This is a genomic window from Pseudomonas sp. GV047, assembly GCF_003058245.1.
Taxonomy (GTDB): domain Bacteria; phylum Pseudomonadota; class Gammaproteobacteria; order Pseudomonadales; family Pseudomonadaceae; genus Aquipseudomonas; species Aquipseudomonas marginalis.
Genome location: NZ_QCWA01000009.1, coordinates 1 through 115,343 on the forward strand (window position 1 = coordinate 1; position 115,343 = coordinate 115,343).

The 115,343-nt window shown below is 61.2% G+C and carries 85 protein-coding genes and 1 pseudogene (1 of these 86 running past the window's edge); 52 read left to right on the forward strand and 34 right to left on the reverse strand.

What is annotated here, in order from left to right:
• The coding region (locus tag C8K58_RS21990; RefSeq protein WP_178087838.1) for a ribonucleotide-diphosphate reductase subunit beta at positions 1-360 on the forward strand (360 nt) is incomplete at its 5' end.
• Positions 361-405: 45 nt separating this feature from the next.
• On the opposite strand, the gene C8K58_RS21995 is transcribed toward C8K58_RS21990, so the two are convergent.
• Positions 406-705, reverse strand: a complete 300-nt coding sequence (locus tag C8K58_RS21995; RefSeq protein WP_098479661.1) for a putative quinol monooxygenase — start codon at positions 703-705, stop codon at positions 406-408.
• A gap of 194 nt (positions 706-899) precedes the next feature.
• Between C8K58_RS21995 and C8K58_RS22000 the strand changes: the two genes are divergently transcribed.
• A complete protein-coding gene (locus C8K58_RS22000) occupies positions 900-1,388 on the forward strand; it encodes a DUF1289 domain-containing protein (protein WP_027606365.1) in 489 nt (162 codons plus the stop codon).
• Between the two features lie 24 nt (positions 1,389-1,412).
• Here C8K58_RS22000 and mdeB read toward each other — a convergent pair whose 3' ends face one another.
• Positions 1,413-4,091, reverse strand: a complete 2,679-nt coding sequence (mdeB, locus tag C8K58_RS22005; RefSeq protein WP_108574315.1) for an alpha-ketoglutarate dehydrogenase — start codon at positions 4,089-4,091, stop codon at positions 1,413-1,415.
• A 191-nt stretch (positions 4,092-4,282) separates the two neighbouring features.
• On the opposite strand from mdeB, the gene C8K58_RS22010 reads away from it, so the two are divergent.
• The 3 genes from C8K58_RS22010 (at position 4,283) to C8K58_RS22020 (ending at position 6,971) form a co-directional block, all read left to right on the forward strand.
• Positions 4,283-5,209 (forward strand): class I SAM-dependent methyltransferase, encoded by a 927-nt coding sequence (locus C8K58_RS22010; RefSeq protein ID WP_108574316.1) that lies wholly within the window; start codon positions 4,283-4,285, stop codon positions 5,207-5,209.
• Between the two features lie 148 nt (positions 5,210-5,357).
• On the forward strand, positions 5,358-6,074 hold the full coding sequence (pcsA, locus tag C8K58_RS22015; protein ID WP_027606368.1) for a phosphatidylcholine synthase: 717 nt from the start codon (positions 5,358-5,360) through the stop codon (positions 6,072-6,074).
• A gap of 117 nt (positions 6,075-6,191) precedes the next feature.
• Complete coding sequence (locus tag C8K58_RS22020) at positions 6,192-6,971, forward strand: TSUP family transporter (protein WP_108574317.1); 780 nt, start codon at positions 6,192-6,194, stop codon at positions 6,969-6,971.
• On the opposite strand, the gene nudC is transcribed toward C8K58_RS22020, so the two are convergent.
• Complete coding sequence (gene nudC / locus C8K58_RS22025) at positions 6,939-7,772, reverse strand: NAD(+) diphosphatase (protein WP_108574318.1); 834 nt, start codon at positions 7,770-7,772, stop codon at positions 6,939-6,941. The genes C8K58_RS22020 and nudC overlap by 33 nt on opposite strands.
• Before the next feature lie 5 nt (positions 7,773-7,777).
• Positions 7,778-8,590 (reverse strand): crotonase/enoyl-CoA hydratase family protein, encoded by an 813-nt coding sequence (locus tag C8K58_RS22030; protein ID WP_108574319.1) that lies wholly within the window; start codon positions 8,588-8,590, stop codon positions 7,778-7,780.
• A 185-nt stretch (positions 8,591-8,775) separates the two neighbouring features.
• Here C8K58_RS22030 and C8K58_RS22035 point away from each other — a divergent pair, with 185 nt between their 5' ends.
• The 3 genes from C8K58_RS22035 (at position 8,776) to C8K58_RS22045 (ending at position 11,099) form a co-directional block, all read left to right on the forward strand.
• On the forward strand, positions 8,776-9,330 hold the full coding sequence (locus C8K58_RS22035) for a UPF0149 family protein (RefSeq protein ID WP_092357875.1): 555 nt from the start codon (positions 8,776-8,778) through the stop codon (positions 9,328-9,330).
• 90 nt (positions 9,331-9,420) lie between these two features.
• Entirely contained in the window at positions 9,421-10,677 is a 1,257-nt protein-coding gene (locus C8K58_RS22040; protein ID WP_027606373.1) for a 3-phosphoshikimate 1-carboxyvinyltransferase, read from the forward strand.
• A gap of 32 nt (positions 10,678-10,709) precedes the next feature.
• On the forward strand, positions 10,710-11,099 hold the full coding sequence (locus C8K58_RS22045) for a hypothetical protein (RefSeq protein ID WP_027606374.1): 390 nt from the start codon (positions 10,710-10,712) through the stop codon (positions 11,097-11,099).
• A 1-nt stretch (position 11,100) separates the two neighbouring features.
• Here the strand turns inward: C8K58_RS22045 and C8K58_RS22050 are convergent, their stop codons facing one another.
• Complete coding sequence (locus C8K58_RS22050; RefSeq protein WP_027606375.1) at positions 11,101-11,700, reverse strand: NAD(P)H-dependent oxidoreductase; 600 nt, start codon at positions 11,698-11,700, stop codon at positions 11,101-11,103.
• 72 nt (positions 11,701-11,772) lie between these two features.
• On the opposite strand from C8K58_RS22050, the gene C8K58_RS22055 reads away from it, so the two are divergent.
• A complete protein-coding gene (locus C8K58_RS22055) occupies positions 11,773-12,366 on the forward strand; it encodes a TetR/AcrR family transcriptional regulator (protein ID WP_027606376.1) in 594 nt (197 codons plus the stop codon).
• A 241-nt stretch (positions 12,367-12,607) separates the two neighbouring features.
• Here C8K58_RS22055 and C8K58_RS22060 read toward each other — a convergent pair whose 3' ends face one another.
• On the reverse strand, positions 12,608-13,273 hold the full coding sequence (locus C8K58_RS22060; RefSeq protein ID WP_027606377.1) for a GNAT family N-acetyltransferase: 666 nt from the start codon (positions 13,271-13,273) through the stop codon (positions 12,608-12,610).
• 56 nt (positions 13,274-13,329) lie between these two features.
• The gene (locus C8K58_RS22065; RefSeq protein WP_027606378.1) at positions 13,330-14,214 is read right to left on the reverse strand and encodes a LysR family transcriptional regulator; all 885 of its coding nucleotides are present in this window, start codon (positions 14,212-14,214) and stop codon (positions 13,330-13,332) included.
• Between the two features lie 113 nt (positions 14,215-14,327).
• Between C8K58_RS22065 and C8K58_RS22070 the strand changes: the two genes are divergently transcribed.
• From C8K58_RS22070 to C8K58_RS22080, 3 genes are all read left to right on the forward strand, one after another.
• Positions 14,328-15,536, forward strand: coding sequence for an MFS transporter (locus C8K58_RS22070; RefSeq protein ID WP_027606379.1), 1,209 nt, complete (start codon positions 14,328-14,330; stop codon positions 15,534-15,536).
• Positions 15,537-15,617: 81 nt separating this feature from the next.
• Entirely contained in the window at positions 15,618-16,469 is an 852-nt protein-coding gene (locus C8K58_RS22075; RefSeq protein WP_027606380.1) for a CAP domain-containing protein, read from the forward strand.
• A 171-nt stretch (positions 16,470-16,640) separates the two neighbouring features.
• The gene (locus C8K58_RS22080) at positions 16,641-18,827 is read left to right on the forward strand and encodes a GAF domain-containing protein (RefSeq protein ID WP_027606381.1); all 2,187 of its coding nucleotides are present in this window, start codon (positions 16,641-16,643) and stop codon (positions 18,825-18,827) included.
• An 8-nt stretch (positions 18,828-18,835) separates the two neighbouring features.
• Here C8K58_RS22080 and C8K58_RS22085 read toward each other — a convergent pair whose 3' ends face one another.
• The 4 genes from C8K58_RS22085 to C8K58_RS22100 all read right to left on the reverse strand — a co-directional run bounded on the left by C8K58_RS22085 (position 18,836) and on the right by C8K58_RS22100 (position 27,720).
• Positions 18,836-20,002 (reverse strand): diguanylate cyclase, encoded by a 1,167-nt coding sequence (locus C8K58_RS22085; RefSeq protein ID WP_027606382.1) that lies wholly within the window; start codon positions 20,000-20,002, stop codon positions 18,836-18,838.
• A gap of 51 nt (positions 20,003-20,053) precedes the next feature.
• A complete protein-coding gene (gene glgB, locus C8K58_RS22090; RefSeq protein ID WP_027606383.1) occupies positions 20,054-22,291 on the reverse strand; it encodes a 1,4-alpha-glucan branching protein GlgB in 2,238 nt (745 codons plus the stop codon).
• Positions 22,288-25,635, reverse strand: coding sequence for a maltose alpha-D-glucosyltransferase (treS, locus tag C8K58_RS22095; RefSeq protein ID WP_027606384.1), 3,348 nt, complete (start codon positions 25,633-25,635; stop codon positions 22,288-22,290). The genes glgB and treS overlap by 4 nt, the downstream gene beginning before the upstream one ends.
• 96 nt (positions 25,636-25,731) lie before the next feature.
• Positions 25,732-27,720: an alpha-1,4-glucan--maltose-1-phosphate maltosyltransferase gene (locus C8K58_RS22100; protein WP_027606385.1), complete on the reverse strand. Its 1,989-nt coding sequence runs from the start codon at positions 27,718-27,720 to the stop codon at positions 25,732-25,734.
• A gap of 204 nt (positions 27,721-27,924) precedes the next feature.
• Here C8K58_RS22100 and C8K58_RS32535 point away from each other — a divergent pair, with 204 nt between their 5' ends.
• Together C8K58_RS32535 and C8K58_RS32340 are read left to right on the forward strand one after the other, a co-directional pair.
• Positions 27,925-28,083 carry a hypothetical protein gene (locus tag C8K58_RS32535; protein WP_166655319.1) on the forward strand — a complete coding sequence of 53 codons (159 nt, stop codon included), beginning with the start codon at positions 27,925-27,927 and terminating at the stop codon, positions 28,081-28,083.
• A gap of 209 nt (positions 28,084-28,292) precedes the next feature.
• On the forward strand, positions 28,293-28,985 hold the full coding sequence (locus C8K58_RS32340) for a hypothetical protein (protein ID WP_133822140.1): 693 nt from the start codon (positions 28,293-28,295) through the stop codon (positions 28,983-28,985).
• Here the strand turns inward: C8K58_RS32340 and C8K58_RS22110 are convergent, their stop codons facing one another.
• On the reverse strand, positions 28,986-29,483 hold the full coding sequence (locus C8K58_RS22110) for an MgtC/SapB family protein (protein ID WP_027606387.1): 498 nt from the start codon (positions 29,481-29,483) through the stop codon (positions 28,986-28,988).
• Positions 29,484-29,601: 118 nt separating this feature from the next.
• Between C8K58_RS22110 and C8K58_RS22115 the strand changes: the two genes are divergently transcribed.
• From C8K58_RS22115 to mapR, 3 genes are all read left to right on the forward strand, one after another.
• Positions 29,602-29,841: a DUF3203 family protein gene (locus tag C8K58_RS22115; protein ID WP_027606388.1), complete on the forward strand. Its 240-nt coding sequence runs from the start codon at positions 29,602-29,604 to the stop codon at positions 29,839-29,841.
• 184 nt (positions 29,842-30,025) lie between these two features.
• Positions 30,026-31,435, forward strand: a complete 1,410-nt coding sequence (ccoG, locus tag C8K58_RS22120) for a cytochrome c oxidase accessory protein CcoG (RefSeq protein ID WP_108574320.1) — start codon at positions 30,026-30,028, stop codon at positions 31,433-31,435.
• Positions 31,436-31,511: 76 nt separating this feature from the next.
• A complete protein-coding gene (gene mapR, locus C8K58_RS22125; RefSeq protein WP_027606390.1) occupies positions 31,512-32,921 on the forward strand; it encodes a GntR family transcriptional regulator MpaR in 1,410 nt (469 codons plus the stop codon).
• Between the two features lie 70 nt (positions 32,922-32,991).
• Here the strand turns inward: mapR and C8K58_RS22130 are convergent, their stop codons facing one another.
• The 7 genes from C8K58_RS22130 to tpx form a co-directional block, all read right to left on the reverse strand.
• Positions 32,992-33,738 (reverse strand): SDR family oxidoreductase, encoded by a 747-nt coding sequence (locus tag C8K58_RS22130; RefSeq protein WP_027606391.1) that lies wholly within the window; start codon positions 33,736-33,738, stop codon positions 32,992-32,994.
• A 54-nt stretch (positions 33,739-33,792) separates the two neighbouring features.
• Positions 33,793-35,889, reverse strand: coding sequence for a bifunctional diguanylate cyclase/phosphodiesterase (locus tag C8K58_RS22135; RefSeq protein ID WP_108574321.1), 2,097 nt, complete (start codon positions 35,887-35,889; stop codon positions 33,793-33,795).
• 181 nt (positions 35,890-36,070) lie between these two features.
• The gene (locus C8K58_RS22140; protein WP_098479672.1) at positions 36,071-37,540 is read right to left on the reverse strand and encodes an efflux transporter outer membrane subunit; all 1,470 of its coding nucleotides are present in this window, start codon (positions 37,538-37,540) and stop codon (positions 36,071-36,073) included.
• Positions 37,537-40,644: an efflux RND transporter permease subunit gene (locus C8K58_RS22145; protein ID WP_108574322.1), complete on the reverse strand. Its 3,108-nt coding sequence runs from the start codon at positions 40,642-40,644 to the stop codon at positions 37,537-37,539. The genes C8K58_RS22140 and C8K58_RS22145 overlap by 4 nt, the downstream gene beginning before the upstream one ends.
• The gene (locus C8K58_RS22150) at positions 40,641-43,742 is read right to left on the reverse strand and encodes an MdtB/MuxB family multidrug efflux RND transporter permease subunit (protein WP_065927846.1); all 3,102 of its coding nucleotides are present in this window, start codon (positions 43,740-43,742) and stop codon (positions 40,641-40,643) included. Before C8K58_RS22150 ends, C8K58_RS22145 begins: the two co-directional genes overlap by 4 nt.
• A complete protein-coding gene (locus C8K58_RS22155; RefSeq protein WP_027606396.1) occupies positions 43,739-45,037 on the reverse strand; it encodes an MdtA/MuxA family multidrug efflux RND transporter periplasmic adaptor subunit in 1,299 nt (432 codons plus the stop codon). The genes C8K58_RS22150 and C8K58_RS22155 overlap by 4 nt, the downstream gene beginning before the upstream one ends.
• 232 nt (positions 45,038-45,269) lie before the next feature.
• Positions 45,270-45,770: a thiol peroxidase gene (tpx, locus tag C8K58_RS22160; protein ID WP_027606397.1), complete on the reverse strand. Its 501-nt coding sequence runs from the start codon at positions 45,768-45,770 to the stop codon at positions 45,270-45,272.
• Positions 45,771-45,929: 159 nt separating this feature from the next.
• On the opposite strand from tpx, the gene C8K58_RS22165 reads away from it, so the two are divergent.
• The 13 genes from C8K58_RS22165 to C8K58_RS22225 all read left to right on the forward strand — a co-directional run bounded on the left by C8K58_RS22165 (position 45,930) and on the right by C8K58_RS22225 (position 70,902).
• The gene (locus tag C8K58_RS22165; protein WP_098479674.1) at positions 45,930-47,219 is read left to right on the forward strand and encodes a glycosyltransferase; all 1,290 of its coding nucleotides are present in this window, start codon (positions 45,930-45,932) and stop codon (positions 47,217-47,219) included.
• Between the two features lie 72 nt (positions 47,220-47,291).
• On the forward strand, positions 47,292-48,197 hold the full coding sequence (locus C8K58_RS22170; RefSeq protein ID WP_027606399.1) for an AraC family transcriptional regulator: 906 nt from the start codon (positions 47,292-47,294) through the stop codon (positions 48,195-48,197).
• A gap of 153 nt (positions 48,198-48,350) precedes the next feature.
• A complete protein-coding gene (locus C8K58_RS22175) occupies positions 48,351-54,908 on the forward strand; it encodes a hypothetical protein (RefSeq protein WP_133822141.1) in 6,558 nt (2,185 codons plus the stop codon).
• 207 nt (positions 54,909-55,115) lie between these two features.
• Positions 55,116-60,869 carry a hypothetical protein gene (locus tag C8K58_RS22180; RefSeq protein ID WP_108574324.1) on the forward strand — a complete coding sequence of 1,918 codons (5,754 nt, stop codon included), beginning with the start codon at positions 55,116-55,118 and terminating at the stop codon, positions 60,867-60,869.
• 575 nt (positions 60,870-61,444) lie between these two features.
• The gene (locus C8K58_RS22185; RefSeq protein ID WP_027606400.1) at positions 61,445-61,924 is read left to right on the forward strand and encodes a hypothetical protein; all 480 of its coding nucleotides are present in this window, start codon (positions 61,445-61,447) and stop codon (positions 61,922-61,924) included.
• 287 nt (positions 61,925-62,211) lie between these two features.
• Positions 62,212-63,522 (forward strand): sugar ABC transporter substrate-binding protein, encoded by a 1,311-nt coding sequence (locus C8K58_RS22190; protein ID WP_108574325.1) that lies wholly within the window; start codon positions 62,212-62,214, stop codon positions 63,520-63,522.
• 155 nt (positions 63,523-63,677) lie between these two features.
• On the forward strand, positions 63,678-64,568 hold the full coding sequence (locus C8K58_RS22195; protein ID WP_051429369.1) for a carbohydrate ABC transporter permease: 891 nt from the start codon (positions 63,678-63,680) through the stop codon (positions 64,566-64,568).
• 10 nt (positions 64,569-64,578) lie between these two features.
• Positions 64,579-65,409 (forward strand): carbohydrate ABC transporter permease, encoded by an 831-nt coding sequence (locus C8K58_RS22200; RefSeq protein ID WP_027606403.1) that lies wholly within the window; start codon positions 64,579-64,581, stop codon positions 65,407-65,409.
• A 23-nt stretch (positions 65,410-65,432) separates the two neighbouring features.
• Positions 65,433-66,536, forward strand: coding sequence for an ABC transporter ATP-binding protein (locus C8K58_RS22205; RefSeq protein WP_108574326.1), 1,104 nt, complete (start codon positions 65,433-65,435; stop codon positions 66,534-66,536).
• A gap of 18 nt (positions 66,537-66,554) precedes the next feature.
• A complete protein-coding gene (locus C8K58_RS22210; RefSeq protein WP_108574327.1) occupies positions 66,555-68,036 on the forward strand; it encodes a mannitol dehydrogenase family protein in 1,482 nt (493 codons plus the stop codon).
• Positions 68,037-68,115: 79 nt separating this feature from the next.
• A complete protein-coding gene (gene xylB, locus C8K58_RS22215; RefSeq protein ID WP_108574328.1) occupies positions 68,116-69,597 on the forward strand; it encodes a xylulokinase in 1,482 nt (493 codons plus the stop codon).
• A gap of 12 nt (positions 69,598-69,609) precedes the next feature.
• Entirely contained in the window at positions 69,610-70,548 is a 939-nt protein-coding gene (locus C8K58_RS22220) for a carbohydrate kinase (RefSeq protein ID WP_108574329.1), read from the forward strand.
• A gap of 84 nt (positions 70,549-70,632) precedes the next feature.
• The gene (locus C8K58_RS22225; RefSeq protein ID WP_108574330.1) at positions 70,633-70,902 is read left to right on the forward strand and encodes a DUF2790 domain-containing protein; all 270 of its coding nucleotides are present in this window, start codon (positions 70,633-70,635) and stop codon (positions 70,900-70,902) included.
• Between the two features lie 61 nt (positions 70,903-70,963).
• On the opposite strand, the gene C8K58_RS22230 is transcribed toward C8K58_RS22225, so the two are convergent.
• A complete protein-coding gene (locus C8K58_RS22230; protein WP_027606409.1) occupies positions 70,964-71,233 on the reverse strand; it encodes a DUF1652 domain-containing protein in 270 nt (89 codons plus the stop codon).
• 233 nt (positions 71,234-71,466) lie between these two features.
• Complete coding sequence (gene ilvA, locus C8K58_RS22235; RefSeq protein ID WP_108574331.1) at positions 71,467-72,489, reverse strand: threonine ammonia-lyase, biosynthetic; 1,023 nt, start codon at positions 72,487-72,489, stop codon at positions 71,467-71,469.
• 248 nt (positions 72,490-72,737) lie between these two features.
• On the opposite strand from ilvA, the gene C8K58_RS22240 reads away from it, so the two are divergent.
• Both C8K58_RS22240 and map read left to right on the forward strand, forming a co-directional pair.
• Positions 72,738-72,938 (forward strand): ParD-like family protein, encoded by a 201-nt coding sequence (locus C8K58_RS22240; RefSeq protein WP_027606410.1) that lies wholly within the window; start codon positions 72,738-72,740, stop codon positions 72,936-72,938.
• Positions 72,938-73,693 carry a type I methionyl aminopeptidase gene (gene map / locus C8K58_RS22245; protein WP_092357841.1) on the forward strand — a complete coding sequence of 252 codons (756 nt, stop codon included), beginning with the start codon at positions 72,938-72,940 and terminating at the stop codon, positions 73,691-73,693. Before C8K58_RS22240 ends, map begins: the two co-directional genes overlap by 1 nt.
• A gap of 32 nt (positions 73,694-73,725) precedes the next feature.
• Here map and C8K58_RS22250 read toward each other — a convergent pair whose 3' ends face one another.
• Positions 73,726-75,312 carry a RimK family protein gene (locus C8K58_RS22250; RefSeq protein ID WP_098479682.1) on the reverse strand — a complete coding sequence of 529 codons (1,587 nt, stop codon included), beginning with the start codon at positions 75,310-75,312 and terminating at the stop codon, positions 73,726-73,728.
• Positions 75,313-75,406: 94 nt separating this feature from the next.
• Between C8K58_RS22250 and C8K58_RS22255 the strand changes: the two are divergent.
• Positions 75,407-75,856, forward strand: a pseudogene (locus C8K58_RS22255) (GNAT family N-acetyltransferase); the annotation flags it as partial.
• Here C8K58_RS22255 and sfnG read toward each other — a convergent pair.
• Complete coding sequence (gene sfnG / locus C8K58_RS22260) at positions 75,852-76,937, reverse strand: dimethylsulfone monooxygenase SfnG (RefSeq protein WP_092357837.1); 1,086 nt, start codon at positions 76,935-76,937, stop codon at positions 75,852-75,854. The pseudogene C8K58_RS22255 and the gene sfnG overlap by 5 nt on opposite strands.
• 268 nt (positions 76,938-77,205) lie before the next feature.
• Between sfnG and C8K58_RS22265 the strand changes: the two genes are divergently transcribed.
• Entirely contained in the window at positions 77,206-78,444 is a 1,239-nt protein-coding gene (locus C8K58_RS22265; RefSeq protein ID WP_092357835.1) for an acyl-CoA dehydrogenase family protein, read from the forward strand.
• A gap of 292 nt (positions 78,445-78,736) precedes the next feature.
• Here C8K58_RS22265 and C8K58_RS22270 read toward each other — a convergent pair whose 3' ends face one another.
• From C8K58_RS22270 to C8K58_RS22285, 4 genes are all read right to left on the reverse strand, one after another.
• Complete coding sequence (locus C8K58_RS22270) at positions 78,737-79,522, reverse strand: sulfite exporter TauE/SafE family protein (RefSeq protein ID WP_027606416.1); 786 nt, start codon at positions 79,520-79,522, stop codon at positions 78,737-78,739.
• 91 nt (positions 79,523-79,613) lie between these two features.
• Positions 79,614-80,384 carry a class I SAM-dependent methyltransferase gene (locus C8K58_RS22275; protein WP_098479684.1) on the reverse strand — a complete coding sequence of 257 codons (771 nt, stop codon included), beginning with the start codon at positions 80,382-80,384 and terminating at the stop codon, positions 79,614-79,616.
• Between the two features lie 58 nt (positions 80,385-80,442).
• Positions 80,443-81,747 carry an ATP-binding protein gene (locus tag C8K58_RS22280; protein WP_027606418.1) on the reverse strand — a complete coding sequence of 435 codons (1,305 nt, stop codon included), beginning with the start codon at positions 81,745-81,747 and terminating at the stop codon, positions 80,443-80,445.
• A gap of 3 nt (positions 81,748-81,750) precedes the next feature.
• Entirely contained in the window at positions 81,751-82,452 is a 702-nt protein-coding gene (locus tag C8K58_RS22285) for a response regulator transcription factor (RefSeq protein WP_027606419.1), read from the reverse strand.
• 171 nt (positions 82,453-82,623) lie between these two features.
• Here C8K58_RS22285 and C8K58_RS22290 point away from each other — a divergent pair, with 171 nt between their 5' ends.
• The 7 genes from C8K58_RS22290 (at position 82,624) to C8K58_RS22320 (ending at position 90,674) form a co-directional block, all read left to right on the forward strand.
• The gene (locus tag C8K58_RS22290; RefSeq protein WP_027606420.1) at positions 82,624-83,781 is read left to right on the forward strand and encodes an efflux RND transporter periplasmic adaptor subunit; all 1,158 of its coding nucleotides are present in this window, start codon (positions 82,624-82,626) and stop codon (positions 83,779-83,781) included.
• A gap of 12 nt (positions 83,782-83,793) precedes the next feature.
• Positions 83,794-86,883: an efflux RND transporter permease subunit gene (locus tag C8K58_RS22295; RefSeq protein ID WP_027606421.1), complete on the forward strand. Its 3,090-nt coding sequence runs from the start codon at positions 83,794-83,796 to the stop codon at positions 86,881-86,883.
• Positions 86,884-86,981: 98 nt separating this feature from the next.
• Complete coding sequence (locus C8K58_RS22300) at positions 86,982-87,623, forward strand: DUF1345 domain-containing protein (RefSeq protein WP_092488619.1); 642 nt, start codon at positions 86,982-86,984, stop codon at positions 87,621-87,623.
• Between the two features lie 72 nt (positions 87,624-87,695).
• Positions 87,696-88,565 carry an AraC family transcriptional regulator gene (locus C8K58_RS22305; protein ID WP_027606423.1) on the forward strand — a complete coding sequence of 290 codons (870 nt, stop codon included), beginning with the start codon at positions 87,696-87,698 and terminating at the stop codon, positions 88,563-88,565.
• A gap of 22 nt (positions 88,566-88,587) precedes the next feature.
• Positions 88,588-89,193 (forward strand): LysE family translocator, encoded by a 606-nt coding sequence (locus C8K58_RS22310; RefSeq protein WP_027606424.1) that lies wholly within the window; start codon positions 88,588-88,590, stop codon positions 89,191-89,193.
• Between the two features lie 129 nt (positions 89,194-89,322).
• Positions 89,323-90,123, forward strand: coding sequence for a hypothetical protein (locus tag C8K58_RS22315; protein WP_133822142.1), 801 nt, complete (start codon positions 89,323-89,325; stop codon positions 90,121-90,123).
• 110 nt (positions 90,124-90,233) lie between these two features.
• Positions 90,234-90,674 carry a hypothetical protein gene (locus C8K58_RS22320; RefSeq protein ID WP_027606426.1) on the forward strand — a complete coding sequence of 147 codons (441 nt, stop codon included), beginning with the start codon at positions 90,234-90,236 and terminating at the stop codon, positions 90,672-90,674.
• 63 nt (positions 90,675-90,737) lie between these two features.
• Here the strand turns inward: C8K58_RS22320 and C8K58_RS22325 are convergent, their stop codons facing one another.
• The 3 genes from C8K58_RS22325 to C8K58_RS22335 form a co-directional block, all read right to left on the reverse strand.
• Entirely contained in the window at positions 90,738-92,993 is a 2,256-nt protein-coding gene (locus tag C8K58_RS22325) for an autotransporter outer membrane beta-barrel domain-containing protein (RefSeq protein ID WP_166655320.1), read from the reverse strand.
• 249 nt (positions 92,994-93,242) lie between these two features.
• The gene (locus tag C8K58_RS22330; protein WP_098479687.1) at positions 93,243-95,234 is read right to left on the reverse strand and encodes a hypothetical protein; all 1,992 of its coding nucleotides are present in this window, start codon (positions 95,232-95,234) and stop codon (positions 93,243-93,245) included.
• A gap of 150 nt (positions 95,235-95,384) precedes the next feature.
• Positions 95,385-97,349 carry a hypothetical protein gene (locus tag C8K58_RS22335; protein WP_098479688.1) on the reverse strand — a complete coding sequence of 655 codons (1,965 nt, stop codon included), beginning with the start codon at positions 97,347-97,349 and terminating at the stop codon, positions 95,385-95,387.
• Positions 97,350-97,587: 238 nt separating this feature from the next.
• On the opposite strand from C8K58_RS22335, the gene C8K58_RS22340 reads away from it, so the two are divergent.
• Genes C8K58_RS22340 through C8K58_RS22360 form a run of 5 tightly spaced genes read left to right on the forward strand, consistent with a single transcriptional unit; the run spans position 97,588 to position 102,702 of the window.
• Entirely contained in the window at positions 97,588-98,607 is a 1,020-nt protein-coding gene (locus C8K58_RS22340; protein WP_043293610.1) for a LacI family DNA-binding transcriptional regulator, read from the forward strand.
• A 60-nt stretch (positions 98,608-98,667) separates the two neighbouring features.
• Positions 98,668-99,450 carry a sugar phosphate isomerase/epimerase gene (locus C8K58_RS22345; RefSeq protein WP_027606430.1) on the forward strand — a complete coding sequence of 261 codons (783 nt, stop codon included), beginning with the start codon at positions 98,668-98,670 and terminating at the stop codon, positions 99,448-99,450.
• Positions 99,443-100,384 (forward strand): sugar kinase, encoded by a 942-nt coding sequence (locus C8K58_RS22350; RefSeq protein WP_027606431.1) that lies wholly within the window; start codon positions 99,443-99,445, stop codon positions 100,382-100,384. Before C8K58_RS22345 ends, C8K58_RS22350 begins: the two co-directional genes overlap by 8 nt.
• 45 nt (positions 100,385-100,429) lie before the next feature.
• Entirely contained in the window at positions 100,430-101,728 is a 1,299-nt protein-coding gene (locus C8K58_RS22355; protein WP_027606432.1) for an MFS transporter, read from the forward strand.
• Positions 101,725-102,702 (forward strand): NAD(P)-dependent oxidoreductase, encoded by a 978-nt coding sequence (locus tag C8K58_RS22360; protein WP_027606433.1) that lies wholly within the window; start codon positions 101,725-101,727, stop codon positions 102,700-102,702. Before C8K58_RS22355 ends, C8K58_RS22360 begins: the two co-directional genes overlap by 4 nt.
• 75 nt (positions 102,703-102,777) lie before the next feature.
• On the opposite strand, the gene C8K58_RS22365 is transcribed toward C8K58_RS22360, so the two are convergent.
• Positions 102,778-104,403, reverse strand: coding sequence for a methyl-accepting chemotaxis protein (locus tag C8K58_RS22365; RefSeq protein ID WP_027606434.1), 1,626 nt, complete (start codon positions 104,401-104,403; stop codon positions 102,778-102,780).
• A 233-nt stretch (positions 104,404-104,636) separates the two neighbouring features.
• On the opposite strand from C8K58_RS22365, the gene C8K58_RS22370 reads away from it, so the two are divergent.
• The 3 genes from C8K58_RS22370 to C8K58_RS22380 are packed head-to-tail and all read left to right on the forward strand — an operon-like array spanning position 104,637 to position 107,098.
• A complete protein-coding gene (locus tag C8K58_RS22370; RefSeq protein ID WP_027606435.1) occupies positions 104,637-106,064 on the forward strand; it encodes a nucleobase:cation symporter-2 family protein in 1,428 nt (475 codons plus the stop codon).
• 13 nt (positions 106,065-106,077) lie between these two features.
• Positions 106,078-106,539, forward strand: a complete 462-nt coding sequence (locus C8K58_RS22375) for an LEA type 2 family protein (RefSeq protein WP_065927877.1) — start codon at positions 106,078-106,080, stop codon at positions 106,537-106,539.
• A gap of 7 nt (positions 106,540-106,546) precedes the next feature.
• Complete coding sequence (locus C8K58_RS22380; RefSeq protein ID WP_027606437.1) at positions 106,547-107,098, forward strand: GNAT family N-acetyltransferase; 552 nt, start codon at positions 106,547-106,549, stop codon at positions 107,096-107,098.
• 27 nt (positions 107,099-107,125) lie between these two features.
• Here the strand turns inward: C8K58_RS22380 and C8K58_RS22385 are convergent, their stop codons facing one another.
• Positions 107,126-108,052 carry a carbon-nitrogen hydrolase family protein gene (locus C8K58_RS22385; RefSeq protein WP_027606438.1) on the reverse strand — a complete coding sequence of 309 codons (927 nt, stop codon included), beginning with the start codon at positions 108,050-108,052 and terminating at the stop codon, positions 107,126-107,128.
• 91 nt (positions 108,053-108,143) lie between these two features.
• Here C8K58_RS22385 and C8K58_RS22390 point away from each other — a divergent pair, with 91 nt between their 5' ends.
• A complete protein-coding gene (locus C8K58_RS22390; protein ID WP_098479695.1) occupies positions 108,144-109,064 on the forward strand; it encodes a LysR family transcriptional regulator in 921 nt (306 codons plus the stop codon).
• Here the strand turns inward: C8K58_RS22390 and C8K58_RS22395 are convergent.
• Positions 109,036-109,290, reverse strand: coding sequence for a hypothetical protein (locus tag C8K58_RS22395; protein ID WP_003190904.1), 255 nt, complete (start codon positions 109,288-109,290; stop codon positions 109,036-109,038). The genes C8K58_RS22390 and C8K58_RS22395 overlap by 29 nt on opposite strands.
• Positions 109,291-109,455: 165 nt before the next feature.
• On the opposite strand from C8K58_RS22395, the gene C8K58_RS22400 reads away from it, so the two are divergent.
• Positions 109,456-109,776, forward strand: coding sequence for a YqjD family protein (locus C8K58_RS22400; protein WP_032887039.1), 321 nt, complete (start codon positions 109,456-109,458; stop codon positions 109,774-109,776).
• A gap of 40 nt (positions 109,777-109,816) precedes the next feature.
• Here the strand turns inward: C8K58_RS22400 and C8K58_RS22405 are convergent, their stop codons facing one another.
• Positions 109,817-110,851: an Ldh family oxidoreductase gene (locus C8K58_RS22405; RefSeq protein WP_108574333.1), complete on the reverse strand. Its 1,035-nt coding sequence runs from the start codon at positions 110,849-110,851 to the stop codon at positions 109,817-109,819.
• A gap of 180 nt (positions 110,852-111,031) precedes the next feature.
• Here C8K58_RS22405 and C8K58_RS22410 point away from each other — a divergent pair, with 180 nt between their 5' ends.
• Positions 111,032-115,343 carry the 5' portion of a dermonecrotic toxin domain-containing protein gene (locus tag C8K58_RS22410; protein WP_108574334.1) on the forward strand. The gene runs 794 nt beyond the window's last position, so 4,312 of the gene's 5,106 nt are visible here — the first part of the coding sequence; the start codon lies at positions 111,032-111,034; its stop codon lies off the right edge, out of view.

The following is a 115,343-nucleotide window of genomic DNA, read 5'->3' on the forward strand; positions in this document are numbered from 1 at the left end:
CACCTGAACTTCGGTATCGATGTGATCAACCAGATCAAGATCGAAAACCCGCACTTGTGGGATGCCGAGATGAAGGAAGAAGCGACCCAGATGATCCTGCAGGGGACTCAGCTGGAGATTGAATATGCGCGGGATACCATGCCGCGTGGCGTGCTGGGGATGAATGCGGCGATGATGGAGGATTACCTCAAGTTCATCGCTAACCGCCGCCTGTCGCAGATCGGCTTGAAGGAAGAGTATCCGGGGACGACCAACCCGTTCCCATGGATGAGCGAGATCATGGACTTGAAGAAAGAGAAGAATTTCTTTGAGACTCGGGTTATTGAGTATCAGACCGGCGGCGCATTAAGCTGGGATTAACCCCGCAGCCCCATGGACCGTAGCATCACGGTCCATGGGCGGGGTTCAGTCCGAGACCTGCTCCAGAAAGATCAACTGCAAAGGCTCATCGAGCCAGTCATCCGCCGCTGCGGCGAAGCGCTGGAAGTATGGCGTCGCAAAATGCGCATCGAGTGCCGCCTGGTCCTTGAACGCCTCACGCATGTAGAACGTACCGGGTTCGTCCCGCTGCTCGAACAACACATAGTCAAGGTTGCCTGGTTCGGTGCGCGTCGGCTCGATCAGGTTCAACAAGCCTGCTTTAAGGGCCTGTTGCTTGCCGGGTTTGGCCTTGAGTACGGCGAGGGAAACCAGGGGTTTGTGCATGGCAGTGACTCTTTCACGGGGTGGGCTGGTACATCCGGCAAGGGCAGCAACCATCAGGGCGCTTAGCCAATAACCTGAAGCGTTGATCGGGTTTTTCATGCTGGGTGCTCTCAGTGGACTGGGGGCATCGTTGTCCACCTGGCAATAAAGAAACACCGACAAAACCCGCTTACACTTTCTTCAAAGGCTTGAAAATGCCTCACACCATCAAGACCCCCTGCGTCGGCCTGTGCTCCACCGTTTACGGCGACCTGGTCTGCCGGGGCTGCAAGCGTTATCACCATGAAGTGATCCAGTGGAATGGCTACAACGCCGAGGAAAAGCAGGCGGTATGGCTGCGCCTTGAGCAATTGCTGGTGCAGGTGATGGCCAGCAAGCTGGAAGTGTTCGACCCCCAGCGCCTGCGCCAACAACTGGAAGACCGCAAGATTCGCTTTATGCCGCACCAGTCGCCGTATTGCTGGGCGTACCAGCTGATTGCCCGGGGCGCGCGGGTGATTTCCAGGCTGGACGCCTATGGCTTGGCGTTGTTGCCGGAGTTTCGCGAACGCAGCCTGGCGGATTTGCGCGATGCCATTGACCGGGAGTTTTTCCTGCTGTCCGAGGCGCATTACGAGCGGTATATCGCCCCGGGGTTTATACGCGAAGTGTTCGGTCAGCCTCTCATCGCCAGCAGCATGTGACCGTCGTAGCAGCTGCCGAGGGAATCAGCAGGTCCAGGAAGCTGCGCGATCCACCTGCAAGCCATACCGCTCAATCGCCTGCTGGCACACGTGCCGCTCAAGACTGCCCTGCTCCACCAACGCGGTAAGCGCCGCCAGCACGATGTGATGCCGATCCACCTCAAAGAAATCCCGCAGCGCCGCCCGTGTATCACTGCGACCAAACCCGTCGGTGCCGAGCACGGTGTAGCTCGAGTCCAGATAGGACGCAATCATCTGCGGTACTGCGCGTACGTAGTCGGACACGGCAACCACTGGCGCACCTGCCGGCAAGCAGTCATTCAGGTGACTGACGCGCTTGCCGGCCTGCGGATGCAAGCGGTTCCAGCGTTCCACTTCCCGCGCCTCCCGTGCCAGTTCGCTGAAACTGGTCACGCTGTACACCTCGCTCGCCACGTGCCAATCCTCAGCCAGTAACCGCGCGGCGGCCTGGGCTTCACGCAGCAAGGTGCCCGAACCGAGCAGGCGTACCCAGGCGTCAGCGGCGCCTTCCAGGCGATACAGGCCCTTGATGACCGCCGCCTCCACGCCTGCGGGCAGGCTTGGCTGCGGGTAGTTTTCGTTCATCAGGGTCACGTAGTAGAACTCGTCCACATCCTGTTCCAGCATCTGGCGCATGCCGTGGTCGAGGATCACCGCAAATTCCCCGGCAAACGCCGGATCGTAGGCGCGGCAGTTGGGCACGGTGGCGGCGGTGAGATGGCTGCTGCCGTCCTGGTGCTGCAAGCCCTCACCGCCGAGTGTGGTCCGCCCGGCCGTGGCACCGAGCAGGAAGCCACGGGCGCGCTGGTCGGCGGCGGCCCAGATCAGGTCGCCGACGCGCTGGAAGCCGAACATCGAGTAATAGATGTAGAACGGCAGCATGCGCAGGCCATGCACCGAATAGCTGGTGGCCGCCGCGACCCAGGAACTGATGGCACTGGCCTCGCTGATGCCTTCTTCAAGAATCTGCCCGTCGGTGGCTTCGCGGTAGCTGAGGATCGAACCGATGTCTTCCGGCTCATAGCGCTGGCCGACGCTGGAATAGATGCCGATCTGCTTGAACAGGTTGGCCATGCCGAAGGTGCGCGCCTCATCCGCCACGATGGGCACGATGCGCGGCCCGAGCGCCTTGTCCTTGAGCAGGTTGGTCAGCATGCGCACGAAGGCCATGGTGGTGGACATTTCCTTGCCGTCGGCCGCCGTGGCGAAACCGGCGTAACCGCTCACGGGCGGGACGTTCACCGGTGCTGCGGCCTTGCTACGGCTGGGCACGTAGCCGCCCAGGGCCGTGCGCCGCTGATGCAGGTAGCGCAATTCGAGGCTGTCATCCGCAGGCTTGAAGAAGCTCAGCGACTCGGCCTGTTCATCGCTCAGCGGCAACTGGAAGCGGTTGCGGAACGCGAGCAGCGCCTCGCGATCGAGCTTCTTCTGCTGGTGAGTGGTCATCTTGCCCTGCCCGGCCTCGCCCATGCCGAAACCCTTTTTGGTCTGGGCCAGGATCACCGTGGGCTTGCCCTTGACCCGGCGCGCTGCGTGATAGGCGGCATGGATCTTGACCATGTCGTGGCCGCCACGCTTGAGCCGGTCGATCTGCTCATCGCTCATGCCCTCGACCAGGCTGGCCAGCGCCGCGCTCTGGCCGAAGAAGTGTTCGCGGTTGTAGGCCCCGTCCTTGGCGGCGAAGGTCTGGAATTGGCCGTCCACGGTGCTCGACAACGTGTTGACCAGGGAGCCGTCGGCGTCCTTGGCGAGCAAGGGGTCCCAGTCCGAACCCCAGACCAACTTGATCACGTTCCAGCCCGCCCCCGCGAACAATGCCTCCAGCTCGTCGATGATCCGCCCGTTGCCACGCACCGGGCCGTCGAGGCGTTGCAGGTTGCAGTTGACCACCCAGGTCAGGTTGTCGAGGCCTTCGCGCGCGGCCAGGGTCAGGGCCGACATGCTTTCCGGCTCGTCCATCTCGCCGTCGCCGAAGACACCCCACACGTGACGCTCGGCGGTGTCCTGCAGGCCGCGATGCTGCAGATAGCGCATGAAGCGCGCCTGGAAAATCGAACTGATGGGGCCAATGCCCATGGAACCGGTGGGGAACTGCCAGAAGTCCGGCATCAACCACGGATGCGGGTAGCTGCACAGCCCACGCGCCCCGGCCTTGGCGCCACCGAGTTCCTGGCGATAGTGGGCCAGGTCGTCCGCGCTCAAGCGCCCTTCAAGGAAGGCGCGCGCATAAATGCCGGGGGCCGAATGCGGCTGGTAGAACACCAGGTCGCCGCCAAAGTCGTGATTGCGGGCGCGGAAAAAGTGATTGAAACCCACCTCGAACAAATCCGCCGCACTGGCGTAACTGGCAATGTGGCCACCGAGCTCGCCATAGGCCTGGTTGGCCCGCACCACCATGGCCAGGGCGTTCCAGCGTACCAGCGAGGCCAGGCGCTCTTCGGTGGCCAGGTCGCCGGGAAACGCCGGTTGCTGCTCGACGCTGATGCTATTGATGTAGGGCGTGCCGTGGCGGGGTTTCCAGTCGATGTGCGCAGCGCTGGCATCGCGGGCCAGCAGGTCGAGGATCTGCCGAGCGCGCTCAGGGCCGGCATTGGCTACCAGCGACGCCAGCGCGTCACGCCATTCGTCGAGCTCTGGTTGATCCAGGGCTGTGTGATTCACTGCACTCGCGAAACCGTTCATGGGCACCTCCGGGCTTTTTTTCCAGTTTATGTCGGTGCCTGGGGATTTTTTGCCTGTTATCAGGCGCAGCTTGCAGAATTTTGAGCATGAATCACTGCCCATGGGCTTTTTCCCAGCACGTTGTGCTCAAACAACCCGAAACCTCACCAGTGTGTTTAAAATGCCGCCCGCTCAATGACCGACGCTCAACGATGAACCCAGACGCACTCGCTACCCTGCACGCCCACCTGCTCACCGCCCTGGCCAACCCGCCGGCTGAAACCCGGCGCCTGTTCCATGGCCGTGGCCGCTGCTGGCCGGGCCTGGAGCAATTGACCGTGGACTGGCTGCAAGGCGTGGTGCTGGTCGCGCTGTTCAAAGAGCCCGAAGCGCCCCACCTGGAGGGGTTGAAACAGCTGTTGATCGACTTCGACTGGGGCCAATCCGGCGCCCACAGCGTGGCGCTGCAACACCGCTACCTGCCGCAAAGCACCACGGAATGGCTGGTGGGCGCAGCCATCGACGAGCTGACCATCACCGAAGGCGGCCTGCGTTACCTCATCGACCTGGGCAAAAAGCAGAACAGCGGGCTGTTCCTCGACATGCGCTACGGCCGCAACTGGGTGCGCGAACAGGCCAAGGGCCAGCGGGTGCTCAACCTGTTTGCCTACACCTGCGGCTTCTCGGTCGCGGCCATCGAGGGCGGCGCCAGCCACGTGGTGAACCTGGACATGGCCCGTGGCGCCCTGAGCCGCGGCCGCGATAACCACCGCCTGAACGGTCATGACCTGAGCAAGGTCACCTTCCTCGGCCACGACCTGTTCAAATCCTGGGCCAAGGTCACCCACAGCGGCCCCTACGACCTGGTGATCATCGACCCGCCGTCCTTCCAGAAAGGCAGCTTCCTGCTGACCAAGGACTACCAGCGTGTACTGCGTCGCCTGCCGGATTTACTCACGGCCCAGGGCACTGTCCTGGCGTGCATGAACGACCCGGCCTTCGGCGAAGACTTCCTGATCGACGGCGTCACCCGCGAAGCACCGGGCCTGCGCTTTATTGAACGGCTGGAAAACCCGCCGGAATTTCCGGATATCGACACGCAAAGTGGCCTCAAGGCACTGGTGTTTCGCCAAGGCTGATGCCGAAACGTCCTACGCTTGCTACGCTATGTGATGCGCCGGGCGGTGAACCTTATGACCCCCTTCCCGGTCGATACCTGCATTCCCCGGCCAGACTCGACAGCGTCACGTTGTCGGCTGCCCCGTTTCACCTTTTGGAGAACCGCCCGTGATATCGACCCTGCATGTAGCCAGAATCAAAGCCTGGGGCGCCCACGGCTTTACCGCCACCGGTGTGGTATTGGCCTTCCTGGCCACCCTGGCGCTGCTGGAAAACTCCCCCAAGGCCTGCCTGCTCTGGCTGGGCCTGGCCCTGGTGGTAGACGGCGTGGATGGTTCCCTGGCGCGACGGGTGAATGTCAGCACGGTATTGCCCAGCTTTGACGGCTCGGTACTGGACCTGGTGATCGATTACCTCACCTATGTGTTTATTCCGGCCCTGTTTATCTACCGCTATATCGACCTGCCGGACTTTACCCACCTGTTCACGGTGTCGGTGATCCTGGTTTCATCGCTGTTCTGCTTCTGCAACGTGAACATGAAGAGCAAGGACAACTACTTCGTCGGCTTCCCCGCCGCCTGGAACGTGGTGGCCTTGTGCGTATACATCATCCAGCCGGACGCCTGGGTCACCTTGCTGACCGTGATCGGCCTGGCCCTGCTGACCGTGACGCCGATGAAGTTCCTGCACCCGTTCCGGGTCAAGCGCTTCATGCCGATCAATATCGCAGTGACCACCATCTGGTTGCTCTGCAGCTTCTTGATGGTGGTGGATTATCCCAACACCAACCCGTGGACGTTTGGGTTGTGGTCGGTGATGTCCGCGTATTTCCTCGGAATCTGCGTGTGGCGCACGGCGCTGGAGTGGATGGGAACCCACAAATAGCCAGATGAACACCGTTCAACTGTGGGAGAGGGCTTGCTCCCACAGTTGGTTCTGCGCACATCAGGCGGGTAAGATGGCGACCCTTCGCACAGCGCCCTGCCAACCATAAGCCCTCCCATGCCTTTCGAACTCAGCGTAGACCTCACCACCCTCGCCATTCTCGCCGTCGTGGCCTTTATCGCCGGCTTTATCGACGCCATCGCCGGCGGCGGCGGCCTGCTTACCACCCCGGCGCTGCTCACCGCCGGGATGCCGCCCCACCTGGTACTGGGCACCAACAAGCTCAGCTCCACCTTCGGTTCGGCCACGGCCAGTTTCACCTTCTACCGTCGCAAGCTGTTCCACCCGCGCCAGTGGGTGCATGCGATCGTCGGCACCTTGATCGGTGCGCTGGCCGGTGCGGTGGTTGCCCACTACCTGCCCGCCGAAACCCTCAACAAAATGCTGCCGGTGATCGTATTCGCTTGCGGTGTGTATTTGCTGTTTGGTGGCACGCCCAAGGCACCGCTGGACGCCGACGCGCCGATCAAGAAGAAATGGCAAGGCGCCCAGGGTTTCGGCCTGGGCTTCTACGACGGCGTGGCGGGCCCCGGCACCGGTGCGTTCTGGACCGTGAGCACCCTGCTGTTGCACCCCATCGACCTGGTGAAGGCCAGCGGCGTGGCGCGCAGCATGAACTTCGTCAGCAACGCGGCGGCGCTGTCGGTGTTTATCTTCAACGGCTCGGTGGATTGGATTGTCGGCCTGGCGATGGGCGTGTCGGTGATGGGTGGCGCATTCTTTGGCGCCCGCAGCGCGATCAGCGGCGGCGCCAAATTCATTCGCCCGGTGTTTATCACCGTGGTTCTCGGCCTGACCGTGCGCCTAGCCTGGCAGCACTGGTTCAGCGTGGCCTAGGCGACGGGCCACATAAAGGTCGATCAGGTAACGCGCAATCGAGCGTGAAGCCGGCAGCGGCGGCAGGTCATGGATGCTGAACCACTGCGCGTCCTCGATCTCGTCGGCCTGGGGCACGATGTCGCCACCGGCGTACTCGGCATGGAAGCCCAGCATCATCGAATGGGGGAACGGCCAGCACTGGCTGCCCATGTACTGGATGTTCCTGACCTCCACCTGCACTTCTTCGCGCACCTCGCGGATCAGGCAGTCCTCGGCCGACTCACCCGGCTCGGCAAAGCCCGCCAAGGTGCTGTAGACCCCGGTGACAAAACGCGGCGAGCGCGCCAGCAGGATCTCGTCGCCACGGGTCACCAGCACGATCATGCTCGGCGAAATCCGTGGGTAGCTGCGCAGGTCGCAGGCCTGGCAATACATCGCCCGTTCCCGTGGCACCTGGACCATGGCCTGGCCGCAACTGCCGCAGAACCGATGCTCCCGCGCCCAGGTGCCGATCTGCGCGGCGTAGCCCAGCACTTTGTAGAGGGTGTGATCACCTTGCAGCATGAAGCCGCGCAGGCCCTGCCAGCTGCAACCCGGCACTTCGCCCGCCGAATCGAGTTCCAGCAGGTACACCGGCTCACCGTCGAGGTGGCCGATGCCGTGTTCGGCAAACACCGATAGCTCCTGGCGCTTGAGCCATTCCCGAGGGAACAGCGGGCCGTTGGCATCATGCAAAAAGCCCTCGCGGCTGCGGGCGACGGCCCAGCCGCCGGGGGCGTCGTTGTCCAGCAGCGTTGTGGTAATCCAGCCTGGGGTCATGTCAGTCAATCCACGAATTCGGGTTTCTGCTTGCTCATATGGGCCGCGATGGCCACGCGCAAGTCGTTGGATTGCAACATAGCCGAGTTCCAGGTGGCAACGTATTCCAGACCGTCATTGACCGTATGGTCACGCATGTAGCTGATCATGGCCTTGGTGCCGGTGACCGCAATCGGCGACTTGGCGGCGATTTCATGGGCGATCTCGAACACCCCGGCCAGCAGGCTGTCCCGGTCGGCATACACGCGATTGACCAAACCGATGCTGCGCGCTTCCTCGGCGCCGAACGTGCGACCGGTGTAGGCCAGCTCACGCAGCATGCCGTCGCCGATGATGCGTGGCAGGCGTTGCAGGGTGCCGACGTCGGCGGCCATGCCGATGTCGATTTCCTTGATCGAGAATTGCGCGTCTTCAGCCGCGTAGCGCATGTCGCAGGCGCTGATCAGGTCGATGGCGCCACCGATGCAGTAACCCTGGATCGCCGCCAGTACCGGCTTGCGGCAGTTATCGACGGCGTTGAACGAGGCTTGCAGCTCGAGGATCTTGCGCCGCAGCAGGCGCGCATTGCGGCCCACATCCTTGCCGAAGTCGTTGGCCACCGAGGCCAGCATCATCAGGTCGATGCCCGAGGAAAAATGCTTGCCGGCACCGCTGAGCACCACGGCGCGTACGGCGTCGGTGTCTTCGATCCATTGGAAGATGTCGATGATCTCGGTCCAGAACGCGGCGTTCATCGCGTTGATCTTTTCCGGGCGGTTGATCTGCACATGGGCTACGTTGCCGCTGAGTTCGACGACGAAAGCTTGGTATTCGGACATGGCAGTGATCCCTGGCTGGCGAGTGATAAGGCCTGAACTATAACAAGGGTACGTGACGGCGCATCGGCCAAAAGCGGGACTGGCAACGGCGATGGAAAAGACGCTGGATAAAAGCCCCGGCACACGCCATCCTTCGCGCTTTGAGCCGCCCCATCAGCGGCGTTCGACGTTTAAAGGATATGCCCATGCACACCCAACCCCTCGCCCCCGCCGATTTCGAATTCATCGAAGAAACCCTGTTGAAATACGGCGACGACCATTCGGTGCTGAACCTGGCCGAACTCGACGGCTACTTCACCGCGCTGGTGTCCAGCCCGGCACAGGTGGACATCGCCGAGTGGTTCCCGGCGATCTGGGGCGGGCAGAACCCGGAGTGGGAAAGCGCCGAAGAGGCCCAGCAGTTCCTTGACCTGTGCGTGCGTCATATCAACACCCTGGCCGCACAACTGGCGACTGACGCCAAGGCCTTTAAGGCACGCTTCGATGAAACCGAACACCAGGACCAAGTCGTGACCCTCGCCGAAGAATGGTGCTTTGGTTATATCCGTGGCGCCGCTATCGGCAATTGGCCTGAGTTGCCCGCGGAGCAGGCAGCGAACCTGGAGAAAATCTCCTGGTGCGCCGAGCAGGACAACTTCGAGTTGCCCGCCGACCTGGATGTGAAGCTGCATCAGCAACGGGTCAGCGCTATCGAACCGGCCGCACGGGCACTGCACGATTACTGGTTGAGCAAGCGCTAGACCTCGACAAGCACCGCACCTTTGGCCGATTATTCGGGTCCGCCCGTCGGCCACTCCGTACCACCTTGCCTTGATCAGGAGCCTTGCACCTTGAGTTCGCAGAAAACCGTGACCGTTACACCGCCCAACTTCCCCCTGAATGGCAAGGTCGCGCCCCCCGGCTCCAAATCCATTACCAACCGTGCCTTGCTGCTGGCGGCCCTGGCCAAAGGCACCAGCCGCCTGAGCGGCGCCCTGAAGAGCGATGACACCCGGCATATGTCGGTGGCCCTGCGCCAGATGGGCGTGACCATCGACGAGCCGGACGACACCACCTTCGTGGTCACCGGCACCGGCAAGCTGCAATTGCCGGCGCAGCCGTTGTTCCTCGGCAATGCCGGCACCGCCATGCGCTTCCTGACGGCCGCCGTGGCTACCGTGCAAGGCACCGTGGTACTGGACGGCGACGAGTATATGCAGAAACGTCCGATCGGCCCGCTGCTGGCCACCCTCGGCCGGAACGGTATCCAGGTCGACAGCCCGACCGGTTGCCCACCGGTGACGGTGCACGGCGTGGGCACGGTCCAGGCCAGGCGCTTCGAGATCGACGGCGGCTTGTCCAGCCAGTATGTCTCCGCCCTGTTGATGCTCGCCGCCTGCGGCGAAGCGCCGATTGAAGTGGCACTGACCGGCAAGGACATCGGTGCCCGTGGCTACGTGGACCTGACCCTGGACTGCATGCGGGCCTTCGGCGCCCAGGTCGAGGTGGTCGACGACACCACCTGGCGCGTGGCCCCCACCGGCTACACCGCCCATGATTACCTGATCGAACCCGACGCGTCCGCCGCCACCTACTTGTGGGCTGCCGAAGTGTTGACCGGTGGCCGCATCGACATCGGCGTGGCCGCCCACGCCTTCACCCAACCGGACGCCAAGGCCCAGGCGGTGATCGCGCAGTTCCCGAATATGCAGGCCACCGTGGTGGGTTCGCAGATGCAGGACGCGATCCCGACCCTGGCGGTACTGGCCGCCTTCAACAACACCCCGGTGCGCTTCACGGAGCTGGCCAACCTGCGGGTCAAGGAATGCGATCGCGTACAGGCCCTGCATGACGGCCTCAATGCGATCCGTGCGGGCCTCGCCAGCATTGAAGGCGATGACCTGCTGGTCGCGGCCGACCCGGCGTTGGCCGGCACGTCGTGCAACGCCCTGATCGACACCCATGCCGACCACCGCATCGCCATGTGCTTTGCCCTGGCGGGGTTGAAAATCGCGGGGATCCGCATCCAGGACCCGGACTGCGTGGCCAAGACCTATCCTGGGTACTGGAAGGCCCTGGGCAGCCTTGGGGTCGCGTTGAGCGACTGACTCAACGGCGTCGGAATGGGGAGGTAAGGATCATGACCATTCGCCAACCCTGCCCACCCGGCGCCTGTGTCTGCGACCGTGAACAGCTGCTGGAGGCCCCCGGCGCCGACCTGCGTATCCTCAGCCTGACCCGCCAGGAAGAAAAACGCCTGGTCGAGCGCCTGGAAAACCTGCAAAGCCTGCAAGACCTGGAGCGCATGCAACAGCGGATGCACGAGTTATTGGGCATCCGCGTGCATATCGCGCTGGGGCACACCGAGGTCAAGAGCATGCGCGGCATCCAGATCGTCATCGACGAGCTGCCAGGCATGTGCCGCAAGACCCGGCAAGCGATCCCGGCGGCGATTCGCCGGGGCCTGGAGAAAAACCCGGAAATTGCCTACCGCCTGTTGGACGCCCACGACCTGTTTCGCGAAGGTTGAATCAACCGGCGACCGTCTCGGCCTCGAACAGCCTCTGCCCGATCGCTTTCGCCGTCTTCAGATGCGCCGGGGCCGCGCCGCCTTCCGAATCCAGCAACAGCTCGGACGTCACCACCTTCGCCCCGCAGTAATCGAAGATGCCGTAGTCGATTTGGGTGCGCATCGCCTTGGCGTAGCCATGACGGTCAAACGCGCTGTCATCCGCGCCGCCGAGGGCCAGCAAGTGCACCTGCAAATGCCGCAGTTTTTTCACCACCGGGGTATCCGGGCCGTAGTCGATCGCCCAGCCGTTGACGAACACACGGTCGACCCAGCCCTTGAGCAGGCCCGGCAGCGACCACCAGTAGATCGGGAACGCCAGCACCAAGGCATCGGCGCGCTCGATGCGCGCCTGTTCCGCCAGCACGTCGGCCGGGGGCGTGGCCTGGGTGCGGTGTACCCGGTGATCGGCGGCGGTGTAGCGCGGGTCGAAGCCTTCGGCGGCGAGGTCGGCGATTTCGAAGGTGTGGCCCTCAGCAGTCAGCCCGGCAGCCACCTGCGCGGCCACGGCGTGGGTGAGGGATTGTGGGTCGTGATGGGCAACGACGATGAGTGCGTGCATGACTTTGACTCCGTTTGGGTTTAAGCTACTTTTGGTAAGTTAACGCCAACAAGTTACTTTTGGTATATAAGCATGTCAAGCCCTGAATCCCCTGCCCCACGTCGTCGCCTGTCCCGTGAAGATCGCCTGCGTCAGTTATTGGAGGTGGCCTGGCAGCTGGTGCGCGAGGAAGGCACCGAAGCCCTGACCCTGGGCCGCCTGGCGGAACTGGCCGGCGTCACCAAACCGGTGGTCTACGACCATTTCGTCACCCGTGCCGGGCTGCTCGCCGCGCTGTATGAAGACTTCGACGCGCGTCAGACCCAGGTGTTTGCCGAAGCCCTCGACGCCAGCCGCGCGACCTTGGAAGAACGCGCCGGGGTGATCGCCTCGTGCTATGTCGATTGCGTGTTATTGCAGGGCCGGGAAATTCCGGGGGTGATTGCCGCACTGAGCAGCTCGCCGGAGCTGGAAGCGCTCAAGCGTAAGTACGAGGCGATTTTTCTCGACAAATGCCGTGCCGCATTGGAACCCTTTGGCCACGTATCACAGGCAGGATTAAGGGCGATGCTGGGCGCTGCGGAAGCGTTGTCCTACGCTGCGGCCAGTGGCGAGATCAGCCGTGAAGAGGCGCAAGATGAGTTGCTGGCGACCATCCTGGCAATGGTCAACCGCCCACGGCGTTGAAGACTGAAGAAGCTTCTGTGGTAAACGAACTTTGCTGTGGTGAGCAGACTTGTTGTGGTGAACAGGCTTGTTGTGGTGAGCGGGCTTGCCCCGCGCTGGGCTGCGAAGCGGCCCCAGAAACAGCCCCGGATCTGCCTGGCACACTGCAGCGCTCTTATCGGGGCCGCTTCGCAGCCCAGCGCGGGGCAAGCCCGCTCACCACAGAAGCCCGCTCACTACAAAAAAAGCCAACCAGGCCAGGCTAACGCCCTGCCACAAACAGCTGGACCTTGCGGGCCAGTTGATCGAGGTGCCGATCACGCTGTTTCTCGGCGTCCACCATCGCCCGCTTGCCATGTTTTTGCAGCAGGTAGGTATGGATCTGGCGTACCTCCAGCGAACTGTAGATCGCCGCCACATCCAACACGCCCATCAAGCCATCGGTGCCGTAGTCCCGGGTATTCATCAACACCTGGGTGCCCCGCGCACCCCGCACTTCAAACCCCATGGCCTCGAAGGCCGCTACCTTCTCCACGGCACAGGCCAACTCCGCATGGGGATAGCGCGCCAGCACGTCCGCCATCATCCCGCGCGCCACCCCCTGACGCCGGAAACCGGCCTGTACCGCCATAAAGGCAATGCCACAGGCTTCAGGATCGTCTTTCACCGGCAGGTACAGGCAAAAGCCAATCACCTGCTCCTCGAGCATCGCCACGATCAACTCAACGGCAATCCCCTTCGACCCGCCCACTGCCTCCAGGTACAGGTGCACCTCAAAGCCGATGGCGTATTGGTAGATGTTGTAGAGCAGGTTGCTCGGCGGCAGTGCGACGCTGCTGATGTCGGTGAGGTTGTCCACCACCATCTGCAGGATCTGGGCATTGATGGGCTCGGGGCACGGTGTGGTATAGCGGGTAAGGCTGAACATGCAGATTCCTGGGGTTTCGCGTCAAGGCAGCGGCGATTGTACCTGTTGCAGGCCGTTCAGTGCCCGCACACCTCACGCACGCACCCGCGCAACCAGCGGTGGGCCAGGTCGGCATCCAGCCGCGGATGCCAGAGCATCGCCACGGTGAACGGTGCCAGCGTCAACGGCAACGCAAAGCTGTAAAGGCCTTCGCGCTGATGGGCAGTGTAGCGTTCGGGCACGCTGGCAATCAGGTCGGTGTCGCGGGCCAGGGCGATGGCCGTGGCGAACCCGGCGACGATGGTGCCGATCTGCCGCGTCAAGCCCAGGGCTTCAAGCCCATCGTCGATCTGGCCGCGCTCCTGCCCGCGCCGCGAGACATAGACGTGCCGCCCCAGGGCAAACCGCTCGGCACTGATGTCGCCCTGGCTCAGGGGATGGCCGCTGCGCACCACGCCAATCAAACGGTCGCGAAACAGCGCCTGGGTCAGCACTTCGGGGCTGGCGTCGGGGTCGACCACACCGGTCTCCAGGTCGACGCTGCCTTCGCGCAGCAACCTGCTGTCCTTGTCGGTCTTGCTGACGAAACGCAGGCGTACACCAGGCGCCTCCCGTGCGATGCGCGCCAGCAACGCGGGACCGAAGTTTTCGACGAACTCTTCACTGGTGCGCAAGGTGAACGTGCGCTCCACCTGGGCCAGGTCCAGGGCGTGTGCCGGGCGCAGCACTGCGTGGGCGTCCTGCACCAGGCGGCTGACCTGCTCACGCAATGCCTGCGCCCGCGGCGTCGGCACCAGCCCGCGCCCGGCGCGGACCAACAGCGGATCGCCGGTGGTCTCACGCAAGCGCGCCAGCGCCCGGCTCATGGCCGAGGGGCTCAACTGCAAGCGCTTGGCCGCTCGGGCGACACTGCCTTCGGCCAGCAAGACATCCAGGGTGATCAGCAGATTAAAGTCGGGCATGGGCGCTCCTTAGCAGGCGTTTGACGCAGGTATTAACTGCAAACCCTGCGTCTTCCGCCATGTTAGGCGAGGTCGTAGATTTTTGACAGTTGCGTCCACCCAAGGAATCTTCCATGCATACGTCTTCACGGGGCGGCCTTGCCAGCCTGTCGCTGTCCATGTTGCTCGCCGCCCTCGGCACCAGCATCGCCAATGTCGGCCTGCCCAGCCTGGTACAGGCATTCGATGCGTCATTTCATGCCGTGCAGTGGGTGGTGCTCGCCTACCTGATGGCGATCACGGCGGTGATTGTCATGGCCGGCCGAATGGGCGATCGCCTGGGCCGTCGCCGGCTGTTGCTCGCCGGGCTGCTGCTGTTTGCGCTGGGCAGTGGGCTGTGTGCAGGCGCGCCCTCGCTGGGCTGGCTGATTGCCGCACGCCTCCTGCAGGGCTTGGGCGCGGCGAGCATGATGGCCATGGCGCTGGGGATGGTCGGCGACACGGTGCCCAAGGAACGCACCGGCCGGGTGATGGGCCTGCTGGGCACAATGTCAGCCGTCGGTACCGCCATGGGCCCCGCCGCTGGCGGGTTATTGCTCAGTGTGTGGGGCTGGCGCGCGCTGTTTCTGGTGGGCATGCCCTTGGGGTTACTCACGGCCAGCCTCGCGTGGCGCTACTTGCCGGTTGATCGACGCCAAGCAGGCTCACCTTCCAGCGTCTGGTCACCGTTGAAGGAAGCATCATTGCGCACGAGTCTCGCGATGAGTGCGTTAGTAGCGGCGGTGATCATGGCAACCTTTGTGGTCGGCCCTTTCTACCTGTCCAAGGGGCTGGGGCTGGACCCGCAATGGATGGGCCTGGCCATGGCCGTCGGGCCCTGTGTCGCGGCGCTCAGCGGTGTACCGGCGGGGCGCCTCACCGACCGCCACGGCTGGCGCCTTATGACTTTCGCCGGGTTGGGCATCCTGGTTTGCGGCGCATTACTATTGTCGTTGGCCTCGGGATTGATCGCCTACCTTGGGGGGCTGGTGATTCTGACGACGGGCTATAGCCTGTTCCAGGCCGCCAACAATACTGCGGTGATGTGCGATGTAGACGGTGCGCGCCGAGGTACGGTCGCAGGCTTGCTCAACCTGTCACGCAATATCGGGCTGATCTTCGGTACCTCGGCCCTGGGGGCGGTGTTCGCCTGGGCGACCCCGGATGTCACCCGCGCCACCGCGCAATCCGTGACCAGTGGCCTGCATGCGACTTTCACCGTCGCCGTGGGCTTGATCCTGCTGGCCACCGCGATGACAGCGGGCCGCATCCGCGCCGTGAATGCCCCACAGAATGCCCGTTGAGGCAAAAAAACAAAAAAGGCGTTGCGCCAGACGGGGTTACATCGCGCATCATGGGCACTTTCAAGCTCAAGGGTAACGTCCATGCGCGTTCTGTCATTGATGATGGGTCTTACGACGCTGGCCGCCAGTACGGTGTTCTGCGCCAGCGCGATGGCGAATGAAGAAAGTCAGTTGGTGCAACAGATCAACGAGTACCGCAGCCAGGTGCAGCGCTGCGGCGACCAGGGTTCCCAGGAACTGCCACCGTTGGCCAACGATACACGGCTGGTGCTGCCGGCCAATAACGTCGGCGACCTGCAGCAGGCCCTGGCCCGGGCCGCGTACCCGATGGTCAATGTGCAGGCCATCAGCCTGTCCGGGCCCAAGGACGCCCAGGCAGCCATGAAAGCCGTGCGCGAGAGTTTCTGCCGGGTGGTGCTGGACCCGCAATTCGTCGACATCGGCGTGAGCAACAGCGGCCAGGACTGGCGCATCGTGCTGGCCCGCCCGTTGCTGTCCAGCGGCCTGGGCGATTGGCAAACCGAAGGCCGCAAGCTGCTCGACCTGATCAATGCCGCCCGTACACAACCGCGCCAGTGCGGCACCCAGGCGTTTACCGCGACCACGCCATTGTCGTGGAACGAGGCGTTGGCCGGGGCCGCCAACAGCCACACGCGCAACATGGCCAACGGCAATTTCTTCGACCACCTGGACCACGACGGCCGCACGCCTGGCGACCGCGCGGAACTGGCCGGGTATATCGCGAAAAACATCGGCGAAAACATCGCCGCCGGCCTGGACACCCCGCGCAAGGTGGTCGACGGCTGGCTCGCCAGCCCGGGTCATTGCGCCAACCTGATGAACCCGCAGTTTCGCGAATTGGGCGCAGCCTATGCCATGGACCCGAAGAGTGACGCGGGCATCTACTGGACCGCTTTATTCGGCACGCAATAAGGGTTGGGCAATCGCCCACCCCCCGGCCCTTCGCTCTTTCAAACGAATACAGCATCAAAATGCCATCTAGCGGATAATCGTGCTGAACTGGCAGCGACCAGACAGGTCTGTAGCTTTACGCCACATCCTTGCGGGCGCGTTGAAGATTCCGGAATACAAGGTGTTCTCCCAATGATGAATTGGCTGCAAAGCAGCAGCGACATGGCTGAGCAAGTCCGTCAGCATGATTGGGCCAGTACGCCCCTAGGACCGCTGGAACAGTGGCCGGACGTGTTAAAGACCACCGTGGCGCTGTGCTTCGCCTCCAGCTTTCCCCAGGCGATTGTCTGGGGTCCGCAGCTGATCACGCTCTACAACGATGCGTTTATCCCGATCCTGGGTAGCAAGCCCTACGCGTTGGGGCGCCCGTTCAACGAAGTGTGGGCCGAGGTGTGGGATGACGTCAGCCACATCGCCAACGCCGCCTTCGAGGGCCACGCCACCTATATCGAAAACTTCCCCCTGGTGATTGAACGCGGCCCGAGGCGGGAGCAGGCGTACTTCACCTTCTGCTACAGCCCGATCCGCGATCCCCAAGGCAAGGTGGTCGGCATGCTCGACACCGTCACCGAGACCACCGCCACGGTGTTCCTGGCACGCCGCCTGGCGGTGCTGGACGCCATCGGCAACGCGGTGGTCAACGCCGTCGATGCCGAAGCCATCATGACCAGCACCACCCGGTTGCTGGCCGAGCACCTGCAGGTGAGCAATTGCGCCTACGCCGACATGGACGCCGATGAAGACGGCTTTACCATTCGAGACAATTGGACCGCGCCCGGCTCGCCCAGCATCATTGGCCGCTACAGCCTGGCGGCGTTCGGCGAGATGGCCGTCAAATGCCTGCGCGCCGGCGACCCCCTGGTGATCCACGACAATCTGCGCGAGTTGCCGCCCGCAGAGTCCGCCACCTTCCAGGCCCTGGGGGTGACGGCGACGATCTGCATGCCGCTGATCAAGAACGGTCGCCTGACCGCCCTGATGGCCGTCCATGACAAAAGCCCACGCCCCTGGTCACCCTACGACCTGGCCCTGTTGCGGGAAGTCACCGAGCGCTCCTGGGCGCATATCGAGCGCGTGCGTGCCGATGCCGATGTGCGCAAGGGCCTGGCGGCCTATGCCGAACTGAACACCACTCTCGAACAGCGCGTCGAAGAACGCACCCTGGCGCTGGCCAAGGCCGAAGCCGCGCTGCGCCAGTCGCAGAAACTCGAAGCCATCGGCCAACTCACCGGCGGCGTGGCCCATGACTTCAACAACCTGCTGACGATCATCCGCTCATCGGTGGACTTCCTGCGTCAGCCAGACCTGTCGGAGCAGCGTCGCCAGCGCTATATGGGCGCAGTGGCGGATACCGTAGAGCGGGCCAGCAAGTTGACCAGCCAATTGCTCGCCTTTGCCCGCCGCCAACCGCTGAACCCGGAAGTCTTCGACGTGGCCCAGCGCGTTCAGAACATCGGCGAGATGCTGGAGAGCGTCACAGGCGCGCGCATTCATGTACGTGTCGAGATGCCTTCGCAGCCGTGTTTTGCGCGGATCGATGCCAGCCAGTTTGAAACCGCACTGATCAACATCGCCCTCAATGCACGGGACGCAATGGAGGGCCAGGGCACCCTGACCCTGAAAGTCCTCGGGGCACAGCCGTTGCCCCATATTCGCGGCGACGCCGGGTCGGGTAAGGCGTATGTCGCCATTTCGCTCGCCGATACCGGCCCCGGCATTCCCGAAGACACCGTCGAACGCATTTTCGAGCCGTTCTTCACCACCAAGGCGGTGGGTAAAGGCACCGGCCTGGGCCTGTCGCAGGTCTTCGGCTTCGCCAAGCAGTCGGGGGGCAATATCGATGTGACCAGCACGCCCGGCCAAGGCAGCGTATTCACCTTGTATCTGCCCCAGGTCGAAGCCGAAGCAGCACTGCCACTCCCCTGCGAGGAAGCGCCGGCTTCGTCCCACGACACATCACAGTGCCGGGTGCTGATTGTGGAGGACAATCTGGAGATCGGGCGGTTTGCCAGCCAGATTCTTCAAGACCTGGGCTACCAGGCCACCTGGGTGACCGATGCCGAACAGGCCCTGACCCTTGCCGGGCACGATGGGAGGGCCTTCGATGTGATCTTCTCCGACGTGGTCATGCCCGGTATCACCGGGGTCGCCATGGCCAAGCTGTTGCGCCAGCGTCGAGCGGACCTGCCGGTGATACTGACCTCGGGCTACAGCGAAGAGCTGGCAGACAATGGCTATGACGGCTTCGAGTTCCTGCCCAAGCCTTACTCTGCCGAGCAGGTTTCGCGGGTATTGATCAAGGCCATGCACAAGGACTGAGCCGCGCCCTACTCCGCCACGGCCACCTGGTTGCGGCCCAATGCCTTGGCCCGGTACAGCGCTTTGTCGGCGCTGTTCATCAGGCCGTGCAGGTCCTCGTCCACGGCATGGGTGAACGCCACCCCAAGGCTGGCTGACAGCCCCTTGACCGGCTCGGCGGCCAAACCGGCGATAGCCTTGATCAGGTCCTCGGCAATAGTGCGCGCGGTGTCCAACGACGTATTGGGCAACAACACGGCAAACTCTTCGCCGCCCAAGCGACCATACACATCGGCCTTGCGGAACGACGCACTGATCACCCCGCCAATCTGGCGCAAGACCTGATCGCCGGCCTGGTGCCCATAGGTGTCGTTGATTTGCTTGAAGTGGTCCATGTCCATCATCAGCACGCACAGCGGCTGCTGGTTATGACGGCATTGCGCATACAGCAATTGCGCATGTTCGAAAAACGCCCGGCGGTTCATCAGGCCGGTCAGCTCATCGGTCTGTGCGGCACGGGTCGAGATGTTATGGGCCCGTTCCATTTGCCGGGTCAGGCGAAAGGCTTTCTCCAGTGCATCGGACAATTTGCGCGTGGCACTGGCCACAAACGTGGAAAACACCAGGACCGCGATGCCGATGCCCACTTGCATCGATGTGGGCTGGAACAACAGCCACAGGGTGCACGGCAGCAACACCAGGCCGATGGACACCAGGGTCATATAGCGATAGGCCGAATAACACGACACCGCACTGACCGACATCCCCACGGTGAACAGCATCACCAGCGCCTGGGACAACCGATCATCGGGGGGCATCAGCGCGAGTGCCCCAGCCCCCCAAATGCCCGCGGACAGTACCAGCGTGACCCAGTAGCGGCGCTCCCAGCGGTCCGGGGTGCGTTCGCTGTTGGGGCAGCGGAACCAGTCCAGGAACATCTTGACCCGCAGCAGCGACGACGCGCCCAACACCACCAGCCACACCAGCATCAACGTGTGATCGAAGCGCTCCCAGCACAGCCAGCAGAGCATGGCGGCTGCCATGTAGCTGCCGAAAATGGCTGCAAATGACTGGCGAAACAACTGGTGCAAACGGTCGGTTCGCACCTGTGCCTCTATAAAGCAATCCTGGTCCCGCCCATGCCCAAGGCCATTCATGAAATTCGCCTGATTCGACTGCCATGACAAAGGCGCCATTGTGGCACCCTGCCACCAGCGTGGACAACTGAATCCAGCAGGGTAGAGCCTTTAACTCCCGTCAGGCCGCAAAATCAGCACCCCCAACGGCGGCAGGTTCAACGACAGTGACACCGGTTGCCCATGGCGTGGCTCATCCTCGGTGAACACGCCACCGCCATTGCCGTAATTGGAACCCGCGTAGGTATCGGCGTCACTGTTGATCACCTCGCTCCAACGCCCACCAAACGGTACGCCCACCTTGTAGGCCTCACGGGGCACCGGGGTGAAATTGGCCACCACCAGCACCGGCTTGCCGTCCTTGCTCCAGCGCAGCCAGGCGTAGACGCTGTTGATCGCGTCGTCGCCGATCAGCCACTGGAAACCCTGAGGCGCATCATCCTGCTCGTGCAGGGCCGGCTCTTCGCGATACAGGCGATTCAAGTCACCCACCAGCTTTTGCACGCCTTTGTGCTCGGCGTACTGCAGCAAGTACCAGTCCAGTTGCTGGTCGTGGTTCCACTCGCGCCACTGGCCGAATTCGCAGCCCATGAACAGCAGCTTCTTGCCCGGATGCATCCACATGAACGCCAGGTAGGCGCGCAGGTTGGCAAACTTCTGCCAACGGTCGCCGGGCATCTTGTCGATCAGAGAGTGCTTGCCGTGCACCACTTCATCGTGGGAAATCGGCAGGATGAAGAGCTCGGACCACGCATACACCAGGCCGAAGCTCAACTCGTTATGGTGATGGGCGCGATAGACCGGATCCTGCTGGATGTAATGCAAAGAATCGTGCATCCAGCCCATGTTCCACTTGTAGTTGAAGCCCAGGCCGCCCTGTTGGGTGGGCTGGCTGACGCCGGGCCAGGCGGTGGACTCTTCGGCGATCACCAGGGCGCCGGGCGCTTCCAGTGCAACCACGTCGTTCAAATGGCGCAGGAAGTCGATGGCTTCCAGGTTCTCGCGCCCGCCATGGCGGTTGGGCACCCATTCGCCGGCCTTGCGCGAATAGTCGCGGTACAGCATCGACGCCACCGCATCCACCCGCAGCCCGTCAATGTGGAAGTGTTTGAGCCAATGCAGCGCCGAGGCCAGCATGAAGCCGTGGACCTCAGTGCGGCCCAGGTTGTAGATCAGCGTGTCCCAGTCCTGGTGGAAGCCTTCCAGCGGGTTGGCGTATTCATACAACGCAGTGCCGTCGAATTGCGCCAGGCCATGGGTGTCGGTAGGGAAATGCGCCGGCACCCAGTCGAGGATCACGCCGATATCGGCCTGATGGAGCGCGTTGATAAAATAGGCGAAGTCCTCCGGCGAGCCAAAACGCGCCGTCGGTGCGAACTGTGAAAGCGCCTGGTAACCCCACGAACCGCCGAACGGGTGTTCCATGATCGGCATCAATTCAACGTGGGTGAAGCCCAGTTGCTGCACATACGGCACCAACCGCTCGGCCAGCTCGCGCCAGGTGTATTGGCGCGCCACTTCGCCGGCCTCGTCCAGCTCGCACTGCCAGGAGCCCACGTGCAGCTCGTAGATCGACAGCGGCGCCGTGGCCTTCTGGCGCTCGACCCGCGCTTGCATCCACTCGTGGTCCTGCCAGTCCACCTGCAACGGCGCGGCGACTTTCGAGGCGGTATCGGGTGGCAACTGGGTCGCCAGCGCCATCGGGTCGGCCTTGAGCGGCAGAATCCCGTGGGCACCGAGGATTTCGTACTTGTAGGCGGCGCCAGGTTGCAGGCGTGGAATGAAGATCTCCCACACGCCCGACGGATGCCGCAGGCGCATCGGGTGGCGGCGGCCGTCCCAGATATTGAAGTCTCCTACCACCGAAACCCGCCGCGCATTCGGTGCCCACACGGCAAAACGCACGCCGTCTACGCCATCGACGTTGGTCACCTGGGCCCCCAGGCAACTGCTGAGGTCACGGTGGTTGCCTTCGGCGAACAGGTACAGGTCCATCTCCCCCAGCAACAGTTGCTGGAAGCTGTAAGGGTCTTCGGTGATCTGCTCGCCACCGGCCCACTGGATTTTCAGCAAGTACGCCTGGCGGGTGTTGAACTGCCCGACGAACAGGCCCGGCACCTGGGTCGCATCCAGGCTGCCGATCTGTTCACCGCCATCGCGGCTCAGCACCTGGACACTCAAGGCTTCCGGCAGGAACGCGCGGATAAATTGGCCGCCCTGCTCGTCATCGTGTGGCCCGAGAATGGAAAACGGGTCGTGGTGCTCGGCGCGCACCAGCGCTTCGACGTCCTTGGACGCCGGCATGGCTGTCAACTTCGGTTGCAGCGGTTCTTTACTCGTAAAGCTCATGACGTCTCCCCACCGCGTGCAGTGTTCGATTTAGATGTAATCCCGCTCAACAACCCGTGCAAGCCCTGCAGGGGCACCGGCAACCAGGTCGGGCGGTTTTCCGCTTCGTACGCTACCTCATACGCGGCCTTCTCCAGGCTGAACAACGTCAGCGCGGCGTCCTGGCCCTTGGCATCCTGCCAGTCATGCGCCAGTGTAGACGCAGCGGCCTGATAAGCCTGGATAAATGCCTGGCGGGCCTCTTTCAGGTAGCGATCGGTCACGCGCCTGCGCGCCTGGTCCGCTGCGGGCGAGTGATCCACCCCTTGTACGTTCAAGGCCATGGCCGCCGCGTAGTCAAAGGAGCGCAACACGCCGCTCACATCTTTATACGGGCTGTGCTTGCCGCGCCGTTCATGCAGCGGCCGCGCCGGTTCGCCTTCAAAGTCGATCAGGTAGGCATCGCCCTTCACCACCAGCACCTGGCCCAGGTGCAAGTCACCGTGGACGCGAATGCGCAGCCCGCCCAAGGTGGCTTTCGCCAGCGCCTGGACATGCGCGCCGATGGCTTTTTTCTGCGCCAGCAATTCACTGACCAGCGCCTGATCGGCAGGGTTCAATTGGCTTTGATGCAGCTTGAGCAATTGCAATGCACGGTCGATCTGCGCACCAACGTCCTTGGCCCAGGCTTGGGTATCCTTGGCGCTGGTCGGTTCGGGCTTGAAGTCCTTATTGGTCGTTTTGGCCCCCAGCACCCCGTGCATTTCACCCAGGCGCTGGCCGAGCAGCCCGGCGAAGTCCGCCAGCTCGCCCAGTGCGTTGTAATGCTGTTCCTGTTCGGAGATGGCCTCGGCCAGTTCATCGCGAATGGCACGTTCCAGGTTGTTCTGGGTCCAGCTCCATGCGTCACCCTGGTTGCTCAAGTAGCCCTGAGCGATCATCAGCAGGTTGTCCTGGCCGGCGCCATCATGGCGAATCACCGAGCCCATCAGCGGCGAGATATTCGGATAACCCGCCTGCGTCAGGTAGGCGCTCATTTCCAGCTCGGGGTGCACCCCGGCGCTGACTTTGCGGATCAGCTTGAGCACCAGGCTCTCGCCCACCACCACCGAGCTGTTGGACTGCTCGGCAGACAAGTAACGCACCGGCGACTCGTCCGTCAGTTGCAGCGTGTCCAAGTGTGGCGTGGCTTCAAAACGCAGGTCGCCGTCGCTGCCGTTCAACACGGTACCGGCCTGCAGACCTTGGATCACCGCGCGGATAAAGTGCTCCAGGCTGAAGGCGTCCGTCACCAGGCCGACCTGACGCACTCGCCGGACGCGGGCCAGGGCCAACTGTTGCGGCAAGGCGCTGGTGAACTGGTCTTCGCCAAGAAAACCGAACGGCAGCTGATACCGACTGACCTGGCCACCGGCGGTCACTTCCAGCTCGCTGAGCAAGACCGGGTGCTGCGGGTCGCCAAAGCGCACACCGTAGGCGATGCGTACGCTGTCGATGGCGGTGTCCTTGCCGGCAAACCAACGGCGCTTGGGCAGCCAGGCGGGCAGCGAGGTCTGTTCGAGGGTGGTGCGGCACGGTTCGTCGAGCAGCTCTTCCATGCGTTTTTTCAGCACCAGGGTGGTGAAGTCCGGCATGCTTTGCGCCGGCTCCACGTGCCAGCTGGGCATCTGGTTTTCCGCCGCCAGCACGAACCAATAGAAGCCATACGGCGCCAGGGTCAGCAGGAAATTCAGTTGGCCGATGGGCGGGAACGCATTGCCGCCGAGCATCTCCACCGGAACCATGCCGGCAAAAGCCGACAGGTCCAGCTCGGCCGCCTGGGCGCTGCGCGAGACGTTGGCCACACACAGGATGATCTCGGTGCGCCCGTCTTCGCCGGTGAATTCGCGGGTATACGCCAGGATGCGGCGATTGCTTGGGGAGAGCATCTTCAGGCTGCCACGCCCAAACGCCTTGGACTGCTTGCGCACCGCCAGCATGCGGCGGGTCCAGTTCAACAGTGAGTGCGGGTCCTGGGCCTGGGTTTCGACGTTGACCGACAGGTAGCCATATTGCGGATCCATGATCGGTGGCAGCACCAGGCTGGCCGGGTCGGCGCGGGAGAAACCGCCGTTGCGGTCGATGGACCATTGCATCGGCGTGCGCACGCCATCGCGGTCGCCGAGGTAGATATTGTCGCCCATGCCGATTTCGTCGCCGTAATACAGGGTCGGGGTGCCGGGCATCGACAGCAGCAGGCTGTTGAGCAACTCCACACGGCGGCGGTCGCGCTCCATCAGGGGCGCCAGGCGCCGGCGAATGCCCAGGTTGATGCGTGCGCGACGGTCAGCGGCGTAGTAGTTCCACAGGTAGTCGCGCTCTTTATCGGTGACCATTTCCAGGGTCAGCTCATCGTGGTTGCGCAGGAAGATCGCCCATTGGCAATTGGCGGGGATCTCCGGGGTCTGGCGCAGGATATCGGTGATCGGGAAGCGATCCTCCTGGGCCAGCGCCATGTACATGCGCGGCATCAGCGGGAAGTGGAACGCCATGTGGCATTCATCGCCGTCATCGCCCTTGCGGTCGCCGAAATACAGCTGCGTGTCTTCCGGCCACTGGTTGGCCTCGGCGAGCAGCATGCGGTCGGGGTAATGGGCGTCGATCTCGGCGCGGATCTGCTTGAGGACGTCGTGGGTTTCCGGCAGGTTTTCGTTGTTGGTGCCATCGCGCTCGATCAGGTAGGGGATGGCGTCCAGGCGCAGGCCGTCGATGCCCATGTCCAGCCAGTAGCGCATCACCGACAGCACGGCTTTCATCACCTGCGGGTTGTCGAAATTGAGGTCCGGCTGGTGGGAATAGAAGCGGTGCCAGAAGTACTGGCCGGCGACCGGGTCCCAGGTCCAGTTGGACTTTTCGGTGTCGAGGAAAATGATGCGGGTGCCGTCGTATTTCTGATCGTCATCGGACCACACGTAGAAGTCCCGCGCCGCCGAGCCCGGCTTGGCCTTGCGTGCCCTCTGGAACCACGGGTGCTGATCGGAGGTGTGGTTGATCACCAGCTCAGTGATGACCCGCAACCCGCGCTTGTGGGCTTCGGCGATAAAGCGCCGGGCATCGGCCATGGTTCCGTAGTCGCTGTGCACGCCCCGGTATTCGGCAATGTCATAGCCGTCATCGCGGCGTGGCGAGGGGTAGAACGGCAGCAGCCAGATGGTGTTGACACCCAGGTCGGCGATGTAGTCGAGCTTGGCGATCAGGCCGGGAAAGTCACCGATGCCGTCGTTGTTGGAGTCGAAATAGGATTTGACGTGAACCTGGTAGATCACCGCGTCCTTGTACCAGAGCGGGTCTTTGATGAAGGTGGCAGCCTTGGGTTTCTTCGCCATTGGAAACTCCTGAAATACTCGAAAAATCGTGCAGACTGAACCTGGTCAATGTGGTAGGGGGCTTGCCCCCCTCCCACATGTTGCTCCTCACCAGGCTCAAGAGGTGCTGATGCGCCAGATCCCGAACGGCATCTGCGGCTCCAGCCGCGTCCACTGGGTCTTGCCATACCAGGTCCAGCGATGGCCGTTCATCAGGTCTTCACCCTGGGTGTGCGCATCGTCCGGCAGGCCCAATTCCCACAACGGCAACTCGAAGTGGGCCTCCTGGGCATTGAACGGATCGAGGTTGACCGCTACGAGAATGAAGTTGCTGCCATCCTCGCTGCGCTTGCCGAAGTACAGGATATTGTCGTTCCAGGCGTTGTAGAGCTTCAGCCCCAGGTGGGTCTGCAAGGCCGGGTTTTGGCGGCGGATGCGGTTGAGCTGGGCGATCTCGGCGATGATATTGCCGGGTGCGGTGAAGTCCCGAGGACGAATCTCGTATTTCTCCGAGTCCAGGTATTCCTCTTTGCCCGGCACCGGAGCCGCTTCACACAGCTCAAACCCCGAATACATGCCCCACAGGCCCGACCCCATGGTGGCCAGCGCGGCGCGGATCAAGAAACCTGGGCGCCCGGATTCATGCAGGAAGCCTGGGTTGATATCCGGCGTGTTGACGAAGAAGTTCGGCCGGTAGCATTCGCGCCACGGCGACTCGTTCAATTGCGCCAGGTATTCGGCCAGTTCGGCCTTGGTATTGCGCCAAGTGAAGTAGGTATAGCTCTGGGAGTAACCGACCTTGCCCAGACGCGCCATCATCGCCGGGGTGGTGAAGGCTTCGGCGAGGAAGATCACCTCGGGATACTTTGCCCGTACATCGGCGATCAGCCACTGCCAAAAGGGCAGCGGCTTGGTGTGGGGATTGTCGACGCGAAAGGTCTTCACGCCCTCTTCCACCCAGCCCACCACGATGTCACGCAGCTCGGTCCACAGGCCCGGGATCGCATCCGCGGCATAGAAGTCGACGTTGACGATGTCCTGGTACTTCTTCGGCGGGTTCTCGGCATATTTGATCGTGCCGTCCGGGCGCCAGTTGAACCAGCCCGGGTGCTCTTTGAGCCACGGGTGGTCCTGGGAGCACTGGATGGCGAAATCCAGGGCGATCTCCAGGCCATGCTCGGCGGCGGCCTTGACCAGGCGCCGGAAGTCATCACGGCTGCCCAACTGCGGGTGGATGGCCTCGTGGCCGCCCTCCTCGCTGCCGATGGCATAGGGGCTGCCCGGATCGTCGGGGCCTGCGGTCAGGGAATTGTTCTTGCCTTTGCGGTGGCTGCGCCCGATCGGGTGGATCGGCGGGAAGTACAGCACGTCGAACCCCATGTCATGGATCATCGACAAGCGCGAGTGCACGTCGTTGAAGGTACCGTGGCGGGCCGGATCGTCGGTGATCGAACGGGGAAACAGCTCGTACCAACTGGCAAACTGCGCCGCCTCGCGCTCCACATCAATCGGGTAGACGGTGCTGATGCTCAAGTAGGCGCGGTGGTCGGCCTGGGTCATCAGGTGTGCACTGTCTTCGTGCAAAAACAGCGCGACCTGCTCGGTTTCCAGCAAACCGGAGAGTTCGTGGTGCAACAGCATCAGGCGGTCGCGTAGTTCGTTGTCGCTGCGCTCCGCGGCCTGCAGCACCAGGCTGCGGCCTTCCTGCAACTCCAGGCTGACCGGCACGCCGGCTTCATGTTTTTTGCGCAGTTCATAGCAGAAGCTGGCGAAGGTATCGATCCAGGCCTCGATGCAGTATTCGTGAGGGCCCTGGACGGTGACGGTAAACGCCCCTTCCCAGCCATTGTTGCCCACGTCGTTCATGACCACGCTGTGCCAGCTTTCGTCATGCAGCGGGCGCCAACGGATCAATACGGCCAGCTTGTCGTGGCCATCGGCGAATACCTTGCTGGTGACGTTGACCCGCTGGCCCACCACGGCCTTCACGGCAAATTCGCCGCCGTCGATCACGGGTGAAGTGCTTTCAATCGCGATCCTGGGCAGCAACAGCGCCTGGGACAGCGGCAATATGGAGTCTTCTGGAGCCAGTGTTTCAGCAGTCATCGAGCATCTTCCCCTTACGCCCTGTGGACGCTCTTTGCTTGATCCGAATTCCGATACGGCAGCGCTCTCCCTGAGCAGGGCCGCTATAGGTCCGAGCCTGGGCCAAGGTTAAAAGTTCAGCTGGATGTTCCGCCATTGGGCGGGGAATCAATTGGCCCCGGTGGATGTCCACCGCTAGAGCAAAGCACAAAGGAGGCCACACCGATGAATATCCCGATCCCGGCTGAAACCCCGGACCCGAATATCGACAACCCGACCCTGCCGCCCACAGAACCGCAACCCATTCCCGAGAAGGAACCGCCGGAAAATGAACCGCCCCCCGTGGAAGAACCGCCGACGACCATGCCACCGGTAATTGTCTGAAAGACTCGATGAGGCTTGAGGTTCGCTCGACAAAAAAAGCTGTCCCCCCGCGAGCGGACCACAAACAAAACAGAAGCTTCCTGCACAATCTGGAAACTACGGCTGAAAGAACGTTACTCCATTGGTTTTTATACTCACCTCGCGTAAACGCTTCGTCCGATATCCAGGGACGTAGCGTTACGACAATTCATCTGATCGCGAGGATACTTATGTCAATCATCTCCCCCCAGCACACTTCGCCTCTTTCTCAACTTCCTCAACCAGACCGCGCCCCACAAGCGTCGTCTTACCCGGCAAGTGCATCCACCCCCCTGGCACCCTCACTGGACGCAACACAGGCGCACAGCAGCCTGAACGACGTTAACGCCTTACTGACCCCCACCAACCTCAATCGGATCATGCGCAACCCCCACTCTAAGGAATCCCGTGAAATTATTGATCTGACCCGTTCGACATTGAGCCCAGCCAATCTCCGCTCAATGTTGCAGGGCGCTAACGCTCAAGCTAACGCACAAGTCCTTGAAACCATCGGGCATAAACTCGGAAAAGACCAACTTGCCCCAAGCCTGAGCTCGGCCAAGAACGCGGTAACAAAGCACCAGATAAATCTATTGGAACTGCAGGCCCTGAATAATTTGACAAGATTAATTGACGCCGATGGAAGCGATGGTGTGCTGAACACCCTCCTCGCAAACGACATCGCCCTGGACAACCTCCAGCAAAAGTTTTCCAACATTGACTCAACAGCCAAGTCCTTCTCTGATCTCGGCGGCTTGTTGACGAAGAATAACCTCGACGCCCTACGTTCGCCCTCAGGCATTGGTCACGCCTCCCGGGGACCTGACACCGCCAATCCCAACGCGGGTAATTCGTCCACTCAAGTAGCGAAGATTTCCTTTTAATCAGGGCTCCTTTTCCAATGATTTGACAATCCTGGGCATCACGCTGAACACCGCCAATGCCAACAGCGTACTCAACACCGCCGTCGACTCGCGGCCCATTCCCGCCGCCACCCCAATGGCGGCGGTCATCCATAACCCGGCAGCGGTGGTCAGGCCTTTGACGTGCTGGCCCTCTTCGTCTTCCTTGCCCTTGAGGATCGTCCCTGCGCCGAGGAAACCAATCCCCGCGATCACCCCCTGGACCACACGACTCATGGCATCCGCCTGATTGCCGGACATCTGCGGTACCAGCACAAACAATGCGGCGCCCATTGCCACCAGCATATGGGTGCGCACACCGGCAGCCTTGCCCTTGTGCTCGCGCTCAAACCCGAGGATGCCGCCCAACAGCGCTGCGATCAGCAGGCGAACAGTGATTTGAGTGAGCTGTTTCGCGTCGCCAAGGTCGGCGAATTCGGCCTGCAGGGTTTGCCACACTTCGTGCCACCAGGCGTCCATGGATGCTGTCCTTTATTTATGGATAAAGGATGGACAGCGGCGACCGCCAGTCAGTTGCCTTGAACCCACACACCTTGCTGCCCCCTAACCTTCATACCCCATGAAAAAGGAGACCGGCATGCCCCTGCGTATCGAAAACCAACTGTGCTACTTCATGCTCGATGACAATGGCCAGGAACAGAGCGTGCCGGCGACCCGCGTCCATATCGTTACCGACACCGACAAATCCATGTCGTACGTGGAACTGGCGGCCGAGCGGATCTATATCACCGAGGCCGAGGCCGACGCCCTGACGGTGGCAGGTGCCCATGATGGGCGCCAGCATGTAAAGGCTGAAGAACCTGGTTCGCTGATTTAATTGATCTGTATCAGCACGCGCCAGATCTGCCTGCACCTCATGCGCCATGGGGTGCAGCACATTGACGCAGGCCCCTGGCCAAAGCCCATCTGATCCGCTTTTTATCGCCATACCTGAGTCTGTTACGCAAACAGACCGGCGCGCATAGTTCATCGGCCTGATGGAGGCTGATGAGCGAACGACCATGAGCGAACGAATCCCAACCGTGGAAACCTTTGAGCCGATCCACCCAAAGAAGGTGAAGGCCAAATCCAGCGACAACCTGATCCATACCCGCAGTTTCACCGGCCTGTTCCGCACCTTGCGCGTGGTTGGCGCGGGCTTTCTGTTCCTGGCGTTCTTCGGCACGGTGTGGCTGAACTGGGGTGGGCGGCAAGCCGTGCTGTGGGACTTGGCCGAAAGCAAATTCCATATTTTCGGCGCCACCTTCTGGCCCCAGGATTTCATCCTGTTATCGGCTTTGCTGATCATCTGTGCCTTCGGCCTGTTTGCGATTACGGTGTTCGCCGGCCGCGTGTGGTGTGGCTACACCTGTCCGCAAAGCTCGTTTACCTGGCTGTTCATGTGGTGCGAAAAGGTCACCGAGGGCGAGCGCAACCAGCGTATCAAGCTGCAAGCGGCGCCCTGGAGCCTGAACAAACTAGCGCGACGCTCGGCCAAACACACGTTGTGGCTGGGCATCAGCGTGCTCACCGGGCTGACCTTTGTCGGCTACTTCACGCCGATCCGCCCCCTGGCCGCCGAACTGCTGACCTGGCAAATGGGCGGCGTGAGTCTGTTCTGGGTGCTGTTTTTTACCACCGCCACCTACATCAACGCCGGCTGGCTGCGTGAAGCGGTGTGCATGCACATGTGTCCGTATGCGCGGTTCCAGAGCGTGATGTTCGATAAAGACACCCTGACCATTTCCTACGATAGCGCCCGTGGCGAGCATCGCGGCCCGCGTAAACGCGAGGTCACGCCGGCCGCTGTCGGCCTGGGCGACTGTATTGACTGCCAGCTGTGCGTGCAGGTCTGCCCCACCGGCATCGACATCCGCGACGGCCTGCAAATGGAATGCATCGGCTGTGCGGCGTGCATCGACGCCTGCGATTCGATCATGGACAAGATGGGCTATGCGCGGGGCTTGGTGAGCTACACCTCCGAGCATCAACTGCAAGGCGGCAAGACCCACCTGCTCAGGCCGCGCCTGATCGGCTACAGTGCGGTGCTGCTGGTGATGATTGCGGCGTTGGTGGTGGCACTGCTGGAGCGGCCGATGGTATCGCTGGACGTGACCAAGGACCGTGGCATGTTCCGCGAGAACGCCCAGGGCCAGATCGAAAACATCTACAGCCTCAAGGTCATCAACAAGACACAGCAGCGCCAGGAATATCGGGTGGAGCTGCTGGATGCGCAGGGTTTCCAACTGCAAGGCAAGACCGAGATCAGCCTGGCACCGGGGGAAATCGTCGATGTGCCGGTGTCGGTGGCGTTGCTGGCCGACAAGCCGGCGAGCAGCTCGCAGACAGTGCGCTTCAAGGTTTCGGATGTGGACGAGCCGTGGATCTACAGCGCCGCCGACAGTCGCTTTGTGGCACCACTGAACCGCTGAGACCTCGCTGTCGAAAATGATGCAGATCAAATGTGAGAGGGGCTGCACTCATATTACCTATTTGTTTAAGGCCAACATGAAACGCTACGAAAAATTCGCCGACGACATCGCAGAACTGATCCGCTCCGGCGTCCTCGGCCCCGGCCAGCGTGTGCCGTCGGTGCGCTATGCCAGCCAGACCTATGGCGTCAGCCCGTCCACGGTGTTCCAGGCCTACTACCTGTTGGAGCGTCGCGGGCTGATCCGGGCACGGCCGCGCTCCGGCTATTTCGTCAACACCCATGCACCCAGCCCGTTCTCCGAACCGGTGGTGAGCGAGCAGGTGCATGAGTCCACCGAAGTCGATGTCAGCGAACTGGTGTTCTCGGTACTCGATTCGATCAAAGACCCCAACACCGTGCCCTTCGGCTCGGCCTTCCCCAGCCCCATGCTGTTCCCGCTGCCGCGCCTGGCCCGCTCCCTGGCCAGCGCCAGCCGCGAGATGGACCCGCGCCTGGTGGTCACCGACATGTCGCCGGGCAACCCGCAACTGCGTCGGCAGATTGCCCTGCGCTATATGGTCGGCGGCCTGATGCTGCCCATGGAGGAGCTGCTGATCACCAACGGCGCCCTGGAAGCGTTGAACCTGTGCCTGCAGGCGGTCACCGAACCGGGCGACCTGGTGGCGATCGAGGCCCCGGCGTTCTACGCCTGCCTGCAAGTGCTGGAACGCCTGAAGCTCAAGGCGGTGGAAATCCCCGTGCACCCGCGCGACGGCATCGACCTGGGTGCCCTGGCGCAAACCCTGGAGCGCTACCCGATCAAGGCCTGCTGGACCATGACCAGCTTCCAGAACCCCATGGGCGCGACATTGCCGGAAGCAAAGAAGCAGGCGCTGGTCGAGTTATTGCGCAGCCATCAGGTGCCGTTGATCGAGGACGACGTGTACGCCGAGTTGTACTACGGGCAGCAGGCACCCAAGCCGGCCAAGGCCTTCGACACCGAAGGCCTGGTGATGCACTGCGGCTCCTTCGCCAAGAGCCTGGCGCCGGGCTATCGCGTCGGCTGGGTGGCGGCCGGGCGCTACGCCCAGAAGGTCGAGCGCTTGAAGCTGATGACCTCGCTGTGCCCCTCGATGCCGGCGCAAGCGGCGATTGCCGACTACCTGCAACACGGCGGCTATGACCGGCATTTACGCAAACTGCGTTATGCCCTGGAAGAACAGCAAAGCGCCATGCTGGCGGCGATCGCCCGCTACTTCCCGGCGCAGACACGGGTGAGCCAGCCGGCCGGCGGGTATTTCCTGTGGTTGGAATTGCCGGAGCAGACCGATTCGTTGAAGTTGTTCCAGATGGCCCTGGCGCAAGGCATCAGCATTGCGCCGGGGCCGATCTTTTCGGCGACCCAGCGCTTTCGCAACTGTATTCGCCTGAACTACGGCAGCCCGTGGACCGAGGCCTCGGAGAAGGCGATGGAGACGTTGGGGCGGATTGTGCGGTCGTTTTGAGTGATGGCGTTGCGCTTTCTGACGCCATCGGGGGCAAGCCCCCGATGGCGCCGGTGCAGGCACTGCATCACTAGCGACCGCCACCCAAATCCAGAAAAGTCCCCGTGGCATACGAAGCCTTGTCCGACAGCAGCCAGATAATCGCTTCCGCCACTTCATCCGGCCGCCCGCCACGGGCCATGGGAATACCGGATTCGAGCTTGCTGACCCGGTCCGGGTCGCCGCTCAGGGCATGGAAGTCGGTGAAGATGTAGCCGGGGCGCACCGCATTGACGCGGATGCCCTCGCCCGCCACTTCTTTGGACAGGCCCAGGGTGAAGGTGTCGAGTGCGCCCTTGGATGCGGCGTAGTCGACGTATTCACCCGGCGAACCCAGGCGTGCGGCCACCGACGACACGTTGACGATACTGCCTCCCTGCCCGCCATGCTTGGGCGACATCCGCAGCACCGCGTGCTTGGCACACAGGATCGGACCGAGCACATTGGTCTTGAGAATGTTCAGGATGCGGAACTCGGACATCTCATCCACCCGCGACTTGTGACCCACGGTGCCGGCATTGTTCACCAACGCGGTGACCCGGCCCAGTTCGGCGTCCACACGATGAAACAGCGCAATCACTTCATCTTCGATACTGACATCCGCGCGCACCGCAATCGCCTGGGCACCGAGGCCGCGAACCTGCTCGAGCACGCTGTGGGCGGCTTTTTCATCGGAGTGATAGTTGATGCAGAGGCGATAGCCCTCGCGGGCAGCCAGCAATGCCGTCTCGGCGCCGATACCACGGCTGCCCCCGGTGATGATGAGGACTTTGTCCATGCGTGCGGTCTCCTGATCCAACCTGGTGTTTAGGGTTGGATCCGATACTAACCGTCACGCACGGCTTTTGTCAGGCGCCGCTGCGTCTTCACCGCGCTGGATATGGTCCATGAAACCGTCCGCCGGCAACGGGTGGCCGAGCAGGTAGCCTTGCAGGGAGTTGCACCCCAACCGTGTGAGAAAACTCTGCTGCACATCGGTTTCCACACCTTCGGCGACGATTCGCAGCCCCAGCGCCTGGCCCAAGGCAACAATGGCAGACACGATGGCGGCGTCGTCGCTGTCATGCTCCAGGTCACGCACAAAACCACGGTCGATCTTCAACTCGTTGGCCGGCAGGCGCTTGAGGTACATCAGGCTGGAGTAGCCCGTGCCGAAATCGTCGATGGACAGGTCCACGCCCATGTCCGACAGCTGCTGCAACACCGTCATGCTCGCATCGGCATCGCTCATCGCGGTGGTTTCGGTGATTTCCAGGGTCAGGCTGTTGGCCGGCAACCGGTGCCGCGCCAGGGCGCCGGCCACGCTGTTGACCAGCCCGGCGTGGCAAAACTGCAACGCCGACAAGTTCACCGCAATGCGCCAGTGCTCATAACCCTGGGCGTACCACAGGCTCATTTGGCGACAGGCTTCATTGAGCACCCATTCGCCGATGGGGATGATCAGGCCGGTTTTTTCCGCCAGTTCGATAAAGGTCGCCGGCAACAACAAGCCTTGTTGCGGATGCTCCCAGCGCACCAGCGCTTCGGCGCCCACCGGGATCCCACTGATCGCATCAAACTTGGGCTGGTAATACAGCCGGAACTGCTCGTGCTCAAGGGCATTGCGCAGGTCTTGCAGCAGCTGCAATTGCTTGCGCGCATTGGTGTTCATCGACACATCAAAGAAGCTGTAGCCGTTCTTGCCCATGCCCTTGGCATGGTACATGGCGGCGTCGGCGTTCATCAGCAGTTCCTGGGGGGTGTTGCCATTGCCCGGGAACATGGCGATGCCGACGCTGGCGGAAATCTTCAGCTCATGCTCGGCCACCTGGAACGCGCGGTTGATCAGCACCACCTGGCGTTCGGCAAGGCCGAGGGCATCGTCGGGCTGGGTCAACTGCACCAGCAATACAAACTCATCGCCGCCGATGCGCGCCAGGGTGTCGTGACTGCGCAGGTCTTCGCGCAGGCGCAGGCCGACTTCGCGCAACAACTGGTCGCCCATGTGATGGCCAAAAGCATCGTTGACCGGCTTGAAGCCATCCAGGTCGATGAACATCAGGGCAAAGCAACCGCCCTGCTCCTTTACCGCCTCGATGGCCTGTTGAATACGATCGGCCAGCAAGGTGCGATTGGGCAGGCCGGTGAGCATATCGTGCAGGGCCAGGTGGGTCAGTTCCTGGTTGGCTTGGGTCAGTGAGTCGGCGAGCACCGCAGTGCGGGCTTCCAGGCGCGCGTCGAGCAACGACGTCAGCAACGCGATGGCCAGTACCGCCAGGGTCGTCACCAACACCAGGTTATCCAGGCCCTTGCCACTCAAACCGTCCAGCACGGCGGCGCAGTAGCTTTCATCGGCAAAGCGTGCGGCCGCCATGCCGGTGTAATGCATGCCGACGATTGCAAAGCCCATCACCACCGCCGCACCACCACGGGCCAGGCGTACGTAAGGCGTGTTGCGGCGCAGGTTGAACGCAATCAACAGCGCGGCGCCGGACGCCACCACCGCGATCAGCAACGATAGGCCAAATAGCGTGGGGTCATAGTCGATGCCCGGCGTCATGCGCATCGCGGCCATGCCGGTGTAGTGCATGGTGGCAATACCGCTGCCCATGACCAGCGCGCCAAACGCCAGTTGCCAGGCAGGCAAACGCGCTTGGCTGACCAGCCATAATGCAAAGCCGCAGGACAATACCGCGATCAACAACGACAGCGCGGTGATACCGATATCAAAGCCCAAGGCAAACGGCAGGCGCAACGCCAGCATGCCGATAAAGTGCATGGACCAGACGCCTACCCCCATCGCCATGGCCCCGCCGGTTATCCATAAATACACAGCGCGCCCCTTGGCGGTCGCGATGCGGCCGGTAAGGTCCAGGGCGGTGTAGGAAGCGAGGATCGCGACAAACAGCGAGATCGCGACCAGCGAAGGGGAATAGCTACCGATAAGCATGGGACTTCTCGTGGGCAACGGACCCGAAACGCCCGTGCCAAGTGGCAAAGCGGGCGATTGTAGCGAGAATAATTCTTGGACAGTTGATTAATTATCAGAGGGCCATTAGTGGCAATTTGACGCCAATCTACTGACTGAAATTACCCACACACTGCGTTCCCACGCACATGGTAACGATCGATCAATCCTTCTCGGCAATCGGCGTCTGCCCATCCCAGCCACCGCCCAGCGCGGCGATCAATTGCACGCTGGCCACCAGGCGGCTCTGCAACAGGGTCAACACGGTGCGCTCGTTGCTCAGCGCCGTGGCCTGGACAGTCACCACATCCAGATAGGCAATCAGCCCGGCCTTGTACTGGTTCTGGGTCAAGCGCAGCGATTCTCGGGCGGCCTCGAGGGCTTCGTTGCTGACCACCGCCTCGTCTTCCAGCACCTTGAGCTGGACCATGTAGTTTTCCACTTCACGGAAGCCGTCGAGCACGGTCTGGCGGTACTTGGCCACGGTTTCGTCGTAGGACGCCACGGTGCGGTCGACTTCCGCCGAGCGCTGGCCGCCGTCGAACAGGGTCATGGCCAGTTTCGGCCCAACCGACCAGAAGCGGTTCGGCAGGCTGATCCAGTCGGCATAGGTGCTGCTGGAATAGCCGCCGGCCAGGCTCAGCGTCAGGTCCGGGTAATAGGCGGCCTTGGCCACGCCGATATTGGCGTTGGCGGCGATCACCGAGCGTTCGGCCGAGGCGATGTCCGGGCGCCGTTCAAGCAATTGCGACGGCAGGCTGACCGGAATCTGCGGCAGGGCCGGGATGTCCTTGCTCACCGCCAGGTTGAAGTTGGCCGGTGCCTCGCCGATCAACACGGCGATGGCGTTTTCCAGTTGGGCGCGTTGCCAGATCAGGTCGATCAGGCTGGCCTGGGTGGTCTTGAGCTGGGTTTGCGCCTGGGCCACCGCGTCCTTGCCGGAGACACCGGCGCGGTACTGGTTTTCGGTCATTTGCAGGGAGCGCTGGTAGGTGTCCAGGGTGGCTTGCAGCAGGCGGGTCTGCTCGTCCATGACCCGCAGTTGCAGGTAGCTTTGCACCAGTTCCGACTGTTGGCTCAGGCGCATCGCGGCCAAGTCTGCCGAGCTGGCTTCGGCGCTGGCCTCGTTGGCCTCCAGGCCACGGCGCAATTTGCCCCAGATATCGGCTTCCCAGCTCACGCCGAGCTGCGCGTTGAGGGTGTCACGGATCCCGCTGCTGGAACTGCTGAGGCTGGCGCTGCTGCTGCCGGTGCCCTGGCTGGCGCGGGTTTTACCCGCGCTCAGGTCGACGCTGGGGTAAAACGCCCCGCGTGAGCTGCGCACCAGGGCCTGGGCCTGGCGAAAACGCGCTTCGGCCTGGGCCACGGTCTGGTTGGAATTATTCAGGCGCAGCACCAGGTCGTTGAGTTGGCGATCGCCGTACAGCTCCCACCAGGCGCCACGGGCCAGGGAATCACTCGGCGCGGCCTGGCGCCAGCCCTGGGCCTCCTTGAACTGCGCGGGTTCAGTGACTTCCGGGCGATGGTAATCGGGGCCGACGGCGCAAGCGCTGAGCAGTGCGCCGCAAAGCACCAGGCTCGCAACACGGGAACCCCGGGTCATGGCCAATTTGGCGAAGGTTGAATCGGTCATAGCGCAGTGTCCAGGGCAGCATCGGTACGCACACCGCGCCAGGCGTTGAAGCGGTGGCGCGCGCGGTCGAGATAGAGGTAAACCACCGGGGTGGTGTAGAGGGTCAGGACCTGGCTGAAAATCAGGCCGCCAATGATGGTCAGGCCCAGGGGATGGCGCATTTCCGCGCCATCGCCGGTGCCCAGCAGCAACGGCAAGGCGCCGAGGATGGCCGCCAGGGTGGTCATCAGGATCGGCCGCAGACGCAACAGGCAGGCGCTGCGAATCGATTCCAGCGGGCCCAGGCCATCGTTGCGTTCCAGCTGCAACGCCAGGTCGATCATCAGGATCGCGTTCTTCTTCACCACCCCGATCAACAGGAACAGGCCGAGCAGGGAAATCAGGCTGAACTCCCCTCCCGTCAGGTAGATGGCAAGCATCGCGCCGACGCCGGCCGACGGCAGGGTCGAGAGGATCGTCAGCGGATGAATGTAGCTCTCATACAGAATGCCCAGCACCAGGTACACCGCCACCAGCGCGCCGAGGATCATGAACGGCTGGCCCTTCTGCGTGGCCGCAAAGGCATCGGCGGTGCCGGCCATCTTGGCGATCACATCTTCCGGCAGGCCGACCTTGGCAATCGCCCGCTCGATGGCCGCCGTGCCCTGCTCCACCGTGACCCCGGGGGCCATGTCGAAGGCGATGTTTTCCGAGGCGAACTGGCCTTCGTGGCTGACGCGGTCGTCCGCCAGGCTGTTCTCGTAATGGGCAATGGTCGACAACGGCACCCGCGCGCCGCTGGAGGTGATCACCTGCATCTGGTTGAGGGTGATCGGGTCCTGGGCATATTTGGGGTTGACCTCCATCACCACCTGGTACTGGTTGAGGCTGTCGTAGATGGTGGAAATCTGCCGCTGGCTGTAGGCGTTGTTGAGCACCGCGGTGACCATGTCCATGTCGATGCCCAGGCGCTTGGCCTGGTCACGGTCGACAATCAGCGTGACCTGGGCCGCGCCCCGGCCTTCGCGGGCGTCGATGGCGGTCAGCTCCGGCAGCTCACGCAGCGCCGCGACCACTTTCGGGTACCACAGGCGCAGCGCGGCCAGGTCGCCGCTTTGCAGGATGTAGGAATACTGCGCGCTGGTCTGGTCACGGCTGCCGCCGAATTGCAGGTCCTGGTCGGCCATCAGGAACAGGCGCCCGCCCGGCACCAGCGGCACATCCTTGCGCAGGCGCTCGATCACCGCCTGGGCGGACACCTTGCGTTCGCTGATGGGCTTGAGGCGGACCAGCATCACCGCGTTGTTGGTACCGTTGTTGCCGCCGATAAAGCCGGCCACGCTGAGCACCGCCGGGTCGTTGAGCACCGCCTTGCGGAAGATTTCCATCTTCGGTTGCATGACGCTGAACGACAGGCCGTCGTCCCCGCGCACAAAGCCGATCAATTGGCCGGTGTCCTGTTGCGGCATAAAGGTCTTCGGGACCACCACGTACAGCGCCACGTTCACGCCGATGGTCAGCAGCAGGCTGAGCAAGGTCAGGCGGCGATGGCGCAGCACCCAGTCCAGGCTGGTGGCGTAGCCGGCCACCATGCGGTCGTTGATCTTCTGGCTCCAACGCTGCAGACCGGTCATCTGCCCTTTCACGTGGGGCTTGAGCCAACGGGCGCAGAGCATCGGCGTCAACGTCAGCGACACGATCAGCGACACGATGATCGCCGCCGACAAGGTGATGGAAAACTCGCGGAACAGGTTGGTGACGATCCCTCCCATGAACAGGATCGAGAGGAACACCGCCACCAGCGATACGTTCATCGACAGCAAGGTAAAACCGACTTCCTCGGCGCCCAGGTAAGCGGCCTTCATCGGCGGCACGCCCGCGTCGATATGCCGGGAAATGTTCTCCAGCACCACGATGGCATCGTCCACCACCAGGCCGGTGGCCAGGATCAGCGCCATCAGCGAGAAGTTGTTCAGTGAGAACCCGTACAGGTACATGATCGCGAACGTGCCCACCAGCGACACCGGCACCGCCAGGGTTGGAATCAGCGAGGCACGGAAGTTGCCGAGGAACAGGTACACCACCAGGATCACCAGCCCCACGGCAATCAGCAGAGTCATCTCGGCTTCATGCAAGGTGGCGGTGATCACCGGCGAGCGGTCCATGGCCAGGCTGAGCTTGACGCTGGACGGCAGCACCGCCTGCAACGCCGGCAGTTGCGCCTTGATCTGCCTGACGGTCTCGATGATGTTGGCGCCGGACTGGCGGTTGATCACCAGCAGCACCGCCGAATCATTGTTGAAGAAGCCACTGTTGTAGCGGTCTTCCACGCCGTCGCTGATCTTCGCCACATCCTTGAGGCGCAGGGCGGCGCCGTCCTGGTAGCGAATCAGCAGCGGCTCGTAGTCCTTGGCCTTTTCCAGCTGGTCGTTGGCCTGGATCTGCCAGTTGCGCTCACTGTCTTCCAGGGAGCCCTTGGGCCGACGCTGGTTGGCATTGGCGATGGTGTTGCGCACGTCGTCCAGGGCCACGCCGTACTGGTCGAGGGCCTTGGGCTCCAGCTCGATGCGCACCGCCGGCAGGGAGCTGCCGCCGATCTGCACCTCGCCCACGCCCGGCACCTGGGACAGGCTTTGGGAGAGGATGGTCGAGGCCAGGTCGTACAACTGGCCCTTCTGCAACACGTCCGAGGTCAGCGACAGCACCATGATCGGTGCCTGGGACGGGTTGATCTTCTTGTAGGTGGGCATGCTGCGCATGCCGCTGGGCAGCAGGTTGCGCGAGGCGTTGATCGCCGCCTGCACTTCCCGCGCGGCACCGTTGATATCACGGTCGGAGTCGAACGCCAGGATCACCCGGGTGGAGCCCTGGCTCGACGAGCTGCTCATGGTGGTGATGCCGGCAATCGCGCCGAAGGAACGCTCCAGCGGCGTGGCCACCGTGGAGGCCATCACCTCGGGGCTGGCGCCGGGCAGGCTGGCCGAGACCACGATCACCGGGAAATCGATCTGTGGCAGCGGCGACACCGGCAGCAGGTTGAAGCTGACCCCGCCCAGCAACATGATCGCCAGGCTCAGCAGCAGGGTCGCTACCGGCCGGCGAATGAAAGGTCCGGACAGGTTCATGACTCAACCGGCTCCAGGCTTTGCGGCTCTTTGCGCCAGCGGCGGCCGAGGCGATCGAAATACAGGTAGATCACCGGCGTGGTGAACAGCGTCAACACCTGGCTCACCAGCAGGCCGCCGACCATCACCAGGCCCAGGGGCTGGCGCAGTTCGGCACCGGAGCCGGTGGCGAGCATCAACGGCACTGCACCGAACAGGGCGGCCAGGGTAGTCATCAGGATCGGCCGGAAGCGCAGCAGCGCCGCCTGGTAGATCGCGGTCTGCGGGTCCAGGCCCTGGTTGCGTTCGGCGTCGAGGGCGAAGTCGATCATCATGATCGCGTTCTTCTTGACGATACCGATCAGCAGGATGATGCCGATGATCGCGATCATGCCCAGGTCGTTGCCACTGAGCAGCAAGGCCAGCAAGGCCCCCACCGCGGCCGAGGGCAAGGTCGAGAGAATGGTGATCGGGTGGATATAGCTCTCGTAGAGCACACCCAGCACGATGTACATGGTGACCACCGCCGCCAGGATCAGCAGCAAGGTGCTCGACAGCGACGCTTCGAACGCCTGGGCCGCGCCCTGGAACTGGGTCTGCACGCCCACCGGCATGCCGATGTCCTTCTGCGCCTGGTTGATCAGCTCCACGCCTTTGCCCAGGGCAACGCCGGGGGCCAGGTTGAACGACATCATCACCGCCGGGAACTGGCCGATGTGCGCAATCGCCAACTGCGCCTGGCGCTGTTCCACATGGGCCAGGCTGGACAGGCGCACCTGGCCGCCGTCGGTGGTCTTCACATGGATCTGGTTCAGCGCCGCCGGGCCCAGGGTTTCCCCCGACTGGGCCTGCAAGACCACGCGGTACTGGCTGGCCTGGGTGTAGATGGTGGAAATCTGCCGCTGGCCGAACGCGTCATACAGGGCATCGGTGATGGTCGACACACTGACGCCCAGGCGCGAGGCCGCATCGCGGTCGATCACCAGGTACACCTGCAGGCCCTTGTCCTGCAGGTCGCTGGCGACGTCGGTGAGTTCCGGCATCTGGCTCAATGCGTGCACCAGCTTGCCGCTCCACAGGGCCAGCAGGTCGGCGTCCGGCGAGGACATGCTGAATTGATACTGGGTGCGGCTCACACGGTCTTCGATGGTCAGGTCCTGCACCGGCTGCATGAACAGGCGGATGCCCACCAGCTTGTCGATCTGCGGTTGCAGGCGCGTGATCACCTGGGCCGCGCTCAAGTCGCGCTGGCCGTGGGGCTTGAGGTTGATCAGCAAGCGGCCGCTGTTGAGGGTGGCGTTATCGCCATCCACGCCGATATAGGACGACAGGCTTTCCACCGCCGGGTCGGTGAGGATGATCTGCGCCAGCTCCTGCTGGCGCTGGCTCATGGCAGCAAAGGAAATCGACTGCGGCGCTTCGGAAATACCCTGGATCACCCCGGTGTCCTGCACCGGGAAAAAGCCCTTGGGCACAACCAGGTACAGCACCACGGTCAGGCCCAGGGTCGCGATGGCCACCAGCAGGGTCAGCGGCTGGTGCCTGAGCACCCATTGCAACTTGCGCCCGTAGGCTTCGATCAGCCAGTCGATCCAGGCGCCGCTGGCCTTGTAGAAACGGCTCTGTTCTTCTTCCTTGGGTTCGCGCTTGAGCAAACGCGCGCACATCATCGGCGTGAGCGTCAGGGACACCACCAGGGAAATCAGGATCGCCACCGCCAGGGTGATGGCGAATTCGCGGAACAGCCGTCCCACCACGTCAGCCATGAACAGCAGCGGGATCAATACGGCGATCAGTGACAGGGTCAGGGAAATCAGGGTGAAGCCGATTTGCCTGGCGCCCTTGAGCGCAGCAGCCAGCGGCGTCTCGCCTTCCTCGATATAGCGGGAAATGTTCTCCAGCATCACGATGGCATCGTCCACCACGAAACCGGTGGCGATGGTCAGGGCCATCAGCGTCAGGTTATTGATGGAGAACCCGGCCAGGTACATCACCCCGAAGGTGCCCACCAGCGACAGCGGCACGGCAATCGACGGAATGATCGTGGCGCTGACCCGCCGCAGGAACAGGAACGTCACCATCACCACCAGGGCGATGGCGATCAGCAATTCGTGCTGCACATCGGTGACCGAGGCGCGGATGGTCTGGGTGCGATCGGTCAGCACCGTCACGTCGAGGCCGGCCGGCAGGTTGTCGGTGATGCTCGGCAGCAGCGCCTTGATGCGGTCGACCACCTCGATCACGTTGGCGCCCGGCTGGCGCTGGATATTGAGGAGTACGGCCTGGTTTTCATTGGCCCAGGCGGCAAGGCGTTCGTTTTCGGCGCCGTCGACGATCTGCGCCACATCCTTGAGGCGCAAAGGCGCGCCATTGTTGTAGGCCAGGATCAGTTCGGCGTATTGCTGGGGCGACACCAACTGGTCGTTGGCATCGAGCATCGACACCCGCGTGGGGCCGTCGAAGTTACCCTTGGGCTGGTTGACGTTGGACGCGGCGATCAGGGTGCGCACATCGGAGAGGTTCAAGCCGTTGGCCGCCAGGGCTTCGGGGTTGACCTTGATGCGCACGGCCTGGCGCTGGCCACCGGCGATGCTGACCATGCCGACGCCGCTGATCTGCGCGATCTTCTGCGCCATGCGTGTGTCGACCAGGTCATTGAGCTTGGGCAGCAGCATGGTCTTGGAGGTAATGGCCAGGGTCAGCACCGGGGTATCCGCGGGGTTGACCTTGTTGTACACCGGCGGCGCCGGCAAATCCTTGGGCAGCAGGTTGGTGGCGGCATTGATTGCAGCCTGCACCTGTTGCTCGGCGACATCCATATTGATGTCGAGGTTGAAACGCAGGGTCAGCACCGAGGCGCCGCCGGAACTGGTGGACGCCATCTGGGTCAGGCCGGGCATCTGCCCGAACTGGCGCTCAAGGGGCGCGGTGACCGCGCTGGTCATCACATCGGGGCTGGCACCGGGGTACAGGGTCATCACCCGGATGGTCGGGTAATCCACCTGGGGCAGCGCCGAGACCGGCAACAAGCGGTAGGAAATAATGCCGGCCAAAACAATCGCCAGCATGCTCAGCGTGGTGGCGACCGGGCGAAGGATAAACAGCCGCGACAGGTTCATGAACCGACCTTTTGCGCCTTGCCGGCGGTGGTGCCGGTCTCCCCTTTAGCCGCCGGCTTGCCTTGCAGGTGTTCGGTGGGCGTCGTCGGCACTTCGCTGCTGTCGTTGACCACTTCGATCTCGCTGCCGTCCTTGAGGCGGTCGGTGCCTTCCAGCACCACACGGTCGCCGGCGACCAGGCCTTCCTTGATCACAGTGTTGTCGCCATCGGTGTCACCCACCACCAGCGGCTGGACCTTGACCTTCTTGTCGCCATCGAGCTTGTAGACAAAGGTACCGGTGTTGCCGAACTGAATCGCGGCGGACGGCGCCAGCACCACGTTGTGCAAGGTATCGGCGAGCAAATGCACGTTGACGAACTGGTTGGGGAACAGCGCCTGGTCCTTGTTATCGAAACGCGCCTTGAATTTCAGGGTGCCGGTGGTGACGTCGATCTGGTTGTCCAGGCTTTGCAGCACACCAGTGGCCTGGCGCTTGACGTCGCCACGGTCCCAGGCTTCCACGGGCAGCTTGTTGCCGGCGTGATAACGGGCGAGCACGGTTTCCAGGGTGTTTTCCGGCAGGGTGAAGGCCACGCTGATCGGTTGGGTCTGGGTGATCACCGCAAGGAAGGTGGTGTCGTTGGCCGCCACCAGGTTGCCCACATCGACCTGGCGCAAGCCGACGCGACCACTGATAGGCGCGCGGATCTTGGTGAACTCGAGGTTGAGCTTGGCGTCGTCCACCGCGCCCTGGTTGGTCTTGACCGTGCCCTGGTATTGCAGGACCAGCGCTTCGGCGGTGTCCAGGGTCTGCTTGGCGATACTGTCCTGGGCGTACAGGTCGCGATAACGCTGCACGTCGACCTGGGCGTTTTTCAACTGGGCCTGGTTCTGCATCAGCGTGCCCTGGGCCTGGAGCAAGGCATTCTGGTAGCTGCGCGGGTCGATCTCGGCCAGCAGGTCGCCGGCCTTGACCATCTGCCCTTCTTCAAAGGCGATCTTGACCAGCTCGCCACCCACCCGGCTGCGCACATTGATGGTATTGAGCGCGGTGACCGTGCCCAAGGCCTTGTAGTACACCGGGAACTCCCCCAGCACCGCCGGCGCTACACGCACCGGCACCGGGCCGGTGGACCCGCCGAACCCCGGGCGCGCCATGCCGGTTTTACCGGTATGCCCGGCCGGTGCGTCTTTGTGGGCGGCGCCGCCTGGCCAGAATTTCCAGCACAGGCCGGCGATAACCAGCAGCACGAGCAGGCCGAACAGCCAGCGGCGGGAGTTGCGGGGGGAGGATTGCATGGAGTGATCAACCATTGGGCGCGAGAGCTTCTTCTTCGGGAGGCTGAAAGATAAGCACTGGAGCGCGTTAAGAAAAGCGCCTTTACCGGCTATTTACCTTGGGCTTACAACTTTTAACTTCTGCGGCTTAGTCTGCGGGCTATTTCGCTAAACGTCTGAGCCACAAATGAAAACGGCCTGGACTAGGCCAGGCCGCAATCATGTCTTACGGGTGTTACTGCAAAACGACAGTAACGCGCCGAAACAGTTACTTCAAAACAGCCAGGGCCGCTTCGTAGTTCGGCTCCTGGCCGATTTCCGAAACCAGTTCGCTGTGCAGCACGGTGTTGTTTTCGTCCAGCACCACGACCGCACGGGCGGTCAGGCCTTTGAGCGGGCCATCGGCAATCGCTACGCCGTAATCGACGGCAAAACCAGGGTCACGGAAGTCCGACAGGTTCTTCACGTTTTCCAGGCCTTCGGCGCCGCAGAAACGCGCCTGGGCGAATGGCAGGTCGGTGGAGATACACAGTACGACGGCGTTGTTCAGTTCGTTGGCCTGGGCGTTGAACTTGCGTACCGACGTGGCGCAGGTCGGGGTGTCGACGCTTGGGAAGATATTCAGCACTTTGCGCTTGCCGGCAAAGGTAGCCAGGGTTGCATCCGACAGATCGCCGGCGGTCAGGGTGAAGTCTGCTGCTTCAGAGCCGACTTTCGGCAATTCGCCTTCAACCTGGACAGGGTTACCGCGAAGAGTGACTTGAGCCATGAACAGAATCCTTATGCTGGGTTTTGGTTAAACGAATTCGAGAGGCGGAAGTTAACCACAAAGTACCGTGGCTACCTACCGCCAGACACAAATTGTCATGCCACGCGGTTGTGGTTTAATTGCGCGCTTTGCGCCTGCCCTCCAAGGAAACCGTTGTTAATGAATCAGCCCGCCACCAAAGTCCTGGTCATTGGTTATGTCTGGCCGGAGCCCCGTTCCTCGGCCGCGGGCGGGCATATGATGCAGATCCTCGAAACTTTTCTTACGCAAGGTTGGGATATTACCTTCAGCAGCCCGGCAGCACTGGGCGAGCACAAGGCCGACCTGCTGGCGCTGGGCATCGCCGAATGCGCGATTGAGCTCAATAACAGCAGTTTCGACGATTTTATCCGCGAACTGGCCCCGGACATCGTGCTGTTCGACCGTTTCATGATGGAAGAACAGTTTGGCTGGCGCGTGGAGAAGTGTTGCCCCGACGCCCTGCGCGTGCTGGAGACCTCCGACCTGCAAAGCCTGCGCGACGCCCGTCAGCAGCGCCTCAAGGCGCACCTCAAGGCCCACCCGGGCAGCGACGACTTCAGCGCGCTGTTCGCCCCGGCCCTGGAGGAGGCGTTCCAACTGATGGCCGACACCGACCTGGCCAAGCGCGAAATCGCCGCGATTTACCGCTGCGACATCAGCCTGATGATCTCCGACGTGGAAATCCGCCTGCTCACCGAACAGTTCAAGCTGCCCGCCGCCCTGCTCCACTGGTGCCCGCTGATGATGACGCCGCCAACCGAGGCCTTGGTGCCGTTCGAAGAGCGTGCACACTTCCTCAGCATCGGTAACTTCCGCCATGCGCCGAACTGGGACGCCGTACTGTGGATGAAGAACAGCGTCTGGCCATTGATTCGCCAGCAATTGCCCGGTGCCCAGCTGCATATCTACGGCGCCTACACCCCGCCCAAGGCCACCGCCCTGCACAACCCGGCGCAGGGCTTTCATGTGATGAACTGGGCCGAAGATGCCCTGCAAGTGATGACAGCTGCGCGCATCTGCCTGGCGCCCCTGCGCTTTGGCGCGGGTATCAAGGGCAAGCTGGCCGATGCGATGCTCTGCGGCACCCCCAATATCACCACCCCCATCGGCGCCGAGGCCATGGGCGACGAGCGGCCATGGCCCGGCGCCATCGAGCAATGCGCCGAAGCCCTGGCGGCGGCGGCCGTGGCGCTTTATCAGGATCGCGAACGCTGGACCCAGGCCCAGCAGGATGGGCGCCAACTGATTGCCGGCCGTTATGACCGCACTGTCCACGGGCCTGCACTGGTGGAGTGCCTGCAACACTGCCGCAGCCACCTCGCCGCCCATCGCCGCAGCAACTTCACCGGCAGCATGCTGCGCCACCATGCGCATAAAAGTACGCAGTACATGTCCCAGTGGATCGAGGCGAAAAACCGTAGCCTGTGAACCGCGGCGCTGGCGAGGTCGTGCGCGAGGGGGCATTATCCCCAGCAGCAACCACAATAAAGCGACGGCAGCATGACCCGAGCAACGCGTATCACTGACCCTTCCTACGAGCTGATGGACGATCACAACGGCCTGTCCATCATCTATCGCCAGCATGGTTTCCCCTGCCCGCTGGTGCGCTGGCATTTCCACAAGGAATACGAACTGCACCTGATCGTCGCCAGTTCCGGCAAGGTGTTTATCGGCGACTATATCGGCAACTTCTATCCGGAAAGCCTGTTCCTCACAGGGCCCAACCTGCCCCACAACTGGATCAGCCAGGTGGAGGAAGACGAAGTGGTGCCCAAGCGCGACATGCTGGTGAACTTCACCGATGAGCTGTTCGAGCAGGGCAGCCATATTTTCGCCGAGCTCAAGACCTTGACACCCATGCTGGAGCGCGCGCAGTCCGGCATCGAGTTTCGCTGCAAGAAAACCATCGCCCAGGCCATGACCCTGATGCAGCGTATCGAAGATGCCCGGGGCATGGCGCGCCTGGGGCACTTCTTTATCCTGCTGGAAGTGTTGAGCAGCTGTGAGGACTACCAGTTGCTGTCCGGCGTGACCACGCCGCAACTGGCGGATGAACACAGTATCGACCGCACCAACCGCGCGGTGGACTACATTTTCGCCCACTACGCGCGCGAGTTGCCCCTGGAGGAAGTGGCGGAGCACCTGGGGATGAAGCCGACGTACTTTTCCCGGGTGTTCAAGCAGGCGACCGGGCGCACGTTTATCGAGTTTGTAAATCGGCTGCGCATCAGCAAGTCCTGCGAGCTGCTGGCCGATGGCGACAAGGCCGTGACGGATGTGTGTTTCGAGTCGGGTTTCAACAACATTTCCAACTTCAACCGGCGCTTTCAGCAGCTCAAGGGCATGACCCCCTCTCACTACCGCCGTTTGGCAGTTCAGCGTCTGACGGAACAAAACCTGGCCTGACCCAGCACCTAACTAAACAGGTACTTACAAAGCGTGTCGGCAATTCCCACCCCAAACAGGAACGTGGAACAAGCCCCAGGCCACTTAGCGAAGTGCCTCTCTCGTTTAACCAGCAAGAGGGGAACTCAATCTACGCAGGCATAGGGTAGTTCCATGATCAATGTTCGGCCGTCGCACACGCCAGGTTTCTTCATTCCAAAGGAACTGAATCTGCCCACAAAACCTGCCGGGTCAGTGACACCCCAAGTCATCGAGCTGTTTCTTAAACGCTTGAACGGCGCTCAACCCATGCGGGCGAGCGCCCAAGCGAGTGATATACCGTTGCCAGACCGCACGCGCATCGAGCAGTTGCTCAGGTTTGCGGTCACCAAAGAACAGTCCAGCCTGGACGAACAAATCAGCCAGTTGATCAAGAACACACGTGAACCGCTGACGGATGTAGCGCTGCACAACGAGGTGGGACAGCGACTCAACCAGTCCAGCGCAATCAATCCGCAAAAAACCTATGCCCAGCTTATTCAGGAAATACTGGATGGCGCCTCGCCCAGTGCACCAAACACTTACCCTGCCCCGCCGCGCCTGAGCCGAAAGCGCCGTGATATTTCATCAACCTCCGCCCCACGCATTGCACCCGTTCGCCAGTTCGCCGAAGCCTTGGTTGAAAACGGTGACCGACAATTGGCCATAGGCGTCGCCAATAGCTTGATGCGCCAACGGCTTGCCGTCGAGAAAGGTCACTCCGGCGATGCCGAGGACAAGGTGACCATCCCGGCCGACTCCACCTTCGGCCACGCCTGGACGGAACTGGCTGACGCGCTGCACTCGGAACCGTTCAAATCGTTTGCCGAGGCCAGGAAGCTCGATCTCTCCCAACTGACCATGACTCCCGAAGGCCGCCTGATCGAAACAGGCAAGGAGCCGCCTGCCGACTTCTCCCTGGGTAACGACGCCCGCTGGGCAGCCGCGTCAGGGGCGGTATTGGCCGCAGTCAAAAGGATCGCCGGGGACACCTCGCTGGCCGTTGATTTCCATGGGCGCAATCAAGCGTCGGCCTTCAACGTCGCCGCTTTCTACGGCTTGCAACTGGGCCAAATCGAAAGCGACCACACCTTGCTTGCCATCGGACAACTGCTGAGCGAGGGCAACTTCCACGCGTTCAACACTACCGATCCGAACTACGCCACGGTTTACGCGCCGGTCAAACAGCGACAGCGAGAAGCCGGCCAACGGATCATGGATTTGCCGCCGGATCAATTGAAACTGCGCCTCGAGCAGTTCACACCCTCAAGCGTGGAGCAAAAGGTCCAGGAAGCCGATCGAGCCCTGGCACAACAGTGCAGCCAGGCCATGCTGAAACTCACACCTCAATTGCGAATCGAAGGCGACGATTTCCCGCCGGTGCTCAAAGAGGTTCCGAAGTATTCGACGTTCAACCAGGTGCGCAAAAACCTCCTGGATGCATTGACCGGCAGTGCCTTTACCACCTTTGCCCAAGAAAACAACGTTGAGGCCCGCAGCGTTCGTATCCACCCCGTCACCGGTGAGCTGACAGGCAAGGTGAATGGCAAGGACACCCTCTTTAAGCCGAACGATCTTTCGGGCTGGGGTGGCGTCTGGGCAGAAATAGCCGATGCAATCCGGCAGATGGCGGCTGGAGCGGAACGCCCCGTTCGATACCCCTCCCCACCCTCCGCATCACTGTATGAGGTCATGTGGTTTTACAAGGAAGAGATACCTCGTCAACAAAACGGCCTACCCGCCCTGGTCTCGCTTCTCGACCGAAGTATCGAGATGACCGGTAACAACGGTTTCAAGGCATTCACAGCCCCCCACGCGGACAGCACCTGGTATACGGCTGTACGTGAGCGCCAATACGCCATCACCCAACAGCTTGCCGACACGCCCACTACCGGCTCTGAACTTGAAACCCTGGCGGCCGCTGTGGAGTCGGGTCTCAGCGCGACGGTGGAGAGCGCACCCTCCCCGCAAGACGCCCTGGCCAGCGCCGAAAGCGCACTGGCCACCGCCACGTATCGCGCAATGCACGGGCTGAAAAACAATCCCGCCCAAGCCTCGACGAGGATGATCGGACCGATCCCGGCTGACAGCCTGCTCGGCCAATGGTGCAGCTACCTGGACAAAGCCATCAAGGCGCGTGGTTTCACCGAGTGGGCCGAGAAACACAAGGTTGATTTGACCTCCCTGCGCTTTGACCCCGATGGCGAGGCGCTGATCGGCAAAATCGACGGCGTTGACCGGCGCTTTGCCGTCGCCGACTTTGCGAAAAACCACCCCGAGCATTTCGACGTGCTGGCGCCGGTGCTCAGCGCCGCCCGGGTATTTGCGACGCCTGGAAGGCCGATCACACTGTCTCAAGCCAGCAGCAACACCGTGCCGCTGGACTGGGTAGGCCGCTTTTATGGCATCACTACGCAGCCCGGCAGCCAGGCATTCGACACCAGCATGACGCAGCTGGACAGTATGAAGATGTTCCCAAGGAGCCCCGACCACCCGGAACAAATGGTGAATTGGCTGAACCAGCAAAAAACCGCATTGGGTGACAGCAACGATCGGTATGCACTGATCAATCAGCTCAAGCAGGGCTACCTCTCTAACGACGACGCCACGCGCTTCATTCTCGACCCGGATTCGTCCCATCGGCCTAAAGGCGAGACGACCGTGCAGAAATTCCTGGCGGATCAGGGCTGGTTTGGAGCCACGTCGGCAGCGCAGGTCGATAACCTGTTACTGGCACTGCAGACACCTACGCCGCAAGCTCCTACATTGGGCAACAACTGGGGTTTTCTGGCCACGGACCTTCCGCTGAGCACGGCCCAACGCGAAGCCGTGAGTAGGTTCGTGAAACAATCCATCGTCCCCCATCCCAACCTCTTCAGCTACCTGAGTGCCCAACCCCTTCAGCTCAGCAGCAGCCCTGCACAAGCGCTGGACCAACTGCTGTCCAGCGACAGCGCCCTGGAACTGGCCACGAATCTGCAAACCGAGATGAAGGGTGCAGTCACTTCGACCAGTCTCAAGCAGTGGCTACTGACCGCGTGGGTACTGGAGCTTGATCCAGCGGCCGGCACGCAGCGCAATCATGTGGCGGGTTATGACTTCATGCAGGCGCAAAACTGGGGCAGGCCTGCGCATGAAATACGCCAAGGCCTTGCACTCCACCTTGATCATCCCGGCGCCGGCAACGTGCCAACCCCGCAGGCAATGATTGCGGCGCATTTGCTGATGTCGGGCGCCGCACCGCAGTTTCTGGTCAAGGATCTGCCCCCGTCCCTTGTTCAGGGCACACCCCAATGGGCGATGTTTCATACGGCTGTAAACCGGATCGAACAAATAGCGCCCGGCGCCACGCGGCATATGAATTTCAAGCAAGTGATGGACTACCACAAGGTCAAGCCTCTCTCCGCCCATGAACAGCTGCAATTGCTCAGGGCGCAAATGAACCCTCTGATTGATTGGGGGATCATCAATGGCGTTATCGGCAGGAATGCCAATGACGAGTACACGCCAGAGCTGCTGCAAGCGTGTATCAAGGCACTGGGTGAACAAACCACTGCTGTGGCAGAGGCCAAACGCTATATCAAGGATAACCCTGTGCCCACCCGACGCGCCCTGGCACTTGAGTACCTCGAGCAGAAATTTGGCAACGGAATCCCCTATGAACAACGCAGCCTCTGGAGAGAGAGCGATCAGTTGTACGGCACCCTGGCGAGCGTGGTCGAAGCCTATGAAGCCGAACAATTGGGGGATACCTACAAGCCAACAAACCTGATCGATAGTTTGACAAGTGGCTCGACCACTCCTGCCTGGGAAGCCAGGGATGCGCGTATCCCTATCCAGGCAATGCATGATCAGGCGAACCAATTGCCCGACGTCAATACACAGTACGACGCAGCGATCGAAAGCGATTTCGTCCCTCGTCGCGCGCACTCGATCGTGATTATCAAGGACCTGCTGTCCAGGCTCCCGGCCGAGGTCCGCAACCATCTGGCCAACGGCAGGATTGAGTACTACAGCGTTCGGGAATCAGACACCAGTGCGTGGCAACACCTCAGCGCCAAAACCGGTAAAAAAGGCAGCCACGGCCTACTGCTTCGTGCGACCGGACACAACGGCAACATCACTGACGTAGCCGTCTTCCCCGATGCCGGCACGGTAAAAACAATATCGAATCTGCCGAACCCCATGCCCCTGGGCGGTACGAACAAGAATTTCGGCAAGATTTATGACGGCGCCGATGAAGGCCCCCATGAATTGCCATTGGACTTCGCCGCCTTCAATTCGGCGGCGGCGCCACGAGACGGAAGGACCTCCAAGGTCATTGTCGACCGCATCACACCGAGCACGCTGGTGAATGGGGAGCTGGTAAATGACGGTCGGGCCACATTCCGCGACACCCGCTCAAACGCGGCGCCCGCGTTCTTTAATGAGCAACTCGGGAAAATCGCCACTATCTGCGTCGATTCGCACTTCCTGCGCAAAGACGAGTACAAGGCGATCAACCACGGTTATAACGCCCTGGAAACCAAAGGCCCCACGTTTCTTCAACGGCTCAGTTCCCTGGCGCGCATGGTCCCTGGCGTCAGCAGCGTCGAAGACCTTTACCAAGGCAACTACGCCGAGGCCGGCCGGGACCTCTTATTTGATGCGCTGAGCATTGTCGTCCCTGGTGCATTAGGAAAGGTTTGGTCAGTCGCTGCGGGGGCCTTCGAACGTGCAGCCGTCAAGTTTGGAGAAACTGTCGTTGAATCTGCAGCCGAAAAAGGCGTCGCCTCAATGGCGGTCAAAGACGTGACGGCCGCCAGCACCATGAAGTCGTTTGGCTCAGTCAGTCGTATGCAGGGCAGCCCTCTTGTGGAACAAGCAGCCGGCGAATGGGGCGCGGCGGCCGACAGGGCCGATGGTGCACTTATTCAATCCGGCAGCGCGCAGCAGATCAGGCTCACCGCGGTGCGGCAAGATGGCGAATGGTACGCCTACGACGCCAAGACCATGACAGCTTACGGGCCAGCCCTGGAAGGGTTCGTCTCTGATACGTCTTCAGTCGTGAGACAAGAGACCTTTTCGGACGGTACTCAAGCACTGGTCACGGAAAAACCACTGGCCGCCGATGCCTATACCCTGCCCCGCACCCACGGCTTTGATCTGGTCAATGAGGGCAAGGTCTACCGTTACGACACCCGCACCCCTGGCGTGCTGAGCGATCTGGAATCAGCCGATCACTTTAAGCCCCTGGAGGGCTTTGAAGCGATCTGCCCAGCCCCTCCGGTTGCACAAGGCAGGGTCAGGCGCGGGGCCAGTGATACGTGCTTTTCCAAGGAAATAAAGATCGTTGCCGACACGTCGCGCCGGGAACTTCAAGCCCTTGAACACCAGCGCCTGTTCCCCTCGACGCCAGGTTTGTTGAGAAGGGACCAAGTTGTCATTTTCGAGCGCCGTCGATACAAAATGGTCGATGGCGATATGGGCCCCCAACTGGTCCCGATGCCTCAGAACAAACCCATCGTCTACAAATCGCAGATCAGCGGCAGCCTCAAACACGATCCCGACTTTGGCTTCTCCGGCGCACACGCCAGTGATTCGTTTGCAAAGGAAACCCGTGTGGTCACGCTCAACAAAATCAGCGATGACTGCAATGACAAACGTGAACTTCGAGGCGTGATTGTGGAGAGGGGAGCAAGTAAAACCAAATACCTGGTGATAGAGGCTGATACCGCAGAGTTTTATTACACCAAGCTGAATGACACCTCCACCGGCGAACTGACGTTCAATAAATGCACGCCCCACGACTTTTCTCTGGTCGAGGGTTACCGCAACGCATTCAGTACACGGCAAAGTGTCACTGAGATGCCGTTTGATGCCAACTTCATTGCGTTGCCCAAACTGGATTCAGCCTTTAAAGAGCTGGAGTGTTCCGGTTTCCTGAAAGAAGACATCGATAAACTAAAAGCGTCGTGTAAAGGCCTTACTCACGAACAACAGCGTGAAGTGATCTACCAGTTGCAGCGGACCAGGGCGATAGGCAAACCGGATATAGCGTTGCGGCCGAATCAAGTTACCAAGGTCGATCCACCCGACCATTTCGCCGATTGGACACAAGGACAAAAAAACGAGTTCTATGCAGTCCAGGCAAAAAACAGCGTGGATCGCGCCATGAAGGCAACCGGGCTGGGGCCCGGCAATATAGTCCGCTCAAAAGCGGATATGGCACGCGCAGATGCAGCCAGCATGGTCAATGGATGGTTACGCGAAACCGTACGGGCTCATGCCTTGAACCGCCCGAACCTGATCTTGAAAGCCGGCGCCGGCAACTGCGGAGAAATGGCCCTGCTGTCCAAGGACATCATTGAAAAAAGCGGTGGCAGCGCTTACGAATGGCACGCTTCGGATGCACATGCGCTCACCGTCGTCGAAGGCCCCTCCACGCTCCCCCAAGGCACAGTAGACTTCTCGGAACCTGCTTGGGCGGATGCCTGGATTGTCGATGCATGGGCAGATATCGTCTGCCCAGCCAGCCAGTACACACAGAAATTGAGCGAAGCCATGAAGCGCTTGAGCCGCGAAAACGTGAAGATTTTGGAGGGAGGCAAATCCATTGACCCGCTGGACCCAACATGGTTGGAGAAGCTTATCGTAAAACCGAAGACCCCTTATTCTCATGGGTATATCGGCGGGTTGGCCGCGCAGGGATAGGGAACCCTCGTACGCCTGGCGTTTGGCAGCGCAGCGTTTCACGCAACAAAACCTGCGCTGACCAATCCAGGCAAAGACTTACAATCACTCAACGTTCTCACAGCCCTGAACAGGAACGCCCATCAGTCCCTTGGCCACGTATTGAAGTACCTCTCTGTATCTGTCGAGAGGCCATTCTTATAAATACGTCGGTAAAAGGACAGTCCCATGATCAGCTTTAATCCGCCACACACTGTCAGCACCACGATTCCAAGCGAGCTGAATCGGCCCACGCCCCCCATAGGCTCAGTAACCTCTAAAGTCATCGAGTTTTTTCATAAACGCCTCAAGGATATTCAAACGTTCCCCGCGTCCGCTCAATCGAGTGATGGACTGGCGCCGGCCGGTAAACGTATCGAGCAATTGCTCAGGTTCGCCGTGACAAAGGAACAACCCAGCGTAGCCGAGCGCATCAGCCAGTTGGTTAAAAGCAGTCATGAGCCACTGACGGACACAGCGCTGCGCAATCAGGTGGAACAACACCTGAACCAGCCAAGCGCCCTCGACTCGCAAAAAACTTACGCTCAACTGATCCAGGAAATACTTGACGGCTCAACACCTGACACGCCCCGCACTCGCCCTGTGCCGTCGCGGTTACGCCGAGATCTGCATACACCTGAACCGGCCTCCCCAGCACGCACTGCGGCGCTGCGCCAATTCACCAATGCCCTGGTCGACAGTGGTGACCGGCAGTTGGCCATAGGTGTGGCCAATAGCTTGATGCGCCAACGGCTTGCCGTCGAGAAAGGTCACTCCAGCGATGCCGAGGACAAGGTGACCATCCCGGCCGACTCAACCTTCGGCCAAGCCTGGGCCGAACTGGCCGATGCGCTGCACTCGGAACCGTTCAAATCGTTTGCCGAAGCCAGGAAGATCGATGTTTCTGGATTGACGATCAACTCCAGGGGACAACTGACCGAAATGCGCGACAACGTCCCGGTCAACCTCTACCTGCATCGGGACGCGGACTGGAAAGCTGCGGCGGCCAAAGTGGTAGGCGCAGTCAGAAAAGTCCTCGCGGGGAAACAAGGCGCTGTCATTTTCCACGATAGGGAACACGCATCGGCTTACAACATAGCCTCGTTTTACGGCACGCAACTGGGCAGAATTCAAACCGACGACATCCTGCTCAGCATCAGACAATTGCAGCGCGAGGGCACCTTCAGCGCCTTCAGCAACACCGACCCGCACTTCGCGGCCGTTTACGCACCGGTCAAACAGCGACAGCGAGAAGCCAGCCAACGGATCATGGATTTGCCGCCGGATCAGTTGAAACTGCGACTTGAGCAGTTCACACCTTTGACTGCGGAGCAAAAGGTCCAGGAAGCCGATCAAACCCTGGCGCAGCAGTGCAGCCAGGCCCTGATGAGGTTCGTACCTCAAGCCCGAATCGAAGGCGACAAATTCCCGCCAGTGCTCACAAATATCCCGGAATATTCGACCTTCAACCAGGTGCGCAAAAACCTCCTGGGTGCGCTGACCGGCAGTGCCTTTACCACCTTTGTACAAGAGCACAACGTTGAGCCCCGCAGCGTGCGTATCCACCCCGTCACCGGTGACCTGACAGGCAAGGTGAATGGCAAGGACACCCTCTTTAAGCCGAACGATCTTTCGGGCTGGGGTGTCGTCTGGGAAGAAATAAAAGATGCAGTCCAGCAGATGGACGCTGGACAGGAGCGTCTTGTTCAATACCCGACTCCGCCCTCTGCATCGCTGTATGATGTCCTGCGCTTTTACAACGAAGAGATCCCGCGTCAACAAAACGGCCAACAAGCCGACTGGCGGCAACGCGAGCTGATCTCGCTTCTCGATCAAAGTATCGAGATGTCCCGTAACAACGGTTTCAAGGCACTCACTGCCCCCCGCGCGGACAGCACGTCGTCTACGGCTGTAGGTGAGCTTCAGTACGCAATCACTCAACAGCTTACCAAAACACCCATTACCGGCTCTGAACTTGAAACCCTGGCGGCCGCTGCGGAGTCGGGTCTCGGCGCGACGGTGGAGCGCGCACCGTCCCCGCAAGACGCCCTGGCCAGCGCCGAGAGCGCACTGGCCACCGCCACGTATCGCGCAATGCGCGGGCTGAAAAACAATCCCGCCCAAGCCTCGACGAGGATGGTCGGACCGATCCCGACTGACAGCTTGTTCGGTCAATGGCTCAGTTACCTGCACAAAGCCGTCAAGGCGCGTGGTTTTACCGACTGGGCGCAGAAATACAACGTTGATTTGACCTCTCTGCGCTTTGCCTCCGATGGCGAAGCACTGATCGGTAAAATCAACGGCGTTGACCGGCGCTTCAGCGCCGCCGACTTTGCGAAAAACTACCCCGAGCATTTCGACGTACTGGCCCCGGTACTCCACGCCGCCAAGGTATTTACGACGCCTATGATGCAGATCACGCTGTCTCAAGCCGGCAGCAACGCCGTGCCGCTGGGCTGGATAGGCCGTTTTTATGGCATCGATACGGCCCCCCGCAGCCCGGCATTCGAACGCAGCATGACGCATCTGGGCAGCACGAAGAAGTTCCCAAGGAAACCCGACCACCCGGAACGAATAGTGAATGGGCTGAACCAGCAAAAAACCGCATTGGGTAACAGCAACGATCGGTATGCGCTGATCAATCAGCTCAAGCAGGGCAACATCGATAACGACGACACCACGCGCTTCATTGTCGACCCGGATTCGTCCCATCAGCCTAAAGGCGTGACAACCGTGCAGAAATTTCTCGCGGATCGGGGTTGGTACGAGGCGAAATCGGCCGAACAGATCGGTAACCTGTTACAGGCTCTGCAGACTCCCCTGCCGCAAGCGCCGACACTGGGTAATAACTGGGGGTTTCTGGCCACGGCCCTCCCGCTGAACAAGGCCCAACGCGAGGCCGTGAGTACCTTCGTAAAACAATCCATCGGCACCCATCCCAACCTCCTGAGCTACCTGAATGCCCAAGTGCCCAAGCTCAGCAACAGCCCTGCCCAAGCGCTGGACCAACTGCTGTCCAGCGACAGCGCCCTGGAACTGGCAACGAATCTGCAAACCGAGATGAAGGGTGCAGTCACTTCGACCAGTCTCAAGCAGTGGCTACTGACCGCGTTGGTACTGGAGCTTGATCCCGAGGCCGACACCTCACGCAATAGCCTCGCAGGCTTTGATCTGATGCATACGGATATGTGGGGATTGGGCACGGACAAGATTCGTGAGCGGTTCAACAACCACTTGACCAAAAATGGAAAGATCCCGGCAAACCTTGCGCCCGTCGCCGCGCACCTGTTGATGACGGGGGGGGCGCCCCATCTGCTGATTAAAGATGTGCCACCGGCCTTGACACTGGGCTCGACCGAATGGGTCAGCTTTATGACCGCCGTCAATCGGATCGAACTGAATGCTCCTGGTGCCGCCTCGGGTATGACCTTCGGGCAAGTCATGGACCTTCATCGGATCAGCCCCATTTCCGAACGTGAATCCCAACTGCACTCTGTCGCCCAGATGAACCCGGTGTTGGATTGGGCCATCGTGAATGGCCATATCGTGAGAAATGACAAGGACGAATACACCCTTGAACAGCTCGCCAGCAGCCAGGAGAAGCTCAAAAAACAAAATGATGATATTTCCAGGGCCAGGCACTACTTGAGTAATTTCGACCCACCAAGCAGAAGGGAAATGGCCCTGTTAGAGCTGAGGGAAAAATGGGGTGCCGATATCCCCTATAAGCGTCCGTACCTCACTGAAATGGCTGGCCCGTTAGGAATGTTTTCCAATACTCGGGCAAGTATTGTCGAGGTCTATGAATCCGGCCGCCTGAATGAAGGCTGGCGCTGGGAGTCAGAGAGGGGGCCCGACTTCGATGCCCTTCGCGCACGCGCCACGCTGGTTGATATCAACAAGGAATTCAATCGGGAATTTGAAAAAGACTTCGCCCTACGCAGGACCCACACCATTTCCCTGTTCAAAAACATGTTCAGCCAGCTCCCGCTGGCGGACCGAGACATCGTCAACAATGGCTCCGCGACAATCCTGCAAGTGAAAGGCACCGGTAGTGGCATCCTGATGCAGTTCACCCATAAGGAGCAGTCCAGAACGTTCGCGATCTATCCAGCCTATGGAAAAATAGTGCCGGTCCCCAATATCGAACAGAGAGCACCTTACGGCCAAACCACCGAAGAAACCGTCGATACAGCCGCGTTTCAAACCAACGCCGAACCAAAACCGAACATCAAATCCGAGGTCCTCATAACACGCCTTGATCAAGGCAGCCTCGTCGACCCGGATCACTTTGCACACGGCAGGCGACCCTTATATGCGGAGAACGACAAAACTGACCTTTCCAGCTATGACGGAACGAGAATACAGCACCTCTCCGAGGTGCTGGTTGACAGCGTGTACTTGAACAAGGCGGCTGTACTCGCTACACAACGTGGGCTGAACAACGCTGTTGAAAACGGTTTGGAGCTCAGTGACTACTTCCAAAAAGGTTTGCGCTTCTTCCCGGGAGGCTCGAGCCTCGTGGACATCTACAACGGTGAATATGCGGAGGCGGTAAAAGACCTGGGCGTTGATATCGCGATCTACGTATTTACCGAGGGCGTCGGCAAACTCTGGAATGTGGCCAAATCCGGCGCGGCCTGGGCGGCGGCCAAGGCCTCGGCGAAATTCGTCGAAAGGTTTGGGATCGAGGAAACAGAAAGCATTGTGCTCCAAGACCTGACTGCCACCGGCACCGAGGAGGCGTTCAGCTCCGTGAGCAGAATGCAGGGCGGCCAATATACAAGGCCAACTGGAGAGGCGTTTGTGCCGACTGCGGACATGGCTGATGGCACGGTGAGAAGTGGCGATAACTCTGCACTTGTCAAGCTCACGGCCATGTTCCAGGACGGCGAGTGGTATGCCTATAACCCCAAGACAATGGCGGCTGATGGACCTGCGCTAAAAGGATTCGTGCCCGAAAGTAACCAACGCAACGTCAATGGCCTGTTTGACTTTTTTTCCAATGCCGAACCCGATCCGGATATGCCCGCCAGATTCGAGATGAACGTCGTGAACTCGCAGCTAAGAGATGAGGAAGCCTTTAAAACCGGCTACAACAGCTTGAAACCGGAAACTATACCGGGCTACAGCAGCGACATGGGCAAAGACCGAATCAAACAACTGATTGCAGACAGCCAGCTAAGCGCCGAACAAGTGGGAAGCCTGGTTCGGCAACGGGAAAAACTCATCATTGCCGATTCCCGCATCAGCATGGAGACGTTCAATCGAGAAGTAGAGGGTGCGGGCGGAACCAGTCGTGGAATGTCCCAAGCCTTTTATCTTGCCCTGACACAACCAGGCTCAGACGGTGAATGTGCTGCCCTGTCCAATACGATGGCGCTCGCGCTCTCGGAGGGCACCGAAAACACGGTGATCGATAACGTGAATATGGCCATGGCCAACCCGAAGTCCGCTGGCGGTTCCAAATTCATCTCAGAGTTGTCAGCGTTGCAAGCTAACGTAGACAGACAAAGCACCTTTCAAACCGGGACCTCAGGCGTCCTCACGCCCTACAAGGATATTGGCACAACACTGGGTAACGCCGAGACTTCGAAGACCTTGCTGATCGCCACGAAAGATCATGGCATGCTCGCGGGGGTTAGGATCGACCCCGCCGACGCCAGCAAAAAAAACTGGTTTTATTACGATCCCAACTATGGGTTGGCGACATTCAATTCAGAAACATCAATGAAAGCCGGGCTGGAAAAAACACTGAACAGTGGCGAAGTCGGCAAAGGACTCAACCATTTTGGCAACTTATTCACGGGACCAAAATATAACGTCGGTGCCTTTGATATCAATGCAATGGCACAGCGCAGATTTGATATTGCCCGGGTTAGAGATCTGACCCGACCAATCAGCCTTGACACAACGCAAGCCGTCACCCAACAAACTGTATAGCCGAATCAGGATGGAGACCCAATGGAAACGGTCAGGCCACTTGATGAAGAAATCCAGAGAGTCATCGATACCTGTCTAGGCCTGAAATAGGTTTGCACCTGTTTCATCCTAGACATTCACAAAAGTCATGAACCCATGGGAGCTCGACAATATGCAAATAATGATGGGAACCGGTCCTATAATTCCGACAGATAGTGCCTGGATAAATGGGTTTACCGCACTCCCCAAGCCCCGCCTATAGGATAGGCAACTGAGGCTCCGGGCAAAAACGACTGCGACTGAAGGCAGCGCTTTTGCCCGAACCTCCGTGAACAGACGCCCTCACCCGTGCAAAAGCAGCAGTCCACGTGTAGCCAAGGACTTGTCACATCTCATCTGAAGACCGTCATCATTGCCCTGCCCCTGGCGCAACAAATCGCGGACGCCAACAGCATTGCACGCCTGGGGCACTTTACCGTTAACCCCGTCGGTCGGAACTGGTAGTTCTCACAGTATCGCCATCGGACGCCCCCTCCTTAAATGAGCGTGCACATCATTCCTGAATGACCGCGTTCACTTAATTCGAGGATCGAGAAATGAGCCCAACAACACGTCAACCCCGTAAAAAAAAATCCATCATCCACCATCGTGTCGTATTTGCTGACGAGGGCGAGAAACATGGATGGACAGGCGGCGGCAATATCATTCTTGACGATGTAAGTGGCAGAACAGTCTGGCTTGTCCAGAAGGCAAGCAGGATTTTCAGCGAAATCCTTCCTCCTCGCAGTCAGCTGACCGTGCTTATTTATTGTCGTGTGCGCTTAACGGGCAGTTACTTGAAGGTAACGCATGCGGGGGGCTCATATACTTCCCCCAACATTATGAGCCACTCCGAAATGAGCACTTATTGGGTAAGAAACGCCACAACCAATGGGGAAGGAAAGTTCTGGATAGACTTCGAAACCAGCAACGGCCAAGCCCTGCGAATCCATCAGGTGGAAGTCATGGGACCCGCCACCCACAAGGATACCGATAAGCCGCCGGTGATGAAGCTGCTGAAAGACGCGGCCCCCTGAAGAAAGATGAACGCCATGCAAAGGGTGCCAACACCATCACTTCATGGCGTCGTTCAACACCTGCCTGAGCAGCGCACCTGCAGATTTCCTTGGGCCTGAATATCGCGAGGGTCAAAAAGCAGCCCTCACCCGAGTGCAAAAAAGTATCAGTCCAAGTGCTCCCAAGGATTTGTCACAACCCCATTTGAAGGCTGTAATCAACGCACACTCTTCCTGACTCCCCGTAGGAAGACACAACAACAATAACTGTCCTTCCGTAGCCCCTGGGCGCGGAAATGGAGTGCGCGATGAAGTTCACAGCAAAAGCTCTGCTTGCCTGTACCTGTATGACCCTCAGCGCCGTCAGCCTTGGCGCGCAAACCCTGACCATTGCCACCGTCAACAACAGCGACATGATCCGCATGCAGAAGCTCTCGAAAAGCTTCGAGGCAGAGCATCCGGAAATCAAGCTGAACTGGGTGGTGCTGGAAGAAAACGTGCTGCGCCAACGCCTGACCACCGACATCGCCACCCAGGGCGGGCAGTTCGATGTGTTGACCATCGGCATGTACGAAGCCGCACTTTGGGGCGCCAAGGGTTGGCTGGAGCCGATGAAGGACCTGCCGGCGTCCTACGACCTCGACGACGTATTCCCTTCCGTGCGTGACGGTTTGTCCGTCAAGGGTTCGCTGTACGCCCTGCCGTTCTATGCGGAAAGCTCGATCACCTATTACCGCACCGACCTGTTCAAGGACGCCGGGCTGAGCATGCCCGAACATCCGACCTGGAGCCAGATCGGCGAATTCGCGGCCAAACTCACCGACAAGAGCAAAGAGCAATACGGCCTGTGCTTGCGCGGCAAAGCCGGCTGGGGCGAGAACATGGCGCTGATCACCACCCTGGCCAACGGCTACGGTGCGCGCTGGTTCGATGAAAAGTGGCAGCCTGAATTCAACGGCCCCGAGTGGAAGGACGCGCTGAACTTCTACGTCGACAACATGAAGAAATCCGGCCCGCCGGGTGCTTCCAGCAACGGTTTCAACGAAAACCTGGCGCTGTTCAACAGCGGCAAGTGCGCGATCTGGGTCGATGCCAGCGTCGCCGGCTCGTTCGTCACCGACAAGACCCAAAGCAAAGTGGCCGACCATGTGGGCTTCACCTTTGCCCCCCACGAAAAAACCGACAAGGGCACGTCGTGGCTGTATTCCTGGAGCCTGGCGATCCCGACCAGCTCCAAGGCCAAGGACGCCGCCAAGGTATTCACCAGTTGGGCCACCTCCAAGGAATACGGTGCCTTGGTCGCCAAGACCGACGGCGTTGCCAACGTGCCGCCAGGTACGCGCAAGTCGACCTACAGCGACGAATACATGAAGGCTGCACCGTTCGCCAAGGTGACCCTGGAATCGCTGAAAGTCGCCGACCCGACCAAACCGACCCTCAAGCCGGTGCCGTATATCGGTATCCAGCTGGTGACCATTCCCGAGTTCCAGGCGATTGGGACCCAGGTCGGCAAGTTCTTCTCCGGCGCGCTGACCGGTCAGCAAACGGTCGATGCTGCACTGACCGCCGCGCAGACCACCACCGAGCGGGAAATGAAGCGGGCCGGTTACCCCAAGTAACCTGAGCGTCACCACCGTCAAATGTGGGAGGGGGCTTGCCCCCGATGGCAGTGGATCAGCCAACTGATTCATCGACTGACACTCCGCCATCGGGGGCAAGCCCCCTCCCACACTGACCGCACTCCGATCCTTGCTCCGCACTGGCCTTGATTATCATGAATACATCCGCCAAAAACCGCCTGGCCAACCCCGGCTGGTTCCTCGTCACGCCCTCGGTCGCCCTGCTGCTGCTGTGGATGATCGTGCCGCTGGGCATGACCCTGTACTTTTCACTGATCCGCTACAACCTGCTCTACCCCGGCGAGAACCAATTCGTGGGGCTGGAGAACTTCACCTACTTCATCACCGACTCGGGTTTCCTGCCCGGCGCCACCAATACGTTGTTGCTGGTGGGCAGCGTGCTGTTGATCAGCGTGGTGTTCGGCGTGTTGATCAGTGCGCTGCTGGAGGCCAGTGAGTTCCTCGGGCGTGGCATCGTCCGGGTGTTGTTGATTTCGCCGTTCTTCATCATGCCCACCGTCGGTGCGCTGATCTGGAAGAACCTGATTTTCCACCCGGTGTCGGGGATTCTCGCCGCCGTGTGGAAGTTCTTCGGCGCCGAGCCGGTGGACTGGCTGGCGCACTATCCGCTGCTGTCGATCATCATCATTGTGTCGTGGCAATGGCTGCCGTTCGCCATCCTGCTGCTGATGACCGCCATGCAGTCCCTCGACCAGGAACAAAAGGAAGCTGCGCGCCTGGACGGTGCCGGCGCCATCGCGATTTTCTGGCACCTGACCCTGCCCCACCTGGCCCGCCCGATTGCCGTGGTGGTGATGATCGAGACCATCTTCCTGCTCTCGGTATTCGCCGAAATCTTCACCACCACCAACGGTGGCCCCGGCTACGCCTCGACCAACCTCGCCTACCTGATCTACAACCAGGCATTGGTGCAGTTCGACGTGGGCATGGCCTCGGCCGGCGGCTTGATCGCCGTGGTCATCGCCAATATCGCGGCGATCATCCTGGTGCGGATGATCGGCAAAAACCTGACTGACAAGCCTTGAGGGCCGCGCCATGACGCTTCAACAATCCCGCCGCCTGCAAAGCCTGTTGCTCGGCACCCTGGCCTGGGCCATCGCGATCCTGATCTTCTTCCCGATCTTCTGGATGGTGCTGACCAGCTTCAAGACCGAAATCGACGCGTTCGCCACGCCGCCGCAGTTCATCTTCACGCCGACCCTGGAGAACTACCTGCACATCAACGAGCGCAGCAACTACTTCAGCTATGCCTGGAACTCGGTGCTGATTTCATTCAGCGCCACCGCCCTGTGCCTGCTGATTTCGGTGCCGGCCGCCTACTCCATGGCGTTCTACGAAACCAAACGCACCAAGAGCACGCTGCTGTGGATGCTCTCCACCAAGATGCTGCCGCCCGTGGGCGTGCTGATGCCGATCTACCTGCTGGCCAAGAGCTTTGGCCTGCTGGACACGCGCATTGCGCTGATCATCATCTACACCCTGATCAACCTGCCGATCGTGGTCTGGATGGTTTACACCTACTTCAAGGACATCCCCAAGGACATCCTCGAAGCCGCGCGCCTGGACGGCGCCACCCTGTGGCAGGAAATGGTCCGGGTGCTGCTGCCGATCGCCAAGGGCGGCCTGGCCTCCACGGTGTTGCTGTCGCTGATCCTGTGCTGGAACGAGGCCTTCTGGTCGCTGAACCTGACCTCGTCCAACGCCGCGCCCTTGACCGCACTGATCGCCTCCTACTCCAGCCCCGAAGGCTTGTTCTGGGCCAAATTGTCTGCCGTCTCGACCCTGGCCTGTGCGCCGATCCTGATCTTTGGCTGGATCAGCCAGAAACAGCTGGTGCGCGGTTTGTCCTTCGGTGCAGTTAAATAATAATTTCTAGCGGAGGGCCCATCATGGCCAACCTCAAAATCAAGAATCTGCAAAAAGGCTTCGAAGGTTTCTCGATCATCAAGGGCATCGACCTGGAAGTGAACGACAAGGAATTCGTAGTCTTCGTCGGCCCCTCGGGCTGCGGTAAATCCACCCTGCTGCGCCTGATCGCCGGCCTCGAAGAGGTGAGCGAAGGCACCATCGAACTGGATGGCCGCGACATCACCGAAGTGACCCCGGCCAAGCGCGACCTGGCGATGGTGTTCCAGACCTACGCGCTGTACCCGCACATGAGCGTGCGCAAGAACATGTCGTTTGCCCTGGACCTGGCCGGCGTCGACAAGCAGCTGGTGGAGAGCAAGGTCAACGAAGCCGCACGCATTCTCGAGTTGGGCCCGCTGCTGGAACGCAAGCCCAAGCAACTCTCCGGTGGCCAGCGCCAGCGCGTGGCGATCGGCCGCGCCATCGTGCGCAACCCGAAGATTTTCCTGTTCGACGAACCGCTGTCCAACCTCGACGCCGCCCTGCGCGTGCAGATGCGCCTGGAGCTGTCGCGCCTGCACAAAGAGCTGCAAGCGACCATGATCTACGTGACCCACGACCAGGTCGAAGCCATGACACTGGCCGACAAGGTGGTCGTGTTGAACAGCGGGCGTATCGAGCAGGTCGGCTCGCCGCTGGAGCTGTACCACCAGCCGGCCAACCTGTTTGTGGCGGGCTTTCTCGGCACGCCGAAAATGGGCTTCCTCAAAGGCAAGGTCACCCGCGTCGACGGCCAGGGCTGTGAGGTGCAGCTGGACGCCGGCACCCTGATCAGCCTGCCGCTGAGCGGCGCCAGCCTGAGCGTGGGCAGTGCGGTGACCCTGGGCATTCGTCCGGAGCACCTGGAAATCGCGTCGCCTGGGCAAACCGCCCTGACCGTCACCGCCGACGTCGGCGAGCGCCTGGGCAGCGACACCTTCTGCCACGTCATCACCTCGAACGGCGAGCCGCTGACCATGCGGATTCGCGGCGACATGGCCAGCCAGTATGGCGAAACGCTGCACCTGCACCTGGACCCGGCGCACTGCCATCTGTTCGACACCGACGGTGTTGCCGTGGCCCGTCCACTGCACGCCGCCGCCTGATTTCGCGAGTATTGACCGATGAAACTGAATAAGCAGAACCTCACCCAGCTGGCGCCGGAAGTCAAACTGCCGGCCTATGCCATTGCGAGTACCTCCCAAGGTATCGCCCATATCGGCGTCGGCGGCTTCCACCGCGCGCACCAGGCCTATTACACCGATGCACTGATGAACACCGGCGAGGGCCTGGACTGGAGCATCTGCGGCGTCGGCCTGCGCAGCGAGGACCGCAAGGCCCGCGACGACCTGGCCGGCCAGGACTACCTGTTCACCCTGTACGAACTGGGCGACACCGACGACACCGAAGTGCGTGTGATCGGCGCGATCAGCGACATGCTGCTGGCCGAAGACGGCGCCCAGGCATTGATCGACAAACTGGCCAGTCCCGAGATTCGCATCGTCTCGCTGACCATCACCGAAGGCGGCTACTGCATCGACGACAGCAACGGCGAGTTCATGGCCCACCTGCCGCAGATCCAGCATGACCTGGCTCATCCGTCGTCGCCAAAAACCGTGTTCGGTTTTATCTGCGCGGCATTGACCCAGCGCCGCGCGGCCGGCGTCCCGGCGTTTACCGTGATGTCCTGCGATAACCTGCCCCACAACGGCGCCGTCACGCGCAAGGCGCTGCTGGCCTTCGCCGCCCTGCAAAATGCCGAGCTGCATGACTGGATCAAGGCCCATGTGAGCTTCCCGAACGCCATGGTCGACCGCATCACGCCGATGACCAGCACCGCCCACCGCTTGCAACTGCACGATGAACACGGCATCGACGATGCCTGGCCGGTGGTCTGCGAACCCTTTGTGCAGTGGGTGCTGGAAGACAAATTCGTCAACGGCCGCCCGGCATGGGAAAAGGTCGGCGTGCAGTTCACCGACGATGTGACGCCCTATGAAGAGATGAAGATCGGCTTGCTCAACGGCAGCCACCTGGCCCTGACCTACCTGGGGTTTCTCAAGGGTTATCGGTTTGTGCACGAGACCATGAACGACCCGCTGTTCGTGGCCTACATGCGCGCCTACATGGACCTCGACGTCACGCCGAACCTGGCGCCGGTACCGGGCATCGACCTGAGCGACTACAAGCAGACCCTGGTGGACCGCTTCTCCAACCAGGCGATTGCCGACCAGTTGGAACGGGTGTGTTCGGACGGCTCGTCGAAGTTTCCCAAGTTCACCGTGCCGACCATCAACCGCCTGATAGCCGATGGGCGCGAGACCGAGCGTGCGGCGCTGGTGGTCGCGGCCTGGGCCTTGTATTTGAAGGGCGTGGATGAGAATGGCGTGAGCTACACGATCCCCGATCCGCGCGCAGCATTCTGCCAGGGGCTGGTGAGCGATGAGGGGTTGATCAGCCAGCGGTTGCTGGCAGTGGAAGAGATTTTCGGTACGGCTATTCCCAACTCGCCTGAGTTTGTGGCAGCGTTCGAGCGGTGCTATGGGAGCCTGCGTGACAAAGGCGTAACCGCTACCCTGAAGCACCTCCTGAAGAAACCGATTTAAGTGTGGGAGGGGCCAAGCCCCCCTCCCACACTGGACCGGGTTGCCAATCCAAAAAAATAACACTGCTGAGCACACCCTCATGACCCAGCAAAACCTGTTCCTCGGCATCGACTGCGGCACCCAAGGCACCAAGGCCATCGTCCTCGACGCGTCCAGCGGCAAGGTACTGGGCCTGGGCGCCGCCGCGCACACCCTGATCAGCGGCGCCAATGGCCGTCGCGAGCAGCACACCCAGGAATGGCTGGACGCCTTTACCGAAGCCACCCACCGCGCCTTGCAACAGGCCGGCGTGGACGGCCAGGACATCCTCGGCATCGGCGTATCCGGCCAGCAACACGGCCTGGTGTTGCTGGATGAAAGCGGCCAGGTGCTGCGCCCGGCCAAGCTGTGGTGCGACACCGAAACCGCGCCGGAGAACGAGCGCCTGCTGGCCTACCTGGGCGGCGAGAGTGGCTCGCTGGAGCGCCTGGGCGTGGCGATTGCGCCGGGCTACACCGTGTCGAAACTGCTGTGGACCCGCGAGCAGCACCCGGATGTGTTCGCGCGCATCGCCCATGTGCTGCTGCCCCACGACTACCTCAACTACTGGCTCACCGGCCGCGCGGTCGCGGAATATGGCGATGCCTCGGGCACCGGTTACTTCAACGTGCGCACCCGCACCTGGGATATGGCGCTGCTCAAGCACATCGACCCCAGCGGCCGCCTTGAAGCTGCGCTGCCGACATTGATCGAAGCCGATCAAAGCGTAGGCACGATCCTGCCGGCCATCGCCGAACGCCTGGGTATCAACCCCAATGCCAGGGTGTCCAGTGGCGCCGGCGACAACATGATGGGTGCCATCGGCACGGGCAATATCGCCCCCGGCGTGATCACCATGAGCCTGGGCTCATCCGGCACCGTGTATGCCTTCGCCGACCAGCCCAATGTCAGCCCCCAGGCGTCGGTCGCCACCTTCTGCTCGTCCAGCGGCGGCTGGCTGCCGTTGATCTGCACCATGAACCTGACCAACGCTACCGGGGTGATCCGCGAGTTGTTCGAGCTGGACCTCAACGCTTTCAACGCACTGGTCGAGCAAGCCCCGATTGGCGCCGATGGCGTCAGCATGCTGCCGTTCCTCAACGGCGAACGCGTACCCGCCCTGCCCCACGCCACTGGCAGCCTGCATGGGCTGACCATGACCAACCTGACCCGTGCCAACCTGTGCCGCGCGGTGGTCGAAGGCACCACCTTCGGCCTGCGCTACGGCCTCGATCTGCTACGCCACACCGGCCTGCAAAGCCAGAGCATCCGCCTGATCGGCGGCGGCTCGAAAAGCCCGGTGTGGCGGCAGATGGTCGCCGATATCATGAACACCGAAGTGATCTGCACCGAACAAAGCGAAGCCGCCGCCCTGGGCGCGGCGATCCAGGCGGCGTGGAGCCAGTCCGGCGAGTCCCTGGCCAGCCTGTGCGACAAATGCGTGAGCGTCGACCCGGCCAGCCGTACCCTGCCGGTGGCGGCCAATGTCAGCGCCTACCAACTGGCTTACGAACGCTATCAACAGCACGTGGCAACCCTTTAAGAGCGAACGACTATGTATCTGGTGTGTGGTGAAGCGCTGTTTGATTTTTTCAGCGAGGAAGATGCCAGCGGGCAGGCCTCCAAGGTCACTTACAAGGCGATTGCCGGTGGTTCACCGTTCAACGTCGCGGTGGGTTTGCGCCGCCTGGGCATCGAGGCCGGGTTGTTCGGCGGCCTGTCCAACGACTTCCTCGGGCGCCGGCTGTTGCAGGTGCTCAGGGATGAAGGCGTCAGCGAGCGGTTCCTGGTGGAGTTTGCCGCGCCGACCACCTTGTCGATGGTCGCCGTGGGCGCCGACGGTTCACCGCAGTACAACTTCCGGGGTGAAGGCTGCGCCGACCGACTGCTGGAAGTGGCCCATTTGCCGGTCCTCGGCGATGAGGTGCGCGGCCTGCATGTCGGCTCGTTCTCCCTGGTGGTGCAACCGATCGGCGACACCCTGCTGAACCTGGTCAAGCGCGAAAGCGGCAAGCGCCTGATCAGCCTCGACCCCAACGTGCGCCTTAATCCGCAGCCGGATATCCAACTGTGGCGCGACCGCGTCGCCGAGTTGGCCAAGCATGCCGACCTGATCAAGGTCAGCGACGAAGACCTGCACCTGCTCTACCCCGGCCAGTCGCCGGAAAGCGTGCTGCAGGGCTGGCTGCAACACCGTTGCCAGCTGGTGTTCCTCACCCGTGGCGGCGATGGCGCCAGTGTGTTCAGCCGTCAGCATGGCACCTGGTCGCAACCGGCACAGCGCGTGGTGATGGCGGATACCGTGGGTGCCGGGGATACCTTCCAGGCTGCGTTGATTGCCTGGCTGACCGAGCACCAGCTGGACTCGGTGCAAGGCCTGCAACAACTGACCCGCGCGCAGATCGACGCCATGCTCGGCTTCGCCATCCGCGCTGCGGCACTGACGTGCGGCAAGACCGGGCCGGACTTGCCGTATCGCCAGCAGCTTGGATGAAGGTTTTGTCAGCCAGGGCAAAATTAATCGATGGTTAATCCCGCAAGTCGAGAGTGAAATTCCACTCACTTGCGGAGCACCACCATGAAACTGCACACCTTAATGCTCGGCGGCGCCCTGGCGCTGGCGGCAGTGTCGGGCCTGGCCCAGGCTGACGATCAAACCCAGGCGGTCAAACCCGTGCCTTATCATTACGGCATGCCGATGAACATTGCCAAGGTCCTGGCCATGAACGAAACCCCAACCGGCGACTGCAAAGTCATTGATGCGGATATCAAGTTCCTGGACAAGGCGGGCAAAGTGGAAGACGTGAGCTACCGGAAAATGTCCGAAGCCTGCGATTTCCAGAATTGATGGGCAAACATACACAGCATTGGGCCTGGCATTTACCAGGCCCACCGTTCATAACCAACGATCAGTAGTAACCGCGCCCTCCAGCCCGCTGCTGGACAGGTGCATGGCTGTGCTTGAGGTCTTCACGCAACCCGGTAATGAGGTTGCAAATAGCTCGACTGCTGTCGAGTTTGTCAGCATTGATACCTTTGACCTCCAAATCCACCCGGTCACGGTCGCGGTCGTCATAGACCTTGATCGTCAGCGAAGCATCTTCGGCTTTGGTGCATTCGCACCGTTTAGGCAGGAAACTTCCTTCAATAATGCTGCGAAGTTCTAATTCCGAAAGCATGGCCAACCTCTCCTTTTTTGAGACTTGCCAATCGATTGTTATAAGTCTGCAGGCGCGTGCCTGCCACGTCTCGCCAGCCCTGGAAGACGCTTACCTTTACCAGCCTACTCGGCAAATTCCGTTTTTGTTGTAACTTTTCTTCATAAGCAATGTAGGAATTTATATAGCTTAGATCACCTCAGTTAAATCATCGTCGAACCGCTTCGATTAATCGTTTAACCCCACGCTTCGAATTAAACTGCAGCTTGTGCCGCCACTCTTTCAGCAACATATCGCAAACTATCAAAGTTGATATTTGCACCTGAATTAACCGCGACCAAGGTCTGCCCACTTACCCCCCGACTGGCCACGTACTTGCGAACCCCCGCCACCGCCAGCGCACCGGAAGGTTCGGTGATGGAACGCGTATCGTCATAGATCAACTTCATCGCGCTGCACAGTTCGTCATTGCTGACGGTGATCACTTCGTCGACCCAATCGCGGCAGATCTCAAAGCCATAGGCGCCGATCTGCGCGACTGCGGTGCCATCGGCGAACCCGTCGACACTCGGCAACACCACCCGTTCCCCGGCCCGCAGCGCGGCGAGCAGGCAACTGGAGCCTTCGGGCTCGACCCCGATGATGCGCACTTCGGGCCGCAGGTATTTGACGTAGGCCGCAATGCCGGCGATCAGGCCGCCGCCGCCCACGGGCACGAAGATCGCGTCCAAGGGGCCTTGTTGCTGGCGCAGGATTTCCATGGCCACCGTGCCCTGGCCGGCGATCACTTCCGGGTCATCGAAGGGCGAAACGAAGGTGCAGCCGGACATCTCGGCCAATTGCAGCGCATGGGCCAGGGCAAACGGGAAGCTCTCGCCGTGCAGCACCGCTTCGGCGCCCCGGGAGCGCACGCCCAGCACCTTCAATTCCGGCGTGCTGCACGGCATCACGATCCGCGCCTGGAGCCCCAGCGTCTTCGCCGCCAGTGCCACGCCTTGCGCATGGTTACCCGCCGACGCCGTCACCACACCGCGCGCTTTCTGCGCGCCGGTAAGCTGCACCAGCTTGTTGTAGGCGCCGCGAATCTTGAAGGAAAAGGTCGGTTGCAGGTCTTCGCGCTTGAGCAGCACCTGGTTGCCGAGCATTGCCGAGAGTGCCGGCGCGGCTTGCAGGGGCGTACGCACCGCGAGGTCATAGACCGGCGCGGCGAGGATCTTTTTCACATAGTGTTCAAGCAATGCCGTATCAGCGGTAGGCGGTGCGGGGCACGTGCTCATGGGTGTCTCCTGGTTTTTAAAGGCCCTGGAGACGGAACAAACAAAACCCGCCTCTAAGGCGGGTTGGGGTGCAGCCGTGTGCTATCCCGCCAAATGAGGAATGGCGGTAATAATGCTTGGCTGGCTGCGGAAGGCTGGATAGGTCATGCCTGGAAATTAACCGGCCATCCGGATCAAGTCAACATCATGTTTACTGACGACATATGAAACATATACGATTCGTATATCCAACCACTACAGTGAACCTCATGGGCATCGTCAAGATCAGCGACCAACTGCACGAACAACTCCGGCTGGCCAGTGCGGCCATGGACCGCTCCATCAACGCCCAGGCCGAGTTCTGGATCAAGGTCGGCCTGCTCGCCGAACTCAATCCCAGCCTGCCCTACCACGAGCTGATCAACAAACTGTTGCTGGACAAGCCCGACCTGATCCGGGGGCGCAGCTGATGATCAAGACCGCCGCCCAACTGGCTGTGATGCGCGAGTCCGGACGCCTGCTGGCCCAAGTGTTCGACATGCTCGACGGTTTTGTCGCCGCCGGCCGTTCCACCCTGGAACTGGACAGCGCCGTCGAAGCCTTTATCCGCAACGAATTGAAAGCCCGCCCCGCCAGCCTCGGGCAATACGACTACCCCTTCTCCATCAACACCTCGATCAACGAGGTGGTGTGCCATGGCATGCCCAGCGCCAAGGAAATCCTCAAGGACGGCGACATCGTCAACATCGACATCACCCTGGAAAAAGGCGGCTTTATCGCCGATTCCAGCAAGATGTACATGATCGGCACCGTCGCGCCCAAGGCGCGGCGCCTGGTGGACATGACTTTCGAGGCGATGTGGGCCGGGATCCGCCAGGTCAAGCCCGGCGCGCGCCTGGGGGATATCGGCCATGCGATCCAGAGCCATGCACAGGCCAATGGCTACAGCGTGGTGCGTGAATACTGCGGCCACGGCATCGGCAAGCAGATGCATGAAGAACCGCAGGTCCTGCACTTCGGCCGCCCTGGCACCGGGCTGGAACTGCGTGAAGGCATGGTGTTCACCATCGAACCGATGCTCAACCAGGGCGGCGCCAAGGTGCGCAGCCTGAAAGACGGCTGGACGGTGGTGACCAAGGACAACAGCCTGTCGGCGCAGTGGGAGCATACGGTGGCGGTGACGGCGGATGGCTTTGAAGTGCTGACCTTGCAAACCCGCCCTTGATTCACCCACCGCCGTAGATACCGCCTTGAACCTCACCAGACCTGGCCCTGGCGTTTCAACTCCAGGCGCCGCACGAACTCTTCCAGCACCAGGCTGTACAGATCGTCCTGCAGGTAGGCGTCTTCGATGCCGGCATCCAGGTTGGGGTTGTCGTTGACCTCGATCACCACCACCTTGTCGCCGGACTGCTTGAGGTCCACACCGTAGAGGCCGTCGCCGATCAGGTTGGCGGTCTTCACCGCCAGTTCCACCACCGCCCTGGGGGCTTCATGGACGGCCAGGGTGCGGCATTCGCCGTTGATGGCCTGGCCGAGGGCCTTGTGGTTATAGATCTGCCAATGGCCCTTGGACATGAAGTACTGGCAGGCAAAGATCGGCTTGCGGTTGAGTACGCCGATGCGCCAGTCATACTCGGTGTAGAAGAATTCCTGGGCCAGCAGCAGCACCGAATGCTCGAACAACTCGGCGGTGGCCTTGAGCAAGGCTGCCTGGCTTTCGACCTTGATCACACCACGGGAGAAACACCCGTCGGGAATCTTCAACACCAGCGGAAACCCGAGGCGCTCGCCGACCCGTTCAAAGTCCTGCGGTCGTTCCTTGTAGAGAATCTCGGTGGCAGGCATACCTAACTGATGGCTGTTGAGCAGGTCGGTAAGGTAGACCTTGTTGGTACAACGCAGGATCGACGCCGGGTCGTCCATCACCACCAGGCCTTCACTTTCGGCTTTTTTGGCAAAGCGGTAGGTATGGTTGTCGACACTGGTGGTCTCGCGGATCAGCAAGGCGTCGTATTCGGCCAGGCGCGCGTAGTCCTTGCGCTCGATCAGTTCCACATCGATGCCCAGGCCCTTGCCGACGCGGATGAAGTTATCCAAAGCCTTGGCATTGGACGGCGGCAATTGCTCCTGGGGATCATGGAGGATCGCCAGGTCATAACGGGCCAGGCGCCGTGAACGGGGCTGGCGCCAGATCCTGCGGCTGAAGTTATCGAGGGCGTGGGCGAATTGATCTTCCTGGTCGTCGCGTAACTTGTGCAATACGCCGGACTTGACCCCTACGATATGCCAACCGTTATGTTTTCTGAACTCAACTAACAAGATCGGACATGGGAATGTTTCAAACAACTGGCGGGCCAATTCCTGCAACGGCTCTATAGTGGTCCTGCCGAAGTAAAGTGTCAGGGTAAACCCTTCGGTATTACTGTAGAGGTGATGACTCAAGGCTTTATCAAGGGTTTTATCCAAGTCGTCCAGCGCCAGGCCGTACAGCGACTTCCTGGTCAGCTCACTGATGGTGCGCACCGAAGGAATCACCTTGTGTCCGCGCGCTTCGGCCAGCAACGAGCAGTAGTAGCCGTGCCCCAGGTACTTGTAGCTGCGGCACAGGTTGATCACCTGCACCCGCTTGCCTGACTCGTTCTGCCGGGTTTGTTCCAGGTACTCCTGGGCGGTGACGATGTCTTCGCTGGGAAAGTAGGAGGCCCAATCTTCCTTGCGCTCAACAATGATCACCACTTGACTGTTACTTCGAGGCGGCGCCGAAAAAAATCCCTTCGATGTTATTGTCGCCGCGACGATTTGCTCGGATACTTCACGCCAATGACCTTGTACCGCCGACATAATATTTGATCCGCTTTAGAGAACTCGACCTTTTCTATTAAGCACGATCTTTTAGGGAAGTCCCGTTTCGTTACGCAACTTTTACGGCGGTTATATGGCTCTTTTCTCTCGCATTGCATTACCCGGTGATATACCGGCATTAGTGGCATTGGAGCACCAGTGTTTCACCACCGACCGGCTCTCATCGCGCAGTTTTCACTGGATGATCAGCCGCGCCCACGGCCAGTTGCTGGTGGCGGAACAGGACGGGCAGTTGCTCGGTTATGCGCTGGTGCTGTTTCGTCGTGGCAGCGTGTTCGCGCGCCTGTATTCCATCGCCATTGCCGAGCACGCACGCGGCCTCGGGCTGGGCAAGCAGTTGCTCAGCCATGTCGAGGCCTGCGGGGTGACGCACGGGTGCGCCCACCTGCGCCTGGAGGTGCGCACCGACAACCGCGGCGCCCTGGCGCTGTATGAACGCAACGGCTACCGGCGTTTCGCCCAGGTCAACGACTACTACGCAGACCACACCCCGGCCCTGCGCCTGGAGAAAACCCTGGTCAGGCCACCTGCTTGATCCCGGCCTTGGCTTCCAGCTCGCGCACGAGCGGCAATACACGTTTGCCGAAGTACTCCACTTCTTCCTGGAAGTGCAGGAAGCCCGCCAGCACCAGGTCCACGCCCACTGCCTTGAGTGCGACGATGCGCTCGGCAATCTGCTGCGGGGTGCCGATCAGGTTGGTCTTGAAGCCATCGTTGTACTGCACCAGGTCTTCAAAGCTCGACTTGGCCCAGTTGCCCTCGCCTTCGGGTGATGCCTTGCCGGCCTGCCTGGCCGCGTCGCCAAAGGCGTTCACGGCTTCCGGGTCGGCCTTGTCGATGATCTCTGCGAGCACGGCGCGGGCTTCTTCCTCGGTGTCGCGGGCGATGATGAACGCATTCACGCCGACCTTGACCGAATGGTTGTTGGCAGCGGCCTTGGCGCGAATGTCATCGACCTGGGCCTTGATGCCTTCCGGGGTGTTGCCGTTGGTGAAGTACCAGTCCGACACGCGCGCCGCCATGTCTCGTGCGGCCCGCGAGCTGCCGCCCTGGAACACTTCCGGCTGGCCCAGGGGCTTGGGCTTGAGGGTGTAGTTGTTGAAACGGTAGAAGTCGCCCTTGAAGGTAAAGTCGTCCTGGGTCCAGATGCCTTTGAGGGCGCGGATGAATTCTTCGGAACGGCGATAGCGCTCGTCGTGCTCCAGCCAGTGTTCGCCGATGGCCTGGAACTCGCCCTTGAACCAGCCACTGACAATGTTCACCGCAATGCGGCCATTGGTGAGCTGGTCGATGGTCGCCAGTTGCTTGGCCGCCAGCGCCGGTTGCCATGGGCCGGGCAGGATCGCGGCGATAACCTTGAGCCTGGTGGTAGCGGCCAGCAAGGCATGGCTGAACGCCACGGACTCATGCTGGTTCTCGGCGCCGTAGCCGGCGGTGAAGCGGATCTGGGTCAGGCCGTATTCGAAGCCGGCTTCCTCGGCCAATTGCGCCAGTTTGCGGTTGTAGTCGATGCCCCAGTGGGTGCGTTGTTCGATCTTGCTGACCACCAGCCCACCGCTGACGTTGGGCACCCAATAGGCAAATTTCACGGCTTGCTGACTCATCGAACGGTACCTCGCACTAAGGAATGTACTGAGGGGTTGAGCAGCAAGCGTGCCAGACGCGGGCAAACGCCCGCTCCACAAGGGTTGCGACACGAATTCGGGGCTGGGAAGCTTGGAATGCCAATGTCAGGGATTGCAACGCTTTGTCGGTTTACTGTTGCTGGAGCAACAGTAAACAGCGTGCATCCCCCCGTAAACATTGGGCCTGGCACCCGGCACGGAGTGTGCAATCACTCCCGTCACCGATCACTGCCCCGGAGCCTTGCTCATGACCGAACACCACGTTATCAACCCGTTGTCTGTCGGCGTCGACTACCCCACGCTGGCGGCGCGCTTTCGTCCGATTTTCCAGCGCATCGCCGCTGGCGCGGTGGAGCGCGAACAAACCCGCGCCCTGCCCCATGAACCGATCCAGTGGCTCAAGGAAGCCGGCTTCGGCGCGGTGCGGGTGCCGGTGGAATATGGCGGTGGCGGTGCTTCGCTGCCGCAACTGTTCGAACTGCTGATCGAACTGGCCGAGGCCGACTCCAATGTGCCCCAGGCCCTGCGCGGGCATTTCGCCTTTGCCGAAGACCGCCTGAATGCGCCGCCCAGTGCCGGCCGCGACCTGTGGTTCAAGCGCTTTGTCGACGGCGACATCGTCGGCTGCGCCTGGACCGAAATCGGCACCGTGGCCATCGGCGAGGTTGTCACCAAGGTCAGCCCGGACGGCGATCGGTGGAAACTCAACGGTGAAAAGTTCTACAGCACCGGCAGTATTTTCTCCGACTGGATCGACGTGTACGCCCAGCGCAGCGACACCGGCGGCGATGTGATCGCCGCCACCCGCGCGCGCCAGCCCGGCGTGGAACACAGCGATGACTGGGACGGCTTTGGCCAGCGCACCACCGGCAGCGGCACCTCGCGCTTTACCGATGCGGTGGTGGAGGCGGAAAACGTCATCGACTTCGCGACCCGCTTTAAATACCAGACCGCGTTCTACCAACTTGTCCTGCTGGCCAGCCTCGCCGGTATCGGCCGTGCCGCGTTGCGCGATGTGGCCCACCAGGTGCGCAGCCGCAAGCGCATCTACAGCCACGGCAATGCCCAGCACGTCAGCCAGGATGCCCAGATCCAGCAGGTGGTGGGCGAAGTCGCCGCCCTGGTCTACGCCGCCGAAGCCAGCGCGCTGAAAGCCGCCGTACCGGCGCAGCGGGCGTACCTGGCGCGGTTCGGTGGGGATGAAGTCGCCGAGCGCGAAGCCAACGTCGCGGCCGAAATCGAGTCAGCCACCGCGCAAGTGGTGGTGTCGGAGCTGATCCAGCGCGCCACCAGTGAGTTGTTCAACGCACTGGGGGCGTCGGATGTGCGCCAGGGCAAGTCCCTCGACCGCCATTGGCGCAATGCGCGGACCGTGTCGTCGCACAACCCGGTGATCTACAAGGCGCGGATCGTGGGGGACTGGGTGATCAATGGCACCGAGCCGCCGTTTGTGTGGCAGATCGGCAATGGCCCGGCGAAAGCCTGAGGCTGAGCGGGGTCAAAACTGTGGGAGGGGGCTATGCCGATCAGTTAAGAGATAGAACGGGCAAACAGTAACCTGTGGTGAGCGGGCTTGCCCCGCGTTGGGCTGCGCAGCAGCCCCAATAAGAGCGCTGCAGTGTGCCAGGCAGGTCAGGGGCTGTGTTTTGGGGCTGCTACGCAGCCCAACGCGGGGCAAGCCCGCTCACCACAGTTACAGTGTTCCTCCTTAACTGACTGGCATTAGGGCTTGCCCCCTCCCACATTTGGCCCCTGTGTATTTGAATCCTGTGTACGCCTCAAAAGGCCAATTTGTAGCCGATGGTCATCAACATGATCGCCAGGCACGGGCGCAATACGCCGTCCGGGACCTTGCCGGTCATGTGGCTGCCGAAGTAAATGCCCGGCAGCGACCCCATCAGCAGAAAGCCCAGCAGGTGCCAGTCCATATTGCCCATGCCGGCATGGCCCAGGCCCGCCACCAGGGTCAGGGGCACGGCGTGGGCGATCTCGGTGCCGACCAGGCGGCGCGTGGCCAGGAACGGATAGAGGATAAACAGCGCGACGGTGCCGAGGGCGCCGGCGCCGATGGAGGTGAGCGCAACCATGGTCCCCAGCACCGCACCGGTCACCACGGTCAGGGCATTCAGGTTGCGCGGGTTCATATGGTAATGATCGCCCGCGTGGCGCTGGGCGAATGCCAGCAGGCGTTGCTTGAACAGGATCGCCAGGGCGGTCAGCAGCAGCACCACGCCGAGGGCCTGCTTGATCACCGCGTTCATGGCGCTGGGGTCGGTGTGCAGGCTGGCGAGGAACCACAGGGTCAGCAACACCGCAGGCACGCTGCCCAGGGTCAGCCAGCCGGTGATGGTCCAGTCGATGTTCTTGTTCTTGCTGTGGACCAGCACGCCACCGGATTTGGTGATGGCCGCGTACAGCAGGTCAGTGCCCACGGCCGTGGCCGGGTTGATGCCGAACCACAACAGGATCGGGGTCATCAAGGAGCCCCCGCCGACACCGGTCATGCCGACGATAAAACCAACGATCAGGCCCGCAATTACAAAACCAAAGTTACCCACTTCCATCAACGCTACCCGCGGCCTTATAAATTTCTGGCCGCAGGATAGCGATTTTTCTTATAACGACTTATATCAATATGATCTGACTTTATGCCTTTTATGGCAGTCGACGACAGACATACGCCTGGGTCTGATAAGGAAACGCCACCGTGTCGCGGTCCTTCAGGGCCGGATGGCTGGCGATCAAGCCACGCAACTGCTCGCTCACAAGGGCTTTTTCAGCCTCGGGCAACGCAGCAATAAAGCTCACGGAGAGGAAGCGATCCATGATCACTTCCTGGGGGCTGCCGACGTGGCTATAGGGGAAACAGGTCATTTCGGGGTCGGAAAAGTACTTGCCGTCGAAGGCTTCGCGCCAGCGTCCGGAGTGAAAACGCGGGGTGTCACCCTCGTAGGGCGTAATGATCGCAGTGATCGCCGCTACCCAGTCCACCGACTCATCGCGCACATTCCACACCAGCCCGAGGCGCCCTTCGGGCTTGAGCACGCGGTGGATTTCCGCCAGCGCGGCCTGGGTGGAGAACCAGTGAAAGGCTTGCGCGCAGACCACCGCGTCGGCGCTGGCGGTTTCCAGGGGGATGGCTTCGGCAGTGCCGTTGACCAGGCGCACGTCCGGCAACAGCCGGGTCAACTGCGCACCCATGGCCTGCACCGGTTCGACGGCGATCAACGTCGGTGCCAGGGTGCTGAGCAGGCGCGTGAACTTGCCGGTGCCGGCGCCCAGGTCGATCACCCGTGAGTGCCCATCGACGCCGAGTACATCCGTGAGCCAGCCCGTGAGTTGCCTGGGATAATTCGGCCGGCCCTGGGCGTAGGTGGCGGCCTGGGTAGAGAAACCTTGTTGAGCAGACGTGTGGACACCAGTCATTGCCAATCTCTCCTCGGGTAAAGCGGGGGCACAGTGTGCGCCTTCCCCGGGAGATTTTCTAATCGGCAGCCGTGGGCAACCACACCCGGAACCGTGCGCCGCCCAACGGCGAGGCCAGTGCGGTCAGGGTGCCGCCTTGGGCCTCGAGGGCTCGCCGGCTGATGGCCAGGCCCAGGCCAAAGCCACCGGTGGCGCGGTCGCGGCTGCGGTCGAGACGGTAAAAAGGCTCGAAGATACGCTCGCGCTGGTCCAGCGGAATGCCGATGCCATCGTCATCCACCCAGATTTCACAGCCTTTGGCGCAGACCTTGACGCCCACCTGAATGCGCTTGTCGCAGTAACGCGTGGCATTGCGCAGCAGGTTCTGCAGGGCACGGGCGGTGAGGCGCGGGTCGAGGCTGAAGCGTTCCACAGCGCAGTCGAGTGCTACATCGATGACGATCTCGGGATTTTCCAGTTCGTCATCGACACTGCCGAGCACGCTGTCGATAAACTCATCGAGCACCACCTCCACACGCTCGGGCAATTGCGCCGGGTTTTGCAGGCGGCTGTAGGACAACAACTCCAGCACCAATTCATCCAGCTCGCGAATATGCGCAACCAGGCCATGCAAGCGCTGGCGACTGGCCTCCGGCAAGTCTTCGGACAGCGCCAGGGCCAGGCCGAAATCCAGGCGCGTAAGGGGCGTGCGCAGTTCGTGGGAGACCGCGTTGAGCAGGTCGCGCTGTTGGTTGAGCAGGTGTTCGATGTCGTCGGCCATGGTATCGAACACCGCTGCCAGGCTGCCGATATTGGAGCTGGCCGGGATGTGTGTGCGCTCGGCCAGGTTGCCTTTGCCCAGTTGCGTGGCGGTGCTTTTCAGGCGTTCGAGATCGCGCCAGTGCGGACGCAGCCAGAACAGCAGGCAGGCCAGCAACGCCGCACCGATCAGCACGTTCATCGACCAGTACAACAGGTTCATGTCCAGCGGGTCTGGCGGAATGGTCAGCTTGACCACGAACTGCTCGTTGAGCGGCGAGCTGATGTCCTCCATCCAGCCGAACTCCCCCAGGTGAATCACGGGGTTGCCCTGCTCCAGCAGTTTGGCTTCCTGCGTGGTGTAGCTGGCGTCCTGGCGCAACAGCAATTGCACTTTGAGGGGGGCGAAGTCACGTCCCAGTTGCTCGGTCACCTGGGACCAGCGCTCCACCGGCGCGCGCAGGTACTGCTTGACGATCAGCTTCTGCATGCCTCGGGACTGCTCGACGTTGTAGTCCAGGTAACGGTGCTCGAACAGTTGGATCACCAGCTTGGGAATCAGGAAGATCGCCGCGCTGTAGGTAATGATGGTGATCAGGTAAAGGCGTAGCAGTACACGAAACATCGGTCAGCATTCCCACTCGGAACGGCTGAACAGGTAGCCTTTGCCCCATACGGTCTTGATCTTGCGCGCTTCACCGGCGTGGTCGTCGAACTTGCGGCGCAGCTTGGAAATGGCCACGTCCACCGAACGGTCGGTGCCGTTGAACTCGATACCGCGCAGGCGTTGCAGGATCTGGTCGCGGCTGAGCACCTCGCCCGCGTGCCGGGCCAGTACCACCAGCAGGTTGTATTCGCCGCTGGACAACTCCACCGCCTGCTCGCGCCAAGTCACGGTGCGCTCCGACAGGTCGATGCACAGGTTGCCCATCAGGATCTGGTCGTTGGCCACCTGGGGCTCGGACAGGCTGCTGCGCCGCAGCAAGGTGCGCACCCGCGCCAGCAGCACACGCGGCTCGCAGGGTTTGGTCACATAGTCGTCGGCGCCCATTTCCAGGCCCAGCACCTGGTCGTGGCTGTCGTCGCGGGCGGTGAGCATCAGGATCGGCAGGCCCGCCGAGTCGGCGCGCAGCAGGCGGCACACTTGCAGGCCGTCGAGGCCGGGCAGCATCAGGTCGAGGATCACCAGGTCCGGCGGGTCGAGGCGCGCGCGCTCGCGGACGTGGTCGCCACGGCTGAGCACACTGACGTGGTAGCCATTGCGTTCCAGGTAGCTGGCAATCAGCTCGGAGAGTGCGGCGTCGTCTTCCACCAGGAGGATGTTGGGCATGGTGTTTCCAAATAATGCGGTTTGTTGGTGTGTTGCAGGATTGTGCAAGGATATACGCCCTCGGCGCCCCGCGCGCCGCACCTTACATTTCTTCACAGACGACCTACATAGCTTCACAGCACCACGGCGCAGGTGCCCTTAGGATGCGCCAGTCAATATTGGGATAAGAGCATGTCGAAGAATCTGTTTGCGCCATTCTGCCTGTTGGCCCTGACGCTGGCCCTGAGTGCCTGTGACCAATCGGCCGACGAAGCGCCGCCAATGCCCCTGGCCAAAGTGCGCATCGAAACCCTTGAGGCCAAGCCCCTCTCCATCACCAGCGAATTGAGCGGACGCATCGCCGCGCCACGCATCGCCGAAGTGCGCGCACGGGTGGCCGGGGTGGTGATGCAACGGGTGTTCAAGGAAGGCCATGACGTCAAACAGGGCGACGTGTTGTTTCGCATCGATCCGGCACCGTTCAAGGCTGACCTGGACAGCGCCCAGGCCAACCTGAGCAAGGCCGAGGCCAATGCGTTCCAGGCGCGTCTGCAGGAGCAGCGCTACAGCCAACTGGTGGAAGGCAATGCCATCAGCGGCCAGGACTACGACAACGCCCGCGCCAACCTGCGCCAGACCAACGCCGAAGTCGCCGCCAACAAGGCCGCCGTCGAGCGCGCCAGGTTGAACCTGGGCTACGCCACCGTGACCGCGCCGATTTCCGGGCGCATCGGCCGCGCCCTGGTGACCGAAGGGGCACTGGTGGGCCAGAACGAAGCCACGCCCCTGGCGATCATCCAGCAACTGGACCCGATCCACGCCGACCTCACCCAGTCCACCCGCGAGCTCAACGACCTGCGCCGCGCCTTCCGCGCCGGCAGCTTGAAGCAGGTCGGCCAGGACCAGGCCAAGGCCACGTTGATCCAGGACGATGGCAGCCTCTACCCGCTGCCGGGCAAGTTGCTGTTCGCCGAGATCAGCGTCGACCCGGGCACCGGGCAGATCATCCTGCGCAGCGAGTTCCCCAACCCGGACCTCGACCTGTTGCCCGGCAGCTTCGTACGGGTCCGCCTGGAGCAGGCCGTCGACAAACAGGGCATCAGCGTGCCGCAACGCGCCATCACCCGCGACAGCGCCGGCATCCCCATGGTGCTGCTGCTCGACGCCGAGCAGACCGTCAGCCAGCAGCCGGTGGAACTGGGTGCGGTGATCGCTGACCGCTGGGTGGTCAGCCATGGCCTCAAGCCCGGCGACCGTATCGTCGTCGAAGGCCTGCAGCACGCGCGCCCCGGTGAAAAAGTCGAGGTCGATGACAGCCCCACACCCGTTGCCCAGGCTTCCGGCCAATAAGGATCTTTGACAATGCCGCAGTTCTTTATTGACCGCCCGATCTTCGCCTGGGTGGTCGCCCTGTTTATCCTGCTGGCCGGCTTGCTGGCCATCCCGCAGTTGCCGGTGGCCCAGTACCCCAACGTCGCGCCGCCGAAGGTGGAAATCTACGCGGTGTACCCGGGCGCCTCGGCCCAGACCCTGGATGAAAGCGTGGTCAGCCTGATCGAGCAGGAGCTCAACGGCGCCGATCACCTGCTGTATTTCGAATCCCAGAGCAGCCTCGGCTCGGCAACGATTACTGCCACGTTCCAGCCCGGCACCAACCCGGAAATGGCCCAGGTCGATGTGCAAAACCGCCTCAAGGCGGTGGAGCCGCGCCTGCCCCAGGCCGTGACCCAGCAGGGTTTGCAGGTGGAGAAAGTCTCCGCCGGTTTCCTGCTGCTGGTGACCCTCACCTCCAACGACGGCAAGCTCGACGATGTGGCGCTCAGCGATTACCTGGCGCGCAACGTGATGAACGAGCTCAAGCGCCTGGACGGGGTCGGCAAGGCCCAGCTGTACGGTGCCGAACGCGCCATGCGCATCTGGATCGACCCGCAGAAACTGATCGGCTTCAACCTCACGCCGGCCGACGTGAATGCCGCGATCAGCGCACAGAACGCCCAGGTCTCGGCCGGCAGCATCGGTGACTTGCCGGGTACCAGGACCCAGGAAATCACCGCCGCGATCCTGGTCAAGGGCCAGCTGTCCACGCCGGCGGAATTCGCCGATATCGTGCTCAAGGCCAACCCGGACGGCTCCACCGTGCGCATCGGCGATGTGGCGCGGGTAGAAGTGGGCAGTCAGGAATACCAGTTTTCCACGCGCCTGAACGGCAAGCCGTCCACCGCCGTCAGCGTGCAACTGGCGCCCGGGGCCAATGCGCTGAACACCGCGACCCTGGTGCGGGCGAAGATGGACGAGCTGTCGCGCTATTTCCCGGCCAATGTGGAGTACAAGATCCCGTACGACACCTCGCCGTTCGTCAAGGTCTCGATCACCAAGGTGGTCTACACCCTGCTCGAAGCCATGGCCCTGGTGTTCGCGGTGATGTTCCTGTTCCTGCAGAACGTGCGCTACACCCTGATCCCGACGCTGGTGGTGCCGATCGCGCTGATGGGCACCTTCGCCACCATGCTGTTGCTGGGCTTCTCGATCAACGTGCTGACCATGTTCGGCATGGTGCTGGCCATCGGCATCCTGGTGGATGACGCCATCGTGGTGGTGGAGAACGTCGAGCGGATCATGGCCACCGAGGGCCTGTCGCCCAAGGAGGCGACGAAAAAAGCCATGGGCCAGATCACCGGCGCCATCGTCGGCATTACCCTGGTGCTGGTCGCGGTGTTCCTGCCGATGGCGTTCATGGCCGGCTCGGTGGGGGTGATCTACCAGCAGTTCTCGCTGTCGATGGCCACCTCGATCCTGTTCTCGGCCTTCCTCGCCCTGACCTTGACCCCAGCCCTGTGCGCCACGCTGCTCAAGCCGATTGCCAAGGGCGAGCACCATGCCAAGGGCGGGTTCTTCGGCTGGTTCAACAAGCGCTTCGAGCAACTCACCGACCGTTACGAAGGCTGGGTCGCCTATGCGCTCAAGCGCAGCGGCCGTTACCTGCTGATCTACCTGGTGCTGCTGGTGGGCCTGGGGCTGATGTTCAGCCGCCTGCCCTCCTCGTTCCTGCCGGTGGAAGACCAGGGCTACACCATCACCGACATCCAGCTGCCGCCCGGCGCGAGCAAGAACCGCACCGTGCAGGTGGCCGAACAGATCGAAGCGCATAACGCCGGGGAGCCAGGGGTGGGTGACACCACCATGATCATGGGCTTCAGCTTCTCCGGCTCCGGGCAAAACGCCGCGCTGGCGTTTACTACGCTCAAGGACTGGTCGGAACGCGGCAGCGATGACTCCGCCGCCTCGATTGCCGACCGCGCCAACATGGCCTTCAGCGAACTCAAGGACGCGATTGCCTATGCAATCCTGCCGCCCCCGGTGGACGGCCTGGGCACCTCCAGCGGTTTCGAGTTCCGCTTGCAGGACCGCGGCGGTGTAGGCCATGCAGCCTTGATGGCGGCGCGTACCGAATTGCTCGACGCCGCCGGAAAAAGCCCGATCCTGGCCAACGTGCGCGAAAGCGCCCTGGCCGAGGCGCCGCAAGTGCAGCTGGAAGTCGACCGCAAGCAGGCCAACGCGCTGGGCGTCTCGTTTGCGGATGTGGGCAATGTGCTGTCTTCGGCCATCGGTTCAGCCTATGTCAACGACTTCCCTAACCAGGGCCGCATGCAGCGCGTGGTGGTACAGGCCGAAGGCGACCAGCGCAGCCAGGTGGCGGATTTGATGAAGATCCACGTGCGCAACAAGGATGGAAAGATGGTACCGCTGTCGGCGTTTGTCGAAGCCAAATGGACCCAGGGCCCGGCGCAACTGACGCGCTATAACGGCTACCCTGCCATCGCCATTTCCGGCGAGGCCGCACCCGGCCACAGCACCGGCGAGGCGATGGAGGAAATCCAGCGCCTGGTCAGCCAATTGCCGGCAGGCCTGGGCCAGGAGTGGACCGGGTTGTCGTTGCAGGAACGTTTGTCCGGCTCCCAGGCCCCAATCCTGTTGGGCCTGTCGCTGCTGATCGTGTTCCTGTGCCTGGCGGCGCTGTATGAAAGCTGGTCGATCCCGACGTCGGTGTTGCTGGTGGTGCCGCTGGGCGTGCTCGGCGCAGTGCTGGCGGTGACTTTGCGGGGCATGCCCAACGATGTGTTTTTCAAGGTCGGCCTGATCACTATCATCGGCTTGTCGGCGAAGAACGCGATCCTGATCATCGAGTTCGCCAAGGACCTGTATGACCAGGGCGAAGACCTGATCGACGCCACCCTGAAAGCCGCACGACTCCGGTTGCGCCCGATCATCATGACCTCGCTGGCGTTTATCCTCGGCGTGGTGCCCTTGGCGATTGCCACCGGTGCCAGTTCGGCGAGCCAGCAGGCGATTGGTACCGGGGTCATCGGCGGGATGATCACCGCGACCCTGGCGGTGGTGTTTGTGCCGGTGTTCTTTGTGGTGGTCATGAAGCTGGTGCGCAAAAAGCGCTAAGGCTTTTTGGGGGACACTGTAGCTGTGGCGAGCGGGCTTGCCCCGCTCGCCACAAAAAATGCGCTAAGGTGCTCACAGGTAACCCTCTGTGAGCCGCCATGCCCTTTCTAGCCCGTACCCACCCTCGCCTCTCCGCCGCCGCTGTGCTCGGCCTTGCCGTCGGCATCCTGGCGCCGGCCGACACCCTCGCCAGCAAAATCCTCATCGGCTGGAACGCCGGGGTCTGGACCTACCTGGTGCTGATGCTGTGGCTGACCAGCCGTGCCAAGGCCGACGATGTGAAGCGTATCGCCGAAATCGAGGACGAAAACGCCGGGCTGGTGCTGTTCACCGTGTGCATCGCCGCCATCGCGAGCCTGGCCACCATCACCTTCGAACTGGTGGGCAGCAAAGACCTGGCCACGTCCGAGCGCCTGCTGCACTACGGGTTTACCGGGCTGACGGTGATCGGTTCATGGCTGTTGATCGGGGTGATTTTCAGCGTGCATTACGCCCGCCTGTATTACACCTGGAATGGCAAGGAGCCGGCGTTGCGGTTTGCCGAAGGGCTGTTGACGCCGAACTACTGGGACTTCCTGTATTTCTCCTTCACCATCGGCGTGGCGGTGCAAACCTCTGACGTCGGCGTCGCCACCCGCGGCATGCGCAAGGTGGTGCTGGGGCAGTCGCTGATCGGCTTTTTGTTCAATACGGCGATCCTGGGGTTCTCGATCAACATCGCCGCCGGGCTGTTCGGCTAGGCTGCACAAACCTTCTAGACGCTCAGGTGTCGGTGGGTGCTAATACCCTTACACATTCCGTCCCGGTGTTTCATGGCTGCGCATAATTGGATCGATCTGTCCCAGGACGCCGACACCGGCATCGAGACCCTGCGCGCGCATTTCGAGGGCCACGCCTACGACCCCCACTGGCATGACAGCTACCTGGTCGGCGTCACCGAACAAGGCGTGCAGCAGTTCAACTGCCGCCGCACCCGGCACAACAGCGTGCCCGGCCAGGTGTTCCTGGTGGAGCCCGGTGAATTGCATGACGGTGACGCGCCCACGCCGGACGGCTTTACCTACCACATGCTGTACCTCGACCCGCAGTGGCTGGCGCGGGAAGTGAGTGCGGTGTTCGAAGAAGCGCCGCTCAACAGCCAACTGGGTTTCGCCACGACCTTGACCAGCGATCCACGCCTGGCCATCGCCACCAGCCAGGCGTTCCAGACGCTGCACAGCGGTGAATTGCGCATCGTGCGCCAGCGTGTCATGGACCAATTGCTGGAGCGCCTCACCGGTCACCTGGCGTGGCGCGCGCGCTACCGTGACGATCCACGCTTGCCACTGGTCGCCCATAAGGCCCGCGAATACCTGCATGCCCACTTGCATCAAGACGTCGGCATGGACGAACTGGCCGTAGCCTGTGGCGTCGACCGCTTCCGCCTGACCCGCGCGTTCAAGAGCGCCTTCGGCCTGCCGCCGCATGCCTACCTCGTACAACTGCGCTTGGCCCGTGCCCGGCATTTGTTGGCCAAGGGCGAGCAACCGGCGGATATGGCGATTGCCCTGGGCTTTGCCGATCAAAGTCACCTGGGCCGCTGGTTCGTGCGCGCCTACGGCTTGACACCGGCCGCGTACCGCAAGCGCTGCTCAAATCTTCCAGACAGTAACGCACAGGCTTGTGAGGATGGACGCCACTGAACGATTCACTGGAGTCCCCAGCATGTCCTCCCCGTTACTGCCCTTCCTGTTATTTGCCTTCGTTGCCTCCATCACCCCCGGCCCCACCAACATCCTGGTGCTGAGCAACAGCGCGCGTTATGGGCTCAAGGCTGCACTGCCTATCGTATTGGGTGCCTGTCTGGGGGCTGCGGGAATTGTGTTGCTGGTGGGCTCGGGCGTGGGCCAGTCGCTGGCGCAATTGCCCAGGGTGCAGGCCGCGATGCAATGGGTGGGCGTGGCCTGGCTCAGCTATCTGGCATGGCAGATCTTCCGCGCGCCGGCCGAAGCCATCGACCCGAACACCCCGCAAAAACGCCTGGGCCTGGCCGGCGCCGCCAGCCTGCAATTGGTCAACCCCAAGACCTGGATGATGGCGCTGGCGGTGGTCAGTGTGTTTGCCGACAACGGTGAGGCACGCCAGAGCCATGTGCTGTACCTGTCGTTGGCGTTTTTTATGATTTCGTTGCCGTGCCTGGGGGCGTGGGCGTTGCTGGGGGTGGGGTCGAGCCGGGTGTTTCGCTCGACCAAGGCCATGCAGCGTTTTAACCAAGGTATGGCGTTGCTGTTGTTCGGCTCCGCCTGGCTGAGCGTTTTAGCGGGAGCATAGAAAAGGCGACGAATGGCGAGCAAACCTGTGAATTCTGACAGTTGTGGGCAAGGCGTTAATGGCGCTGAATAAAGCCACTTGTCAAAAAGCACGGGCCATGACGGGTATCAAAGCCTGCGGGAGCACGCCATGTCACCACTTGTTCCGTTAAATAAGAATCTGATCCTGAATGGAAACTTTATCGACCATGGAACCCATTGGACAGCCACCGCGACACTTCCCGGCAGGGTTGATTTTTCCCAGCACAGTTGCATCGTCAGAACTCAAGGAATGGCTGAGCAAACGGTACCTGTGGTTGAGGCAACGGTCTATACCCTCAGCCTGTTTACGCTGATTACTTACAGAGGTACCGGCTCGATAACGGTGGTTTTTCAGCCTTCGGGGGTCAATGAATCGATATCGATGTCCGGCAACCAAGGCTGGTTGCGTCAGTCATTAACGTTCACGCCTCCCACAGGCACTGTCAGCGCAACCGTGCAATTGACAGGAACGTCGGGGGACGTCTGGTTCGATAACGTCAGGCTAGTGGAGGAAGAAGGGACGCTCATACCGATTGAGTTGATCGGTAACGGGGACTTCTCACGCAACGGCGATGAATGGACTTCGTCACCGCCACCCAATTCCGCGACCTTCCACGATCAACGGTGTCAGTTGAATCTGGGCGCTTATATCGAGCAGGACATCAGGGTCGTTCCCGAGCAGGCGCTGGTCTTCTCTATCGATGCACAAACACCAACCGGCGGCCATGGGGTTGTAATGTTTCATATAACCCCCGATCACGTACCTGAGTTCGAGTTACGCGGAGAGGGAGGCTGGGATTCATACACCTACTTATTCACCGTCCCCGCTGGCATTCATGACATCACGCTGCAAATACAGGGCATTACTTTTCTGATCGTCGACAATATTTCATTAAAGGCAATGGAATGAAAGCGCGTGCAAAGGAGGCAAACGTAAACCGTCGCATTTAACAGGCTTGTCCCAAGTGGGCAATGATGCCTTCACAGGACATTTATTGACGAGAGCGGGAGACTATAACCATGAGTACTGCAACTGCATCTGCGGTAAGTGAAAACAGCCGGTCCACTAACCAAGTTTACTTTCAGGGAACGATCGCGACTCAGGCTTTCAAGGACGATTTCCCCAAACATGAACTCAAATCCGATTATTGGTGGGTTGAGGCCACTCAGCGGGATTTAGGCATTGGCAACCGCCGGCGAATCGTTGTTTTCCAATATCTGGCGGATCCGGCGACATTGCCCTCCGGCCGGTATACCCTCAAGCCCGACGAACCCGACGAGCGTTTTTCAATTATTTATATGGAGCTCAATGACGCGCCACCTCCCGCTTATACAGCCTCGCGCGGCACGATTGAGTTTATCCATAACCAGCAAACCAACCATGTCAGTGGCGCCTTGGACGTCTACTACGTTGACGTCAATATGAAGGATCAACGTATGCAAATCCTGTTCAATGTTTGACCCGCCAAAAAAACGCCCCGGAAACCGGGGCGTTTTTTATCACTTGATCCAGGGCATTGTTGATTACCAGCTGTAACGCACGCCCACGTTGGCGCCCCAAGGCTGATCAATCCGCTTGCCTTTCGCATGTTCGAAGTCGGCATGCAACTGCAGGTTCTGGGACAAGGACACCGAAACCCCCGCACCGAACTCTGCACGGCTGCCCGAGAGATCGTTATTGAAAGTCTGGTTATTCACCGACACCTTGTTGTTCTTGGCAAATTCATGAGCGACCGCACCGCGCAAGTAAGGCTGTACAACGCTACCGCTATCGAGCACAAAATCACGGCCGACAGTCACCCCCAATTTACCCAGGACCGAGTGGGTGTGATCGCCCTTGGCCTGCATCCCGTTATCCAGTTGGTAGCTCTTGCCCTTGGTAGTCATCACCGACGCTTGGGCAAACGGTTCAACGAAGAACGCATCATCCAACCGAATATTACGCCCGACCTCTGCCGAAACACCCAAGGCATTAGTGGAGTAGTTACCCTTGGCCTGTGCGCCATCGCTCAACCCCACCTTGGAGTCATTGCGCAGGTGGTTCACCTTGGCCACACCGTCAAAGTAGTAGCCACTGTCTTCATCCATCCAAGTGGCATAGGCACCGACGTAGTAACTTTTGATAGTGCCCGACGTTCCACGGCCAACATCCAGATCTGATTCACTATGACCGGCCATGACCCCCAATAGCCATGGGCTGTCCATCATCGGCATATCCGCACCGAGGGAAAAACCGCGTTGCGATTGGGTGTAGCCATTTCCGGCACCACCTTTGGCCTCGAACTTGTTGCCATAACTGCGGACCCATCCGCCGGACTCAGCACCATTGTGGCGCAGTTCACCCATACGGGTACGCAGAGAAGACAGCTCGCCATACCACACGGTAGGCGCGGCATTGAACAGCGCCAGCACCGAGCGGGTGCCAGGGCTGATGACCCGCGACGACGGGTCGAGGAACCAGTCATTGCCGTCTTGCTTGAGCCCATAAGACCACGCCCCCACATCGACCGATCCGCCTATCAGCGAAAACTGCGCATCACCGCCACCGGTATGAACAATACGCACCTCATTGGCACTGACCGGCTCGACGCCGCTGCTGGATAGCAGCAATTGATGGTTGCCGCTGGCGGAACCCGTGATGTTGAGGAAGTCGGTCAAGCCCCGGGCAAAATCAGTGCCCATCACAAACGTACCGTTACCTGACAGGCTGGTCAGGTCCAACTGGTAAAAGGCGTCACTCGCACCAAACCTGATCATCCCGCCCGACAGATTCAAGGCGCCGACCTGGCTGTTGCCGGTCATGTCCCACAGCGACTGGCTACCGATACTCAACGACGAAACATTTTCCAGGCGACCGGTCAACGCAGCCCGGTTCTGCAAGTCAAGGTGTGTGGTACTGCCCGACTCAACGATCACGTTGCCCAGTAGTTGGCTGTTATCAACCCGTACAGTGGCCGAAGACCCATCCTTGACCTCAAGGAGGTTGCCGTTGCCACCGGACAGTGTCGAGCCATTCAGCACCTCAATCGATGCGTTGGCCCCTCTGCCCAGCAGGCCTTCTACCACAATCGCTGCACCGGTTTCGCCAGTCACGTGGGTATTGTCCAGTACCAAGCTATTGGCAAGCACACTACGGGGTTCATTCGTCAGGACTACGCCGTTAAGGCCGCCTGTGATTACACTTTGACGAGCATGGGCCTCTGCGCCCTGCAACTTCAAACCGAAACTGCCAGCGTCTGTACCCTGCACGATGCTGCGGTCCAGGTTCAGCACGCTGTGGCCTCCAACCGCTGCGCCGCCGGTTGCCCCGGAAACCACGCTGCCATTGACAGTCGCGTTGGAACCCACGGTGGAGCCTGAGAAACGACTGAGCACCAACCCATCGTAGTCGGCACTGGAAATCACGCTGCCGTTGATCAACGCATTACTGCTGTACAACGTGATACCCGCATTGAAATCACCCTGCGCCACAACACGACTGGTATCCACGTTGACGTTCGAGCCCGCCTGTGCAACGACGGTGCCGAGGACGGTACTCGAGTCGCTCAGGTTCAGGTTGGAGCGGGCGGCATAGACGCTCTCGGTTCGCCCCTCTATCACGTTGAGCGTGGCATTTTCCAACGTATAGCTGTCGAGCACGTCGTGAAAGTCAATGGTCTCGGTTCGATTTTCGATCAGCCTTGCCTGAGCGTGCGGAGCGAGAGCTAACAGTGATGCAATCGACGCAACCTTAACGACGAAGGCTAAAGGATTTAACTTAAAAATAGACTGGGTATTCATGATCACTCACTCGTTCAACAGGCGTTCCATAACAGAAAAATTCGGCCTGTTTCGAATGCAGTGGAAACTGGCCAGTTAAGGCCCGCAAAATTACCGGTGAGCACTAACGACGGATGTAGGAATTATCCGAACCATCCTAAGGAAAATCGCGTATCAATGGCGGGAATGGGGTAACGCAACTACGCAAGGAAGCTCATGACAGGTGAAAACCAAAGGGCGCCGAAGCGCCCTTTGAACAACGTGTATTGACTATTCATCCTCCCCGAGAACCGGCAGCTCCTCGCAGTACAGCGGCGGCGTAGACCGGTTTGCGAACAGCGTCGTTGTAAAGCCCTTCTCAGATGGCTCCTCAACGCCATTAACCATCGCAAAGTATTGAATGCTGACTGAGTTGCGCCCAGCAGGCCTGATGACGGTGGTGTAAGGCTGAATCGTCAGGAAGAAACCATTTGAAACCATATCCGGTGTCAACGGTAGCGAGTTGAACGATACAGGATCCCCCAATGGCGTAGTGCTGGCCCTGTCGCTGTATACCTGCCATTCCACGCGGACGACAGCGTCCTCCTGGAAGTAGGTGGTATTGCCCGGCACTCTGACACGTGCGGAAAAGTTAAACGGATCCAGATCCGTACAAGCCATATCCGTGCCAGCCTTGACGAAGGTCGGCTGCTCCATGACGACTATGTTGGCGTCGACCTCGACATTCTGGGGACGAGATCGCTGGAGGTTGTCATTGACTTCCCAACTCAAGGTATAGAACACCGGGACCGTGCCATTGCCAACCTCCTTGATGATTGGCCAAGGCACGTTGAGGGTAACGGTGTCTCCACCGGCTTCGCCATCCAGCTCGATTGAATCGAAGGGGTACGCAAAACTGCCCCAATAACCAGTAAGGGTGATACCGGGTACAGGCGGGGGAACCTCCCACAGCACAATCTCGACGGTCGCGTCGTTACCGAAATCTTCCGGCAGCAAATGGTTTTCCTGATCGGGATCGCTACCGTACACGTTCACCAGGTTGAGCCGAGAGTTTTCCGGGTCTGGCGTCGGGTCGGGGCCGGGGCCTGAAAGATCCACTTCAATGGTTAGCGTGGGCGCGGGATATTCGTTGCCATTGCGATCAACCAGGTAATCGATATCCGTGTCCACTTCCCCGGGGCCGGTACCATACACGTCGAAGATGATATCGGTATCAACCGGCAGCCTTAGAGGAAACGGCGTGTAATCCCTGACATTGAAGCGCCCAACGCTCTCGCCGCCCCAGGTGAGGTCAATGACATCCAGCTCCTCTCGCACATTGGCGTACTGAGGAATTTCCACCGTCACGCCATCGGGCTCGTGAGCATCCGCCAGATCAATCAGGCCATCGGCCGGCAACAGCGCCAACGGCACCCTCGCCTGCAAAGGATCAGGAACCCCCACCAGGTTCAGCCGGACGGGACAGGGAACAGATTCCCTGCTTTTGTTACGGGCCAGGTCTTTCAGGATATAAAACAAATAGTATATGCCAGCTTCCAGCACTTCGATCCGGTCCCATGGAATAACAAACTCAAGGCTATCTTCCACCGGCACCGTGTCGATCTCTGTAGCAAGAAGCGATGAGGAATACTTCGAGAAATAGACCGTGATTGTGTCACCGTCTGCTCGACCATAGTCCTCGTAATTCGGGTAGGTACATACCAATCCCTCATCATGTTCCTCTACATAGAGTTCGTCGATTTCCGGCCCTAGGTCGGCCGGTAATAACGGAGCAAACGGATGGATATCGTGTTCTTCATCGTCGTCGACATTGAATTTGTAGGGTGCCGTCAGATCCACCTCCAATGGCGCGATTCCTGACAGGGTAGGGAGCTTGTCTTCATACAAGATATAGGCAATTTCGTACTTCCCCTGACTCAGGCGGGAGGTCGGAATATTCCTGACAATAATGTCGCCCGCATTGATTGCACCGGCTCCCGAATAGCGAAGCGTATGCAGAGACGGTGCCCAATTTGTCACACCTTTATCGCGCATCACCAATTCCAGCCGGGCTTCTGCAGGAGGCACTTCAAGCGATGGCGCTACAAACGTAACAGGTAAGTCTCTTCTTGAGGCCGCTGCGAGGATCAGCCCCTGATCGTTTAGCGAGCTGAACTCCGGCGCCTCAAACTCAAAAATACCGCCGCCATACTTGGAAACATACTCTCGATTGAGCTTTCGAGAGGCAAGTGCAGCCTGTTGTTTCTTACTAAAGATAGTCATCTACGTTCTCCATAAGCGAATTATTAACGCCGGTTACCACTTCAATGTCACAGGCGAAACGAGAAATCGCTCGCCTTGAACCGAATAGTTGGCCCCGCCTCTAAAACACTTGAGACCACTATCGAAGCTCAATTTTATTATTGGACTCAGTCACTCGTTAACAGGCGAGTCCTGTTCCCCGTCTTCGTCGGGACCGCAATAACGTCCACTGGAGTAGCGTTGGTCAATCTTGACTTGCCGCTCCCGTGCCCTGCCTATGATTCTGGTGCCACGGAGCACTTCGTAAGACACCAGTGCCGAACTCCCCACGCTTGCCGGATTGTCTGACCGTATGGGCTTTATCTTTTCTTCATAGTTATCTTGCTTAAATATATAACCCTTCTTCGCTTCTTCCGCCGAAAGGAAATGCAGCAAAGAGTCTTCAGTCCCGTCAATGGGCCCGGTAAAAAAACCCTCATAACCCTGCCAACTCAAGAGCACCGCATCGCCTTCTCTGAGCTGTGTATTTCCCGGAATTCCCAGGGGGATATGGTCCCACATGGGAGGAACAGTCTGACAATTTATCCAGGCGTCTGCAGTTGCACTGGGAAATTGCACTTGCGTAAGACTCAATATAGGAACCACGGCCACTGTCACGTTGGTGAAGTTGGCCAATTGTTCATTAACGCCGTTAGAGGTCGTGTAATAAACAGGCATTCTGTCGTTATTGCCTGCTCCCGTGATGACATTCCAGGGAATATCACTGAACTCGACAATGCTGCCTTCCGCATCGCCCTTACTTACATCCACCGTGTAGTGTGCAACCGGTACAGCGGTACTGGGAAAGTTGCCCCAATACAGCGTCAACTTTTCCCCATCCTGAGGCCGGTGGTACAACGGAACACTGGCGTAAATGCGCTGATCCTGATCACGTATATCGATAAGGTTCTCGGTCATGGAACCTTCACCCCAGACCATCACGGCAGGAAGGTCGAGATTCAGCAGTTGCGGTGCATCGCCGTGGTCTTGCCCCGCCACCGTGAAGTTCCATCTGATCACCGTCGGTGGGCTGGGAGGGGTGGGGAGCGTTCCACCGGTGCGAGTAATGGTGTACGTAGCAACGCCGGAAGCTTGCCCCAGCCCCTGGGCAATCAACGTTTCCCAAGGGATGCTGACATCAAGAGGCAGCTGGGTGACCGGCTGTGGCGATAACGGCGTAGCGCCCCACGTAACCGTGACATGGTCCCCCTCCTGCCAATTGTCGTACAGCACCTTCCCCACAACGCCAAGGCGTGCATCCTGGCGATCAATCAAGCCGTTCACCATCGCCGGAACAACCAGTGCCTGGAGGTCGGAGGGCGAGGGATCCAGATCAACAATAACCGGTGTCTGGATTGATCGCGGCCCTGGGTTACCGGAGCGGTCCCGCAACACAATATGCATGTATTGAAGGCCGTTTCGATAAAGCCGAAACAGATCTCCTGGTACGGGGAAAACCAACGGCTCAGTTTCAGAAACAAAGTCAAAAAAACCATCAGGCGTATCCCGCTCCGGTGGTGGTGTTTCATCCGAAAGGTAATACTCGACCCGGTCCCATGCGCGACGGCCAGTGTAAAAAGGTATCCGCATGTTCACAGTCGGGTTCTCAGCCAGATAATCCTCATCGATGATACTGACGGGAAATTCAGGCACCTGGGGGGCGATATTGTTGTTGGGTGGGGTACGGTCCAGCACTAACACGCGCGTTGGCGAAGAGGTGGGCAAAGTGCCCTGCTCAAGCACCTCATAGCTCAGCAGCACGGTGCCGTCGTTCTCCAGATACCTCCGGTCAACGGGAATACGCAGTGGAAAAATCGCCGGATCAATCGGGCCATTGAACCGCCGGCGCAGGAGCGGCTCTCCCTCACTTCCACTACGGCGCCAATGAACGACCAGGACGTCGAAACTCCCCTCCGGCGCGGACTCTGGCCAAAGCTCCTCGATGACCACCTCAATATCCGAGTCAAGGTACTCGCGCGGGATATACCCCTCGATAATCGGGGGCACGGCATCATCAAGGATGGGCACCTTGATCTCGGAAAAAGACAAAATATTGCTTCTGGAGACACGTCTGCGACGAGGGTTGGAAGTGTTCATATAACTGTCCTGCCGACGATACAACGGAAGATGCCCTTGGCAAGGATTAAGCGCCCAAATACCACGCTTGGGTACTGTCAAAACTAACAGGTAGGCATCGCCGCTCGTCGGTTTCAACAGCTACGTCGGCGCCGCATTGGCTTGACGGATCTTCTGATTTGGTGTTTTCTGAAACCGGTTTCAAGCATCCTTGTCGATGTTTAATGACCTCCAACACCAATAAGAAAGGCCCGCGACCGTGACCCCTTTTTCCGCCGCCCAACGCACCCGTGTCACCATGCTCGACGTCGCCCAACGCGCCGGCGTGTCCAAAGCCAGCGTGTCCCGCTTTATCGGCGAGGACCGCGCCCTGCTCTCCGATGCCATCGCCCTGCGTATCGAACACGCCATCGAACAACTCGGCTACCGCCCCAACCAGATGGCCCGCGGGTTGAAACGTGGCCGCACGCGCCTGATCGGCATGCTGGTGGCCGATATCCGCAACCCCTATTCCATTGCCGTGATGCACGGCGTCGAAACCGCCTGCCGCCGGCACGGCTACAGCCTGGTGGTGTGCAACACCGACCGCGATGACGAACAGGAGCGCCAACACCTGGCGGCGCTGCGCTCCTACAACATCGAAGGGCTGATCGTGAACACCCTCGGCCATCACCTCGACCAATTGCTGGAACTGCAACGGGAAATGCCCCTGGTGCTGGTGGACCGCAAGGTCGAGCCGCTGCACAGCGACCTGGTGGGGCTGGATAACCCGGCGGCGGTGCGCATGGCGGTGGAACACCTGGAACAGCAGGGTTACCGCGATGTATTGCTGGTGAGCGAAGCCTGCGATGGCACCAGTTCACGGCAGGAACGCCTGGACAGCTTCAAGGGCGAAATCGCCCGGCACCCGGCGCTGACCGGCGCGGTGCTGGCGCTCGATGACGGGCTGGAACCACGCCTGCAAGCCTTTCTCGCCAAACCCGGCCCCAAGGCGGTGTTCTGTGCCAACGGCGTCGCCACACTGGCCTGCACCCGTGCGCTCAAGGCGCTGGACTGCAACCTGTTCGACGATATCGGGTTGATCGCCCTGGACGACCTCGACTGGTACCCGTTGGTGGGCAACGGCATCACCGCCCTCGCCCAACCCACCGAAGCCATTGGCGCCAGTGCGTTCGACTGCCTGCTCAAGCGCTTGCGCGGTGACACCGAACCGACCCGCACCCTGGACTTTTTGCCCCAGTTGATCATTCGAGGTTCGACCCAGCGTCCTTACACGTAGCAGAGTCGATTCAACCTTTATAACGTGAAAAAATGAAACCGGTTTCAGAGGTAAACAACAATGCACAAATACCCCGTCTCCATCAGCCTTTCCAGCTACGGCGCCGACCTGGTCCGCCAGCAAGGCCAATTGAGTTTTGTCGAACTGCTGGCCGCCGCCGGTGCCCGGCGCATCGAGTGGCGCGAAGAACTGCTGACCAGCGAGCAACCTGCACAACTGGCCCAGGCTGCCGCCGAGCAAGGCCTGGAGTGTGTGTTCTCATCGCCCCTGGAATTGTGGATCGCCGGCCGCGCCCAGCCGAATGCCGATCTCAACGCAACCCTGGACCGCGCCCAGGCCTTTGGTGCGCGCTGGCTGAAAGTCTCCCTCGGCTACTTCACCGATACCAACGACCTGGAAAGCCTGCACGCCCTGCTCGCCCGCCATCCGGTCAAACTCTTGGTGGAAAACGACCAGACCCTGCACGGCGGGCGCATCGAGCCGATGCAGCGCTTCTTCACTGAAGTCGAACGCCTGGGCCTGCCGGTAAAGATGACCTTCGATATCGGCAACTGGCAATGGCAGGACCAATCCGCCCTGACCGCCGCGCGCCTGCTCGGCCGGCACGTCGACTACCTGCACTGCAAGGCCGTGGCCCGTCGCGCGGACGGCAAGCTGGTGGCACTGCCGCCCGGCGCCACCGACCTGCATCTGTGGGAACAACTGCTCACCCACATGACTCAAGGCATTACACGGGCGGTGGAATTCCCGTTGCAGGGCGATGACCTGGTCGACGTCACCGCGCAACAGGTGGCCGCCCTCGCCCTCCTTGGCCAACCCCGTGGGGAGAATGCCCATGTCTGAGATCGATATCCTCTCGTTTGGCGAAACCATGGCGATGTTTGTCGCCGAGCAGACCGGCGACCTGGCCCAGGTGGCGCAGTTTCACAAACGCATTGCCGGCGCCGACAGCAATGTTGCCATCGGCCTGTCGCGCCTGGGCTTCAACGTCGCCTGGCTGAGCCGGGTGGGCAATGATTCCCTTGGGCGCTTTGTGGTCGACACGCTGAAAAAAGAAGGCCTGGATTGCCGGCATGTGGCGGTCGACCCGTTGCACCCCACCGGCTTTCAGCTCAAGTCCCGCGAAGAAGCCGGCGATGACCCGCAGGTGGAGTACTTCCGCAAGGGCTCGGCCGCCAGCCATTTGTCCACTGCGGCCATCAGCCCGGTGCTGTTGCAGGCCCGCCATCTGCATGCCACCGGCATTCCGCCGGCCTTGTCCGAGGCCACCCGCGAGCTGTCCCGCGAGTTGATGACCCAGATGCGCAAAGCCGGGCGCAGCGTGTCGTTCGACCCGAACCTGCGCCCCTCGCTGTGGGCCAGCCAGGAACAGATGATCCGCGAAATCAACGCCCTCGCCGGCCTCGCCGACTGGGTCCTGCCGGGCCTGGGCGAAGGCCGTCTGCTCACCGGTTTCGACGACCCGGCGGATATTGCCGCGTTCTACCTCGACCAGGGCGCCGAAGCCGTGGCGATCAAGCTCGGCCCGGACGGCGCCTACTTCCGCACCCAGCTGGACCAGGGCTTTGTCGCCGCCGTGCGCGTGGACAAGGTGGTGGACACCGTCGGCGCCGGCGATGGCTTTGCCGTGGGCATGATCAGCGCCCTGCTGGAAAACCTCAGCTTCCCCGAGGCGGTACAACGCGGCAACTGGATCGGCAGCCGCGCCGTGCAAAGCCGCGGCGATATGGAAGGCTTGCCCACCCGCTCCGAATTACCCACCCGATCCGTCGCTTGACCCACACCCTGTTGCCACAACTACAACAAGCTCAGGAGCAACCTTATGGACACCGTGAAACTCGCCACCCGCCGTTGGTGGTACATCATGCCCATCGTCTTTATCACCTACAGCCTGGCCTACCTGGACCGCGCCAACTACGGTTTTGCCGCCGCCTCCGGGATGGCCGAGGACCTGATGATCACCCCCGGCATGTCGTCGTTGCTGGGTGCACTGTTTTTCCTTGGCTACTTCTTCTTCCAGGTGCCGGGCGCCATCTATGCGCAAAAGCGCAGCGTCAAGAAGCTGATTTTCGTCAGCCTGATCCTCTGGGGCGGGTTGGCCACCCTGACCGGCGTGGTGTCCAACGCCTACATGCTGATCGTCATTCGCTTCATGCTCGGCGTGGTCGAGGCCGCCGTGATGCCGGCCATGCTGGTGTACCTGTGCCACTGGTTCACCCGTGCCGAGCGCTCGCGGGCCAATACCTTCCTGATCCTCGGCAACCCGGTGACCATGCTGTGGATGTCGGTGGTGTCCGGCTACCTGGTGCAGCATTTCAGCTGGCGCTGGATGTTTATCATCGAAGGCCTGCCGGCGGTGCTGTGGGCATTTATCTGGTGGAAGCTGGCGGATGAAAAACCCGCAGACGCCAAGTGGCTGAGCGAGCAGCACAAAAAAGACCTGGAAAGCGCGTTGGCCGCCGAGCAGGTCGGTATCAAGGCGGTGAAGAATTACGCCGAAGCGTTCCGTTCGCCCAAGGTGATCATCCTGGCGCTGCAGTTTTTCTGCTGGAGCATCGGCGTGTACGGCTTCGTCTTGTGGCTGCCGTCGATCCTCAAGAAAGGCCTGCAGATGGACATGGTCGAAGCCGGCTGGCTCTCGGCCCTGCCCTATCTCGCCGCCGTGATCGCTATGCTGGCGGTGTCGTGGGGCTCGGACAAACTGCAAAAGCGCAAGCGCTTCGTGTGGCCGCCGCTGCTGATTGCCTCCATCGCGTTCTACGCTTCCTACGCTCTGGGCGCCGAACATTTCTGGTGGTCCTACACCCTGCTGGTCATTGCCGGAGCCTGCATGTATGCGCCGTACGGGCCGTTTTTTGCCATTGTCCCGGAAATCCTCCCCGCCAACGTCGCCGGTGGCGCCATGGCGCTGATCAACAGCATGGGCGCCCTCGGCTCGTTCGGCGGCTCCTACCTGGTGGGTTACCTCAATAGCAGCACCGGCTCGCCCGGCGCCTCGTACCTGCTGATGAGCGGCGCGCTGATGCTGTCGGTGGTGCTGACGATTTTCCTCAAGCCCGGCGCCAGTGACCGTGAACGCGCGCCCATCTCGACCCTCGAATTGAAGGTGAAAACCCCATGAAAAAGTCTGTGGTTCTGTACAAGAAGCTCTCCGCACCGTTGATGGCGCGCCTGCATGAACAGTGCGACGTCACCCTGATAGACGCACTGGACGAGACCGGCCTGGCCAAGCTGCGCGATGCACTGCCTACCGCCCATGGCCTGCTGGGTGCCAGCCTGCGCCTGGATGCCGGCTTGCTCGACCTCGCGCCGCAACTGGAAGCCGTGGCCAGCGTGTCCGTGGGGGTCGACAACTACGATATCGACTACCTGACCCGGCGCGGCATCCTGCTCAGCAACACCCCGGACGTGCTCACCGAAACCACCGCCGACACCGGCTTCGCGCTGATCCTGGCCACCGCCCGGCGTGTGGTGGAGCTGGCCGACATGGTGCGCGCCGGCCAGTGGAACAAGAATATCGGCCCGTCACACTTCGGCAGCGACGTGCATGGCAAGACCCTGGGCATCATCGGCATGGGCCGCATCGGCGAAGCCTTGGCCCAGCGCGGGCATTTCGGTTTTGGCATGCCGGTGCTCTACCACAGCCATTCGCCCAAGCCGGCGGTGGAACAGCGCTTTGGCGCGCAGTACCGCAGCCTCGACGACTTGCTGCAACAGGCCGATTTTGTCTGCCTGACCCTGCCGCTGACCGCCGAAACCGAGAAGCTGATTGGCGCCGAGCAATTTGCGCGGATGGGCCCGCAGACGATCTTTATCAATATCTCGCGGGGCAAGGTGGTGGACGAGGCGGCGTTGGTGGACGCCTTGCAGCAACGTACGATTCGGGCGGCGGGGTTGGATGTGTTCGAGAAAGAACCGCTCAGCCACGACTCGCCGTTGCTGCGTTTGAACAACGTGGTGGCGACGCCGCATATCGGCTCGGCGACCCATGAGACGCGGGAGGCGATGGCCAAGTGTGCGGTGGATAATCTGTTGCAGGCGCTGGCGGGTGAAAAACCCAAGAATCTGGTGAACCCAGGGGCCTGGAAGCAATAGCTTCTGACACCACACAGAACACATGTGGGAGGGGGCTTGCCCCCTCCCACATTTGATTGCATTGCAAAAAGTGGGTCAGATAACGAACCTCGCCACCATCCCATTCAAGTCCACCGCCAGGCGCGACAGCTCATGGCTGGCGGCACTGGTCTGGTTGGCGCCCGCCGCCGACTGGGTCGCCAGGTCGCGGATGTTCACCAGGTTGCGGTCCACTTCGCGGGAGACCTGGGCCTGTTCTTCCGACGCGCTGGCGATCACCAGGTTGCGTTCGTTGATCAGGCTGATGGACTGGGTGATCTGCTCCAGGGCCACGCCGGCGGCGCGGGCCATTTCCAGGGTGTCCTGGGTGCGCTGGTTGCTCTGCTGCATCGACTGCACCGCTTCACCGGTGCCGTTCTGGATGCCGGCGACCATCTTCTCGATTTCCTGGGTCGACTGTGCCGTGCGATGGGCCAAGGCCCGCACCTCATCCGCTACCACCGCAAAGCCGCGGCCGGCTTCACCGGCGCGGGCCGCTTCGATGGCGGCGTTGAGCGCCAGCAGGTTGGTCTGCTCGGCAATCGCGCGGATCACGTCCAGCACCTTGCCGATGTCACGGCCCTGGGTGGCCAGGCCTTCGATCATCGCGGCAGTGTTTTGGACGTCCTGGGTCATGGTCTGGATCGCGCCGACGGTTTCCATCACCCGGTCGCGACCCGACCGCGCGGCCTGGTTGGACTGGTTGGAGGCCTCGGAGGTGGACACCGCATTGCGCGCCACTTCTTCCACCGCCGCGGTCATCTCGTTGACCGCCGTGGCGGCCTGGTCGATTTCATTGTTCTGTTGCTGCAGGCCCCGGGACGCTTCCTCGGTCACGGCGCTCAACTCTGTCGCCGCCGAGGCCAGCTGCGTGGCCGAACCGGCAATGTGCTGGATGGTCTGGCGCAGGTTGGTTTGCATGGTCGACAGGGCGTTGATCAGGCGCGCGGGTTCATCGTTGCCATTATCTTCAACGACGCTGGTCAGGTTGCCACCGGCGATGGTTTCAGCCACCTGAACGGCTTTGCGCAACGGCGTGACAATGCTGCGGGTCAGCAGCCAGGCCAGCAGCACCGTCAGCAGTGCAGCGCTGACCGAAACCACGATAATCCCGGTGATGGCACTGGTGTAACTGTGCCCTGCCGCGTCGCTGGCTTGCTTGGCGTTGGCGGCATTGATCGCAATCAGCTTGTTCAACTGCTCGCCCATCTGATCGGTGCCTTCCTTGATCCGGGTATTGATCAGGGTGCGCATCTGCTCGACGTCGCCTTGCTTGGACAGCGCCAGCATGTCCGCCTGGGCCTTGAAGTAGTTATCCAGGGTGCTGACAAACGTCTTGTACAACGCCGCTTCCTCAGTACCGGCGGGTAATGCCGCGTAGCCGGCCTGGGCCGTCTTGACCTTGTCGACCAGCACGCCGATGCGGGTTTCGGCTTCCTGCAGGCCGGCTGGCTCGCGGTTGACCAGCACTCGAAATGACAGGATACGCATGCGCAGGACGTTCTCCGTCATCTGGGCCAGGTACGTCACGCTGGGCAGCTGGTTGCTGCTCATGTCCACCGAGGCCTGGCGGATCAACGTCATGCGGTTGGCCGCGAACCCGCCCAACACCACCACTAACAGGGCGATGAAGGCGAAACCGAGGGAAGCGCGAGGGGCGATATTCAGGTGACGGAGCGACATAAGGGCGATCTCGAAATAGAGTGGCGGCGCGCGTCCATGCCACGAAACGATCAGCCAGCGTCAACGCACTGCCTGACACCGGCCATCACTGTTGTTTTTGATAGATGGGCCTATAAGCAGTATCGGCAGGAATCGGGGTTTTATGCAGGGTCTTTATAAATATTTTTTTACACTTCTGACGCCGGGCCGTTTCTGGCATCCTGCGCCTCCATTTTCTGACCCGAGCCCTCATTTTGTCTGACGCTCAAGCCCCCCGCCCCCGCTATAAATCCGACCTGATCTACGGCCTCGAGGACCGCCCGCATTTCAGTGCGGCGATATTTGCCGCGTTGCAGCACGTGCTGGCCAGTTTCGTCGGCATCATCACCCCCACCCTGATCGTCGGTGGCGTGCTCGGGCTGGAAAGCGAAGTGCCCTACCTGGTGAGCATGGCGCTGTTTGTCTCGGGGCTCGGCACCTTTGTGCAGGCGCGCACGTTCGGCCCTATCGGTTCGGGGCTGCTGTGCCTGCAAGGCACCAGTTTCTCGTTTATCAGCGTGATTCTCAGCGCGGGGTTCATGGTCAAGGCCCGGGGCGGCGGCACCGATGAGATCCTCTCGACGATCTTTGGCATCTGCTTTTTCGCGGCGTTTATCGAAGTGGTGCTCAGCCAGTTCATCGGCAAGTTGCGCAAACTGATCACCCCGGTGGTGACCGGCACCATCATTACCCTGATGGGCCTGTCGCTGATCAAGGTGGCCGTTACCGACATGGCCGGCGGCTTTGGCGCCAGCGACCTGGGCGCGGCGAGCAACATGGGCCTGGCGGCCCTGGTGCTGCTGACCATCGTGGTGCTCAACCGCTTCAATAACCCGTTCCTGCGCCTGGGTTCGATCGTGATCGGCCTGGCCCTGGGCTTTGTGGTGGCCTGGTACCTGGGCCGCGTCGATATGGCGGCATTGCCCCAGGTGCCGCTGATCAGCGTGCCGGTGCCGTTCAAGTACGGTTTTTCGTTCGACTGGGTGGCGTTTATCCCGGTGGCGGTGATCTTCCTGATTTCGCCCCTGGAAGCGGCCGGTGACTTGACGGCCAACTCGATGATTTCCCAACAGCCGGTCAAGGGCCCGCTGTACATCAAGCGCATCAAGTCGGGCCTGTTGGCCGACGGCCTCAACTCGGCGATGGCGGCGACCTTCAACAGCCTGCCGATGGTGACGTTCGCCCAGAACAACGGCGTGATCCAGTTGACCGGCGTGGCCAGCCGCTACGTGGCGTACTTCATTGCCGGCCTGCTGGTGCTGCTGGGGCTGTTCCCGATGATCGGCGCGGTGCTGCAACTGATGCCCAAGCCGGTGCTGGGCGGCGCGACCCTGATCATGTTCGGCACTGTCGCCGTGGCCGGCATCAAGATCCTCGCCGAAGCCGGGCTGCACCGCCGCAATGTGCTGATCGTGGCGATCTCCCTGGGCATGGGCCTGGGCGTGGCCGCCGTGCCGGAAGTGTTGCGCGACCTGCCCAAGGCGCTGCACAACATCTTCGAATCGCCGATCACCGTGGGCGCGTTCTGTGCAATCCTGCTGAACATTTTCCTGCCGGAAGCGTTCATAGAGCTGGAAGAAGATGAATTTGATCCGGAGTCCTCTACCCTCAAAGTGATGCAGGACCCGGACGTCACGAAATAGGAGCACCCTTTGCATGCGCAAGCTCATGGTTCTATCGCTGCTACTGCTGAGCCTGAGCGCCTGTGCGCTGTTCCCCAACCGCGACCCGGTGAATATCAATGTGGTGGGCATCGAGCCGCTGCAAAGCCAGGACCTGGAAGTGCGCTTCGCCGTGAAACTGCGGGTGCAGAACCCCAATGAAACGGCGATCGACTACAACGGCGTGGCCCTGGATCTGGAGGTCAATGGCCGGCCGCTGGCGTCGGGGGTGAGTGATCAGCGCGGCAGCATCCCGCGTTTTTCCGAGACCGTGCTGATGGTGCCGGTGAGCGTTTCGGCGTTTTCCGTGCTGCGCCAGACCTTGGGCCTGAGCCAGACCCAGAGCCTCAACAACCTGCCCTACGTGCTGCGGGGCAAACTGGCGGGCGGGCTGTTCGGCACGATGCGCTTTGTGGACCGTGGCACGCTGGACTTGCCGAATACCGCGACCTGGTAATGACACCATGCAACCGACACTCTTTACCGAACGCCTGATCCTGCGCCCGCTGACCCTGGACGATGCCGAAGGGATCCAGCAGCAATTCGCGCATTGGGACGTGGTGCGTTACCTCAACGCCCTGGTGCCGTGGCCCTACCCGGCCGACGGCGCGCGCACCTACCTGGAGCACATCGCCCTGCCCGCCATGGCTTGTGGCGAGGAATGGCATTGGTCCCTGCGCCTGAAAAGCGCGCCTGGACAGTTGATTGGTAACGTCAGCTTGATGGACGAGCAGGATAACAACCGCGGGTTCTGGCTGGGGCCGCAATGGCAGGGGCAAGGGTTGATGGCCGAAGCCAGCGCGGCGGTGACCGACTACTGGTTCGGCGTGCTCAAGCGCCCTGTGCTGCGAGTTCCCAAGGCCGCGCCCAACCTGGGCTCGCGGCGGATTTCCGAGCGTACGGGTATGCGTTTGATCAGAACGGATGAAGGTGAGTTTGTGGCAGGTACTTTCCCACGGGATATCTGGGAAATGACCCGCGAGGAATGGCTGGAAAACCAATCCTCTAAACGCTGAGGGGCCCTGCCACATTTCCACCGGCTTTCAGTCGGTGATATAGCGCACACCTGGCTTGGCGCGCTCATCCACCACCAGCTCGAACACATCCGGGCGGGCGTAATGCCCCACCACGTCATAGTCGTACCGCGCTCGCACCAGGTCATCGGTGTCGATCTGCGCCGTCAGCAGCCCGGCCTCCCCCACCAGTGGCCCGGCGAGGATGTCGCCCATCGGGCCGACAATCACGCTGCCGCCGGCGATCAACGGGCGTTCCGCAGGCCAGTTGGCGACCTCGATGCCCAATGCCTGGGGCGAGGCCTGCACCTGGCACGCACTGACCACAAAGCAGCGCCCTTCATGCGCCACATGGCGCATGCTCACCTGCCACATCTCGCGCTCATCCACCGTCGGCGCGCACCATACCTCGACGCCCTTGGCGTACATCGCGGTGCGCAGCAGCGGCATCATGTTTTCCCAGCACACCGCACCGCCGATACGCCCTGCCGCCGCGTCGATCACCGGCAAGGTCGAGCCGTCGCCCTTGCCCCAGATCAGCCGCTCGGTGCCGGTGGGCATCAGTTTGCGGTGCTTGGCCACCAGGCCGCCCGTGGGTTCGACATACAGCACGGTGCAATACAAACTGCTGCCACTGCGCTCGATCACCCCCAGCACCAGGCTGGCGCCGGTACGTGCCGACAGGCCGGCCAGGGCCTCGGTCTCGGCGCCCGGCACATCGATGGCGTTGGCAAAGTAGCGGGCAAAGGCTTCGCGGCCTTCGGGCAGGCGATAGCCCAATTGGGTGCCGAATCCTTCACCCTTGGGATAGCCGCCGAGCAGCGCTTCGGGCATCACCACCAATTGCGCGCCGCTGCGCAGGATCTCGTCTTCATAGGCGAGGATTTGCGCCAGGGTGTCGGCCTTGCCGCCAGGCAGGGAACCGATTTGCAGGGCCGCCACAGTAGAAACGGGCATCACGATCACTCCAGATAAGGGGGGTTGCCCATTCTCTCGCCAGGCTCGATCATGAATAAAGCCCACCTCAGTGCTGAATGATATGAGCCAGATGAATATCGCCCAGGTCGACCTGAACCTGCTGAAAACCTTCGAAGCCCTGCACGATGAGTCCAGCGCCAGCCGCGCGGCGTTGCGCCTGGGTGTCACGCAGTCGGCCATCAGTGCAGGCCTGCGACGTCTGCGCGACGTCTATGGCGACCAATTGTTTGTGCGCACCGGCCGTGGCCTGGCGCCGACGCTGCGGGCCAACCAATTGAAACCGGTGATCAGCGAGGCGCTGGAGCGCTGTCGGCAAAGCCTGGCGATGGTCAATCCGGACAACCCGAATTATCAAGGCCGGTCGGTGGTGGTGGGCCTGTCGGATGACTTCGAGATCGCCTATGGCCGCCGGCTGATGGATGCCATCGCACAGCGCCTGCCACAGTTGCGGGTAATCTTCCGCCAGACCCACAGCCAGATCGTTGCCGGTGCCCTGCTCGACCGCAGCCTGGACCTGGCGATTACCGCAGGCGGCTTTGCGCAAAGCCGGTTGAGTCGGCAGGTACTGGGAGAGGGGGATTATCGCTGCGTCGTGGACCCACGCAGCCTGGCGCCGGGCCAGGAAAGTCTCAGCCTGGATGAATTTGTCACCCGCGAGCATGTGCTGGTGTCGTCAGGCGGGTTCATCGGCATCACCGACGAAGGGCTGGCAGCGCAGGGCCTGAGCCGCCAGGTGTGCGCCTCGACCAGTCATTTTGCCGCACTGCCGTTTCTGCTCAAGGGCAGCCAGGCGGTGGCGACCATTCCCGGGCATGCGGCGCAGGCCATCGCCGAGATGACCGGCCTGCGGGTCCTGCCCTGCCCGCTGGCGCTGCCGCGCTACCCGGTGGAACTGGGTTGGCGCACCCAGGCCCAGCTTGATCCGATGTTGCTTAAAGTACGCGAAGCGATTGCCGCCGGCTTTACTTCGCCGCCGCCATCAACTTGTTGACTTCGCTGCGCACCATGTTGGAAAACTCCGGCGGCGACATGCCGTCGAGTTCGGCGCGGACCCATTCGGCCCACTTGCCCTTGCGCTTGGCGCGCTCACCGAACAACCGCGCGGCTTCGCCCTTGGCTTTGCCCAGGTTGGTTTGCCACAGGTCGTAGAGGCGGGACTTTTCATCTTCCAGCTCGGCGCGTTCGGCGAGGGTCTTGTTGGCGAGATTGAAGCTCATGTTGAAATTCCTGCTGCACAAATAGACGACATCTTACACTGTAGGTCGATTTTTCCGGATTCGGATTTCGTTCGCCAGTGCCGACCCGGCAAAAAAACTGCAACTTTTGCCACCGCCCGGCACTCCATTGTTCACTGTCACATTCACCTGCAAGGAGTCACACCCATGGCCCGCAAAACTGCCGCCCAAGCTGTTGAAGATCAAATCAAGGATCAAGCATTCAGTGAACTGACGGCCCTGATCGAAGAATCGGACAAGCTGCTTAAAAGCAGCGCTGCCCTGGTGGGCGAAGAAGGCGAAACCCTGCGCGAACAGGTCGCCATCAAACTCAAGCAGGCACTGGACTCGGTATCCAACGTGCGCGAGCGCAGCAAGCCGGTGGTCGATGCCACCGAAACCTACATCGGTGGCCATCCATGGCAGACCGTGGCGATCTCCGCGGGCTTTGGCCTGGTGGTTGGCCTGCTGCTGGGTCGCCGTAACTGACCGACACATGCCCGTAGCAGCTGACGAGCCTCGTCAACTGCTACGTAGCCCAGTCCCGCAGCTGGTTCAACGCGTCCAGATCCACCACCACGCCCTCCTCCAACGACTTCGCCCGTATGCGATGACGTCGATCCCCCGGTAAGCGCCGCAACCCCGCCGCATGCATCTGCCGCACCAGTTCCTGGCTGCGCTCGGCGAAGCTTTGCCCGGCGGTTTTGCTGGGGTCGATCACGATCAACAGTTGCCCGGTCCAGGGCGTGCGTGCGCCGGGGTGGTCGGCCCAGTTGAACTCGAAGGAAAAGTTACCGCCCGTCAAGGCCGCCGCCAGCAATTCGACCATCATCGACAACGCCGAGCCCTTGTGCCCGCCAAAGGGCAACAATGCGCCGCCTTCCAGCACAGCCTTGGGGTCGGTGGTGGGCTGGCCGAGGCTGTCGACCCCCATGCCCGGCGGCAAGCGCTCACCCTTGCGCGCGGCAATCTGCACGTCGCCGTGGGCGATGGCGCTGGTGGCCAGGTCGAACACAATCGGCAAGCCGTCGGCACGCGGCGCGGCAAAGGCAATGGGGTTGGTGCCGAACAGCGGCCGGTCGGCGCCATGGGGCACCACGCACGTCATGCTGTTGACCACGCTCAGCGCCACCAATCCTTGCTCGGCGAAGGGTTCGACATCCGGCCACAAGGCCGCGAAGTGATGGGAATTGTGGATCGCCAGCAGTGCGATACCGGCACTGCGAGCCTTATCCACCAGCAGCGCGCGCGCCGCTTCAAGGGCCGGCTGGGCAAACCCGTTGCCGGCGTCTACCCGTACAAAGCCGGACGCCACATCAGTGACCACCGGCACCGCCTTGCCATTGACCCAGCCACTGGCCAACGTGCTGAGGTAACCGGGGATGCGGAAAATGCCGTGGCTATGGGCGCCGTCACGCTCGGCACTGGCGCAATTGCGCGCCAGGATTTCGGCCACTTCCGGCGCGGTGCCGTGTTTCACGAATACCGCACTCAGCAACCCCACCAGGTCGTTGAAACCGATGAGGGCTGTGGCGTTGTCGACTATCGGGGACTGGGCAGGCATCTGTAGCTCCGATTTTATAATTGGAAGAGACAACAAGAATCCAGGCCGATGATTAAACAACGCCTGCCGTGCCTGCTGTCAACGGGCGCTTGAGATCTGCGCCAGTTATCTACCGCCCTCCACGTGATGCCAGCACCTACTTTGGAGCCTCAAACGCGCCATACCGATGGAGAGTGCAGCATGGCAAACGTCACCCCACCTTATTTCTTCGAAGAACTGTTGCGCCCGGACCGACGCAAGGAACCGACGGAACGGGAGCGTGCGCTCGGGTTCACCGTCAAGGACCTTGACTGGCTGAACACGCTGTATTACGCCACTGACGCGATACGCATGGCGCCGACGGAAACCGGCTATCCCATGCGGGTGGAAAGGCTGCTGGTGGGCCTCGCCGACCAACCTGCCATCCCATTGGCCGGCGCCTTCGTGATGAGCCCGACACCCGACGAGGCCAAGACCGTGCTCTATACGCCCTACGGCGGCCTGGAGCTGTTCGCAAGCCACACCGGGTTGTTCGATGCACTCGGCGACCGCCTGGCTCAACCGCAGCACCGCGCCGACCTGCTGAGTTTCCTGTCGATCGACGAGCGGGATGGGCTTGAGACGGACACACGACTGACAGTCACCACCGCAGTGATCGAGGGCGCAGTGATGGAGGACCAGGAACGCGTGATCCTCGCGGCCCAGCAGAAAAATGTGCTGGCGATGCTCGCCGAGCTGCGCAAACTCCCCAGCCTGCGCGAGATGCTCGACACCTTGCTCGGCATCATGGCCCGCACCTATTTTCCAGGGGTGAACCAGAGCAACACCCGGGTGAACTTTTTCCGCCGTGCGGCCACGGCCGCGGACATGCACTGGGTCGCCTCCGAACCGCTGCGGGATGCGCTGTTGCGCTTCTATGTGCAGCAGGCCTGGCCCACGGACCAGACCCACACGTATTTCAACATCGGGCATGACACCCGGGCCTTCAGCGCCGAGCAACTGGTCCAGGAGCAACAGCGCTGGGACAGCGTGGTCGAACAAACCGCCAGCATTCTTTCGAAGTTATTGAACAGCCTGCTGCAAACCTACTGGAACGAAGACTTCAAGGATGGCCAGTCGCGCGTGCGCTTCTTCAGCCGGGTCATGGCTGACAAGTTTCGCGCCGACCTGTTGTTCAAGCACCAGGCAACGATCCTCAGCAGCGCTGAAAGCCTGCGGCTGCGCACGGTATTCCTTCCGGACCAGGCCGCGCGCAAAGCCGTTGACAGCCAGCTGAACATCGAAAAAGTGCGGGTGCATGCGCCTTTTCAGCATTACGTCGAGCTGGCCAGCACCCTGATGATCAGCACTGCCCACGCGTACCTCTACACCCAATCCCGTGGCTTGCAGGTACTCGCCGACCTCAAGGACCTCAACGACACCCTGCTGGCCATGCTCAAGACCGCGGGGCACGAAGACGAGTTGCTCAATTTCCTGTCCATGGATGAGCGCAGCGTATTCGTCGGCATGGATCAAATCCAGGTGACCGGAACACCTGTCGCCGGCGATGTGTTCCAGGAAACGGTCGCGGACATCGTCGCCAAACAGCTCGGCAACCTTGAGCATGCGCTCGGGCTTTATCGGCGCAGCGCAGGCAACGTCGACCTGGCCGCCCTGCTCGACAGCGCCCTGGACGTACGCAACATGCTCGACACTCGGTTGCTGGAGCAGGAAAGCGACGGACGCTGGTCCATCCATCCGATTAGCAGCGGCAATGGCCGCCCCTCCACCGTCCAGGCGGAAAAAGCCAGGCTGCACCTGCAACGCCTGCAGGCGGTCGAGGCGGCAATGGCACGGGAGCGCAGCCAACTCCCAACCCTGCGCACCCTGGCCGCCCATGCCCTGCAGGTGGAGTTGAGCAGACGAAACCTGGACCTGCAGCCCGAAGACGTCTACATCAATACCTACCCCACCCAGGCCCAGGAGCGCGAAGAGCGCTTGCCCCAGGCGTCTTCGAGCATGGTCGAGCACTTTATCGCCCGCCTGGCCAGGCAAGCCGATGCCCTGCCCGCGTCCTACCTGACCTGGTTCTACGGCAAGCGCAGCGCCGGTGCCGCCTACAAACTGAACAACCTGACCCTCGCGACCTTCAACGCGATCATCGACCAGGTAGTGAGCACGTTTGCCCGCAATGACCTGCGCAGCTTGCCGAATGTGCTGCTGGAGAATAACCAGGCGCACCTGAGCCAGGGCATGCTGCAAGGCCTGAACGGCGAAGCGCAACTGCGGGCGCTGAACAAGAGCCTGTCGCCCGCCGGCCTGGCGTTGCTGGACAGCACGCTCCAGGCCGACAGCATGACCCGCCTCACCCGCCATGGCTTGAACGGCTTTATCCCGGATGCGTTCGGCCTGACTGTCCGCATCGGCTCGGATGCCACGCCCCATGCCCTGGCCAATTGTTTTGTATTGACCGAACGTGGCGGCCTGGACAACGTGCATTCAGGCATGGCGCTGTTGTGGACGCCCCATGGCGGCTATGAAGCCTTTGCATCGATCAAGGCCCTGCGCGATGACCTGGAGCAACGCCTGCAGGATCCCCGGCGGCGACTGCCCCTGATGGAAAACCTGCGCGTCTCCAAGCGCGTGCCCCATCAGGCCTGTCAGCTCGGCCCACTGCAACGTATCGACGATCACCTGCTGCATGACCGGCAACAGACCTACAGCGACTTCACCCGTGACGAGATCAATCATCTGTTCTGGATGGGACTGAAGGCCGCGCGTTTGCAGACCGGCATGGACAACCTGATCCGCCGCCCGCCACCGAGCAACCTGCCCAGGGCCATCGCCATCGCGCACGCGCTGGTCCGCCAGCAGGCGCTGCCGGTAGGGCTGGGCATGGCGCCACCCCACGAGCAAATCCTCCACGCCGAACTGCTGGAGCAATACCGCATCAGCGCACCGGACGCACGTGACTACCTGCACAGCATCACGCCGATGCGCAATGAAGCCCGGCGTGTGCTTGCGGAACTGCTCAACGCGCGTTTTCCGGGGCAAGTGGTCAATCCGGATAACGTATTGATACCCGGCCGTATCGACCTGAAAGGTAACGCCCAGACCCTGACGGACTTTGCCTTGCGGCACTTGCCCGAACTCAGTGGCGACGCCATACGGCCACGTTCGCGTACCGCCACGCCGCTGCCGGCGGCATTGGACGGCAATGCCATCGTGCAGCTGGTGCGCCAACTGGATTTGAAACGCCTCTACCAGGCCCGGCTCACCCCTCTTCTCAAGGGTCAGTCCGAAGAGGCCCGCGAACGGCGTCGATTGTTCTGCCGGCAATTGCCCTGGCAATTGCTGCAATACGCCCATGGGCAAACCCTCGATGAGCGGCTGTCCGCCTCGGCCTGGAGCTATATCCAGCAAGCCTTCGACATGCCCGATGCGGTGGCGCGGGCCGCCGTGCGTGGCGCGACCGCGATCGTTCGTCCGCTTGAGTTGATCGCCACCGAGGGCGCGGCGCGGGTCAAGGCGCTGGGCTGCTACCTGATCGGGCCGGCCGCCGGCATCCGCGGCCCACTGGTCCTGTACGCGCCCTACAGTCCCAGGCATCTATTGCGCGAATACGCGGATGAAGCCGCGCTGCTCCATGAATTCACCACCCCGGGCGCACTGCAGGATTGGATAGTCGGGCAGCTGGATGCGCCCCATCAAGCGACTTACCGCAACTTGCTGGGCGAGCGTTGGAGCCAAGGATTGTCCGAGATTCGTCTTGGCGTATCGCCCATCGGCGGCAACCTGCTGAACCAGTTGTTCGATGACAATAGTGAGATGCTGCTGCGGATGCTGGCCCGCCAGTTCGAGCGATTGGGCAGCGCCCAATGGGACGCGGTCACCAGCCTGTTCAGCGAGGAAATCCCCAAGGGCCTGCAATTGCTGGCCGGCAAGCTCGCCTATCCGCTGGTGGTGTGGCGCAGCTATGAATTGTTCAAGGCCTCCGCTGAAGACCTGCAGCAACATCGCTGGCAACACGCGCTCAAGACCTTTGCCGCCGGGGTGGCCGAGCTGGCCTCTTTGCGCAGGGACATGGACAAGGCCTTTGCGCCCTCACCCGATAGGTCGGCTGACCTGGACCTGACCGCTCCCGGGCGTACCCATTTGCAAGCGTTTGAAAACCATGGGGTGGCCTTGGCTGATTTGAAGCAAGTTTCACCCAACAGCCCCTATCGAGATGAGACCGGCACCCGCGATTTTGTCGCGGTGGCAGGCAAGGTCTACCCGGTGAAAAAAGCCGGGCAACGCTGGCGCCTGAGCAACGGCGAGTTGCACGGCCCTTATGTACAACACCATGCCCAGGGCGGCTGGACACTGGACCTGGATCGACATCATCCACGCTACGGAAAAACCTTGAGTCGCTACACCGGCAGGGTGCAAACACGGGCGGCCGAGCGCGATGCCATCAATATCGAAGCGGCGGGCATGCGGGAAATTGCGGCGTTGTCGAGTTGGAAAGCCCAGTGCATCGATGAAGCGCTCA

Excerpts from the sequence above, each read along its gene's own strand:
- C8K58_RS21995 (WP_098479661.1), bottom strand. The coding sequence starts at position 705 with ATGCACAAACCCCTGGTTTCCCTCGCCGTACTCAAGGCCAAACCCGGC.
- C8K58_RS22000 (WP_027606365.1), top strand. The coding sequence starts at position 900 with ATGCCTCACACCATCAAGACCCCCTGCGTCGGCCTGTGCTCCACCGTT.
- mdeB (WP_108574315.1), bottom strand. The coding sequence starts at position 4,091 with ATGAACGGTTTCGCGAGTGCAGTGAATCACACAGCCCTGGATCAACCA.
- C8K58_RS22010 (WP_108574316.1), top strand. The coding sequence starts at position 4,283 with ATGAACCCAGACGCACTCGCTACCCTGCACGCCCACCTGCTCACCGCC.
- C8K58_RS22020 (WP_108574317.1), top strand. The coding sequence starts at position 6,192 with ATGCCTTTCGAACTCAGCGTAGACCTCACCACCCTCGCCATTCTCGCC.
- nudC (WP_108574318.1), bottom strand. The coding sequence starts at position 7,772 with ATGACCCCAGGCTGGATTACCACAACGCTGCTGGACAACGACGCCCCC.
- C8K58_RS22030 (WP_108574319.1), bottom strand. The coding sequence starts at position 8,590 with ATGTCCGAATACCAAGCTTTCGTCGTCGAACTCAGCGGCAACGTAGCC.
- C8K58_RS22035 (WP_092357875.1), top strand. The coding sequence starts at position 8,776 with ATGCACACCCAACCCCTCGCCCCCGCCGATTTCGAATTCATCGAAGAA.
- C8K58_RS22045 (WP_027606374.1), top strand. The coding sequence starts at position 10,710 with ATGACCATTCGCCAACCCTGCCCACCCGGCGCCTGTGTCTGCGACCGT.
- C8K58_RS22050 (WP_027606375.1), bottom strand. The coding sequence starts at position 11,700 with ATGCACGCACTCATCGTCGTTGCCCATCACGACCCACAATCCCTCACC.
- C8K58_RS22055 (WP_027606376.1), top strand. The coding sequence starts at position 11,773 with ATGTCAAGCCCTGAATCCCCTGCCCCACGTCGTCGCCTGTCCCGTGAA.
- C8K58_RS22060 (WP_027606377.1), bottom strand. The coding sequence starts at position 13,273 with ATGTTCAGCCTTACCCGCTATACCACACCGTGCCCCGAGCCCATCAAT.
- C8K58_RS22065 (WP_027606378.1), bottom strand. The coding sequence starts at position 14,214 with ATGCCCGACTTTAATCTGCTGATCACCCTGGATGTCTTGCTGGCCGAA.
- C8K58_RS22070 (WP_027606379.1), top strand. The coding sequence starts at position 14,328 with ATGCATACGTCTTCACGGGGCGGCCTTGCCAGCCTGTCGCTGTCCATG.
- C8K58_RS22075 (WP_027606380.1), top strand. The coding sequence starts at position 15,618 with ATGCGCGTTCTGTCATTGATGATGGGTCTTACGACGCTGGCCGCCAGT.
- C8K58_RS22080 (WP_027606381.1), top strand. The coding sequence starts at position 16,641 with ATGATGAATTGGCTGCAAAGCAGCAGCGACATGGCTGAGCAAGTCCGT.
- C8K58_RS22085 (WP_027606382.1), bottom strand. The coding sequence starts at position 20,002 with ATGGCGCCTTTGTCATGGCAGTCGAATCAGGCGAATTTCATGAATGGC.
- glgB (WP_027606383.1), bottom strand. The coding sequence starts at position 22,291 with ATGAGCTTTACGAGTAAAGAACCGCTGCAACCGAAGTTGACAGCCATG.
- treS (WP_027606384.1), bottom strand. The coding sequence starts at position 25,635 with ATGGCGAAGAAACCCAAGGCTGCCACCTTCATCAAAGACCCGCTCTGG.
- C8K58_RS22100 (WP_027606385.1), bottom strand. The coding sequence starts at position 27,720 with ATGACTGCTGAAACACTGGCTCCAGAAGACTCCATATTGCCGCTGTCC.
- C8K58_RS32535 (WP_166655319.1), top strand. The coding sequence starts at position 27,925 with ATGAATATCCCGATCCCGGCTGAAACCCCGGACCCGAATATCGACAAC.
- C8K58_RS32340 (WP_133822140.1), top strand. The coding sequence starts at position 28,293 with ATGTCAATCATCTCCCCCCAGCACACTTCGCCTCTTTCTCAACTTCCT.
- C8K58_RS22110 (WP_027606387.1), bottom strand. The coding sequence starts at position 29,483 with ATGGACGCCTGGTGGCACGAAGTGTGGCAAACCCTGCAGGCCGAATTC.
- C8K58_RS22115 (WP_027606388.1), top strand. The coding sequence starts at position 29,602 with ATGCCCCTGCGTATCGAAAACCAACTGTGCTACTTCATGCTCGATGAC.
- ccoG (WP_108574320.1), top strand. The coding sequence starts at position 30,026 with ATGAGCGAACGAATCCCAACCGTGGAAACCTTTGAGCCGATCCACCCA.
- mapR (WP_027606390.1), top strand. The coding sequence starts at position 31,512 with ATGAAACGCTACGAAAAATTCGCCGACGACATCGCAGAACTGATCCGC.
- C8K58_RS22130 (WP_027606391.1), bottom strand. The coding sequence starts at position 33,738 with ATGGACAAAGTCCTCATCATCACCGGGGGCAGCCGTGGTATCGGCGCC.
- C8K58_RS22135 (WP_108574321.1), bottom strand. The coding sequence starts at position 35,889 with ATGCTTATCGGTAGCTATTCCCCTTCGCTGGTCGCGATCTCGCTGTTT.
- C8K58_RS22140 (WP_098479672.1), bottom strand. The coding sequence starts at position 37,540 with ATGACCGATTCAACCTTCGCCAAATTGGCCATGACCCGGGGTTCCCGT.
- C8K58_RS22145 (WP_108574322.1), bottom strand. The coding sequence starts at position 40,644 with ATGAACCTGTCCGGACCTTTCATTCGCCGGCCGGTAGCGACCCTGCTG.
- C8K58_RS22150 (WP_065927846.1), bottom strand. The coding sequence starts at position 43,742 with ATGAACCTGTCGCGGCTGTTTATCCTTCGCCCGGTCGCCACCACGCTG.
- C8K58_RS22155 (WP_027606396.1), bottom strand. The coding sequence starts at position 45,037 with ATGGTTGATCACTCCATGCAATCCTCCCCCCGCAACTCCCGCCGCTGG.
- tpx (WP_027606397.1), bottom strand. The coding sequence starts at position 45,770 with ATGGCTCAAGTCACTCTTCGCGGTAACCCTGTCCAGGTTGAAGGCGAA.
- C8K58_RS22165 (WP_098479674.1), top strand. The coding sequence starts at position 45,930 with ATGAATCAGCCCGCCACCAAAGTCCTGGTCATTGGTTATGTCTGGCCG.
- C8K58_RS22170 (WP_027606399.1), top strand. The coding sequence starts at position 47,292 with ATGACCCGAGCAACGCGTATCACTGACCCTTCCTACGAGCTGATGGAC.
- C8K58_RS22175 (WP_133822141.1), top strand. The coding sequence starts at position 48,351 with ATGATCAATGTTCGGCCGTCGCACACGCCAGGTTTCTTCATTCCAAAG.
- C8K58_RS22180 (WP_108574324.1), top strand. The coding sequence starts at position 55,116 with ATGATCAGCTTTAATCCGCCACACACTGTCAGCACCACGATTCCAAGC.
- C8K58_RS22185 (WP_027606400.1), top strand. The coding sequence starts at position 61,445 with ATGAGCCCAACAACACGTCAACCCCGTAAAAAAAAATCCATCATCCAC.
- C8K58_RS22190 (WP_108574325.1), top strand. The coding sequence starts at position 62,212 with ATGAAGTTCACAGCAAAAGCTCTGCTTGCCTGTACCTGTATGACCCTC.
- C8K58_RS22195 (WP_051429369.1), top strand. The coding sequence starts at position 63,678 with ATGAATACATCCGCCAAAAACCGCCTGGCCAACCCCGGCTGGTTCCTC.
- C8K58_RS22200 (WP_027606403.1), top strand. The coding sequence starts at position 64,579 with ATGACGCTTCAACAATCCCGCCGCCTGCAAAGCCTGTTGCTCGGCACC.
- C8K58_RS22205 (WP_108574326.1), top strand. The coding sequence starts at position 65,433 with ATGGCCAACCTCAAAATCAAGAATCTGCAAAAAGGCTTCGAAGGTTTC.
- C8K58_RS22210 (WP_108574327.1), top strand. The coding sequence starts at position 66,555 with ATGAAACTGAATAAGCAGAACCTCACCCAGCTGGCGCCGGAAGTCAAA.
- xylB (WP_108574328.1), top strand. The coding sequence starts at position 68,116 with ATGACCCAGCAAAACCTGTTCCTCGGCATCGACTGCGGCACCCAAGGC.
- C8K58_RS22220 (WP_108574329.1), top strand. The coding sequence starts at position 69,610 with ATGTATCTGGTGTGTGGTGAAGCGCTGTTTGATTTTTTCAGCGAGGAA.
- C8K58_RS22225 (WP_108574330.1), top strand. The coding sequence starts at position 70,633 with ATGAAACTGCACACCTTAATGCTCGGCGGCGCCCTGGCGCTGGCGGCA.
- C8K58_RS22230 (WP_027606409.1), bottom strand. The coding sequence starts at position 71,233 with ATGCTTTCGGAATTAGAACTTCGCAGCATTATTGAAGGAAGTTTCCTG.
- ilvA (WP_108574331.1), bottom strand. The coding sequence starts at position 72,489 with ATGAGCACGTGCCCCGCACCGCCTACCGCTGATACGGCATTGCTTGAA.
- C8K58_RS22240 (WP_027606410.1), top strand. The coding sequence starts at position 72,738 with ATGGGCATCGTCAAGATCAGCGACCAACTGCACGAACAACTCCGGCTG.
- map (WP_092357841.1), top strand. The coding sequence starts at position 72,938 with ATGATCAAGACCGCCGCCCAACTGGCTGTGATGCGCGAGTCCGGACGC.
- C8K58_RS22250 (WP_098479682.1), bottom strand. The coding sequence starts at position 75,312 with ATGTCGGCGGTACAAGGTCATTGGCGTGAAGTATCCGAGCAAATCGTC.
- sfnG (WP_092357837.1), bottom strand. The coding sequence starts at position 76,937 with ATGAGTCAGCAAGCCGTGAAATTTGCCTATTGGGTGCCCAACGTCAGC.
- C8K58_RS22265 (WP_092357835.1), top strand. The coding sequence starts at position 77,206 with ATGACCGAACACCACGTTATCAACCCGTTGTCTGTCGGCGTCGACTAC.
- C8K58_RS22270 (WP_027606416.1), bottom strand. The coding sequence starts at position 79,522 with ATGGAAGTGGGTAACTTTGGTTTTGTAATTGCGGGCCTGATCGTTGGT.
- C8K58_RS22275 (WP_098479684.1), bottom strand. The coding sequence starts at position 80,384 with ATGACTGGTGTCCACACGTCTGCTCAACAAGGTTTCTCTACCCAGGCC.
- C8K58_RS22280 (WP_027606418.1), bottom strand. The coding sequence starts at position 81,747 with ATGTTTCGTGTACTGCTACGCCTTTACCTGATCACCATCATTACCTAC.
- C8K58_RS22285 (WP_027606419.1), bottom strand. The coding sequence starts at position 82,452 with ATGCCCAACATCCTCCTGGTGGAAGACGACGCCGCACTCTCCGAGCTG.
- C8K58_RS22290 (WP_027606420.1), top strand. The coding sequence starts at position 82,624 with ATGTCGAAGAATCTGTTTGCGCCATTCTGCCTGTTGGCCCTGACGCTG.
- C8K58_RS22295 (WP_027606421.1), top strand. The coding sequence starts at position 83,794 with ATGCCGCAGTTCTTTATTGACCGCCCGATCTTCGCCTGGGTGGTCGCC.
- C8K58_RS22300 (WP_092488619.1), top strand. The coding sequence starts at position 86,982 with ATGCCCTTTCTAGCCCGTACCCACCCTCGCCTCTCCGCCGCCGCTGTG.
- C8K58_RS22305 (WP_027606423.1), top strand. The coding sequence starts at position 87,696 with ATGGCTGCGCATAATTGGATCGATCTGTCCCAGGACGCCGACACCGGC.
- C8K58_RS22310 (WP_027606424.1), top strand. The coding sequence starts at position 88,588 with ATGTCCTCCCCGTTACTGCCCTTCCTGTTATTTGCCTTCGTTGCCTCC.
- C8K58_RS22315 (WP_133822142.1), top strand. The coding sequence starts at position 89,323 with ATGTCACCACTTGTTCCGTTAAATAAGAATCTGATCCTGAATGGAAAC.
- C8K58_RS22320 (WP_027606426.1), top strand. The coding sequence starts at position 90,234 with ATGAGTACTGCAACTGCATCTGCGGTAAGTGAAAACAGCCGGTCCACT.
- C8K58_RS22325 (WP_166655320.1), bottom strand. The coding sequence starts at position 92,993 with ATGAATACCCAGTCTATTTTTAAGTTAAATCCTTTAGCCTTCGTCGTT.
- C8K58_RS22330 (WP_098479687.1), bottom strand. The coding sequence starts at position 95,234 with ATGACTATCTTTAGTAAGAAACAACAGGCTGCACTTGCCTCTCGAAAG.
- C8K58_RS22335 (WP_098479688.1), bottom strand. The coding sequence starts at position 97,349 with ATGAACACTTCCAACCCTCGTCGCAGACGTGTCTCCAGAAGCAATATT.
- C8K58_RS22345 (WP_027606430.1), top strand. The coding sequence starts at position 98,668 with ATGCACAAATACCCCGTCTCCATCAGCCTTTCCAGCTACGGCGCCGAC.
- C8K58_RS22350 (WP_027606431.1), top strand. The coding sequence starts at position 99,443 with ATGTCTGAGATCGATATCCTCTCGTTTGGCGAAACCATGGCGATGTTT.
- C8K58_RS22355 (WP_027606432.1), top strand. The coding sequence starts at position 100,430 with ATGGACACCGTGAAACTCGCCACCCGCCGTTGGTGGTACATCATGCCC.
- C8K58_RS22360 (WP_027606433.1), top strand. The coding sequence starts at position 101,725 with ATGAAAAAGTCTGTGGTTCTGTACAAGAAGCTCTCCGCACCGTTGATG.
- C8K58_RS22365 (WP_027606434.1), bottom strand. The coding sequence starts at position 104,403 with ATGTCGCTCCGTCACCTGAATATCGCCCCTCGCGCTTCCCTCGGTTTC.
- C8K58_RS22375 (WP_065927877.1), top strand. The coding sequence starts at position 106,078 with ATGCGCAAGCTCATGGTTCTATCGCTGCTACTGCTGAGCCTGAGCGCC.
- C8K58_RS22380 (WP_027606437.1), top strand. The coding sequence starts at position 106,547 with ATGCAACCGACACTCTTTACCGAACGCCTGATCCTGCGCCCGCTGACC.
- C8K58_RS22385 (WP_027606438.1), bottom strand. The coding sequence starts at position 108,052 with ATGCCCGTTTCTACTGTGGCGGCCCTGCAAATCGGTTCCCTGCCTGGC.
- C8K58_RS22390 (WP_098479695.1), top strand. The coding sequence starts at position 108,144 with ATGAATATCGCCCAGGTCGACCTGAACCTGCTGAAAACCTTCGAAGCC.
- C8K58_RS22395 (WP_003190904.1), bottom strand. The coding sequence starts at position 109,290 with ATGAGCTTCAATCTCGCCAACAAGACCCTCGCCGAACGCGCCGAGCTG.
- C8K58_RS22400 (WP_032887039.1), top strand. The coding sequence starts at position 109,456 with ATGGCCCGCAAAACTGCCGCCCAAGCTGTTGAAGATCAAATCAAGGAT.
- C8K58_RS22405 (WP_108574333.1), bottom strand. The coding sequence starts at position 110,851 with ATGCCTGCCCAGTCCCCGATAGTCGACAACGCCACAGCCCTCATCGGT.